Annotated in this window: 98 protein-coding genes and 2 pseudogenes (2 of these 100 running past the window's edge); 54 read left to right on the top strand and 46 right to left on the bottom strand. The window is 70.1% G+C overall.

Features of this window, described 5'->3' with window-relative positions:
• Positions 1–475, bottom strand: the 5' portion of a protein-coding gene (locus K7C20_RS33670; protein WP_030083820.1) for an SCO6745 family protein. Its footprint begins 407 nt before the window's first position; 475 of the gene's 882 nt are visible here — the first part of the coding sequence; it begins with the start codon at positions 473–475; its stop codon lies off the left edge, out of view.
• Between the two features lie 108 nt (positions 476–583).
• Here K7C20_RS33670 and K7C20_RS33665 point away from each other — a divergent pair, with 108 nt between their 5' ends.
• Positions 584–1474, top strand: a complete 891-nt coding sequence (locus tag K7C20_RS33665) for a S41 family peptidase (protein WP_030083817.1) — start codon at positions 584–586, stop codon at positions 1472–1474.
• Between the two features lie 131 nt (positions 1475–1605).
• Here K7C20_RS33665 and K7C20_RS33660 read toward each other — a convergent pair whose 3' ends face one another.
• The 4 genes from K7C20_RS33660 to K7C20_RS33645 form a co-directional block, all read right to left on the bottom strand.
• Positions 1606–1836: a hypothetical protein gene (locus tag K7C20_RS33660; protein ID WP_030083811.1), complete on the bottom strand. Its 231-nt coding sequence runs from the start codon at positions 1834–1836 to the stop codon at positions 1606–1608.
• A 2-nt stretch (positions 1837–1838) separates the two neighbouring features.
• Positions 1839–2075 (bottom strand): DUF6400 family protein, encoded by a 237-nt coding sequence (locus K7C20_RS33655; RefSeq protein ID WP_030083809.1) that lies wholly within the window; start codon positions 2073–2075, stop codon positions 1839–1841.
• Positions 2076–2303: 228 nt separating this feature from the next.
• Positions 2304–3617, bottom strand: a complete 1314-nt coding sequence (locus tag K7C20_RS33650) for a PP2C family protein-serine/threonine phosphatase (RefSeq protein WP_048829706.1) — start codon at positions 3615–3617, stop codon at positions 2304–2306.
• Positions 3618–3663: 46 nt separating this feature from the next.
• Entirely contained in the window at positions 3664–4368 is a 705-nt protein-coding gene (locus K7C20_RS33645) for a TetR/AcrR family transcriptional regulator (protein WP_053209815.1), read from the bottom strand.
• Between the two features lie 289 nt (positions 4369–4657).
• Between K7C20_RS33645 and K7C20_RS33640 the strand changes: the two genes are divergently transcribed.
• Both K7C20_RS33640 and K7C20_RS33635 read left to right on the top strand, forming a co-directional pair.
• The gene (locus K7C20_RS33640; RefSeq protein WP_048829705.1) at positions 4658–6184 is read left to right on the top strand and encodes an APC family permease; all 1527 of its coding nucleotides are present in this window, start codon (positions 4658–4660) and stop codon (positions 6182–6184) included.
• Positions 6185–6283: 99 nt separating this feature from the next.
• The gene (locus K7C20_RS33635) at positions 6284–7999 is read left to right on the top strand and encodes an amidohydrolase (RefSeq protein WP_078953426.1); all 1716 of its coding nucleotides are present in this window, start codon (positions 6284–6286) and stop codon (positions 7997–7999) included.
• A gap of 102 nt (positions 8000–8101) precedes the next feature.
• Here K7C20_RS33635 and K7C20_RS33630 read toward each other — a convergent pair whose 3' ends face one another.
• Entirely contained in the window at positions 8102–9421 is a 1320-nt protein-coding gene (locus tag K7C20_RS33630; RefSeq protein WP_053209814.1) for an ROK family transcriptional regulator, read from the bottom strand.
• Between the two features lie 152 nt (positions 9422–9573).
• Between K7C20_RS33630 and K7C20_RS33625 the strand changes: the two genes are divergently transcribed.
• The 4 genes from K7C20_RS33625 to K7C20_RS33610 are packed head-to-tail and all read left to right on the top strand — an operon-like array spanning position 9574 to position 14081.
• A complete protein-coding gene (locus K7C20_RS33625) occupies positions 9574–10887 on the top strand; it encodes an extracellular solute-binding protein (RefSeq protein ID WP_053209813.1) in 1314 nt (437 codons plus the stop codon).
• Complete coding sequence (locus K7C20_RS33620; RefSeq protein ID WP_030083799.1) at positions 10884–11807, top strand: carbohydrate ABC transporter permease; 924 nt, start codon at positions 10884–10886, stop codon at positions 11805–11807. Before K7C20_RS33625 ends, K7C20_RS33620 begins: the two co-directional genes overlap by 4 nt.
• Positions 11800–12693 carry a carbohydrate ABC transporter permease gene (locus tag K7C20_RS33615; protein WP_053209812.1) on the top strand — a complete coding sequence of 298 codons (894 nt, stop codon included), beginning with the start codon at positions 11800–11802 and terminating at the stop codon, positions 12691–12693. The genes K7C20_RS33620 and K7C20_RS33615 overlap by 8 nt, the downstream gene beginning before the upstream one ends.
• Entirely contained in the window at positions 12690–14081 is a 1392-nt protein-coding gene (locus tag K7C20_RS33610; RefSeq protein WP_053209811.1) for a GH1 family beta-glucosidase, read from the top strand. Before K7C20_RS33615 ends, K7C20_RS33610 begins: the two co-directional genes overlap by 4 nt.
• A gap of 71 nt (positions 14082–14152) precedes the next feature.
• Here the strand turns inward: K7C20_RS33610 and K7C20_RS33605 are convergent, their stop codons facing one another.
• Positions 14153–14563, bottom strand: coding sequence for an organic hydroperoxide resistance protein (locus tag K7C20_RS33605; protein ID WP_030083791.1), 411 nt, complete (start codon positions 14561–14563; stop codon positions 14153–14155).
• Between the two features lie 129 nt (positions 14564–14692).
• On the opposite strand from K7C20_RS33605, the gene K7C20_RS33600 reads away from it, so the two are divergent.
• The 7 genes from K7C20_RS33600 to K7C20_RS33570 all read left to right on the top strand — a co-directional run bounded on the left by K7C20_RS33600 (position 14693) and on the right by K7C20_RS33570 (position 20227).
• Positions 14693–15154, top strand: coding sequence for a MarR family winged helix-turn-helix transcriptional regulator (locus K7C20_RS33600; protein ID WP_030083789.1), 462 nt, complete (start codon positions 14693–14695; stop codon positions 15152–15154).
• Between the two features lie 271 nt (positions 15155–15425).
• Complete coding sequence (locus K7C20_RS33595) at positions 15426–15659, top strand: acyl carrier protein (protein WP_030083787.1); 234 nt, start codon at positions 15426–15428, stop codon at positions 15657–15659.
• Complete coding sequence (locus K7C20_RS33590) at positions 15656–16894, top strand: beta-ketoacyl-[acyl-carrier-protein] synthase family protein (protein WP_030083785.1); 1239 nt, start codon at positions 15656–15658, stop codon at positions 16892–16894. Before K7C20_RS33595 ends, K7C20_RS33590 begins: the two co-directional genes overlap by 4 nt.
• A gap of 60 nt (positions 16895–16954) precedes the next feature.
• A complete protein-coding gene (locus tag K7C20_RS33585; protein ID WP_030083784.1) occupies positions 16955–17854 on the top strand; it encodes an alpha/beta fold hydrolase in 900 nt (299 codons plus the stop codon).
• A gap of 55 nt (positions 17855–17909) precedes the next feature.
• Positions 17910–18227, top strand: a complete 318-nt coding sequence (locus K7C20_RS33580) for an ArsR/SmtB family transcription factor (protein WP_030083782.1) — start codon at positions 17910–17912, stop codon at positions 18225–18227.
• Positions 18224–19072: an SRPBCC family protein gene (locus K7C20_RS33575; RefSeq protein WP_030083780.1), complete on the top strand. Its 849-nt coding sequence runs from the start codon at positions 18224–18226 to the stop codon at positions 19070–19072. Before K7C20_RS33580 ends, K7C20_RS33575 begins: the two co-directional genes overlap by 4 nt.
• A 471-nt stretch (positions 19073–19543) precedes the next feature.
• On the top strand, positions 19544–20227 hold the full coding sequence (locus tag K7C20_RS33570; RefSeq protein WP_222892703.1) for a transglycosylase SLT domain-containing protein: 684 nt from the start codon (positions 19544–19546) through the stop codon (positions 20225–20227).
• A gap of 230 nt (positions 20228–20457) precedes the next feature.
• Here K7C20_RS33570 and K7C20_RS33565 read toward each other — a convergent pair whose 3' ends face one another.
• A complete protein-coding gene (locus K7C20_RS33565) occupies positions 20458–20673 on the bottom strand; it encodes a hypothetical protein (protein ID WP_030083774.1) in 216 nt (71 codons plus the stop codon).
• Between the two features lie 714 nt (positions 20674–21387).
• Here K7C20_RS33565 and K7C20_RS33560 point away from each other — a divergent pair.
• The 3 genes from K7C20_RS33560 (at position 21388) to K7C20_RS33550 (ending at position 23985) form a co-directional block, all read left to right on the top strand.
• The gene (locus tag K7C20_RS33560; protein ID WP_222892702.1) at positions 21388–22041 is read left to right on the top strand and encodes a transglycosylase SLT domain-containing protein; all 654 of its coding nucleotides are present in this window, start codon (positions 21388–21390) and stop codon (positions 22039–22041) included.
• 402 nt (positions 22042–22443) lie between these two features.
• A complete protein-coding gene (locus tag K7C20_RS33555) occupies positions 22444–23307 on the top strand; it encodes a lysozyme (RefSeq protein WP_030086448.1) in 864 nt (287 codons plus the stop codon).
• A 228-nt stretch (positions 23308–23535) separates the two neighbouring features.
• Entirely contained in the window at positions 23536–23985 is a 450-nt protein-coding gene (locus K7C20_RS33550; protein ID WP_030086450.1) for a hypothetical protein, read from the top strand.
• Positions 23986–24091: 106 nt separating this feature from the next.
• On the opposite strand, the gene K7C20_RS33545 is transcribed toward K7C20_RS33550, so the two are convergent.
• Entirely contained in the window at positions 24092–25624 is a 1533-nt protein-coding gene (locus K7C20_RS33545; RefSeq protein WP_053209810.1) for an SDR family oxidoreductase, read from the bottom strand.
• Positions 25625–25765: 141 nt separating this feature from the next.
• The gene (locus K7C20_RS33540; protein ID WP_030086456.1) at positions 25766–26896 is read right to left on the bottom strand and encodes a LacI family DNA-binding transcriptional regulator; all 1131 of its coding nucleotides are present in this window, start codon (positions 26894–26896) and stop codon (positions 25766–25768) included.
• 319 nt (positions 26897–27215) lie between these two features.
• Between K7C20_RS33540 and K7C20_RS33535 the strand changes: the two genes are divergently transcribed.
• The 6 genes from K7C20_RS33535 to K7C20_RS33510 all read left to right on the top strand — a co-directional run bounded on the left by K7C20_RS33535 (position 27216) and on the right by K7C20_RS33510 (position 37030).
• Complete coding sequence (locus K7C20_RS33535; RefSeq protein ID WP_030086458.1) at positions 27216–28508, top strand: ABC transporter substrate-binding protein; 1293 nt, start codon at positions 27216–27218, stop codon at positions 28506–28508.
• A 116-nt stretch (positions 28509–28624) separates the two neighbouring features.
• Entirely contained in the window at positions 28625–29494 is an 870-nt protein-coding gene (locus K7C20_RS33530; protein WP_053209831.1) for a carbohydrate ABC transporter permease, read from the top strand.
• On the top strand, positions 29491–30420 hold the full coding sequence (locus tag K7C20_RS33525) for a carbohydrate ABC transporter permease (RefSeq protein ID WP_053209809.1): 930 nt from the start codon (positions 29491–29493) through the stop codon (positions 30418–30420). The genes K7C20_RS33530 and K7C20_RS33525 overlap by 4 nt, the downstream gene beginning before the upstream one ends.
• Before the next feature lie 61 nt (positions 30421–30481).
• On the top strand, positions 30482–31837 hold the full coding sequence (locus K7C20_RS33520; protein ID WP_048830049.1) for a glycoside hydrolase 5 family protein: 1356 nt from the start codon (positions 30482–30484) through the stop codon (positions 31835–31837).
• Positions 31834–33924, top strand: coding sequence for an endo-beta-N-acetylglucosaminidase (locus K7C20_RS33515; RefSeq protein ID WP_053209808.1), 2091 nt, complete (start codon positions 31834–31836; stop codon positions 33922–33924). The genes K7C20_RS33520 and K7C20_RS33515 overlap by 4 nt, the downstream gene beginning before the upstream one ends.
• 64 nt (positions 33925–33988) lie before the next feature.
• Positions 33989–37030 (top strand): alpha-mannosidase, encoded by a 3042-nt coding sequence (locus K7C20_RS33510; RefSeq protein WP_053209807.1) that lies wholly within the window; start codon positions 33989–33991, stop codon positions 37028–37030.
• 38 nt (positions 37031–37068) lie between these two features.
• On the opposite strand, the gene K7C20_RS33505 is transcribed toward K7C20_RS33510, so the two are convergent.
• Entirely contained in the window at positions 37069–37368 is a 300-nt protein-coding gene (locus K7C20_RS33505) for a hypothetical protein (RefSeq protein ID WP_053209806.1), read from the bottom strand.
• 223 nt (positions 37369–37591) lie between these two features.
• On the opposite strand from K7C20_RS33505, the gene K7C20_RS33500 reads away from it, so the two are divergent.
• Both K7C20_RS33500 and K7C20_RS33495 read left to right on the top strand, forming a co-directional pair.
• On the top strand, positions 37592–38617 hold the full coding sequence (locus K7C20_RS33500; RefSeq protein WP_030086482.1) for an alpha/beta hydrolase: 1026 nt from the start codon (positions 37592–37594) through the stop codon (positions 38615–38617).
• 116 nt (positions 38618–38733) lie between these two features.
• The gene (locus K7C20_RS33495; protein ID WP_053209805.1) at positions 38734–38928 is read left to right on the top strand and encodes an antitoxin; all 195 of its coding nucleotides are present in this window, start codon (positions 38734–38736) and stop codon (positions 38926–38928) included.
• Positions 38929–39084: 156 nt separating this feature from the next.
• Here the strand turns inward: K7C20_RS33495 and K7C20_RS33490 are convergent, their stop codons facing one another.
• The 3 genes from K7C20_RS33490 to K7C20_RS33480 form a co-directional block, all read right to left on the bottom strand.
• A complete protein-coding gene (locus K7C20_RS33490) occupies positions 39085–39288 on the bottom strand; it encodes a cold-shock protein (protein ID WP_006601696.1) in 204 nt (67 codons plus the stop codon).
• Positions 39289–39580: 292 nt separating this feature from the next.
• Positions 39581–40828 carry a D-alanyl-D-alanine carboxypeptidase family protein gene (locus K7C20_RS33485; protein WP_048830051.1) on the bottom strand — a complete coding sequence of 416 codons (1248 nt, stop codon included), beginning with the start codon at positions 40826–40828 and terminating at the stop codon, positions 39581–39583.
• Positions 40829–40965: 137 nt separating this feature from the next.
• The gene (locus K7C20_RS33480; protein WP_409351332.1) at positions 40966–41832 is read right to left on the bottom strand and encodes an endonuclease I family protein; all 867 of its coding nucleotides are present in this window, start codon (positions 41830–41832) and stop codon (positions 40966–40968) included.
• Between the two features lie 516 nt (positions 41833–42348).
• Between K7C20_RS33480 and K7C20_RS33475 the strand changes: the two genes are divergently transcribed.
• The gene (locus K7C20_RS33475; RefSeq protein ID WP_150127313.1) at positions 42349–42774 is read left to right on the top strand and encodes a hypothetical protein; all 426 of its coding nucleotides are present in this window, start codon (positions 42349–42351) and stop codon (positions 42772–42774) included.
• An 18-nt stretch (positions 42775–42792) separates the two neighbouring features.
• Here K7C20_RS33475 and murJ read toward each other — a convergent pair whose 3' ends face one another.
• Positions 42793–44649, bottom strand: coding sequence for a murein biosynthesis integral membrane protein MurJ (gene murJ, locus K7C20_RS33470; RefSeq protein WP_222892701.1), 1857 nt, complete (start codon positions 44647–44649; stop codon positions 42793–42795).
• Positions 44650–44658: 9 nt separating this feature from the next.
• Positions 44659–45606 carry a non-homologous end-joining DNA ligase gene (gene ligD / locus K7C20_RS33465; protein ID WP_030086492.1) on the bottom strand — a complete coding sequence of 316 codons (948 nt, stop codon included), beginning with the start codon at positions 45604–45606 and terminating at the stop codon, positions 44659–44661.
• A 30-nt stretch (positions 45607–45636) separates the two neighbouring features.
• Here ligD and ku point away from each other — a divergent pair, with 30 nt between their 5' ends.
• From ku to K7C20_RS33450, 3 genes are all read left to right on the top strand, one after another.
• A complete protein-coding gene (gene ku / locus K7C20_RS33460; RefSeq protein ID WP_030086494.1) occupies positions 45637–46752 on the top strand; it encodes a non-homologous end joining protein Ku in 1116 nt (371 codons plus the stop codon).
• 80 nt (positions 46753–46832) lie between these two features.
• Positions 46833–47231, top strand: coding sequence for an RNA-binding S4 domain-containing protein (locus K7C20_RS33455; RefSeq protein ID WP_053208724.1), 399 nt, complete (start codon positions 46833–46835; stop codon positions 47229–47231).
• Positions 47232–47488: 257 nt separating this feature from the next.
• Complete coding sequence (locus K7C20_RS33450; protein WP_030086500.1) at positions 47489–48304, top strand: DUF899 domain-containing protein; 816 nt, start codon at positions 47489–47491, stop codon at positions 48302–48304.
• A gap of 31 nt (positions 48305–48335) precedes the next feature.
• Here K7C20_RS33450 and K7C20_RS33445 read toward each other — a convergent pair whose 3' ends face one another.
• Positions 48336–48779, bottom strand: a complete 444-nt coding sequence (locus tag K7C20_RS33445; RefSeq protein WP_030086502.1) for a YchJ family protein — start codon at positions 48777–48779, stop codon at positions 48336–48338.
• 222 nt (positions 48780–49001) lie between these two features.
• On the opposite strand from K7C20_RS33445, the gene K7C20_RS33440 reads away from it, so the two are divergent.
• A complete protein-coding gene (locus K7C20_RS33440; protein WP_018092434.1) occupies positions 49002–49196 on the top strand; it encodes a hypothetical protein in 195 nt (64 codons plus the stop codon).
• Positions 49197–49347: 151 nt separating this feature from the next.
• Positions 49348–51240 (top strand): ATP-binding protein, encoded by a 1893-nt coding sequence (locus K7C20_RS33435; protein WP_053208723.1) that lies wholly within the window; start codon positions 49348–49350, stop codon positions 51238–51240.
• Between the two features lie 47 nt (positions 51241–51287).
• On the opposite strand, the gene K7C20_RS33430 is transcribed toward K7C20_RS33435, so the two are convergent.
• A complete protein-coding gene (locus K7C20_RS33430; RefSeq protein ID WP_078952935.1) occupies positions 51288–52793 on the bottom strand; it encodes an SCO1417 family PLP biosynthesis transcription factor in 1506 nt (501 codons plus the stop codon).
• A gap of 107 nt (positions 52794–52900) precedes the next feature.
• Here K7C20_RS33430 and yczE point away from each other — a divergent pair, with 107 nt between their 5' ends.
• The 4 genes from yczE to K7C20_RS33410 all read left to right on the top strand — a co-directional run bounded on the left by yczE (position 52901) and on the right by K7C20_RS33410 (position 56498).
• Positions 52901–53578, top strand: coding sequence for a membrane protein YczE (gene yczE, locus K7C20_RS33425; protein WP_048829304.1), 678 nt, complete (start codon positions 52901–52903; stop codon positions 53576–53578).
• Entirely contained in the window at positions 53575–54375 is an 801-nt protein-coding gene (locus tag K7C20_RS33420) for a glycerophosphodiester phosphodiesterase family protein (protein WP_053208721.1), read from the top strand. The genes yczE and K7C20_RS33420 overlap by 4 nt, the downstream gene beginning before the upstream one ends.
• Positions 54376–54437: 62 nt before the next feature.
• Positions 54438–55808, top strand: coding sequence for an MFS transporter (locus K7C20_RS33415; protein ID WP_409351331.1), 1371 nt, complete (start codon positions 54438–54440; stop codon positions 55806–55808).
• 312 nt (positions 55809–56120) lie between these two features.
• A complete protein-coding gene (locus tag K7C20_RS33410) occupies positions 56121–56498 on the top strand; it encodes an RNA polymerase-binding protein RbpA (protein WP_030080286.1) in 378 nt (125 codons plus the stop codon).
• 105 nt (positions 56499–56603) lie between these two features.
• Here the strand turns inward: K7C20_RS33410 and K7C20_RS33405 are convergent, their stop codons facing one another.
• The 5 genes from K7C20_RS33405 to K7C20_RS33385 form a co-directional block, all read right to left on the bottom strand.
• Positions 56604–57257: an FxsA family protein gene (locus tag K7C20_RS33405; RefSeq protein WP_030080285.1), complete on the bottom strand. Its 654-nt coding sequence runs from the start codon at positions 57255–57257 to the stop codon at positions 56604–56606.
• Positions 57258–57348: 91 nt separating this feature from the next.
• Positions 57349–58104 carry a polyprenol monophosphomannose synthase gene (locus K7C20_RS33400; protein ID WP_053208719.1) on the bottom strand — a complete coding sequence of 252 codons (756 nt, stop codon included), beginning with the start codon at positions 58102–58104 and terminating at the stop codon, positions 57349–57351.
• Positions 58101–59774: an apolipoprotein N-acyltransferase gene (lnt, locus tag K7C20_RS33395; protein ID WP_053208718.1), complete on the bottom strand. Its 1674-nt coding sequence runs from the start codon at positions 59772–59774 to the stop codon at positions 58101–58103. Before lnt ends, K7C20_RS33400 begins: the two co-directional genes overlap by 4 nt.
• Before the next feature lie 564 nt (positions 59775–60338).
• A complete protein-coding gene (locus tag K7C20_RS33390; protein WP_030080281.1) occupies positions 60339–62003 on the bottom strand; it encodes an amidohydrolase in 1665 nt (554 codons plus the stop codon).
• A gap of 56 nt (positions 62004–62059) precedes the next feature.
• Entirely contained in the window at positions 62060–62500 is a 441-nt protein-coding gene (locus K7C20_RS33385) for an Lrp/AsnC family transcriptional regulator (protein ID WP_026170119.1), read from the bottom strand.
• Positions 62501–62709: 209 nt separating this feature from the next.
• Here K7C20_RS33385 and K7C20_RS33380 point away from each other — a divergent pair, with 209 nt between their 5' ends.
• Both K7C20_RS33380 and K7C20_RS33375 read left to right on the top strand, forming a co-directional pair.
• The gene (locus K7C20_RS33380; RefSeq protein WP_030080279.1) at positions 62710–63135 is read left to right on the top strand and encodes a hypothetical protein; all 426 of its coding nucleotides are present in this window, start codon (positions 62710–62712) and stop codon (positions 63133–63135) included.
• Positions 63136–63670: 535 nt separating this feature from the next.
• Entirely contained in the window at positions 63671–64828 is a 1158-nt protein-coding gene (locus tag K7C20_RS33375; protein ID WP_245170983.1) for a pyridoxal-phosphate dependent enzyme, read from the top strand.
• Positions 64829–64972: 144 nt separating this feature from the next.
• Here K7C20_RS33375 and K7C20_RS33370 read toward each other — a convergent pair whose 3' ends face one another.
• Positions 64973–66145, bottom strand: coding sequence for an acyl-CoA dehydrogenase family protein (locus tag K7C20_RS33370; protein ID WP_030080275.1), 1173 nt, complete (start codon positions 66143–66145; stop codon positions 64973–64975).
• 337 nt (positions 66146–66482) lie between these two features.
• Here K7C20_RS33370 and K7C20_RS33365 point away from each other — a divergent pair, with 337 nt between their 5' ends.
• The 3 genes from K7C20_RS33365 to adh all read left to right on the top strand — a co-directional run bounded on the left by K7C20_RS33365 (position 66483) and on the right by adh (position 70953).
• A complete protein-coding gene (locus K7C20_RS33365) occupies positions 66483–67757 on the top strand; it encodes a glycoside hydrolase family 18 protein (RefSeq protein ID WP_030080273.1) in 1275 nt (424 codons plus the stop codon).
• A gap of 282 nt (positions 67758–68039) precedes the next feature.
• Entirely contained in the window at positions 68040–69362 is a 1323-nt protein-coding gene (locus K7C20_RS33360; RefSeq protein ID WP_030080271.1) for a GAF domain-containing protein, read from the top strand.
• 67 nt (positions 69363–69429) lie between these two features.
• On the top strand, positions 69430–70953 hold the full coding sequence (gene adh, locus K7C20_RS33355; protein WP_030080270.1) for an aldehyde dehydrogenase: 1524 nt from the start codon (positions 69430–69432) through the stop codon (positions 70951–70953).
• Positions 70954–71284: 331 nt separating this feature from the next.
• On the opposite strand, the pseudogene K7C20_RS33350 reads toward adh, so the two are convergent.
• Both K7C20_RS33350 and K7C20_RS33345 read right to left on the bottom strand, forming a co-directional pair.
• Positions 71285–71533, bottom strand: a pseudogene (locus tag K7C20_RS33350) (IS5/IS1182 family transposase); the annotation flags it as partial.
• Positions 71534–71576: 43 nt separating this feature from the next.
• Positions 71577–71885 carry a hypothetical protein gene (locus tag K7C20_RS33345; RefSeq protein WP_030080268.1) on the bottom strand — a complete coding sequence of 103 codons (309 nt, stop codon included), beginning with the start codon at positions 71883–71885 and terminating at the stop codon, positions 71577–71579.
• 358 nt (positions 71886–72243) lie between these two features.
• Between K7C20_RS33345 and K7C20_RS33340 the strand changes: the two genes are divergently transcribed.
• Together K7C20_RS33340 and K7C20_RS33335 are read left to right on the top strand one after the other, a co-directional pair.
• Complete coding sequence (locus tag K7C20_RS33340) at positions 72244–72642, top strand: nuclear transport factor 2 family protein (RefSeq protein WP_030080266.1); 399 nt, start codon at positions 72244–72246, stop codon at positions 72640–72642.
• A gap of 157 nt (positions 72643–72799) precedes the next feature.
• Positions 72800–73597, top strand: a complete 798-nt coding sequence (locus tag K7C20_RS33335) for an inositol monophosphatase family protein (protein WP_030080264.1) — start codon at positions 72800–72802, stop codon at positions 73595–73597.
• Positions 73598–73765: 168 nt separating this feature from the next.
• On the opposite strand, the gene K7C20_RS33330 is transcribed toward K7C20_RS33335, so the two are convergent.
• Positions 73766–74137, bottom strand: coding sequence for a winged helix-turn-helix transcriptional regulator (locus K7C20_RS33330; protein WP_030080262.1), 372 nt, complete (start codon positions 74135–74137; stop codon positions 73766–73768).
• 83 nt (positions 74138–74220) lie between these two features.
• On the opposite strand from K7C20_RS33330, the gene K7C20_RS33325 reads away from it, so the two are divergent.
• Positions 74221–75129, top strand: a complete 909-nt coding sequence (locus K7C20_RS33325) for an NAD(P)-dependent oxidoreductase (protein ID WP_030080260.1) — start codon at positions 74221–74223, stop codon at positions 75127–75129.
• Between the two features lie 390 nt (positions 75130–75519).
• Here K7C20_RS33325 and K7C20_RS33320 read toward each other — a convergent pair whose 3' ends face one another.
• The 5 genes from K7C20_RS33320 to K7C20_RS33300 form a co-directional block, all read right to left on the bottom strand.
• Positions 75520–75837 (bottom strand): hypothetical protein, encoded by a 318-nt coding sequence (locus K7C20_RS33320; RefSeq protein WP_160328697.1) that lies wholly within the window; start codon positions 75835–75837, stop codon positions 75520–75522.
• Positions 75838–75865: 28 nt separating this feature from the next.
• Positions 75866–79759 carry a polymorphic toxin-type HINT domain-containing protein gene (locus K7C20_RS33315; protein ID WP_053208717.1) on the bottom strand — a complete coding sequence of 1298 codons (3894 nt, stop codon included), beginning with the start codon at positions 79757–79759 and terminating at the stop codon, positions 75866–75868.
• 399 nt (positions 79760–80158) lie between these two features.
• Complete coding sequence (locus K7C20_RS33310; protein ID WP_150127168.1) at positions 80159–82063, bottom strand: trypsin-like serine peptidase; 1905 nt, start codon at positions 82061–82063, stop codon at positions 80159–80161.
• Positions 82064–82199: 136 nt separating this feature from the next.
• Positions 82200–83732, bottom strand: a complete 1533-nt coding sequence (locus K7C20_RS33305) for a S1 family peptidase (RefSeq protein WP_245170982.1) — start codon at positions 83730–83732, stop codon at positions 82200–82202.
• 155 nt (positions 83733–83887) lie between these two features.
• Positions 83888–84394, bottom strand: coding sequence for a hypothetical protein (locus K7C20_RS33300; protein ID WP_030079855.1), 507 nt, complete (start codon positions 84392–84394; stop codon positions 83888–83890).
• Between the two features lie 552 nt (positions 84395–84946).
• Here K7C20_RS33300 and K7C20_RS33295 point away from each other — a divergent pair.
• Positions 84947–87583 carry an NACHT domain-containing protein gene (locus K7C20_RS33295; protein WP_030079857.1) on the top strand — a complete coding sequence of 879 codons (2637 nt, stop codon included), beginning with the start codon at positions 84947–84949 and terminating at the stop codon, positions 87581–87583.
• A gap of 311 nt (positions 87584–87894) precedes the next feature.
• Here K7C20_RS33295 and K7C20_RS38615 read toward each other — a convergent pair whose 3' ends face one another.
• From K7C20_RS38615 to K7C20_RS33255, 8 genes are all read right to left on the bottom strand, one after another.
• On the bottom strand, positions 87895–90135 hold the full coding sequence (locus tag K7C20_RS38615; RefSeq protein WP_245170981.1) for a peptidylprolyl isomerase: 2241 nt from the start codon (positions 90133–90135) through the stop codon (positions 87895–87897).
• A complete protein-coding gene (locus K7C20_RS33285) occupies positions 90132–91223 on the bottom strand; it encodes a nucleotidyltransferase family protein (RefSeq protein WP_053208714.1) in 1092 nt (363 codons plus the stop codon). Before K7C20_RS33285 ends, K7C20_RS38615 begins: the two co-directional genes overlap by 4 nt.
• Positions 91224–91261: 38 nt before the next feature.
• Complete coding sequence (locus tag K7C20_RS33280; protein WP_053208713.1) at positions 91262–93184, bottom strand: RiPP maturation radical SAM C-methyltransferase; 1923 nt, start codon at positions 93182–93184, stop codon at positions 91262–91264.
• A 29-nt stretch (positions 93185–93213) separates the two neighbouring features.
• Positions 93214–94041, bottom strand: a complete 828-nt coding sequence (locus tag K7C20_RS33275; RefSeq protein ID WP_030079866.1) for an ABC transporter permease — start codon at positions 94039–94041, stop codon at positions 93214–93216.
• The gene (locus tag K7C20_RS33270; protein WP_030079868.1) at positions 94028–94777 is read right to left on the bottom strand and encodes an ABC transporter permease; all 750 of its coding nucleotides are present in this window, start codon (positions 94775–94777) and stop codon (positions 94028–94030) included. The genes K7C20_RS33275 and K7C20_RS33270 overlap by 14 nt, the downstream gene beginning before the upstream one ends.
• Positions 94778–94791: 14 nt before the next feature.
• Complete coding sequence (locus tag K7C20_RS33265; protein WP_030079870.1) at positions 94792–95772, bottom strand: ABC transporter ATP-binding protein; 981 nt, start codon at positions 95770–95772, stop codon at positions 94792–94794.
• Positions 95769–97898 (bottom strand): putative PEP-binding protein, encoded by a 2130-nt coding sequence (locus tag K7C20_RS33260; RefSeq protein WP_053208712.1) that lies wholly within the window; start codon positions 97896–97898, stop codon positions 95769–95771. The genes K7C20_RS33265 and K7C20_RS33260 overlap by 4 nt, the downstream gene beginning before the upstream one ends.
• Before the next feature lie 298 nt (positions 97899–98196).
• The gene (locus tag K7C20_RS33255; RefSeq protein ID WP_160328696.1) at positions 98197–98337 is read right to left on the bottom strand and encodes a hypothetical protein; all 141 of its coding nucleotides are present in this window, start codon (positions 98335–98337) and stop codon (positions 98197–98199) included.
• Between the two features lie 192 nt (positions 98338–98529).
• On the opposite strand from K7C20_RS33255, the gene K7C20_RS33250 reads away from it, so the two are divergent.
• The 3 genes from K7C20_RS33250 to K7C20_RS33240 are packed head-to-tail and all read left to right on the top strand — an operon-like array spanning position 98530 to position 100935.
• Complete coding sequence (locus tag K7C20_RS33250; RefSeq protein WP_078952927.1) at positions 98530–99144, top strand: MBL fold metallo-hydrolase; 615 nt, start codon at positions 98530–98532, stop codon at positions 99142–99144.
• Positions 99141–99782 carry a phosphatase domain-containing putative toxin gene (locus tag K7C20_RS33245; protein ID WP_063781253.1) on the top strand — a complete coding sequence of 214 codons (642 nt, stop codon included), beginning with the start codon at positions 99141–99143 and terminating at the stop codon, positions 99780–99782. The genes K7C20_RS33250 and K7C20_RS33245 overlap by 4 nt, the downstream gene beginning before the upstream one ends.
• On the top strand, positions 99685–100935 hold the full coding sequence (locus K7C20_RS33240) for an erythromycin esterase family protein (protein ID WP_030079878.1): 1251 nt from the start codon (positions 99685–99687) through the stop codon (positions 100933–100935). Before K7C20_RS33245 ends, K7C20_RS33240 begins: the two co-directional genes overlap by 98 nt.
• A gap of 131 nt (positions 100936–101066) precedes the next feature.
• Here the strand turns inward: K7C20_RS33240 and K7C20_RS33235 are convergent, their stop codons facing one another.
• The 3 genes from K7C20_RS33235 to K7C20_RS33225 form a co-directional block, all read right to left on the bottom strand.
• Entirely contained in the window at positions 101067–102035 is a 969-nt protein-coding gene (locus tag K7C20_RS33235; RefSeq protein WP_030079880.1) for an SAM-dependent methyltransferase, read from the bottom strand.
• Between the two features lie 270 nt (positions 102036–102305).
• The gene (locus K7C20_RS33230; RefSeq protein ID WP_030079882.1) at positions 102306–103763 is read right to left on the bottom strand and encodes a SulP family inorganic anion transporter; all 1458 of its coding nucleotides are present in this window, start codon (positions 103761–103763) and stop codon (positions 102306–102308) included.
• A 73-nt stretch (positions 103764–103836) separates the two neighbouring features.
• Entirely contained in the window at positions 103837–104430 is a 594-nt protein-coding gene (locus K7C20_RS33225; RefSeq protein ID WP_030079883.1) for a carbonic anhydrase, read from the bottom strand.
• A gap of 895 nt (positions 104431–105325) precedes the next feature.
• On the opposite strand from K7C20_RS33225, the gene K7C20_RS33220 reads away from it, so the two are divergent.
• Positions 105326–106840, top strand: coding sequence for a hypothetical protein (locus K7C20_RS33220; protein ID WP_053208710.1), 1515 nt, complete (start codon positions 105326–105328; stop codon positions 106838–106840).
• A gap of 138 nt (positions 106841–106978) precedes the next feature.
• Positions 106979–107665, top strand: coding sequence for a DUF4328 domain-containing protein (locus K7C20_RS33215; RefSeq protein WP_078952926.1), 687 nt, complete (start codon positions 106979–106981; stop codon positions 107663–107665).
• A gap of 55 nt (positions 107666–107720) precedes the next feature.
• Here K7C20_RS33215 and K7C20_RS33210 read toward each other — a convergent pair whose 3' ends face one another.
• Together K7C20_RS33210 and K7C20_RS33205 are read right to left on the bottom strand one after the other, a co-directional pair.
• Positions 107721–108023, bottom strand: coding sequence for a DUF7701 domain-containing protein (locus K7C20_RS33210; protein ID WP_030079893.1), 303 nt, complete (start codon positions 108021–108023; stop codon positions 107721–107723).
• Positions 108020–108550, bottom strand: a complete 531-nt coding sequence (locus K7C20_RS33205; RefSeq protein WP_052414291.1) for a RipA family octameric membrane protein — start codon at positions 108548–108550, stop codon at positions 108020–108022. The genes K7C20_RS33210 and K7C20_RS33205 overlap by 4 nt, the downstream gene beginning before the upstream one ends.
• Positions 108551–108910: 360 nt before the next feature.
• Between K7C20_RS33205 and K7C20_RS33200 the strand changes: the two genes are divergently transcribed.
• From K7C20_RS33200 to K7C20_RS33180, 5 genes are all read left to right on the top strand, one after another.
• Positions 108911–109894, top strand: a complete 984-nt coding sequence (locus K7C20_RS33200) for an alpha/beta hydrolase family protein (protein WP_030079898.1) — start codon at positions 108911–108913, stop codon at positions 109892–109894.
• 244 nt (positions 109895–110138) lie between these two features.
• Positions 110139–110708 (top strand): 2Fe-2S iron-sulfur cluster-binding protein, encoded by a 570-nt coding sequence (locus K7C20_RS33195; RefSeq protein ID WP_048829250.1) that lies wholly within the window; start codon positions 110139–110141, stop codon positions 110706–110708.
• Positions 110705–111688 (top strand): FAD binding domain-containing protein, encoded by a 984-nt coding sequence (locus K7C20_RS33190; RefSeq protein WP_030079902.1) that lies wholly within the window; start codon positions 110705–110707, stop codon positions 111686–111688. Before K7C20_RS33195 ends, K7C20_RS33190 begins: the two co-directional genes overlap by 4 nt.
• Positions 111689–111697: 9 nt before the next feature.
• Positions 111698–113947, top strand: a complete 2250-nt coding sequence (locus tag K7C20_RS33185) for a xanthine dehydrogenase family protein molybdopterin-binding subunit (RefSeq protein WP_030079905.1) — start codon at positions 111698–111700, stop codon at positions 113945–113947.
• Positions 113944–114678, top strand: coding sequence for an SDR family oxidoreductase (locus K7C20_RS33180; protein ID WP_030079906.1), 735 nt, complete (start codon positions 113944–113946; stop codon positions 114676–114678). The genes K7C20_RS33185 and K7C20_RS33180 overlap by 4 nt, the downstream gene beginning before the upstream one ends.
• Before the next feature lie 24 nt (positions 114679–114702).
• On the opposite strand, the pseudogene K7C20_RS33175 reads toward K7C20_RS33180, so the two are convergent.
• A pseudogene (locus tag K7C20_RS33175) lies at positions 114703–115343 on the bottom strand (diacylglycerol/lipid kinase family protein) (it continues 699 nt past the right edge of the window).

Below are 115343 nucleotides of genomic sequence, written 5' to 3'. Positions count from 1 at the left end.
CGCCTCTGAACTCCCGCAGAGCGGTGACCAGTTGCCACAACCGCTCGACGGGGTCGGCGTGGTCGCACAGCGCGCGGTTGGCGGCGAACAGGGGGCGGGCGGTGGCCGGTGCCGCGTCGACGATCGTCTGGAGCGGGGGCAGCATGTCCGCTGCTGCGTGCTCCAGCTCGGGGGCGACCCCGCGCAGTGCGTGGGCCGCACGGCTGCCGCGCTCGCCGAGGACGTGCGCCGGGCTGGTGACGCTCCAGGCCGCGGGCAGCGCACGGGCCACCATCCCCGGGGCGAACACCCCGAGCACGGCCGTGGCCGCCGCGGGTTCCACCGCCCCCAGGGGCGCCGTGCGCGAGGCGAAGTACCCCATCCAGAAGCCCTTGAGACCGAGGTCCTTGCCCAGGTCACGGCACTTGTCGTCGAAGTAGCAGACCGCATGCAGCGGCTCGGTCAACAGCCAAAGCGATCGGGCGCGCAGCTCCATGAACCGCACGCTACCGCCGCCGCACGTCCGCCGCACCGCACCGAAGCGCGAAGGCCGCCCGCACCGGCGGCCTCGGCACACCCGACCCCGAAGCGAGGATCACTGGCAATGTCCGGCAACACAGAGATCATCAACAGCACCCTCGACCGCATCATGGCGGGCTATGTCTTCCCCCGGGGCGCCGCGGAGGCCGACCGGGCGGTCCGCGCCCGGCTGGCAGCCGGTGAGTACGACTCACTGAGCGGTGCCGCGCTGTGCGAGACGGTGACCGCGCATTTCCAGGAGGCCTGCCCGGACAGACACCTCAGGCTGTTGTGGGAGGACGAGCCCCGGTCCACCGGACCCGGAGACGACGATGCAGGCCGGGCAGCCTTCCTCGCATTGATGCGGGTCGAGAACCAGGGCATCCGCCGCTGCGAACAGCTCGACGGCAACATCGGCTATCTGGACGTCCGATGGATTGCCGACGCCGGGGAGGGCGCCCGCGCGATCGGTGCGGCCATGGAGCTGGTGGCGCACACACGTGCCCTCCTTCTCGATCTGCGGGAGTGCCGCGGAGGCTCACCCGCGGGCGCCGCGATGTGGTGCAGCTATTTCTTCCCCGACGACGAGGTGCACCTCAACGACTTCTACGAGCGCTCCACCGACTCCACCCGGCAGTACTGGACCCTCCCCTATCTGCCCGCGCCGCGCTATCTCGGCCGTCCGGTGTACGTGCTCACCAGCGCGACCACCTTCTCGGGCGGCGAGGACGTGGCGTACACCCTCCAGGCTCACGGCCGTGCCGAGGTGGTCGGCGAGACGACGAGAGGCGGTGCGCACCCCACCGCCCGGTATCCGGTGACGGAGCACATCACGGTCACCGTGCCGATGGCCCGGACCATCAACGCCGTCACGGGCACCAACTGGGAGGGCGTAGGGGTGCAGCCGGATCGTGCCGTACCGGCCGAAAAGGCACTCGAGACCGCGCACGGGGAGGCGAGGCAGCAACTGGCGTAGCACGCGCCGACGGGCGGGGGCGGTGGGCGGTGCGCGGGGCGGGGGTACCCGGCGGCCGTCCCGTACTCGTCGGCGTCCGGGGGCTCGGCCGTCGGCCCGGTGGTGGTCCGGCGTCAGCTGGTGGTCCGGCGTCAGCCGTCGGTGCGGCCGCCCGCTCCGAAGCCCGACTGCCAGGCCCACAGGTGGGTGCAGTTGGGGCACTGGAGGTGCAGGACGCTGCCCTTGTTCGACAGAAGGTAGCGCCAGTGGTCACCGCAGGTGCGGCCGTCGAGGCAGGTGCCGCAGCCCTGGTGGTCCTGGCAGCGCGGGCACGGGACCCAGGCGCGACGGCCGATATCGGCGGTCGGGTCGAGCGGCAGCATGCTCAGGCCTGCCCGGGGCCCGGCAGCACCTCGGCGGCGACCAGCATGTCGTAGGTGGCCTGCTGCTCCGCGTCCAGGCCCGAGTAGAGGAGCCGGTACGCGTCGTTCTCGCCCTCCATCACCGCGACGGGGTCCCAGGAGTCACCCAGCGCCGCGAGGACTTCGGTCCGTCGACGGGCTTCGTGCGCGGCGAGGTCGAGCTCGAATATCTGGTGGTCAGAGCTGTTGCGGTCGGTCATGGTGCGCGTCCTGTGCCACTTGCGGATGATGCGGACGTGTCTATCAAGTGGGGCGGCACTGAGGAAGCGTCAGGCGGAGAACAGCAGACCGGAGGGCAGCGGAGGGGGAGGGCCGGTAGCGCAGGGTGATGCCGCGAAACAGAATATGTACTAGCAAAAGGGAATTTCCGGAGGGAATGCTGCTTGCGGCATGCCCGATATGTTGCGGAATTCAGAGGGTGATGGAATTCATCCCTGCGAGGTCGGATCGTCCGCCCCGGCCCTCACCGAGGAAGCGCCCTGCCCCGCGGCAGGCGGCGGGCCGGGCAGGCGCCGCAGCGCGACCGCGGCGGCGTCATCGCCGAGCCGGCCGTTCGTGTGCCCCAGCAGGTCCACGCGCAGTCGGCGCAGTACCTGCCGAGGACTGCTCTCGCTCCAGGCTCCTGCGCGCTCGGCTAGAGGGTAGAAGGTGCCCTTGCCGTCACGGGCCTCGCTCACCCCGTCCGTGTAGAGCAGCAGCAGATCTCCTGGCTCGAAGGGGAAGGTCTCGACCTCGTAGTCGGGGGCGCCGGCCAGCACGCCGAGGCCGACGGGCAGCGCGGGCCGCTCTGCGGACAGCGGGGTGGCCCGCCCGTTGCGCAGCAGCAGTGGGGGCGGGTGACCGCAGCTGATCAGGCGGAGGACGTGCCAGCGGTCGGGGATGTCCAGCAGCGCGACGGTCGCGAAGGTCTCGTCGGTGTCGAGGACGGAATCGGGGTTGCGAACGGAATCGGGGTTGCGGACGGTGTCGGGGTCGGGAACCGGAGCGGCGGCGGAGAGGAGGCCGGCGGCCGTGCCGGGGTCGGCGCCGGTCACCGTTTCCGACCTGCTCTCGGCGCCCGGCACGCTGTCCCACTGGCTGCTGTCCCAGCGGACGGCTCCGTCGAGGTGGACGGCCAGTCTGGGCAGGGTGGCCTGGCGGTGGGCGGCCGCCCGGAAGGCGCCCAGGAGGAGGGCGGCGTGACTGTAGGCGGGCAGCCCCTTGCCCCGGACGTCGCCGATGATCAGCCGGGTGCTGGTGGTGGTGCGCGCCGCCGCGAACAGATCACCGCCCATCTCCGCCTCCTCCTCGGCCGCCAGATAGAAGGAGGCGATCTCCAGGGCACCACTGCGGGCGGGCAGCGGACGGAGCAGGACCTGCTGCGCGACGGTGGCCACCGAGCGGCTCTGTGTGAGCCGGCGTTCGTTTCGCTCCCGTACGACCGTGAAGAGCACGACCAGCCCGGAGACGACCACCAGCGAGGCGATCTGGGCCTGCAGATTCTCGGTGAACAGCACCTGGCGCGCGATGCCGATGGACACCTGGGCGGCCACCGCCAGCGCACCGATCGCCGCCGTCGCACGAGGCCCGGCGAAGGCCGCGGTGATCGCGGGAGCCGCGACGAGCAGCGGCCCGAGATGGATGTCGGGCGGCGCGAGAACATCGATCACGCAGACCGCCACGATGAGCCCGACCGGGAGCAGCAGCAGGACGCGGCTCAGTTCCCGTCGTCCGCGCAGAGGCATCCGCCATGGAAGGGGCATGCCTCATGTTTGCACCCGAGTGAGCGAAATGCCCGGATAGCCCCCGTCACCCCTCCCGCTCCGCCGCCTCTCGCCGCAGGGCCCCGATGAGCAGGTCGAGCGCGGGCTCGACGGCCGAGCCCGCCATGAGCGGGAGATGCTCCCGTACGCGGTGCAGGCTGGGGAAGTCCTCCGCGGGCAGACCGGCGTACGCGTCCTGCCAGGCCTGCTCGTCCGCCGCGCGCTGGGCGGGCGCCAGTCGCAGGACGCCGGCGTCCAGGGCCGCATGGCCGAGGGCGGTGTCGACGAGTGCGTGGTAGTGGCGAACGGCGCCGGCCTCGTCGAACCCGGCCTGGAGCAGCAGACCGATGCCGGTGTCGACCGCATGCTGCTCATGCGGCCGGCCCGTGACCCGGACGGTGCTGAACACGGCGATCTGCGGGTGGCGCAGCGCGGAACGGTAGGCCCGCAGACCGAAGTCGCGCAGGTCGGCGGCCCAGTCGCCACTGGGGGCGAAGCCGGTCATGGACTCGCCGATGAGGCGGTCGGCCAGCGCCAGCAGCAGATCCTCGGTGTTGCGGAAGTAGCGGTAGACCGCGGACGGGTCGGCGCCGAGAGCGGCGCCGAGTTTGCGCACCGTGAAGGCCTGCGCCCCCTGGGCGTCGATGAGTTCGCATGCGGCGTCGACGATGAGGTCGGCCGACAGGACCACGCCTGAACTGGTCGGCCGGCGCCGCTTGCGCTCGACCGGGACGCGCTCGCTCTCCGCCACGCCGAAACCCTCCGCTTCACTCCGCCCCGGCCCCCGGGCCCTCTCGGAGCCAGTTAATCACCAGGTTACGTCAACACCGTTGACACAAGGGTGAAGGGGCTGTTTCATCGGCGGACATACACGGATCACCGCGGTGCCACATCACGCACCACCCCCCTTCCGTACGACGCGACCGGACCCCGATCCAGGTTCCGGCCCGCGCCGCCCTGCCCCGCCGCCCCACCCGCACCTCCACGCCCCCCTGGCCGGCCGAGACCGGTCCCGGCCCGCCGTCCAAGGAGTGAGTGCCATGCCTTCCGCAGTGCAGCAGGACCCCGGCCCGGCGAGAATGCGCCGCTCGCTGGGGGTGAAGGACGGGGTGGCGATCGCCGCGTCGAGCACCGCCGCGACCACCAGCATCGGTATCGGAATGGGCACTCTGGCCGCGTACACCGGCCGGCAGACGCCCGCCCTGTTGCTGCTGGCCTTCCTGCCCATCCTCGGTATCGCGCTGTCGTACGCCCGGCTCAACCGCACCGAACCGAACTGCGGCAGCGGCTACACCTGGGTGGGCCGGTCCATCGGCCCCTGGCCCGGCTTCCTGACCGGGTGGGTGGTGCTGGTCGGCAACGTGATCTTCATGGCGTACACGGGTGCGGTGACCGGCTCCGTCGTGCTCCAGTTCCTCAACAAGATGGGCCTGCACAGCGTCTGGGGGATCCGGCTGGATCCGGCCTCGACCGGCATCAGCACCGCCGTCGGCCTGGTCGCGCTGGTCATCGTCACGGTCACCGCCATCACGGGCGTGCGGGCCGCGACCCGGCTCCAGATGTGGCTGCTGGTCTTCGAGTACACGGTTCTGCTGCTCTTCTGCGGCTACGCCCTGTTCACCGGCGATCAGCCGTTCTCGCTGTCCTGGCTCAACCCGTTCGAGATCTCCTCCCCCCAGGCGCTGGCCCAGGGGATGGTGCTGGCGGTGTTCTTCTACTGGGGCTGGGATGCCGCGTTCAGTGTCAACGAGGAGACCCGTAGCGCCACCGACGCGGCCCGCGGCGGACTGATCGCGCTGGTGGCGATGCTGGGGCTGTTCCTGGTCGGTGCGTTCGCCTTCCAGCGGGTGATGAGCACCGGCGAACTCATCCACAACGGGCCGCAGGCACTCACCTTCCTCGGCAGCGAACTGGCACCGGAGCCCTGGGCCTCGCTGCCCCTGGCCGCCCTGATGTGCTCCGCCTTCGCCTCTCTCCAGTCGAGCGTCATCCCCACCGCCCGCGGCGCGCTGGCGATGGCCCGCGACCGGACGCTGGGCCCGGTGTGGCAGCGGGTGCACCCGCGCTACGGCTCCCCCGCCGTCGGCACCCTGCTGATCATGGCTCTCGCCGCACTGCTCGCCGTGCTCGCGGTCGGCATACCCAAGCTCAACGAGATGATCCTGACGGCCGTCAACTCGATCGGCCTGACCGTGGCCCTCTACTACGGACTCACCGCACTCGCCTGCGCGGTGCGCTTCCGCCACAGCCTGCGCGACGGGGCGGTACGCGCGCTGCGGGACGTGGTCGTCCCGGCGGCGAGCGCGCTGGCACTCTTCGGGCTCGGCGGCTACCTCGTCTGGGACTACGCCACCATGAGCGACCACTTCGAGGCGAGCCCGGACAACGGCTGGTTCATGCTGCTGCTGCCCGCCCTGTTCATCCTGCTCGGCCTGGCCACCGCCGCCTGGGCCAAGTGGGTGCGCCGCGCCCCGTACTTCCGCACCGGGCAAGGGACGGACGCCGAGTCGGTCAGCCTGCCGATGGACGCGAACGCCACCCCGCTCCCCACCCCCTCGGAGGGCTGAGCGCGGGCCCGGCCCGCCGTCCGCCCGCGCCCCTGACGACCGCCCTCGCCCCACACACCCACATACCCAGACACCCAACACACCTGGAGCAGCAACCACATGGATCTCCGCACCACCGTGGACCCGGAGCCGAACCCGGACACCGCCGGCCCCGGGGCCACCGGCAACGGCCCCGCCGACCTCGTCTTCCTCTCCGGCCCCGTGCACACCGTCGACTCCGCACGCACCCGGGCGAGCGCGGTGGCGGTGCGCGGGGACCGCATCGTCGCCGTCGGGCACGACGCGGCGGTCCATGACCTGATCGGGCCCGCCACGGAGGTCGTCGATCTGCACGGGAAGCTGCTCATCCCCGGTTTCCAGGACGCCCATGTCCATCCGGTCGGCGGCGGGCTGGAGTTGGCGCTGTGCGATCTGAGCGCGGCCGTCACCGCCGAGGCGTACCGCGAACTGATCAGCGCCTACGCGGCAGCGCATCCGGAGGCACCGTGGATCACCGGGGGCGGCTGGTCCATGGAGGCGTTCCCCGGCGGCATGCCGACGAGGGAGTTCCTGGACGCCCTCGTGCCCGACCGCCCGGTGTTCCTCCTCAACCGCGATCACCACGGCGGCTGGGCCAACTCCCTTGCCCTGGAACGGGCCGGGATCACCTCCCGTACGCCGGACCCGTCCGACGGGCGGATCGAGCGGGACGCCGAAGGCCACCCGACCGGCATGCTCCAGGAGGGCGCCATGCAGCTGGTGGCCGACCTGATCCCGGAAGCGACGCTCGCCGAGCAGACCGCCGGACTGCTCAGGGCGCAGCGTCTCCTCCATGGGTACGGAGTAACCGCATGGCAGGACGCGATGCTGGGCCGCGGTCCCGGAGGGGCCGACGCCACCCCCGCGTACGTGGCCGCCCGGCGCGACGGCAAACTCACCGCACGGGTAACGGGGGCGCTGTGGTGGGACCGGTCCCGCGGGGCGGAGCAGATCCCCGAACTCCTCGCCCGCCGGAAGGAGTTGACGGGCGGACGGCTCCGGGCGACCAGCGTCAAGATCATGCAGGACGGGATCGCCGAGAACCACACGGCCGCCCTGCTCAGCCCCTATCTCACCGCCTGCGGCTGCGCCTCCGACAACAGCGGCATCTCCTTCATCGACCCCGAGGACCTGCGGACGTACGTCACCCGGCTGGACGCGGAGGGCTTCCAGGTGCACTTCCACGCCCTGGGCGACCGGGCCGTCCGCGAAGCGCTGGACGCGGTCGAGGCGGCCCGGCGGACGAACGGTCTGCGCGACACCCGGCCGCACCTCGCCCATCTCCAGGTGGTCCACCCCGACGACGTCCCGCGCTTCCGCCGGCTCGGCGCGACGGCGAACATCCAGGCGCTCTGGGCGGCCCACGAGCCGCAGATGGACGAGCTGACCATCCCCTACCTGGGCCCCGAACGGGCCGCCTGGCAGTACCCGTTCGGGGATCTGCTGCGCTCGGGCGCCACCCTCGCGGCGGGCAGCGACTGGCCGGTCAGCTCCCCCGACCCGATCGCCGCCCTGCATGTCGCGGTCAACCGCCGCGCGCCGGACGGTCCGCCCTCGGCACCGGTCTTCCTGCCCGAGCAGCGCATCGACCTGGGCTCGGCGCTCGCCGCGTACACGGCCGGCAGCGCCTACGCCAACCACCTCGACGACACCGGCACCATCCAGCCGGGAAAGCTGGCCGACCTGGTCGTCCTCGACCGGGACCCCTTCGACGGCGCCGACGAGGAGATCGCCGCGACCCGTGTGCTCCAGACGTTCGTCGGGGGGCAGCGGGTCTACGCGGCCGAGGACGCCTGAGGTCGAGGCGCAGGGGGCTCGCCCGTCGGCGGAGCGGCCGGCCGCCGCACGGTCGCCGTCCGACGGGCCCGGCCCTCCCGCGCCGCGCCACCGCGGCGCTGTTCACCCACCCCGCGGCCGTCCCGCCGGCGCCCTGCGCCCTGCCGGCACGGCGGCCCGCTCCCCCGGTGTGCGGGCCGGTGCGGTGCGGCGCCCCCCGTTGGCGAAGAAGTCCGCCAGGGGCAGTGTCGCCGCGCCGACCGTGACGGCGTCCGGGCCGAGGCTGCCGAGATCGATGGTGACGCGGCCGGCGGGGTGGGCGAGGGAGTAGGCGGTGGCGTGGGCGCGCACGGCGGGGAGGAGGTACGGGCCGAGCTGGAGGCCGGCCCAGCCGCCGATGAGGACCCGTTCGGGGCTGAAGAGGTTGACCAGGCCGGAGATCCCGGCGCCGAGGTACTCCGCGGTCTCGTCCAGGACGGAGCGCGCAACCGGGTCGGCGGCCGTACCGTCGTCCGGTGGGTAGGCGGCGGCGAGCAGGGCGGTGAGCCCCGTTTCCTCGCCGGCGTCCGCGGGCAGCCGGCCGCCCGCCTCCTGCCAGCGCTGTAGCAGCGCCTCGGCCCCGGTGTAGGCCTCCAGGCAGCCGCGGGCACCGCAGCGGCAGCGCCGGCCGCGGACGCTGACCGTCAGGTGCCCCCATTCACCGGCACTGTGGCCCGCACCGCCGTCGATGACACCGCCGGTGACGATGCAGGCGCCGACGCCCGATCCGAAGAGCACAATGGCCGCGTCCTTGGCCCCGCGGCCGCCGCCGAACCACATCTCGGCCTGGCCCAGCGCCTTGGCGCCGTTGCTGAGGAAGAAGCCCACGCCGTCCGGGAGTCCGACGGCCTCGCACAGCAGCGCCTCCAGCGGTACGGCGTCCCAGCCGATGGTCTGACCGTGGACGACCGCGCCGCCGGGCCCGCCCCGGTCGAGGATGCCGGGGACCCCGACGCCGACGCCGAGCAGGCCCTCGGGGGCCACCGCGCTCTCCCGCAGCACAGTGGCGATGCCGTCGGCGATATGGCGGACGATCAGGGTCACGTCGTAGCCGTGGTGCGCCAACGGGCGTTCCGAACGGGCGAGTTCGGTCATGGCGACGTCGAAGAGTTCGACCCTGACCCGGGTCTCGCCGACATCCACACCGATCAGAGCGCCGCTCGCCGGGGCCACCCGGAGCAGGGTGCGCGGCCGGCCGCCGTCGGATTCGACCACTCCGGCCTCCTCCAGCAGTCCTTCGTCGGCGAGTTCGGTGACCACGTTGCTGACGGAGCCTGAACTGAGGCCCGTTGCCGGCCCGAGCTCCTGGCGGCTCATGGGCCCGTCGGAATACAGCCGTTGCAGGACCGCACGGCGATTGGCCCTCCGCAGGTCACGCACGGTGCGTTGGGATCGCTCGACCATCTTGTTCCCTTCTGGCCCGCGACCTGGCGGTGTCCGCTCTCTTGACGCACCCTTCTCTCGGGCCTTAACTCACGTCCTAAGTTAAGCCATGAGGCCGTTCAGGAAGTGAACACGGCCTCCCTCCGGACTCCTCAGAGAGAGGCGTATCCGTCATGCGCATACTCCGAGCCGCGATCGTCACCGCCACTGTCACCGCGCTCGCCGCCGCGGCATCCGGATGCGGCGGCGGGACGAGCCCCGGAGGAGCCGGCGACGACTCCCCCACGACGCTGACGTACTGGGCTTCCAACCAGGGGCCGAATGTCGAGGCGGACAAGAAGATCCTCGGTCCCGAACTGAAGAAGTTCGAGCGGCAGACCGGGATCAAGGTGAAGCTGGAGGTGATCCCCTGGCCCGATCTGCTCAACCGGATCCTCACCGCCACGACATCGGGCCAGGGGCCCGACGTCCTCAACATCGGCAACACCTGGTCCGCTTCGCTTCAGGCCACCGGCGCTCTGCTCCCCTGGAACAAGGAGAACCTGGACGCGATCGGCGGACGCGACCGCTTCCTTGCCCCCGCACTGGACGCCACGGGCGTGGCCGGCAAGGACCCGGCCGCGATCCCGCTGTACTCGCTGGCCTATGCGCTCTACTACAACAAGCGGATGTTCCAGGACGCCGGTATCAGCAAACCCCCGGCCACCTGGGACGAGTTGGTCGCGGACGGCAAGCGGATCTCCAAGAAGGGCAAGTGGGGCCTGGGCGCCGAGGGCGGTCAGCTGACCAACAACATCCATCAGGCCTTCGCCCTCGGCAAGCAGCACGGCGCCGACTTCTTCGACCGCTCCGGCAGACCCACCTTCACCTCGGACGGCGCGGTCGCGGCGGTCAAGCAGTACATCGACTTCATGGCCAAGGACAAGATCATCGCCCCGGGCAATGCGGAGTACGGGCAGAACCAGTCGCTGCGGGACTTCGCCACGGGCCGGACCGCGATGGTGCTGTGGCAGGCCGCGGCCACCACCTTCGCGGCCGACGGGATGAAGCCGGACGAGTGGGGCGTCGCTCCGGTGCCCGTGCCGTCCGGCACCCCGGGCACCGGCCGGCAGACCAACTCCATGCTCGCCGGCATCAATATCGCCGTCTTCAAGAACACCCACAATCTCCACGGCGCGCGGAAGTTCGTGACGTTCATGACGAGCGACAGCGAACAGCGGCTGCTCAACAAGACCTACGGCTCCATACCGCCCGTCACGGCCGCCCAGCAGGACCCGGCGTTCAACCGCCAGGACACCAAGGTGCTGCGCGAGACGCTCGCCAGGAGTGCCACGCCGCTCCCCCAGATCGCGGAGGAGTCCCAGTTCGAGACGTCCGTCGGCACCGCCGTCAAGGACCTGTTCGCCGATGCGGCGGCCGGCCACCCGGTGACGACCGCCTCCGTCAAGGCGCGGCTGGGCAAGGCCGAGCAGCAGATGACGAAATGAGGACCGTCGCCAGGCTGCGCCGCGCAGGCCTGCCGTATCTGCTGCTGCTCCCCGCGCTGCTGCTGGAACTGCTGGTCCACCTCGTCCCGATGGTCATCGGCATCGTGATGAGCTTCAAGGACCTGACCCAGCTCTTCCTCGGCAACTGGGGCGCCGCCCCGTGGAAGGGGCTGGGCAACTACCGCGTCACCGTGGATGTCGACGCCCCCGTGGGAGCCACGCTGCTGCACTCCTTCGTCGTCACCTGTGCGTTCAGCGTGCTGACGGTCGGCCTGTGCTGGCTCCTGGGCACCGCGGCCGCGATCTTCCTTCAGGAGAACTTCCGGGGCCGCGGTCTGCTGCGGGCCGTCTTCCTCACGCCCTACGCGCTGCCGATCTACGCCGCGGTGATCACCTGGGCCTTTATGTTCCAAAGGGACAACGGCCTGGTCAACCATGTGCTGCACGACCAACTGCACCTCACCGACGGCCGGCCCTTCTGGCTGCTCGGCGACAACAGCTTCCTCGCGCTGCTCGTGGTCGCCGTCTGGAAGACCTGGCCGTTCGCCTTCCTCGTGGTGATGGCCGCGCTCCAGAACATCCCCAAGGACCTCTACGAGGCGGCGGCGCTCGACGGAGCGGGCATGGTCCGGCAGATCCGCCGGATCACCCTGCCCTCCTTACGGCCGATCAACCAGGTGCTGGTGCTGGTGCTGTTCCTGTGGTCGTTCAACGACTTCAACACGCCGTATGTGCTGTTCGGGAAGGCCGCTCCGGAGGCCGCCGACCTCCTCTCCATCCACATCTACCAGTCCTCGTTCGTCACCTGGAACTTCGGTACCGGCTCGGCCATGTCCGTCCTGCTACTGCTCTTCCTGCTGGTGGTGACGGCCGGCTATCTCCTGGCCACCTCGCGCGGAAGGAAGCATGCCGATGCCTAGCGACACTGTCCGCGCGCCCCGTACAGCCGGCCGCCGGCGCTCCCCCACCGCCCCGCCCCGCTCGTTCCTCTGGACCCGCCGGATCTTCCTCACCGCACTGGCCGGCTTCGTGCTGCTCCCGGTGTACGTCATGCTCAGCAGCTCGCTCAAACCGCTGGAGGACGTCTCGGGGGCCTTCCGCTGGCTGCCGAGCGAGCTGACGGTCCGCCCCTACCTCGACATCTGGCACACCGTTCCGCTCGCCCGGTACTTCACCAACTCGCTGATCGTGGCGGGCTCGGCCACCCTCTGCTCGGTGACCGTAGCGGTCTTCGCCGCCTACGCGGTGAGCCGCTATCAGTTCCGCGGCAAGCGGATCTTCACCGTCACGGTCCTGTCCACGCAGATGTTCCCGGGCATCCTCTTCCTGCTCCCGCTCTTCCTGATCTACGTCAACATCGGGAACTCCACCGGTGTCGCCCTCTACGGCTCCCGCGGCGGCCTGATCCTGACCTATCTGACGTTCTCCCTCCCGTTCTCCATCTGGATGCTCACCGGGTACTTCGCGTCGGTGCCGCGCGAGCTGGACGAGGCCGCGTACGTGGACGGCTGCGGCCCGCTCGGTGCGCTCTTCCGGGTCGTGGTGCCGGCCGCGCTCCCCGGGATCATCGCGGTCGCCGTGTACGCCTTCATGACCGCCTGGGGCGAAGTGCTGTTCGCCTCGGTGATGACCAACGACACCACCCGCACCCTCTCGGTCGGGCTCCAGGGCTACGCCACCCAGAACGACGTCTACTGGAATCAGGTCATGGCCGCGTCCTTGGTCGTCAGCGTCCCGGTGGTCGCCGGGTTTCTGCTGCTCCAGCGCTATCTGGTCGCCGGGCTCACCGCCGGGGCCGTCAAATGACGCACGCCGAAAGGAACTCCGTGACCGACCGGATCGACTTCGCCGCCCTGCCGGACGACTTCGCCTGGGGCGTGGCCACCTCGGCGTACCAGATCGAGGGAGCGGTCGCCGAGGACGGCCGCGCCCCCTCCATCTGGGACACCTACGCACACACGCCCGGAACGACCGACAACGGCGACACCGGAGACCGGGCCTGCGAGCATTACCACCGCTGGCGCGAGGACATCGCGCTGATGCGCCAACTGGGCGTCGGCGCCTACCGGTTCTCGGTGGCCTGGCCGCGGGTCGTGCCGGACGGCGACGGCCGGGTCAACGCCGCGGGCCTGGCCTTCTACGACCGGCTCGTCGACGGCCTCCTCGAAGCGGGCATCACCCCGTACGCCACGCTCTACCACTGGGACCTGCCGCAGGCGCTCCAGGACCGTGGCGGCTGGCCCGTACGGGAGACCGCAGAGCATTTCGCGGCGTACGCCTCGGTGGTCGCCGAGAAGCTCGGTGACCGGGTGCCGCACTGGGCCACGCTCAACGAACCGCTGTGTGCGGCCTGGATCGGCCATCTCGAAGGCCGGATGGCGCCCGGTCTCACAGATCTTCCGACGGCCGTGCGTGCCTCGTACCATCTGCTGCTCGGTCACGGCCTGGCCGTCCAGGCGATCCGGGCCGCGGCCGCGGACGCCGGAATCGGCATCGTCAACAACCTGAGCACCGTCGAGCCCGCCACGGGGTCCGAGGCCGACGCCGCGGCGGCACGGCGGATGGACGGGCACACCAACCGCTGGTGGCTCGACCCGGTGCACGGCCGCGGCTTCCCCGCGGACATGCGCGAGGTGTACGGCGTCGAGCTGCCGGAGCGCGCCGGTGATCTGAAGACCATGGCGGAGCCGCTGGACTGGCTGGGGCTGAACTACTACTTCCCGGCCGTGGTCGCCGCCGAGCCGGCCGGTCCGGCACCCTTCGCCCGCCCGGTGCGCCGGCTGCATGTGCCCCGTACGGGCATGGACTGGGAGATCGACGCGGGCGGCATCGAGACTCTGCTGCTGCGCCTGACCCGGGAGTACGCGGCGCACAGGATCTACGTCACCGAGAACGGCTCCGCCTACCCGGACGTGGTCCGCCCCGGGGGCACCGTCGCGGACCCCGAGCGCACCGCCTATCTGCACCGGCATGTGGCGGCATGCGCCCGCGCGGTCCGGCAGGGCGCACCGCTCGCCGGGTATTTCGCCTGGTCGCTGATGGACAACTTCGAGTGGGCCTACGGCTACGACAAGCGCTTCGGCCTGTTCCATGTCGACTTCGCGACCCAGGCCCGCACCCTCAAGGACAGCGGCCGGCACTACGCGGAGCTGATCCGCAGCCACCGGCGGCGCGGTACCCCGCGCGCGGACTGATCTGTACATGTCCGACAGGCCGGGTCCCCAGCGTGTTCGCCGGGGCCCGGCCCGCCGCGCACGCCCCGTGCCTACTCGATGACGAGCTCGACGTCGATGTTGCCGCGGGTGGCCTTGGAGTACGGGCAGTACGCGTGCGTCGCCTCGACCAGCTGCCGCCCGGTCTCGCCCGCGAGGGCGTCCGGCAGCTCCACCCGCATGACGACGCCCAGGCCGAAGCCGGTGTCGTCCTTGCCGATGGACACCTCGGCGGTGACCGAGACGTCCTTGGTGTCGAGCTTCATCTGGCGGCCGACATTGCTCATCGCGCTGGCGAAGCAGGCCGCGTAGCCGGCGGCGAAGAGCTGCTCCGGGTTGGTACCGGCGCCGTTGCCGCCGAGGGCCGGAGGCATGGCCAGGGCCAGGTCGATCTGGCCGTCGGAGCTGACCGCCCGGCCCTCGCGGCCGTTGGCGGTGGCGACAGCGGTGTACAGCGCGTCCATCTCAGTTCCCCTTCGGTAGCGCGGCGGCCGTTCCCCGGCCGCCCGATGACCTCACAGTGGCACACATTTAAATTGGACGCAACTAAGTTGCGCACAACTAAATGACTTGCGGGGGGCTAACCTGGACCCATGACCCCGACGACCAGGCCTCCGGTGCCCGACGCCGAACTGCTCCGCCTCGACCACCAGGTCTGCTTCTCGCTGCACGCCGCCTCACGGGCCTTCGGCGGCGTCTACCGGGACGCCCTCAAGGATCTGGGCCTGACCTACCCCCAGTACCTGGTCATGCTGGTCCTGTGGGAGCACGGCTCCCAGCCGGTCAAGGCCATCGGCGAACAGCTCCGGCTGGACTCGGGCACCCTCTCCCCGCTCCTCAAACGCCTGGAGTCGGCCGGCCTGGTACGCCGCGAACGGAGCAGCGAGGACGAGCGGTCGGTCACCATCCACCTCACCCCCGCCGGCGACGACCTGCGCGAGGCGGCCCTGCCGGTCCCCCGCAGGATGCTGGCCGCGACCGGCCTCACGATCGAGGAACTGCGCACGCTCCAGGGCCTGTTGGGGCGTGTGACAAGCGCCCTCGACGAAGCCTGACACCGGAGGATTCCGCAGTCCGCCGGCCTCCGGCCCGTACCTCTCGCCCCTCCGCGGCGTTACGTACGTAGGTGCTTTCCACAGCGTCCGCAAGGCGAGGCGCCCACGCCCCGTCCACCCCGGTGCGCTCATCACCCCATTGAGCTACCAAGGTTGGGGAGTCATCGGGACAAAGGCGTATAAAGAGGGGTCAAACCAGCCGGAGCCGCCGGTGAAATCCCGCCCACGACGCGGTTGGCAGCATCGCCTACGACAAGCGGAGGAGCGCCACGTGAAAGCGGCAGAAGTTGTCAACACCTTGCTGGTCCAACGATTCGGGGTCTCCTCGGTCGACATCGCCGACGAGACTCCGCTGCGCAGCCTGCGCCTCGACTCCCTGGCGCTGGAAGAACTCCGCGTCCTCATCGAGGAACGACTGGACATCGACCTCGACGAGGTCTCGCTGACCCCACGGAACACCGTGGGCCAGCTGGTATCGGCCGTCGACGGCAAAGTCCCGGCATGACGGCCCGCCAGGAGCCGTTCTCCGCGGCCGTAACAGGACTGGGGCTGGTGACCGCGGCGGGCGTGGGAACGAAGGCCACCTGGCACTCCGTCACCCAGGAAACGGTGCCCGGCGGAGTGACCCATCAGGAAGAACTCGCCGATCTGCCCTGCGACTTCATGTACACCATCACCGATCTGGACACCACCGAGCTGCTCGGGGTGGCCACCCAGCGGCTGATGGACCGCTTCGCGCAGCTCGCGGTGATCGCCGCCCGGGAGGCCGTCTCCGATGCCGGACTCGACCCGGAGTCCTGGGACAGCAGCCGCGTCGCGGTGGTCATCGGCTCCGCTCACGGCGGACTGCCGTTCTACGACCAGCAGCATGTCGCCATGGCCGAGCGCGGCGCCCGCCGGGTCTCCCCCAAGCTCGCCCCGCTGACCGTTGTCAACAGCGCCGCCAGCAGCGTCTGTATGGACGTCGGGGCGCAGGGCCCCAGCCTGGGCGTGGCCACGGCCTGCTCCTCGGGCACCGTGGCCCTGGGCACCGCGCATCAGCTGCTGCGCGCCGGGGTCTGCGATATCGCCATCGCCGGCGGGGCCGAGTCGGTCCTCTCCCGGCTGCTGATCGCCAGCGCCTGCCAGATGAAGGCGGTCTCCACCCGCCGGGACGATCCGGCCACCGCATGCCGCCCCTTCGACGCGGGCCGGGACGGCTTCGTGGTCGGCGAGGGCGCCGGGCTCCTCGTGCTGGAGCGGCCCGAGCACGCCAGGGCACGCCGGGCGCCCGTCCGTGCACACATCCGCGGATACGGCGCCTCCAGCGATGCCTACGCGGCGGTGGCCCCGGAGCCCGAGGGCAAGGGCATCGAGCGGGCGCTGCGCAGCGCGCTGGCCGACGCGGGAGTGCAGGCCGGCGATGTCGGCCATGTCAACGCGCACGGCACCTCGACGGTCGCCAACGACCACATCGAGGCGGCCGTGCTCCAGCGGGTCCTCGGCGATCACCCCCTGGTCACCTCGACCAAGGGGATGACCGGACACGCCCTGGGCGCCGCCGGCGGAATCGAGGCCGCGCTGACCGTGCTCGCCCTGGAGCAGCAGCTGGTGCCACCGACCGCCAACCTCGAGGTACTGGATCCGCGTATCCCGGTCGACATCGTGCACAAGGAAGCCCGGCAGGCGGCGTTCGACTGCGCGGTCAAGACGTCGCTCGGCTTCGGCGGGCACAACGCCGCACTGGTCCTGACCCGCTAGACCGCCCCCGCGCGCCGCGCCGGCGCGCCCGTTCCCGCCGTGCCCCGAGAAGGAATGTGAATGTCCGAGGAAACAATCCGCTCCTTGTCGGTGCACGGGGTGTCCTATTCCTACCGCCGGCTGCGACAGCCGCGGCGGATCACCGAGCCCGTTCTGGTGCTGGGCGGCGCGCTGCAAGGAATGTTCGGCTGGCCGCAGATGGAAGATCATGTGGGGCCGTTGGCGGACGTGGTGACCGCCGACCTGCCGGGCATGGGGAGCGCCGACCCGCTTCCGCCGGGGCCGAGCATCGATGTCGTGTGCGCGGCGATCGAGGGCATCATCGACGATCTGGACGTCCCGCGGATCAATCTCTTCGGCTTCTCCTACGGGGCGGGCCTGGCCTACGGATGCGCCCGGCGGTTCCCCGGGCGCATCGCGCGGCTCGCCCTGGGCGGCGTTCCGGCGCACATCAGCGAAGCGCAGATGGAGCTGTGGCGCCGGGCGTCCGACCATCTCTCGCACGGCGACACCGAGGCCTTCGCGACCCTGGTCACCGAGGGCCTGATGTGCCTCGACGACCGTCGGCACGTCGCCCACAGGAAGCTGGCGTACCGCTATGTCAGGCGCTCGATGCTGCATGCGGCCCGGAGCTCCCGGCACGCCGTCGACTCGCTGCGCCGCGGGATCTCGGACCGTCCGGACTTCTCGGGCGGACTGACCGGTGTCCCCACGCTCGTCTTCAGCGGCGAGCACGACACGGTGACCTCCCCGGCCCGGCAGCGGGACTTCGCGGCCACCATCCCGGGCAGTTGCTTTCTGACAATTCCCGACGCCGATCACTGGGTGGTGCTCGAACGGCCGCAAGAGGTCGCGGACTTGGCGGCCCGGTTCTTCACCGATGGGCCGCTGGGCTCGGCACCCTGTCTCGCGCCGGTGGTGCGCGAGGAGGCGTCGGCGGCCGATCCGGCGTGTGTGTGATCCCCCGCAATTACATTCCCTTGCAGTTATATAACCTCAGCGGCATACTAGGGATATGCCCCTACCGTTCGAGGTACTCGCGGAGCCGAGCCGGCGCAAGATTCTCGACCTGCTCGTGGAGCGCCCCCGGCTGGTCGGTGAGCTCACGGAGCAGCTCGGACTGAGCCAGCCCGGCACCTCCAAGCATCTGCGGGTGCTGCGCGAGGCCGGGCTGGTCCAGGTCCGCCAGGACGGCCGGCGCCGCTGGTACGAGCTCCGGCCCGAGCCCCTGGCGGAGCTGGACGCCTGGCTCGCGCACTACCGGCATCTGTGGACCGGGAGCCTGGACGCCCTGGAACGGCATCTCGACGCCATGGAGGACGACCCCCGATGAACCCGCACTCCGACCGCCTCACCGCAAGCGACGGCCGCAACGCACTCCGTATGGAGCGCAGGCTCGCCCATCCGCCCGCGAAGGTCTGGGCGGCGATCACCGACCCGGCGCAGATCGGGCGGTGGTTCCCCTCCGAGGTCACCGTGGAACTCCGGCCCGGCGGCGCAATGACCTTCTCCATGCCCGGCGTGAGCGGTGTCGCCATGACCGGTGCGGTCACCGACGCCGAGGAGCCCCGGCTGTTCGCCTTCACCTGGGGCGAGGACCATCTGCGCTGGGAGATCACACCGGACGGCAACGGCTCGCTGCTGACCTTGGTGCACACCTTCGGCGACCGGTTCGGCGGCGCGAGCTTCGCCTCCGGCTGGCATCTGTGCCTCACCGCGCTGTCCCAGCTGCTCGACGGCGAACCGACGGCCGTGCCGCGCGACACGGGAGAGCTGCACGAGGCGTATGTCGAGCAGTTCGATCTCGGGCAGGGGGTGATCGAGGACACCCCGGAGGGGCCGCGGGTCCGCTTCGAGCGCCAGCTCGTACGGCCCGCCGAGACCGTCTGGGCGGCGCTGACCTCGGGAAACGACCCTGTGGCGGGTGCGCCGGCGCCGGACGGCTTCACCGCGGGGAAGGTCCCGGCCGGACCCGTCACCGAGGCGGCGGCCCCCTCGGTACTGGCCTATCGCTGGCACCCGGAAGGCACGGTCCGCTGGGAGCTGGGCCGGGGCACCGGCCATGGCGCCCGGCTCGTCCTCACCCAGACCGGCCCGCGGGGCTTTGACGCCGACGCCGCACGGAATGCGTGGCACGAACGCATCGAGCACCTCGCGGCACGACTGCTGGAGAACTGAAAAGCCGCGGCCCCCGCTGCCGCACGCTCGCGCCCCCTACGGACTCCCCAGGGGGCGCGAGCGCTTTAGCGCTCCGCAGCGCGATGCGCCGCGGAAGCCGCCTGCGGAATTGCGCTTCCTCCGTGTGAGCCAGGCAACTTTGCGGTGTCGCGGAGGGCCTTTGGGCGACGGTGCCGGGTGATGCCCGGCACGAGACGTACGTCACGTACGAGCATGCCTAGTCGATGCCATTCCCCGCGCTGAGCGCAAAGCACGGCATTTACAACGGACATCTCGCTCTATCTCACGAAGATAGGTAGTACAAGGCATCTTTGCCACCATCCAGGGCGCCCGCTAACCATGTTCGGCGTAGCACGGGGAACGAGCCTGCGACCTCAGCCAGCACGGCGAACGCGGCCATTCCCTCGGTCTCACGCGCCAACCGAAGGCCGCTCTCCCCCGCCACCAAGCCCTGGAAGAGGTCACATTCCCATGCCTAACTTCACCCTGCCCCGCCCTGCCCGTATCAGCCGCGGCCAGAAGGTCTCCGCGGCGCTGGTGGCCACCGCGAGCTGCGCCGCCGCCCTGGCGTTCACCGCGGCACCGAGCAACGCCCAGACCACCGCCGCAGACGCACCGGCCACGGTGAAGCCGGTCAGCGCCAACGGCCTTCCGCTCACCGCGAAGGACCGCGCCGACGACGGCAAGAAGGCCCAGCAGGCCGCCTCGTCCGTCACTGCCGGCCACCTCAAGGTCACCGCGGTCGAGAAGCAGGGGCATGTCGCCAAGCAGGCCGCCAACCGGTCCGTCGAGCGCAAGGCCATAGCCAAGCCGAAGGCGGCCCCCAAGCGCTACGCGAACAACCTCGACGGCTGGATCCGTGAGTCGCTGTCCATCATGAAGGACAAGGGCATCCCCGGCTCCTACGAGGGCCTGCACCGCAACATCATGCGGGAGTCCGCCGGCGACCCCAACGCCGTCAACGACTGGGACATCAACGCGATCAACGGCGTTCCCTCCAAGGGCCTGCTCCAGGTGATCCAGCCCACCTTCGACACCTACCACGTGGCCGGTACGCCCCATAAGCTCACCGACCCGATCGCCAACATCACCGCCGCCGCCAACTACGCGGCCCACCGGTACGGCTCGATCGACAACGTCAACTCGGCCTACTGAGCCGGAGGGACGCGACCGTGAGGACGGTCGGAGCAGACTGATACGGGTGCCGCAGTGCGGCACCAGGCATGGCAACGGCAGTGGCCCTGCCCGCATCTCGCGGGTGGGGCCATTGCCGTTGCCCTTGCCGTTCGGCGCTCGTGCCGGGCGTCGGCGCTCTTACCGGACGCCGGTGCCTGGGCCTGTGCCGTACGGGGCCCGTGCCGTACGCCGGTGCCCGACGCCGCGCGTCAGAAGCGGTCGCGGCCTGCCAGGCCGCCGCCGAAGAGGATGTCGAGAACCTCACCGGCGAAGCGAAGTCCCTCTCGCTCCTTGAGCGTGAGGTGGTGCCGGCGGTACGAGCTGTCCTGCTGGTGGCCATCGGCCGGTGCCGCGGCGGCGACGCCCGTCGCCAGGAGACCCACGGCGAGAAGCCCGGTGAGAACTACGGTGATACGACGGATCATGAGCACGTCCCTACGGTGAGTGATGACTGTCTGCGTGTCACCTTCGGGGAGTGGAGGGCCCGTAGTCATGCGACAGCTCCGGGCGCTGCTGCGAACGGACCAGCAGCACCGCCGTATCGCCGTATCGGGTCCGCACCGGAGGCCCGCCCGGCGCGCTCCGTTCCGCGATGCCGCACACCCGCGAAACCGGCCCCTGTCCCGATCGTGAATCAGGGCACAATTGCCGCCCTATTCGGCCCCGTACTCGGTGTCCCACAGCACATTTGGGGATTCCCGGCCCTCCGCACCGGATCGCCGACCGGGCAAATGGGCTGCCATCCGTGCCGGAATCGGTGCCGGAGAACCGTAATTCCGGTGTGAGCCAGGCAACTTATACACACCGGCCGAGCGGCCTTTGAAGCGGCTATCAGGTGACTCGGGGCACGCGACGTACGTCACTTACGAGCCCGCTTAGTCGATGGCTATGCCGCCATTCCGGGCCAACGCCGCCAGGAACGCTTATCACTTCTGGAATCCGGGTTTATCTCACGAAGATGAGTAGTACCGAGCACCATTGCCTCGATTCGGGGCCGGCGTTAACCATGGATTCCGACGCACCGAGAGCGAGCTTGCGACTCACGCCCCAAGGCGATCGCAGCAAAGACCTCCAGTGCGGAACGCGCCGCCAAAAAAGGCCGCCTCCCCGTCCCCAGTACCTGGAAGAGGTCAATCTGCATGCCCAGCTTTACCCTGCCCCGCGCTGCCCGCATCACCCGCATCACCCGCACCCACAAGATCGCCGTGGCCGTTCTGGCCGCCGCGGGTGCCACCTCGGGCCTGGCCGTCACCTCGGCGCCGGACACCGCTCAGGCCGCTTCTGAGCACGCCCCGGCCGCGGTCAAGCCCGTCGATGCGAAGGGGCAGCCGGCCAAGGCGGACGACGCCAAGACCGGCCGCGCCGTGACCGCCTCGGTCGCCGACCACGTCAAGGTCGACTCCGTCGCCAAGCAGCACAGCGCCAAGCAGGCCGCCAGCCGCTCCGCCGAGCGCCCGGCCGTCAAGGACTACCCGAACAACCTGGACGGCTGGATCCGTGAGTCGCTGTCCATCATGAAGGACAAGGGCATCCCCGGCTCCTACGAGGGCCTGCACCGCAACATCATGCGGGAGTCCGCCGGCGACCCCAACGCCGTCAACGGCTGGGATGTCAACGCCGTCAACGGCACGCCCTCCAAGGGCCTGCTCCAGGTGATCCAGCCCACCTTCGACACCTACCACGTCGAGGGCACCCCCAATAAGCTCACCGACCCGATCGCCAACATCACGGCTGCCGCCAACTACGCGGCCGACCGGTACGGCTCGATCGACAACGTCGACTCGGCCTACTGAGCCGCCTGGGCCGAAAAGCCGTCGGCGCCCTCCGGGCCGGCCGAGCCGGATGAGGCCAGGGGGATGACGGACCATAAATGCGGGCCGACAGGCTCGGCACAGAGCAGCTTGCGAAGCGGCGGAATGGCGCGTTCGCCGCTGCGCGGTGGAGCGGGTCCCGGCAGTGCCGGGGCCCGCTTCGCTCTGTCGTACGGCACAACGGTCCGGGCGGGGGGCGCGGGTGACCCGGGGGCGCGGGTAACCGACTCCGGCCGCCAGACGGGTGAGATGCGGGGCCGGTCGGCGGACGAACGGCCTGTTGGGTCATAGAGTCAGGCGGTTCTGCGTATAAGTCTCTTATCGGCAGGATTCTGCTCAAAAGCTGCCGAACCTGACTCAACCGAAGGCCTTCGGAGGCATGCGATGCCCTTGCGCAGATCCGGTCCGGCCCGCCGTACAGTCCCTATTGCGGCCGGAACTCTCTTCTCTCTTCTCTCCGTGCTCGCTCTGCCCCTCGCGCTGCCCGGCTCCGCCACGGCGTCGGATGCCGAGAAGAGACCCGCCCACCCCGAACAGGACTGGATGGGTTCCACCATCGCGGCCCATGAAGGCGTCGTCCGGGCCGGTGGTTCCCAGCCGCGGGCCTCCTCCAAAAGGGCCGTGTCCGGCGTCGATGTCTCCAGCCACAACGGCAAGGTCGGCTGGCATGCGCTGCGCAAGTCCGGGGTGCGTTTCGCGTACGTCAAGGCCAGCGAGGGGACCAGCTACACCAACCCGTACTTCGCGCAGCAGTACAGAGGCTCGTACGCCTCCGGCATGATCCACGGCGCGTACCACTTCGCGCTGCCCGACCACTCCAGCGGCGGTTCCCAGGCGCGGTACTTCGCCGACCACGGCGGCGACTGGTCCGCTGACGGCAGGACGCTGCCCGGCGCGCTCGACATGGAGTACAACCCTTACGGCGCGACCTGCTACGGCAAGAGCCACAAGGCGATGGTCGGCTGGATCCACGACTTCGTGCGCACCTACCGTGAGGAGACCGGCCGCGACGCGGTCATCTACACCTCCACCAACTGGTGGAAGCGGTGCACCGGCAACTCCGGCAAGTTCGGCAGGACCAACCCGCTGTGGATTCCGCGCTACGGCTCCTCCGTGGGCAAGCTGCCGGCCGGCTGGCGGTTTCACAGCATCTGGCAGCACACCTCCTCGGGCCACCCGGTCGGCGACCGCAACCGCTTCAACGGCACGTACACCCGTCTCAAGGTCCTTGCGAACGGCGACGACTGATCCCGTACACCCCCGCACCCGACCGGTCCCCGGCGCCTCCCCCGGCGCCGGGGACCGGCCGTTGTCCGCTCTCATCCACCGTCTGCGCGGCGCGAGTCGGGTGGATTTTTCGACAACCCGGTTCGAACAACGGGGAATTCACTTCCGCGGTACAACCATCCACCACCGACCGCTGTCCAACACTGCGAAATGACCACGCGACGCACTCCACCCGACGGGGGTATTCCGATGAAGCGTTCACGTGCCATCGCAGGATCCGCAGTGCTGGCCGTGGCGAGTATCGCCACGATGACAGCGGCCACCACCGCGACCGCGGCCACGAAGGCCGCCGCGTACAACGGAGCCTGTGGCAGCGGCTACAGCGTAGTGAATTCCGTACCGGTCACCGGAAAGGGGACCGTGTACCTGACGTACAGCGCAAAGACCGGAAAGAACTGCGTCGTGACGGTGCGCAACAGCCCCGGTAAGCCCGTGTACATGTACACGTATCTCACGGCCACCGACGGCAGTTCCGATTGGGTTTACGACAGCGGGCAGTACACCTCCTACGCCGGTCCCGTCTATCTGCCCGCGAAGGGCATTTGCGTGGACTGGGGTGGCTCGATCGAGTCGGTCAGCGTCAGCGTTTCCGGCTCCAACTGCGGCCGGATGGCTGCCGGCGTCGTGAAGCACCACTGAGTCGGCCGTGACGGCGGGTTCCCGGGCAGCGCCCGCCCGGGGGCCCGCCGTTGGCGTGTCGTACGCCGAAGCAGCGGTCGACCGGGGCGGAGTGGGGCGGGGCGGTTCACGCCGGACGAGCGTGGTGCTCGGCCGTGGCGGCGGCCGCGATGTTGCGGGCCATACCGCCGAACACCGCGGCGTGGAACGGCGAGATGGACCACCAGTACGCATGGCCGGTCAGTCCGTGCGGATGGAACAGGGCCCGCTGGCCGTACAGCGTGCGGCCCTGGGCGTCATGGCCGACCGTCAGTTCCAGCCAGGCCAGGCCGGGGAGCCGCATCTCGGCGCGCAGCCGCAGCAGCCGGCCCGGCACGACCTCCTCGACGCGCCAGAAGTCGAGCGAGTCACCGACCCGGAGCCGGCCCGCGTCCCGCCGGCCGCGGCGCAGCCCCACCCCGCCGACCAGCCGGTCCAGCCAGCCGCGCACCGCCCAGGCGAGCGGGAAGGAGTACCAGCCGTTGTCGCCGCCGATGCCTTCGACCACCCGCCACAGCACCTCCGGCGGGGCGTCCACGGTCCGCTCCCGCCGGTCGGTGTAGAGGCTGCCGCCGGCCCAGTCGGGGTCGGTGGGGAGCGGATCGCTCGGTGCGCCGGGCACCGCGGCATTGGACCAGCGGGTGGTGACCTCGGCGTCCCGTACCCGGCGCAGCGCCAGTTCCAGCGCGTCGTCGAAGGCGATGGGGTGGCCCGGCGGGTCCGGGTCGGGGACGTAGCGGGCGATGTCGTGCTCGTGGCAGACGACCTCGTAGCGCAGTGATTCGGCCAGCGGACGGGCCAGGCCGGGCGGCACGGGGGTGACCAGGCCGATCCAGAGGCTGGACAGACGGGGGGTGAGCATCGGCACGGCGAGGATCAGCCGTTCGGGCAGGCCGGCGACCTGTGCGTAGCGCTGCATCATGTCGCGGTAGGTGAGGATGTCGGGCCCGCCGATGTCGAAGGTCCGGCTGACGTCGTCGGGGAGGCGGGCGCAGCCGACGAGGTAGCGCAGCACGTCGCGGACGGCGATCGGCTGGATGCGGGTGCGCACCCAGCTGGGGGTGACCATGACCGGCAGCCGCTCGGTGAGATAGCGCAGCATCTCGAACGAGGCCGAGCCGGAACCGATGATGACGGCGGCGCGTAGCACGGCGGTGGGGACGCCGGATGCCAGCAGGATGCCGGCGACCTCGGCGCGGGAGCGCAGGTGGGGCGACAGGTCCCGTTCGGGGATGCCCTGGGGACTGAGTCCGCCGAGGTAGACGATCCGGCGCACTCCGGCGGCGCGGGCCTGGCGGGCGAAGATCTCCGCGGCCCTGCGGTCCGTGTCCTCGAACCGCCGGCCGCTGCCCAGGGCATGCACGAGGTAGTAGGCGACCTCGACGCCGTCCATGGCGGTGCGCACCGAGTCGGCGTCGGTGACATCGCCGCGCTGCACCTCCGCCCGGTCGGCCCAGGGGTGGTCGCGCAGCTTCTCCGGCGTCCTGGCGAGTGCCCGTACGGCGTATCCGGCCTCGAGCAGCTCGGGGACCAGACGGCCGCCGATATAGCCGGTGGCGCCGGTGACCAGCACACGCGGGCGCGGCGCGGACGGCACCGGGGCCTCGCCTTTGTCGGCCATGTGCACGGCCTCCTCCGGCTGGTCGCAGCACGATGAACCTGCCCGCCAAGTGTGGCACCGGCACCGGCACGGAGCATCACGGCGCGGGTCCGGACGGAGGGCGCCCGGTCACCTTCCGGCGGGGTGCGGTGCCGACGCCGCCTAGGGGGTGCCGGGCGCCGCGGTGCTCTCCCGTGCCTCCAGATGCGGCAGTTCGCCCTGTACGGTCCGCAGCGGCCCGCCGTCGAGGACCGCGAGGAGTTCCTGGGCGGCGAGCCTGCCGAAGCCGGGGGTGTCGCGGACGAGTGCGGTGAGCCGGGGGTGGGTGACGCGGCACAGCGCCGAGTCGTCCCAGGCCACGATCGACAGCGTGCCCGGTACGGCGAGGCCCCGCCCGGCGGCGACGGAGGCGCCGGCCACGGCCATCACGTCGTTGTCGTAGATGATCGCGGTGGGCGGCTGTGCGGCGTCGAGGAGGCGGCGGGTGGCCTCGGCCCCCTCGGCGTCGGAGTAGTCGGTGGTCACCGAGTGGACGTGCCGGTGGTCGAGGCCCCGCAGGTCCGCTTCGGTGCGCAGGGAGCGGATCCGGCGCTCGGTGTGGGCGAGGCCGGGCAGCCCCGCGATGTGGACGATGCGGCGGTGTCCGAGGCCGTAGAGGTGATCGAGGACCCGGGCCATGGCCTTGGAGTCGTCGGCCCAGACGCTGGAGAGCAGCGGGCGGGACGGGGCGCCGGCCGGTACGGACACGGCGGGGGCGGACGTGCCGGGCGCGGAGAGGTCCGGCTCCCGCGTGGCCGGGCCGCCGACGACCACGGCGGGCAGACCGAGCGAGGCGAGCAGCTTTGGCCGTGGGTCCTCGGTGCGCGGGTCGACCACGAGGACACCGTCCACCCGGCGCTCGGCCCACCAGCGGCGGTAGAGCGCGCACTCGGCGTCGAGATCCTCCACGACCTGGAAGAGGAGGGCGATCTTCCGTGCGGAGAGCACTTCCTGGATGCCGGAGACGAGCTGGAGGAAGAAGGACTCCACGCCCAGGGTCTGTGCGGGCCGGGCGAGCACCAGCCCCATGGCGCCGGCGCGTTCGCCGGACAGGGCGCGGGCGGCGCTGTTGGCCTGCCAGCCGAGTTCCTCCGCGACGCGCCGGACCCGGGCGCGGGTGTCCTGGGAGACACCGGGCCGGTCGTTGAGCGCGAAGGAGACGGCGCTCTCCGACACCCCGGCCCGGCGCGCGATGTCCTTGATCGTCGGTCGGCGGGCCGGCTTGGGCCGGGCCGCCTCACCGGGCGCTGTCATGGCGGGATCCCCCTCGTACTGAACCGCATTAGTGCGCCTCAGTCTGATCAGCGCCCAGTGGCCTGTCAAACGCCGTACGAACGCCCTGGAACAGGGCCGCTTTCCTGCCTCCTCCGGCCAAGCCCGCTACCGGGGTATTGACACCTACTAAAACGCATTAGTAGCGTCTGCCGCGTCGCCGACCGAGGTCTCGTGGAATAACCCTCAAAGCGTCCGGGATACCCGCCGCGTTCTTTACTGCTGCCATAAATCAAGGGGAATTACCGGCCCCTCGCGGCCATCCCGTCCGTGTCTGGCCCGAGCAAAGGAGCCACCAGCCATGCGTATATCCCGTCGAGCCGCCGCCGCGACCGCGGCCCTGGTCACCTCGGCGCTCGCCTTGACCGCATGCGGGTCCTCGGGGGGATCCGGCGGTTCGGACAGCGCCTCAGGAAAGGTCGAGGGGCAGGTCACCTTCCAGACCTGGAATCTCAAGGCCAATTTCAAAAAGTACTTCGACGGGGTCATCGCGGACTTCGAGAAGAAGTATCCGGACGCCAAAGTGAAATGGGTGGACCAGCCCGCCGAGGGATATCCGCAGAAGCTGAGCGCGGACGCCGCGGGCGGCACGCTGCCCGACGTCGTCAATGTGTCGTCGGATCTCGCCTATCCGCTCGCCAAGGCCGGGCTCGCGCTGGATCTGGAAAAGGCGGCCGGAAAATACCGCGGCGAGTATCTCGACGGGGCGTGGCGCAGCCACCGGATGCCGGGGATGCCGGGTGTCTATGCCTTCCCCTGGTATCTGAACACCGGGCCGATGTTCTACAACAAGGAGCTCTTCGCCAAGGCCGGGCTCGATCCGGAGAAGCCACCGACGACCTACGACCAGCTGTTCAAGGACGCGGTGTCGATGGCACGGAAGAGCGGCCGCAGGATAGCGATGCTCGCCGGCACCCCGTCGATCGAGGACTTCGGACGCTATGGCGTGCGGCTGATGAACACGCAGGGAACGGAGTTCATCTTCAACGAGCCCAAGGGCGTCGAGCTGCTGCGGCACTACAAGGAGCTCTATGCGGCCGGGGCGCTGGACTCGCAGGCGCTCACCGCGCAGGCCGAGTCCGCCGGGCGGAAGTTCCAGCAGCAGTCCGTGGCCATGAATCCGGGCAGCGCGCTCGATCTGGAGAACTTCAAGAAGGAGGCGCCGAGCCTCTACCGGCACATCGGCATCACGGACGCGGCCAACAACACCGGCAAGGCCAATATGTACGTCCAGGGCCTGATGGTGAATGCGCAGAGCAAGGTCAAGCCGGCGGCCGTCGCGTTCGCGCACTTCGTCACCGGCAAGAAGAACCAGATGGCCTTTGCCAAGGAGGTCACCATCTTCCCCAGCACCAAGGGCTCGCTGGACGACCCGTACTTCACCAAGGAGGACGGTACCGATGCGACCCGGGTGCGGGTGGCCTCGGCCAGATCGCTGAAGACCGCGGTGAATTACACCCCGGTGCTGCTCAGCGACCAGATGAAAACCGTGCTGCGCAATGCGGTCGCCAAGGCCGTACAAGGAAAGCAGTCCCCCAAGGCGGCGCTGGACGGCGCGGTCGCCGAGTGCAACCGCCTGCTCAAGACCGGCTGAGGCCGAGGCACTTCGTGAAGACCAGGACGAAACCACCCGGCCGGGACGGAACAGTCCTCCTTTCCCCGGCCTCCGCTCCCCCGCAAAACCCCGCACCGCGGCGCTCAGCTCACGGCATCCGTACACATCTGCCGTTCGGTCCCTGGCTGTTTCTGGCTCCCGGGCTGCTGATCGTCGCCGCATTCAGTCTGTATCCGTTCCTGAGCACGGTGGCCCATTCCTTCACCGATGCGCGCACCCTCACCGCGGGGCAGTTCGTCGGCGGCGCCAATTACCGGGAACTGATCCATGACCCCATGTTCTGGACGGGGCTGCGCAACAGCCTGCTGTACGTCCTCGGGGTCGTACCGCTTCTGGTGCTCCTGCCGCTGCTGCTGGCGATGCTGGTGCAGCGGCAGATCCCCGGGATCACCTTCTTCCGGGCCGCGTTCTACACCCCGGTGGTCGCCTCCGTCGTGGTCGTCGGTCTGATCTGGGTGTGGCTGCTGGACGACCGGGGGCTGATCAACGCGCTGCTGGAGGCGCTGGGCTTCGGCAGGGTCGGCTTCCTCAGCGATCCGTGGCTGCTGCTGCTCAGCGCGATGGCGGTCACGGTCTGGAAGGGCCTCGGCTACTACATGATCATTTATCTGGCGGCGCTGGCCAACGTCCCCAGGGAGCTGCACGAGGCGTGCGCGGTCGACGGTGCGGGGGCGGTGCGCCGCTTCCTGACCGTCACGGTTCCCGCGGTGCGCTCCACGATGGTGCTGGTGGCCGCGCTCTCCTCGGTCAGTGCCTTCAAGGTGTTCTCCGAGGTCTATCTGATGGCCGGTCCGACGGGCGGCCCCGGCGGCGAGGACACCACGTTGGTGATGCTCGTCCAGCAGGCCGGCACCGGCCTCAGCGGACGGGTCGGCTATGCCTCCGCGCTGTCCGTCGTGGTCTTCGTCCTCACGCTCGGCCTGATGCTGCTGGTGCTGCGCGCCAACCGCAAGGAGGAGCGATGAGCACCCTCGGCCGGCGGGAGCCGGAGCGTCGGGAGCCGGAGCGTCGGGAGCCGGAGCGTCGGGAGCCGGAGCGTCGGGCCGGGCGGGAGCGTGCCGAGCGGCGGATTCCGCGGTGGCAGCTGCTGCTCCGCTATCTGCTGCTGCTCGCCGTACTGGCACTGACCGTCGGGCCGTTCCTGTGGCAGCTGTCCACCTCCCTCAAGGGCGCCGGCGAGGACATCTACCGCTATCCGCCGAGCCTGATCCCGCACGACGCCACGCTCGGCAACTACGCCGGTGTCGCAAAGATCATCCCCGTCTGGGACTTCGCGCTGAACTCCCTCAAGGTCGCCGTCGCCAATGTGCTCACCAACTGCGCGGGGGCGGCACTCGCCGGCTACGCGCTGGCCCGGATGCGCTTCAAGGGCCGCAAGACCGCGCTGGTCGTCTTCATCATGGCGATGCTGGTGCCGGTCGAGAGCATCATGATCGCGCAGTTCGTGACGATGCGGGAGCTTCAGCTCAACAACACCCTGCTCGGGGTGGTGCTGCCCGGCTGCATCGGGGCGATGAACGTGCTGCTGATGCGCAATGCCTTCGCGGGGCTGCCGTACGAGGTCGAGGAGGCCGCGTATGTCGACGGCGCCAACGCCTGGCAGCGTTTCGTGCGGATCGCGCTGCCCTCGGTCAGGGGCACTCTCGCGGTGGTCGCGATCTTCGCCTTCATGGGGGCCTGGGACGACTTCCTGTGGCCGCTGATCGTGCTGAGCGACCAGTCGAAGTTCACCCTGACCATCGGCCTGAACTTTCTGCACGGCACCTTCGCCGACAATCAGCGGCTGGTCGCGGCCGGCACCGTCATCGCCGTGCTCCCGCTGATCGTGCTGTTCGCCTGTCTGCAGCGCTCCTTCTTCCGCGGCGTCGGCGAGGGCGCCGTCAAGGGCTGAACCCTCGACCGGCCCCGGATACGCCCTGCCCCGCTCCCCACTCACAGGAAGCTCCCTGCCCGTGCCGCACACCACCCGCAGCCCGGCGCGCTTCCGCGCCGGCGCCACGCCCGGCCAGGGCTCCCCGCCCCGCTTCGGCGCCAACTACACGCCCACCCACGGCTGGTTCCACCACTGGCTGGACTTCGACCTGGATTCCGTACGCGCCGACCTCGACTCCCTCGCCGCCCTCGGCCTGGACCACATCCGGGTCTTCCCGCTGTGGCCGCTGTTCCAGCCCAACCGCACCCTGATCCGGCCGCGGGCCGTGGAACAGCTGGTGCAGCTGGCGGACGCCGCGGCCGAGCGCGGCCTCGACGTCAATGTCGACGGGCTACAGGGACATCTGTCGAGCTTCGACTTCCTGCCCGCCTGGACCCGGACCTGGCACCGCCGCAACCTCTTCACCGACCCCGAGGTGTGCGCCGGCCAGGAGGAGTATCTGCGGACACTGGCGGCCGCACTCGCCGACCGGCCCAACTTCCTCGGGATGACGCTCGGCAACGAGATCAACCAGTTCTCGGACCGCCCGCACCCGGACCCCGACCGGATCAGCGACGCGCAGGCCACGGCCTGGCTGGAGCGGATGCTGGCGGCCTGCGAGCGCGGCGCGCCGGGGCGGATGCATCTGCACGCCGCGTACGACGCCGCCTGGTACCAGGACGGCCATCCCTTCACCCCCGCCCAGGCGGCCCGGCTGGGCGCCGTCACGGCCGTGCACTCCTGGGTGTTCAACGGCACCGCACAGCGGCACGGCCCCACCGGCACCGCCACCGAGCAGCACGCCGCCTATCTCATCGAGCTGTCCAAGGCCTGGGCGAGGGACCCGCACCGTCCCGTGTGGCTCCAGGAGGTCGGCGCGCCCGCACCGCACATCCCCGAGGCGGGGGCGGCGCGGTTCATCGAGGCCACCGTCGTCAACGCGCTGGACTGCCCGGACCTCTGGGGCGTCACCTGGTGGTGTTCACACGATGTGTCGCGGTCGCTGGCGGACTTTCCCGAGCTGGAGTACGGGCTGGGGCTGCTCGGCAGCGACCGTACGGTCAAGCCCGCGGGCAGGGCGATCGCGGCGCTGGTCGCGGACCGGCGCGGCCGTACGCACCGTCCGCCGGTACGCACCACCGCGCTGGCCGTCGACGTCGGCGGGGGCGACGCCGCGCCCCGCCGCTCGGTGTGCGCGCCCGGCGGGCCGGTCTTCGAGGCCTGGGCCGAGCTCACCGCGCAGGGTGTCCGCCCGGCTCTTGTACTGGCCGAACTCGCCTCCGACGGCGCACATTTGACGTCGCGTGGCATCACGGAGGTCTGCACACCCGATGAGGTCGTCAGGCCCCCGCGCCGGCCGTCGTCATCCTTCCCCCACCGGAGGAGCACCTCATGAACCGGCACCGCTCTCCCGTTTCCCGCCGCCGGGTACTGCTGGCCGGAGCGGGTTCCGCGGCCGCCCTGCTCGGTCCGTCCCTCGGGGGCGGCACCGCGGCGGCGGCCGGCCGGCCCCGGGCCGGCGCCGCGGACTCCCTGCAACCGTATGCCTCGTACTGGTTCCCCGACTCGCTGCCGTCGGGCACCCCCGGGGACGGCATCACCTGGCGCAGCCTCAAGGCCTGGACTCCCGGGAGTGACCGGGATCTGGCGTTCAACACGGCGACCGTGCCGCTGGCCGAGCGCTTCACCCCGGTTCCGGTGAACACCACGGCCCGCGCCGGCCAGGCCCGGATCAGCGCGCTCGCGGCCTTCGACCACACCGCGGGCAACCCGTCGCAGGGCTCGCCGACCGCGGACTACTACGCGCCGACCCACTGGGCCTACCTCGACGAGCTGGTCTTCTGGGGCGGCTCGTCCGGCGAGGGCCTGATCCTGGCGCCGAACGCGCCGGTCGTCGATGCCGCACACCGTCACGGCGTCCCCGTACTGGGCACGGTCTTCCTGCCGCCGGCCGCCTACGGCGGACAGCTGCGCTGGACCCGCGATCTGGTGCAGAAGGACGCGGCCGGGCGCTTCCCGCTCGCCGCGAAACTGGTGCAGGTCGCGACGGTGTACGGCTTCGACGGCTGGTTCATCAACGCGGAGACCGGTGGCGGTGACGCCGCACTGGCCGCCGATATGCAGGCCTTCCTGCGGGCACTGCGCGCCGCGGGCTCCGGGCACGGTCTGCGGATCACCTGGTACGACGCGATGAACAGGACCGGCCAGGTCGGCTGGCAGGGTGCGCTCGACGAGCTGAACCAGCCGTTCTTCCAGGACGACGCCGGCCCGGTCGCGGACTCGATGTTCGTGGACTTCCGGTGGAGCGCCGGGCGGCTGGCGGACTCGGGGCGGCTGGCGGAGCAACTGGGGCGCAGCCGCTACGAGTTGTGGGCCGGAGTCGATGTCGAGTCGGCGGGGTGGGACAGCGGCACGGACTGGGACGCGATCATCCCCGGCGGGCGCGATCATGTCGTCTCGTACGGCTTCTACCGTCCCGAGTGGACCCTTCACCATCTGCCCGCGGAGCGCACACCCGGACAGTTCCATGCCGCGGACGACCGGTTCTGGTCCGGTGAGGGCCTGGACCCGACCCGGCCCGGCGGCACCGGCGGCTGGCGCGCACCGGCCTCCGCCGTCGCGGACCGCTCGGCACTCACCGCACTGCCCTTCGCCACCACCTTCAACACCGGCCATGGGCTGCGCTGGTACGAGGACGGTGCGGTCACCTCCGGCGGCCCCTGGAACCACCTCGGCCTCCAGGACCGGCTGCCGCCGAGACGCTGGGCGGTGCGGACCGCGGGGCAACGCCCGGAGGTGTCCCTGGACTTCGCCGACGCGTGGCGCGGTGGCAGCAGCCTGCTGGTGCGGGGCGCCCTCGACGCGCCCGCCACGCTGGACCTGTTCCCGGCACGGCTGCCGGCCGGCTCCGCCACCGTGCTGGACCTCACCCACCGCCTCGACCCGGCCTCGGGGCCGGTAACCGTCGAGGTGGCCGTGGCACTGCGGGACGCACCGTCGCCGGGCGAATCCGCCCCGTACTCCTTCCTGCCGGCCGGGACCCTCGCACCGGGCAGCGGCTGGCGCACCACCTCCGTGCGTCTCGGCTCCCCCGGCCCGGGGACCCTTCATGCGCTCGGCGTACGGCTGACCGGCCGCGGGGGCGCCGCGGTGGCCTGGCGGCTGGGGGCGCTCGCGGTCCGCGACGCCACCGGGTCCCCGGCCGCGCCCTCCGGGCTGAAGGTCACGGATGCCGCCACCGCGGGCGGGGCGACCGCGGTGCGGCTGAGCTGGCGCCGCGCCCCGGGCCCGGTGCGCCACTACGAGCTGTACCGCCGCTTCCCGGACGGGACACGGGAGTTCCTCGGCGGCACCTGCGGTACGGCCTTCTACGTACCGGGCCTGCGGCGTGCCCGGAACGAGCCGGCCGCCCGGCTCGAGGTACGCGCCGTGCACGAACTGTTCACCGTCTCGCAGCCGTCGAGGACCCGGCTCCCCTGGTAAGTCCCGAAGGTCACCGGATTGCCGTGCCGCCCTCACCACCCCTCAACGCTACGGAGCCCTCTCCATGCATGACGATCGCGCACTGATCGAAGCCCGCCTCAAGCGCGTCCTGGACGAGCGCATCCGGCCCGCGCTGTATCCCGAATCGGTTCCCCTGGACGTCGCGGCCTGGGTCGCACCGGGAGAGCCGGTTCCGGTGGCCGAGGGACTGGCCGCCGCCCATACGCCGGTGGCGGTGGGTGACGCCTGGGGCGCCCCCTGGGGTACGACATGGTTCAAGGTCCGTGGTGAGGTGCCGCGGGACTGGGCAGGACGCACCGTGGAGGCGGTGCTCGACCTGGGCTTCGACGAGCGGATGCCGGGCTTCCAGTGCGAGGCGCTGGTCCATCTGCCCGACGGCACCCCGGTCAAGGCGATCAACCCACGGAACCAGTGGGTACGGGTGGGCGCGCCGGTGCGCGGCGGGGAACACGTCGAATGGCATCTGGAGGCCGCGTCCAATCCCGTCATCCTCGATGTCCACCCGTTCCGGCCCACCCAGTTGGGCGACCGGGGGACGGCGGGCAGCGAGCCGCAGTACCGGCTGGCGCGGATGGACCTGGCGGTGTTCGACACCGAGGTGTGGGAGCTGATCCAGGACCTTGAGGTGCTGGGTGAGCTCATGGCCGAGCTTGCGGTGGACAGCCCGCGGCGCTGGGAGCTGCTGCGGGCGGTGGGCCGGGCGCTGGACGCGGTGGATCTTCAGGACGTGAACGGGACGGCGCAGGCGGCGCGTGCGGAACTGCGTACCGCGCTGTCGGCTCCGGCCGGGGCCTCCGCGCACCGCATCAGCGCGGTGGGGCATGCGCATATCGACTCGGCATGGCTGTGGCCGCTGCGCGAGACGGTACGGAAGGTGGCCCGTACGGCGTCGAACATGACGGCGCTGCTGGAGGACGAGCCGGAGTTCGTGTTCGCCATGTCGCAGGCACAGCAGTACGCCTGGATCAAGGAGCACCGGCCCGAGGTCTACGCCAAGGTCAAGAAGGCGGTCGCGGAGGGGCGGTTCGTGCCGGCGGGCGGTATGTGGGTGGAGTCGGACACCAATATGCCCGGGTCGGAGGCGATGGCCCGGCAGTTCGTGCACGGCAAGCGGTTCTTCCTGGAGGAGTTCGGCGTCGAGAACGAGGAGGCCTGGCTGCCGGACACCTTCGGATTCGCCGCGGGACTGCCGCAGATCATCAAGGCGGCGGGGGCGAAATGGCTGCTGACGCAGAAGATCTCCTGGAGCCAGATCAACGCGTTTCCGCACCACACCTTCCGCTGGGAGGGCATCGACGGCACCCGGATCTTCACCCACTTCCCGCCGGTGGACACGTACAACTGCCAGCTGGCGGGCAGTGAAATCGCCCATGCGGCACGGAACTTCAAGGACAAGGGGGTGGCGCGGCACTCGCTCGCGCCGACCGGCTGGGGCGACGGGGGCGGCGGCACCACCCGCGAGATGATCGCCAAGGCCCGCAGACTGCGTGATCTGGACGGCTCGGCGACGGTGGAGTGGGAGCGGCCCGCGGACTACTTCGCGAAGGCGGAGGCGGAGTACCCCCAGGCGCCGGTGTGGGTGGGCGAGCTCTATCTGGAGCTGCATCGCGCGACCCTCACCAGCCAGGCGAAGACCAAACGCGGCAACCGGCGCAGTGAACAGCTGCTGCGGGAGGCCGAACTCTGGTCGGCCACGGCGGCGGTGCTGGCACAGCACCCCTACCCCTACGCGGCGTTGGACCGCCTGTGGAAGACGGTGCTGCTCCACCAGTTCCATGACATCCTGCCCGGTTCCTCCATCGCCTGGGTCCATCGCGAGGCGGCGCAGACCTATGCGGCGGTCGCTGCCGAGCTGGAGGGCATCATCGCGGCCGCACTGGCCGCGCTGGCCGGCCGGGGGGACGCGGAGCTGGTGGTGAACTCCGCGCCGCACGCCCGCGGCGGGGTCGCGGCCGGGGGCGTGGCCCCCTCGGTGAGTGAGGGGCCCGAGGTGACTGCCGTGCCGTGCGAGGGCGGCGGATTCACCCTCACCAACGGTCTGCTGCGGATCGAGATCGACGGCCGCGGTCTGGTCGTATCCGCCTACGACCGGGCGGCCGCACGCGAGGCCGTCGCGCCGGGCGGGGCGGCGAATCTGCTCCAGATCCACCCGGACTTCCCCAACATGTGGGACGCCTGGGACGTGGATGCCTTCTACCGCAATGTCGTCACCGATCTGACGGATGCGGACGAGGTCGTGCTCGACGAGGCGTCCGGAGAGGCCGCGACGGTGCGTGTCACCCGTACCTTCGGCGGCTCCCGCGTGGTGCAGTCGCTGACGCTGGCGCGCGGGCAGCGGCGTCTGGACATCGACACCGAGGTCGACTGGCACGAGACCGAGAAGTTCCTCAAGGCCGCGTTCCCGCTGGACCTGCACGCCGAACGCTATGCGGCGGAGACCCAGTTCGGGCACCTGTACCGGCCCACCCACACCAACACCAGCTGGGAGGCGGCCAAGTTCGAGGCCTGCGCGCACCGGTTCGTCCAGCTCGAGGAGCCGGGCTGGGGCGTGGCCCTGGTCAACGACGCGACATACGGCCATGACGTCACCCGTACCGTCCGGGAGGACGGCGACCGTGGCACCACCACGACCGTCCGGCTCTCCCTGCTGCGGGCCCCGCGGTTCCCCGACCCGGAAACCGATCAGGGCCTGCACCGCTTCCGCTATGCGCTCGCCCCCGGCGCCACCATCGGCGACGCGGTACGCGAGGGCCATCACATCAATCTGCCCGAGCGCCGGATCAGCGGTGCCGCGGCGGTCGCGCCCCTGGTCACGGTCGACGACGACGCCGTGGTGGTCACCGCGGTGAAGCTGGCCGACGATACGAGCGGCGATGTGGTCGTCCGACTCCATGAGGCTCACGGCGGGCGGGCCACCGTCACCTTGACCACCGCCTTCGAGCCGGCCGACGCCCTCGCCACCGACCTGCTGGAGCGCCCGGCCGAGGACGGTCCGGTGCTCGGACGGCAGGGGAACACGATCCGGATGCGGCTCCGCCCGTTCCAGATCGTGACCGTGCGGCTGCCCCGGGCGGACGCTCGGTAGCGGCCGGACGGGGGACGCCGGGCGGCGCCGGGGCCCGCTTACGCCCCGGGGCCGTCCGAGCGCGACCGGGCGTCGCGGCAGGTGTCCCGTCGCAGCTCGTGCCGCCGCTCGCGCCCGGTGCCGCGCCCGGCCGCCCGGCCACGGCCGGGCCGAGGGCCGTACGGCGCTTCATGGTCCGGATCGCGGCTCGGGTCCAGGCCCAGCATGTCCATCAACAACGACAGATCGTCCGCGTCGCGCGCATGGCCGGCCAGCGCCTTCCTGGCGAGCCGTCGTTCCTCGTCGCACGGCATGCCGCGCGACGCGGCATCCTCGGCACTGCGGTGTTCATCGCTCACCGCTGCATTCTCGGCCGGACCGCACGACCGTGCCCGTCGAGCGAGCCACCGGCCGCCCGGCGGAAACCGCCGGCGAGGCGTTGCTCCACACGAGTGAGCGAAGTCCCTCAGGACCGGCTCGCGGCAAGCGCCTGATCCGGACGACAGGCCCAAGGGAACCTCCGACACCGCTTTTACCTCTATATGGGCACTTGCACTTGATCACCCAGTCGCGGAGTCCCCCTTGAAACGCCCTTACGCCGTCGCGCTCGCGGCCACCCTCATCGCCGCCTGCGCACTGCTCACCGGCTGCTCGGAGACCGGAAACCCGGTCGACTTCAACGCCGGCGCCACGAATGACGGCGCCGCGCGGGCCAAGCCCGTCGACAACGACACCCTCATGCCGACCGGCCCCAGGAGCGACTTCCGCATCACCCGGACACTGGACGACGGCACCCATATAGCGCGGACGACGCTGCGGGGCCCGAAATCCGGCGTCACCGGAAGCGTCTGGGTCTGGGCCCCGAAGGAGTACCGCGACCCGAAATACGCCAAGAGCGGATTTCCGGTGCTGATAGCCCTGCCGGGTGGCCTGGGCAGCCCGAAGGAGGCCGGCGGTGTCACGAATTACTGGGTCGGCGGCGATATCGAGCTCCAGGAGAACCTCACCCGGTGGACCGCGGAGGGCAAGAGCCTGCCGTTCATCGTGGTGATGCCGATGCTCAACCCGGACACCCGCTATCACGACGCCAGCGACATACCCGGGCAGCAGAAGATGGGGACCTGGCTGACGGAGGACGTGGTCCAGCTGGCCAAGGCCAATTTCCGTACGTTCAAGTCACGCGACGGCTGGGCCTTCATGGGGTCGTCCTCGGGCGGCTTCGCCGGGCTGAAGTCGGTGCTGAAGCACCCGGAGAAATTCAAGGCGGCGATAGCCAGCGGCCCGGACATGGCGCCGGATTCGCCGCTGTGGGCGGGACACCGGGCGGAGCGGGACGCCAACACTCCGGCGAAGCTCGCCCAGCAGCTGCTGCGGAAGGGCGGTCCGGACGTCTACCTCGCCTTCCAGGCCGGCACCAGGGAGTCCACCGCCGTCAAGGCCCCCATCCGGCAGTTCCGCCAGACCTACGGCAAGGGCCCGGTCCACACCGCCCTCCAGCTGATCCCCGACGGCCGGCACAACGCCTGGGACTACCAGAAGGGCATGGCCGCCGGTTCGATCAAGTTCATCAGCGACCGGATGAAGGCACCCATACCGAGCAACTCCTGAACCGTGCGCCACGGCCGCCGGGTGCGCCCCGGCGGTCTCCCCCGCGCGCAGATGCAGATCACCTGAGTGGGGGTGATGCTGGACTCGTGGGGGGACCGTGGTGAGGAGGACGACTCATGTCCATGATGGACAAGATCAAGAGCATGCTGAAGGGCCACGAAAGCCAGACGGACAAGGGCATCGAAAAGACCGGCGACATGGTCGACGACAAGACGCAGGGCAAGTACAAGGGCCAGGTCGACACGGGCCAGGAGAAGATGCGGGACCAGTTCGGAGGCGGGCAGGGCCAGGACCGGCCGCCGCAGCCCTGAGCCGGCGGCTCCCCTTCGGCGGAGGTCCGCCCGCCCGCGAGGGCCGGCGGCCCTTTGCCGCCGCCTGCGGCCGGCCGGGTGAGGCTGCGCCCCGGTACACGCCTCGGCGCCCGCCCCCGGGGCCGGGAACGGACGCCGCCCGCGAGTCCGCCGGACCTACGCCAGCCGGATCTTCTCCGCCTGGGGGCCCTTGTGACCCTGGGTGACCTCGAAGGTCACCTTCTGGCCCTCCTGCAGCTCGCGGAAGCCCGTGGCGTCGATGTTCGAGTAGTGCGCGAAGACGTCGGCGCCGCCGCCGTCCTGTGCGATAAAGCCGAAGCCTTTCTCCGAGTTGAACCACTTCACCGTGCCGGACGCCATTTCCGTCTCCTTCGTTCAAGGGGCTCGAAGCGGCTTGCGCGTGCTGCGGAAGCCGGAGGTGATCGCCCTGGTCCGGAGACGCGCTACACAGCAAGGACGCCCGTGAATGCGACACGGGCGCCCGGCACTTCGGAACCACGACAGCTGATCAGGACGCTACACCGAGCAACGCCCGGCGGGCCGCACAACCGTGACGGACGCGTCGCCCTTCACCGGGCAAGGCCATCGTGCGTCCTCCGTATCCCTGACCGATCGGATGGATGTACGACGGCCGGCGGTACGGGGCCCGGACTCAGTCGGGCTCCCCGTCCCGGCTCGCGGGCGGTTTGCGACGGCGCCACCACAGACCGGTGCCGAGCCCGGCCAGGGCGATGACCCCGACGGCTCCGGCGGCGGAGAGGAACCACCAGTACCGCGCCTGCGCGTCGGCCTCCGTCTGCGCCGCGACCGCGGCCTTGTGCGGCGGCGTGACGGGCTGTGACCGGTGGAGGACCCGCTGCGGCTCGTCGCCGCTGTCGCCGGGCACCATGACGGGCAGCATGCCGACCGCCGCGGCCCGCGGAGCCGCCTCGAAGCCCCAGTCCAGCAGGCTGCGCGTCTCCTCGTAGACGGCGTTACGGCTGCCGGACTGCGGGTTCATGACGGTGACCAGCAGCGTCCGCCCGTCGCGCCGTGCGGCGGCGATCAGGGTGTTGCCGGCGTGGGTCGTGTAGCCGTTCTTCACCCCGATGAGGCCGTTGTACGGTCTGACGCCGTGTGAGCCGACCAGCAGCCGGTTGGTGTTCTGGATGCCGAACGCGTCCGGGCCGCCGTCCTCCGGCAGCTCCGCCTGTTTGGTCGAGGCGAAGTAGGCGAAGTCGGGGTCGGTCAGGCCGGCCCGCCCGAAGAGCGTCAGGTCGTAGGCGGACGAGAACTGACCCGGTGTGTCGAACCCGTCGGCGGACGCCACCGTGGTGTCCCGGGCGCCGAGGCGGCGCGCCGTCTCCTGCATATCGTCGATGGTCTTGTCCCAGCCGCCGTTCATGCCGGCCAGGGTGTGCACCGCATCGCTGCCCGAGCGGAGGAAGACGCCGTGCCACAGATCCGCGACGCGATAGGGGAGGTCCTCCTTGAGGCCGGCGAGCGAGCTGCCCGCCTCGATACCGGCCAGGTCCCGGAGGGAGACGGTGTGTACCTCCTCCTGGGAGAACTTCGGCAGCACCGTCACGGCGAACAGCGCCTTGAGGGTGCTGGCGGGCGGCAGCGGCCGGTGGGCGTCCTTGGCCGCGAGGACCTTCCCGCTCGCCATGTCCGTCACCATCCAGGACAGCGCGGTGACATCCGGTGGCTCCGGCACGTCCCGCCGGGGCAGGAACTGCACTCCGTGCCTGTCCAGCCGGCTGTTGACATCGACCGGATCGGCCACGTGCGCGCCGGGCCGCAGGTCGTCGACGCCATGGGGGCCGTCGGCGGCTGCCGGGCCGGGAACGGCCAGCAGGCTCGCGGCACAAACGGTTGCTGCGGTAACGACTCTGACGGAGGCCCAACTCGCGCTCGACATGTGGCCCACGCTAAAAACGACCTCGGCCGGGCGCTGGTTGGCCTACGCCATCCGATGCGCGGGCGCCCGGCTGCTGCACGCGCCACGCCGGGGCCGGCGGAAGGCCGTCGGCCCCGGCCCGGCCGGGCGGACGCGGTCTACCAGATCGCGTCGACCCACTCCGGGTGGTCGATGAACGGGTTCCGGTTGTGCTGGTACTTGTCGAAGATCACCTGGTTGCGGCGCTGCTCGAAGGCGTTGGGCGGGTCCTCCTTGCTCCACTGCTTCAGGACGGAGAGCCGTCCGATGTGCGGCTGGGTGCCGTTGCCGACCTGGTCATTGGGCTCCAGGTCGGGGAAGCCGTCGCCACCGTCGTAGCGGACGGCCATGTAGAGGATCATGCGGGCGACATCGCCCTTGACCTCGTCACGGGGCTCGAAGGAGTCGTCGTCGGTGTAGTTGCCCGGCGCTTCGCCGACCTCCGTACCGCCGTTGTCGAAGTCCTTGCTGCCGCGGGTGCTGTTGACGGACACATCCGCCGGGCGCAGATGGTGGATGTCGGTGCCGGGACCGGTGTCGGTACCGAAGTCGCCGTGGGACTTCGCCCAGACGTGCTCGCGATTCCAGTCGTCGGGATTGCCACCGTTGGCGGTCTTGCTCTGCGAACGGCCGGTGTACAGCAGAATGACGTTCGCGCTGTTGGCCGGGTCCTGGTCGGTGTCCTTGAGGGCGTCCCAGACCTGGGAATACGTCAGCTTTCCGGTCTGGGTGCTGCTGATGATCCGGTGCAGCGCATCCTTGAGCGCCTGGCCGGTCTTGCCCACGGCGTCTTTGTAGTACGTGTCGTCATATGCGCCGACGGATATGGAGGAATGCCGGGCGATGGACGCGGCAGTGGCACCGTGGGGTGCGGCCGGGGCGGCCGTTGCATTTGCCGGGATCTGTGCGGCTACCGCCGTCAATACCGTTCCGGCGGCGATGGCCAGCGCGGTACGGGCGCGACGCGTCACGCGGATGTGGTCCACGAAGGGTGTCCTCTCCCCGAATTGTGGCGCCGAGTCGCGAAAATGTGGGGCACGACCGGCACCGGCCGTTGGGAATACGGCCGCAGGCAGCTTTCCACCGCGGTAATCACCATCGTGTGAACATCAGGGGAGAGTTATGTGTCCACCCCGTGGCAATCACTGAATTCCCCCGAAAACGCCGCACCGATATGACTCGTCGATGCCGCGTCAGAAGTGCGGCGTCCACGTCGCTTTCGGCTCGACCGTCCGAGAGGACAACCGCTCACGGAGGAGGCGGCAGCCGGGGCGAGCAGCTCGGCTCATCCGGTGGGCACCTTGTGGTTCCCGTACGCGTGCGACGGGGCGTCAGGGCGCGACATCCGGCAACGCCGGCGAGCGCGACGATGCCCCTTGGGCCCATCGGGTGAACCCGTGCCTCATCCGCAACCGAACGGGCACCGTACGGCTTCCGAAGCACTGACACAGTCTTCGCCGAATCCCTTGAACCCTTCGGACCGCGAGTTGTGGAGGCCCCCCATGTCGGCTTACCGCCCCACTCCCCCGCCATACGGTGCGACGCCGGAATATGCGCTCGCTCCCCCGCGCCCCGAGGAGCGCCTCGGCGCGCCCGCACACCCGCAGGAACCGCCGCACCCGTCAGCCTGCCACCCCTTCCTCCCGCCGCCCCGCCCGGAGGACCGGCTGCCCTTCGAGCCGCCGCAGCCGTCCCACCTGCCCGCTCCCCCGCGTCCCGAGGAGCAGCGGCAGGGGCCGGTGGCGATGCCCGATCGCCGGTGGCTGGACCTCCAGGCCGCCTTGACCGCGGCGGGAGTCGCTCCGGCGGACGGGGAGCTGGCCGCCCTGGCGGAGATCGCGAGTCTGGGCGAGACCACGGTGGGTGCCGTCGTCGGCTGGCTCGCGGCCGCCGCACAGGCCTCCTGGCCCCGGTCGCGCGCCGTGTGAGGGAGTCCGCCTGCCCCGTCACCGCAGACCGGGCAGGCTGCGCAGCTCACCGATCTTCAGGGCGCGGGCCAGGCCCAGGAAGATCAGGGCCATGCTGAGGCCGCCGCCGGCCAGAGCCAGGGCGGGGCTCCAGCCCGCCGAGACGGGCACACCGGAGCAGGCTCGGGCCGCGAGCCAGCCGACCGCTGCCGCCGCGGCGGCGGAGGCGGCCAGCTTGCCGTAGGTACGGCACAGGCGTCGGCCGTCGAGGCGTCCGGAGAGCCGCCGGCGCAGCAGCAGCGCGGTGATCAGCAACCCGATGCCGTAGGCGACGGCGTAGGCGGCGGCCATTCCGGTGACGGCCCACCGGGCGGGCAGCAGCAGATGGCACGCGGTGGCCAGGGTGATGTTGACGGCGGCGATCCAGACGGCCACCCAGAACGGCGTACGGGTGTCCTCGAAGGCGTAGAAGCCGCGCAGCAGCAGGTACTGGGCGGAGTACGGGATCAGGCCGAGCCCGAAGGCCTGGAGCATGTGCCCGGCGGGCGCGGCCGAGGCGGCGTCCACGGCGCCGTGCGCCAACAGGAGCTGGGCGGTCTGCGGGCCGAGGGCGAGGAAGAAGAAGGCGGCCGGGACGATGACGACGCCGCTGATGCGCAGCGCACCGGAGAGGTCACCGCGCAGCTCGTCCAGACGGTGATCGGCGACCGCGCGGCTCATCCGGGGCAGCAGCGCGGTCACCAGCGAGACGGTGATGATCGACTGCGGCAGCGTCCAGATGAGCTGGGCGAAGCCGTAGGCGGTGACTCCCACGCCCGCGGTGGGGAGCTGCTGGTCGGCTGCGCCGGCGTAGTGCGTGACGACGACCATCGCCGCCAGGTTGGCGAGCACGAACAGCAGGGTCCAGCGGGCGGCCGAGATGCTCTTGCGCAGACCGGTGCCGCGCCAGTCGAAGCGCGGCCGGAAGCGGAAACCGGCGGCGCGGGCGAAGGGGATCAGGGCGAGGCCCTGCACGGCGATGCCACCGGTGGTGACAAAGCCCAGGAGGTCGATCTGGCCGGGGGTGATGTCCTCGACGCGGTCGGGCCCGGCCAGCAGTCCGAGGTAGATTCCGAACATCGTGATCAGCACGATGTTGTTGAGGACCGGCGTCCACATCATCGCGCCGAACTTGCTCCGGGCGTTGAGGACTTGGCCGAGGATGAAGAACAGGCCGTAGAAGAACATCTGCGGCAGCAGGAAGCGCGCGAAGACCACGGTGAGCTCGAAGGCGGCGTGGTGGCCGGGCGTGTCCGGTATGTAGAGGGTGACGATCTGCGGCGCTGCCCAGACCGAGAGCGCCGTGCCCACCGCCAGCACGCTCAGGACGAGGGTGACCAGGCGCTGTTCGTGGGCCCGGCCGCCGTCCGCGTGCTCGTCCCTGGCACGTACCAGCTGCGGCACCAGCACCGAGTTCAGCGCGCCGCCGATCAGCAGGGTGTAGATGCTCATCGGGACCATGTTGGCGGTGTTGTATGTCGTGGCGAGCAGGCCGGTGCCGAGTGCGGCCGCCTGGAGCATCTGCCGGATCAGCCCCGTGCCGCGGGAGACCACGGTCCCCAACGCCATCAGGAGCGAGGAGCGTTGCAGGCCCCCGCCCTCGCCTCCCCCTTCGCTCCCACCCGCGCCGTCCCCTTCGCTCCCACCCGCGCCGCCCCCTTCGCTCCCACCCGCACCGCCCCGTTTACCCGCGGCATGCCGGCGCCGCCCTCGGTGCGGCGTGGAACCGTCCCCTTCCCCCTCGTCGCCGGGCGCCGACCCGTCGTCCGCTGTGCCGCCGTCCGTCCACCGCTCCGGCAGACGTAGCGGCAGCGTGTCGTGCGGTGTGTGTGATGTGTGTGGTGTCCCCTCCAGCATTCCGTCAATCTACGTCGAACCCCGGGTGGGACTGGGCCGATTGGGTGCCGCGGGCGCACGGGAGGGCTTCGCACGAGGCAGTGGACGGGCCCGGTCGGGATCGAGGAGCGGGGCGAGCAGGTCGCCGTGGTGTGCGCAGCGGGGTGCGATCTCACTGAAGAGGAAGGTGAGTTGAGACGGTTCGCTGCACTCGGCGATCTCGTCCCAGGTGACCGGGGCGGAGACTGTGGGGGTGGGGCGGGCGCGCAGGGTGTAGGCGACGGCGGTGGTCTTGGCGGCGGCGTTCTGGGAGAAGTCGATGAAGACCTTGCCGGGGCGCAGGGCCTTGGTCATCTTGTGCACGACAAGGTCGGGGAGGGCCGCCGCGGCCTCGACGGCGAGGGTCCTGGCGTAGGCGGTGGCCCGCTCGGAGGGGGTGGGTTCGATGGCCACGATGAGGTGCAGGCCCTTGGAACCGCTGGTCTTGGCGTAGACGTCCAGGCCGTCGGCGGCCAGCCGGTCGTGCAGCCACCGGGCCGCGGTGCAGCACTCCACGATGGTGGCCGGGGCGCCGGGATCGAGATCGAGGACGAGGCGGTCGGCGATGCCCGGGGCCTGGCACGTCCACTGGGGGGTGTGCAGTTCGACGACCAGGTTCGCGGCCCAGACCAGCGCGGGCAGGTCCTGGAGCAGGACCTGCCGGGCGGGCCCGGACGTCGAATGGGGGACCTCGCAGGTCTTCACCCAGGAGGGTGTGCCGGGCGGCACGTTCTTGGTGAAGAAGCGCTGGCCGTCCGGTCCGTCGGGATAGCGCAGGAAGGAGAGCGGCCGGTCGTGGAGGTGGGCGAGCAGCGGGCCTGCGACCGTGGTGCAGTAGTGCAGCACCTCGCCCTTCGTGGTGCCGGTCTCGGCATAGAGGACCTTGTCCAGGTTGGTCAGCGAGAGGCGTCGCCCCTCCACGACAGTGATCGGCGACATACGATGAGAATCCCACACAAGGGATGAAAGATGCGATCTATCTGGAACGGGTCCATATCGTTCGGTCTGGTCACCATCCCCGTGAAGACCTACAGCGCCACCGACCGCACCTCGTCGGTCTCTTTCGTGCGCATTCACGAGAAGGACGGCGCGCAGATCCAGTACCGCAAGATCTGCGAGCTGGACGGCAAGGAGGTCCCGAACGAGGAGGTCGGCAAGGGCTATCAGGCACCGGGCGACGAGACCATCGTGCCGATCACCGACGACGATCTGTCCCAGCTGCCGATGCCGACCGCCAAGACGCTGTCGATCCTGTCGTTCGCCGACCCCGGTGAGATCGACCCGCTCCAGCTGGACAAGGCCTACTATCTGGGGCCCAACGGAGCGTCCGCCACCAAGCCGTACACGCTGCTGCGGGAGGCGCTGGAGCACCATCAGAGGGTCGCGGTCGGCAAGGTCGCGATGCGGGGGCGGGAGTCGCTGGCGATGCTGCGGGCGCACGACGGGGCGATCGTGATGCATACGCTGCTGTGGCCGGATCAGATCCGGCCCGCCACCGGTGTGGTGCCCGACGATGTCGAGCTCCGCGAGAACGAGCTGACGCTGGCCGAGACACTGATGGATTCCCTGGGCGAGCTGGACCCCGAGGAACTCCACGACGACTACCGCGAGGCCGTCGAGGAGCTGGTCGCCGCCAAGCTGGAGGGCGAGGAGCCGGCCGCCCCCTCCGCATCGGGCACCTCCGGGGCCCGGGTCCTCGATCTGACGGCGGCGCTGGAGAAGAGTCTGCGGGCGGCGCGGGGCGGCGGGGAGGGCGACGCGCAGGAGGAGTCGGCGTCCGTGACACCCCTACGGGGGCGGAAGACGACGAAGAAGAGCGAGGCGGCGCCGGGCGCCGGCAAGCGGAGCGGCACGGCGGCGAAGAAGGCGGCGAAGAAGACCGCCCCGGCGGCCGCGAAGAAGACCTCCGCGAAGAAGACGGCGGCCGCGCCGAAGGACACCGGCGGGCGGAAGAAGGCCGCTTCGACGGCGAAGAAGAGCACCAGCAGCCGCGGCACGACCGGCGGCACGTCCAAGAAGACGGCGTCGACGAGCACCGCCAAGAAGGCACCGGCGAAGAAGACCGGCAGGCAGTCGTCCGCCTGAGGGTGCCGTCCAGCGGGCCGACGGAGACTCTGGGCCCGTCAGCCCCTCGCGCACCGGGGCGGCCGTTCTAGAGTCTTGGTATGGCTTCAGACGAGGGGACCACCCGCATCGACAGCTGGATCTGGTCCGTGCGGCTCACCAAGACGCGTTCGCTGGCCGCGGCCGCCTGCCGCGCGGGGCACGTACGGGTCAACGGCGAACGGGTGAAGCCGGCCCACGCCGTGCGCAACGGCGACGAGGTGCGGCTGCGGCACGCGGGCCGCGAGCGGATCGTGGTCGTCTCGCGGCTGGTGCGCAAGCGGGTGGGCGCGGCCATCGCCGCCGAGTGCTTCGTCGACAACAGCCCGCCGGCCCCGCCGCGCGAGGAGGTTCCGGTGATCGCGCTCCGCGAGCGCGGCGCCGGACGTCCCACCAAGCGCGAGCGCCGAGAGATCGACCAGCTGCGCGGGCACGCGAGCGGACCGGACCCGCGCCCCTGAGGATCTGCCGCGAGCGGACCCGGCCCGGGGGCCTTCCGGGCCGCCCGCCAGGTACGCCCCCGCCGGCCGGCCGTGGAGCGCGCGTCCGTGAACTTGTCGGCCCGGCGTGGTCCGTGCAGGCTCGGCCCAGGGGCGCCCCCTGCCGCGATGGATGAGTTCCGGCCGGATCACGAGTCTGTTCTGGTGAGCGCCAGAAGACGTCGTACGACAGACCTCGTACGACGCTGTCCGGCACGAGAGACACCACGGAGGACACCATGACGACCACGCCCGGCAACGCGAGCAGCAACCTCCCCGGCAAGCCGCCGGTCGTCGACCTGGCCACCTGGCAGGCGGCGCGCGAGGAGCTGCTGGTCCGCGAGAAGGCGCACACCCACGAGGGCGACGCGATCGCCGCGGCCAGGCGGCGGCTGCCGATGGTCGAGCTCGACGGCTCGGTCGAGGTCACCGGCGTCGACGGGCCGGTCCCGTTCCTCGACCTGTTCCAGGGGCGCGACGAGCTCGTGGTCTACCAGCACATGTGGTACGACGGCGCGCCGCACCAGGGGCAGTGCGAGGGCTGCACCACCACCGCCTGGCACATGAAGGACGCCGTCTACCTCAATGCCCGTGGCGTCTCGTTCGCCGTCCTGACCTCGGGCCCGTGGGACGAGGTGGCTCGCTACGTCGCGTTCATGGGTTACACCCAGCCCTGGTACTCGGTGCGGGGCGTGGAGCCGCCGGTCGGCGGAGACATGGGGCACCTCGCCTGCTTCCTGCGCGACGGCGACCGTGTTTTCCTCACCTACTCCACGACGGGCCGTGGCAACGAGCCGGTCAACGGGTCCCTCGGCCTGCTCGACATGACGCCCTACGGCCGCGGCGAGGCGTGGGAGGACAACCCCGAGGGCCGGCCTGTGATCGGCGATGTCCGCGAGGGGTACCCCTCCGAGGGCCGCCAGGCCTGCTGGTACTGGCGCTCGGACGCGGACGGGAACGCCACCTGGGGCCCGACCAGCCGGCCCGTGCCGCAGTGGACCCGCCCCGGCGCGACACCCGTGGAGAGCCTCGGCCGCCAGGGCCACCACCACTGACGCGTCTTCGTCGACGGCGTCGGCAAAGGTGTCAGGTGCCGATGCCGGGCGACGACAGCGCATCCAGATAGACCCATTGGCCGTCCTCACGGACGAAGCGGCTGTTCTCGTACTGGCTGCCGGCCTGGCCGTGCACGCTGCAATGCGCCCGGAATTCCACCGTGCCCTCGGCGTGGAAGGCACTGCCGCCGGTGGTGCCGAGGATGTCCAGGCCCGTCCAGCGCTGTGCCGGTTCCAGGTCGAGGCTGCCGGGGCGGGTCGTGGGGTGCCAGGTGCGCAGCAGATAGCCGGTGTCACCGACGGCGAAGGCGCTGTAGCGCGAGCGCATCAGGCGCTCGGCGGTCGGGGCGGTGGCGCGTCCCTGGTGGAAGACGGCACAGCAGTCGCGGTAGGTCCCGGCGCGTCCGCAGGGGCACGGCGAGGCGGGGGTGACCGCAGGGTCCGGGCGGCGGGGCGCGCCCTTCGGCTTGCTCAGCTTCTTCGGGTTCTTCGGCTTCGACACCCCACGATTGTGCCGGGTCTGCGGGCCGGGACCGCGACACGCCGAGCACACCCAACAGCGGCACGCTCGGGAACTACACCCATTTAGGGAATTCCAATGACAAACCACCCATTTGCAGCTTTCGTGGCTTGATACGTGCTGTGAGGCTGGAAGAACTCATGGTGTCCGTCCCCACCACCCAGGAGAGAACCCCCCATGATTCTGTCCATTTCCGGCGTCGTCCTGCTCGGTGTCATCGTCTTCCTCTTCTTCCGCAAAGACGGCCTGAAGTTGTCGCATGCACTGGTCTCCGCGCTCTTCGGGTTCTATCTCGCCAGCTCCGCCATCGCGCCCAGCATCAAGGCCGGCGGGGCGAGCCTGGCGAGCCTCCTCGGGGGGATCAAGATCTAGGGGTGTCGGGAGCCTCCGGCGCACTCCACGGGTTCCGCCCGAACGGACCGCACCACCTCCCGTCCGGGCGGTTCCGCGCGCAGCACTCTCCCGGCTCGCCGCCCGCACCGAGCCCGCCCCCACGACCACCGCACGAGCGACAGGAGACGATGTGGCCCGGCGCCCCCTGCCCCGCATCCTGACCGACAGCGCACCGCTCGCCCGCATGGCCAACAGCACCTCCCTCGCCCGCAGTCGCGAACTCGCGCGTACCGCTGCCGACAGCGCCTCCGACGTGTTCCATCCGCTGATCACCATCGGCCGGGGACTGCGCAGGCTGGGTGCGGCGGGCCGACGGCGCTGGGTCGAGACGCCCCGTGATCACCGCGGTCCGCTGGCCTTCTTCGTCGGCGCGTGTGTGCTGGTCGTCTGCCTGGTGCCGTACGGGCCGCTGCTCGCCCTGATCACGGTGATGGGCGCGGGAGCCTGGGCCGGACGGGAGCGTACGCCCGTGGACACCGGGCCCGGTGAGGCCGAGAGGGAGCGGCTGCGGGCGCTCTACGAGGCGCTGGTGCCGTACTTCTCCGTCGACGGCGACCCCAGTCCGCTCTATGCGCACGACGGTGACTGGGAGCGGGTCTTCCCCGAGTACGCCTTCGACGAGGGCGGGCGGATCGAACGGCTGCAGCTGAAGTACCCGGCGTACTTCACCGACGGTGAGGACCAGTCCCGGGTCCGCATCGAGCAGGTGCTCTACGCCAAGGCCGGACGTGGCCGGGAGTACCACTTCGGATGGGACGAACTGGCCAACCAGCTGACCCTGACCGCGCTCGGCGCACTGCCCACCGATCTCGTCGCGCAGCGCTTCGTCACCTCGCCGGGCGAGACGGTGCTCGGGTTCACCGACCCGGACGCCGTCCAGCGGACCCTGCCGGTCACCGCCGGGGAGGAGCGGCGGGACGCGCCGCCGGTGGTCTGGCGTACCGGACCGCGCTCCACCGAACCGCATCTGCTCGTCCTGGGGCAGCCGGGGGCGGGCGCCACGACCCTGCTCCGCTCGATCGCGCTACAGGCGCTGCAACACGGCGATGTGCTGGTCATCGACGGCAGCGGCACCGGCGAGTACGGGTGCCTGGTGGGGCGGCACGGCGTACTGGGGGTGGAGAGCGGTCTTGCGGGGGCACTGGCGACCCTGGAGTGGGCGTCCCACGAGACCGAGCGGCGGCTGATCGCGGCGAACCGGGCGCGACAGGCCGGCCGGCCCGCGCCCGAGGACACCCGGCGGCCGCTGTGGATCATCGCGGACCGCCCGACCGCACTGGCCCACATCGCGGTCGCGGAGGGCCGGGAAGATCCCCAGCAGTGGCTTCAGGTGCCGCTGCGGCACGGCCGGGCCGCCCAGGTCACGGTGGTCGTGGCCGACCAGTTCGAGAGCGCCGAGCTGCTGAGCGATCCGGTGCGGGCGCACACCAAGGCGCGGGTGGTACTCGGCCCCGCCACGGCGGACGAGGTACGGGCGGTGCTCGGGGCGCCGCCGCACACCACGCCGACCGCGAGCGTGCCGCCGGGGCGCGGCTATGCGCGCCTGGGATCCGCTCCCGTGCTGCGGCTCCAGGTGCCGGCCACCCCCGACCCGCTCGACACGGCCACCGGCCAGGCGCACCGGCAGGCCGTCCTGGCGCTGCTGCCGGAGCGTACGGTCCCGGCCGACGGGGCGGAGCCGGCCGAGCCGGTGACCGGCGGCCACAGGTCCACGGACGCCGGCAAGCCGGTGGAGGCCCGTAAGCCGGCGGACGTGAGCACATCCGCGGAGGCCGGCAAGCCGGTGAGCGTCAGCAAGTCCGCGGGCGCCGTGGCGAAGCCGGACGGCGGGACCGCGGCGGCCGATGCGGACGGCGCGGCACCGGATGCCGAGCAGGCCGGGCCCACGGCCGAACCGGTGGGCGCGGCCGAACCGGTGGGCGCGGCCGAACCGGTGGGCGCGGCCTCGCGGGTGCGGTCCGCCAAACGCGGCGAAACCCGGGCGGTCAACGGGTCGGCGGAGGCCGTCCGCGCCGAGGGGTGAGACTCACCCGCCGAGGCCGGGCGGTCCGCCGTCCAGCCGTCAGGCCGTCAGGCCACGAACGTATGCCGCGTCTCCGTATCCACCGGCGCGCCCGTCGCCACCAGTCGCGCGGCGCCGGCCAGCCGGACCGCGGCCTCGTCGGCGACGGCTCCGTTGACGGTGAACGGCAGCCGTACGAAGCCCTCGAAGGCGCCGTCGACACCGAACCGCGGGCCGGAGGGCACCCGCACCCCGAGCCGCTCCCCCGCCTCGGCGATCCGGGAGCCGGAGAGTCCGCCCGTACGCGCCCAGAGGGTGAGCCCGCCGTGGGGGACGCTGAACTCCCAGTCGGGGAGGTGCCGGTGCAGCGCCTCGACGATCGCATCGCGGTTCTCGCGGGCCTGCTCGCGGCGGATGCCGACGGCCGCTTCCCAGCCGCCGGTCTCCAGGAGCGAGGCGATGGCGAGCTGTTCGAGGACCGGTGAGCCCAGGTCGGAGTAGGCACGGGCGGCGACCAGACTGCGGATGATGTCGGGGGCGGCGCGCACCCAGCCGATCCGCATCCCGGCCCAGAACGCCTTGCTCGCCGAGCCGACGGTGATCACCGCGCTGCCGGCCGGGTCGAATGCGCAGACCGGGCGGGGCGGTTCGGTGTCGTGGTCCAGCTGGAGTTCGGTCATGGTCTCGTCGACGACGAGCAGGGTGCCTGCCGACCGGGCGGCGTCGACGAGGCGACGGCGCTGGTCCTCGGTGGCGAGGGAGCCGGTGGGATTGTGGAAGTCGGCGACGACATACGCCATACGGGGCGCGGCGTCACGCATCACCTGGCGCCAGACGGGGAGGTCCCAGCCGGCCAGCTTGTCCGCGAGCGCCACCGGGACGAGCCGGGCGCCGGCGTCCCGCATCAACTGGAGGATGTTGGCGTATGACGGGGAGTCGACGGCCACCCGCTCGCCGGGGCTCGTACACAGCCGGCAGATGGCGGCCACCGCGCCCATCGCGCCCGTGGTCACCATGATCTGTTCGGGCATGGTGGGGATGCCGCGCGCGGTGTAGCGGTCCGCGAGGGCCTGGCGCAGGACGGGCAGACCGGCGGGGTAGTCGCCGTGGGTGTGGGCGTAGAGCGGAAGGTCGGCCATCGCGCCCTGGAAGGCGCGGGTCAGCCAGGGTTCAGGAGCCGGGAGGGCGGCACAGCCGAGGTCGATCATGGAGCCGGCGGCCTCCGGGGGCAGCGGTTCCAGGCCGCGGGTGGGCAGCGGGTTGCCTGCCGGAACGGCCGTCCAACTGCCGGAGCCGCGCCGGGACTCCAGGAACCCCTCGGCGCGCAGCGCTTCGTAGGCGGCGGCGACGGTGGTGCGGCTGACGCCGAAGGCCGCGGCCAGCTCACGCTCGGCGGGCAGGCGCGCGGCGACCGGTACCCGGCCTTCCAGTACGAGGAGGCGGACGCCGTCGGCGAGGCTGCGGTAGGCGGGCAACCGGCGTCCGGCGGCCGTGAGTTGGGCATCGCGCGGGTCCTGCGACCGGAGCAGCCGGGCAAGTTGGGGCGCACCCACCGCTGAAGTCCACTGAGCCATGAAGATCAGTCCACCTTCCCCGAATTGGCTCTACTTCCCGAGCCCGGACACGCCACATGGTGTCATGCGTCGGTCCAATCCTGCCAGGAGGGGGAAATGTTGTGTCCATGATCGAGGAATCCGGCCGGAGGAGGGGACTGCCCGTGCGCCGGCTGGTCCAGCTCTATACGGGACTGACGCTTTACGGCGTGAGCATGGGGCTGATGCTGCGGGCCGAGCTGGGCCTGGAGCCATGGAGCGTGCTGAACCAGGGCATATCCCGCCATACGGGACTGTCGATCGGCACGGTCACCATCGTGTCCGGCGCGCTGATCCTGCTGCTGTGGATCCCGCTGCGCCAGCGTCCCGGCCTGGGCACGGTGTCCAATGTGGTGATCCTCGGGCTGGTGATGGACGCGACGCTGGCCTGGACGCCGGAGCTGCACTCGCTGGGCGCGCGTATCCCGCTGCTGGCGGGCGCCGTCCTCCTCAACGGCGCCGCGACCGGCCTGTACATCTCCGCCGATTTCGGCCCCGGTCCGCGCGACGGGCTGATGACCGGGCTGCATTTGCGGACCGGCCGTCCGGTGCGGCTGGTGCGGACCTGCATCGAGGTGACGGTGCTCGCGGCCGGCTTCCTGCTCGGCGGTTCCGTCGGGGCCGGCACGGTGGTCTATGCGCTGGCCATCGGGCCACTGGCACAGTTCTTCCTGCGCCGCTTCGCGATCAAGGACCGGCCCGGGAAGCCGTCGCCGGTGGTGGCCCGCGGAGGGGCTTCACCCGAGCACGCAATACTGCCGGAGTGACCTCAGCGATACGCATCCGCCACGCCTATCTCGACCACCCCGTGCCGCTCGCCTTCGCCCACCGGGGCGGGGCGGCGGAGGGCCTGGAGAACACCGCCGCCGCCTTCCGCCGCGCGGTCGGCCTCGGATACCGCTATCTGGAGACCGATGTGCACGCCACATCGGACGGAAAGCTCGTCGCCTTCCACGACGCGACGCTCGACCGCGTCACCGACGCCCGCGGCGCCATCGGGCTGCTCCCCTGGCGCGCCGTGGGCCGGGCCCGGGTCGGCGGGCGGGAGCCGCTGCCGCTCTTCGAGGAGCTGCTGGAGGAGTTCCCCGAGGCGCGCTGGAACGTCGACCTCAAGGCGGAGGCCGCCCTCGCACCGCTGCTCGGCCTGCTGCGCCGCACCAACGCCTGGGACCGGGTGTGCGTCGGTTCGTTCTCGGAGGCCCGGGTGGCCCGCGCCCAGCGGCTGGCCGGCCGGCGGATGGCGAGCTCGCTCGGCACCCGCGGCGTGGCCGGTCTGCGGCTGCGGTCGTACGGCCGGGGGGTGCTGCCGCTCGACCGTCTGCTGGGTGCGGCGGTGCGGCGCAGCGCGGTCTGCGTCCAGGTCCCCGAGCGGCAGTCCGGCCTCCCCGTCGTCGATCCGCTGTTCCTGCGCGCCGCGCACGCGCTGGGCATGCAGGTCCATGTCTGGACGGTCAACGACGCGGATCGGATGACCGCACTCCTGGACCTCGGTGTGGATGGCATCATGACGGACCACATCGAGACGCTGCGGAACGTGCTGACCGAGCGAGGGTGCTGGGTATAAGGGCCGGCTCCGTCGAGCCGTCGTCCGCCGCCGTGAACGGGGACAGGATGACGGGGGTGGGCGTGGAGAGCGCACAAGCCGTGGCCGAGGGCGTGGACGAGACCGCCGCCCGGCGCCGCGAACAGCGCGGCTGGTACTGGTACGACTGGGCCAACAGCGTCTATTCGACGACCGTCCTGACCGTGTTCCTGGGGCCGTATCTGACCTCGGTGGCGAAGGCCGCTGCGGACGCGGAGGGCTTTGTGCACCCGCTGGGCATCCCGGTGCGGGCGGGCTCCTTCTATGCGTATGCGGTGTCCGCGTCACTGCTGCTGTCGGTGCTGGCGATGCCGCTCGCCGGGGCGCTGGCCGACCGGAGCGGCCGGAAGAAGCCGCTGCTCGGCGGCTGCGCCTACGCGGGCGCCGCGGCGACGACGGGAATGTTCTTCCTCGGCGGTGAGCGCTATCTGCTGGGCGGGGCGCTGCTGATCATCGCGAACGTCTCGTTCGTGGTGTCGATGATGCTCTACAACTCCTTCCTGCCGCAGATCGCCCCGCCCGACGAACGGGACGCTGTCTCCTCCCGCGGCTGGGCCTTCGGCTACGCGGGCGGGGCGCTGGTCCTGATCGCCAACCTGGTGCTCTACGGAGCGCACGACTCCTTCGGCCTCTCCGCGGGCACCGCGGTGCGCATCTGCCTGGCGTCGGCGGGGCTGTGGTGGGGCGCGTTCTCGGTGATTCCGCTGCGCCGGCTGCGCGACCGGCGGACGGCCGTGACCAAGGAGCCCACCGGGGCCGGCGGCGCCACGCTCGGCAAGGGGTGGCAGCAGCTCCGGGAGACGCTGCGCGAACTGCGCCGCCACCCCCTCACGCTGTCCTTCCTCCTGGCCTATCTCGTCTACAACGACGGGGTGCAGACAGTGATCACCCAGGCGTCCGTGTACGGCTCCGAGGAGCTCGGCCTGGACCAGACGACGCTGATCGTGGCGGTCCTGCTGGTGCAGGTGCTGGCCGCGGCGGGCGCCCTGCTGATGGGGCGCCTCGCCGCACGGTACGGCGCACAGCGGACGATCCTCGGCTCGCTGGTGGCCTGGGTGCTGACGCTCGCGGCCGGCTACTTCCTGCCGGCGAAGGCACCGGGGTGGTTCTTCGGGCTGGCCGTCGGCATCGGCCTGGTCCTGGGCGGAAGCCAGGCGTTGTCGCGTTCGCTGTTCTCGCATCTGGTGCCGCGCGGCAAAGAAGCGGAATACTTCTCCGCGTACGAGATGAGCGACCGGGGCGTGAGCTGGCTGGGACCGCTGGTGTTCGGGGTGGCCTATCAGCTCACCGGGAGCTACCGGGATGCAATCGTGTCCCTGGTGGCGTTCTTTGTGATCGGTTTTGTCCTGCTGGTGAGGGTGCCGGTGAGGCGGGCGATCGCGGCGGCCGGAAACCCTGTGCCTGACCGGATTTAGTCCCAGGGGGTGCGGGGCGGTAGTGTACGCCTTTGGCTCACCAGGCGGACCGTTACTGCGCGCTTAACTGTGGATGGCGCTGGGTGACATCTGCTGCTAGATGTGACAAACCGGGCGCTGGTGGGTACAACAAGGGGCGGCACGAAGGAAGGCAGCGGCGCACAGCGCCTCCATCATGGGCGGTGGTGGGCGACGGGTGGGCGCATGTCCCGAATTGCGATTTCGGGAATCTTCACCGCCGACCGGACGTTGACCGGATGACGACGACAGCGACACCTGTCCTGTGGGCGACAAGCCCGGGAGGCACGATTCATGAGTGAGCGAGCTCTCCGCGGCACGCGACTCGTGGTGACCAGCTACGAGACCGACCGCGGCATCGACCTGGCCCCGCGCCAGGCGGTGGAGTACGCATGCGAGAACGGACATCGATTCGAGATGCCGTTCTCGGTTGAGGCCGAGATTCCGCCGGAGTGGGAGTGCAAGGTATGTGGTGCACCCTCGCTTCTGGTGGATGGCGATGGCCCTGAGGAAAAGAAGGGTAAGCCCGCGCGTACGCACTGGGACATGCTCATGGAGCGGCGCACCCGCGAGGAGCTCGAGGAGGTGCTGGCCGAAAGGCTGGCCGTCCTGCGCTCCGGCACCATGAACATTGCCGTGCATCCGCGCGACAGCAACCGCAAGTCCGCCTGACAACGGGCCTGCGCCAAGCAGCACGAAGGGCCGGGGCCACTGCACTGCGCAGTGGCCCCGGCCCTTGCTGTGTCCGCGGCGCGCACGGCCCGGACGCCGGAGGGCTCAGCCGGTCAGCGGCGGGTCCTGGCGACGCGGGGAGGAAGGCTCGTCCTCACGGATGACCTCGCCCTGGACGACCTTGCCGTCGGGCCGGTGCATCCGGGCCTGCTGGAAGGCGTCACCGAACGTGCCGGGGGCGTAGCCGTGGCCCGACCGCCGGGTCACCAGCTTCTCGGCGCGGCGCTGGATCAGCTTCCCGGTCGGCGGGAAGAGGCAGAGCAGCCCCAGCGCGTCGGAGACCAGCCCGGGAATCATCAGCAGCAGCCCTCCGGCCATCGGGAGCGTATTGCCGCTCCCCGACTTGCCGCTGCCGGACTTGCCGTTCCCCGACTTGCCGGCGCCGGACCTGCCGCCAGCGGACTTGGCGTCCTCGGACGACGCGGAGCTGCCGGAGGCCGCCGGGTCGCCGGCGGTCTGCAAGCTCTCGGTGAGGTTGCGCCAGGCTCGACGGCCGGCCCGCTTGACCACATAGCCGCCGAGGACGACCCCGGCGACCAGCAGAAGGAAAACCGTCAGGCCGCTGGTGGCCCCGGCGACCACGGTCAGCAGCCAGATCTCCAGCACCATCCAGGCGGCGATGCCCAAGGGGACGAACCGGCGGGCGCGCGAGCGCTGGGGCGGGCGGGGACTCGGCGATGGCGTGGCTCCGAACGTCATGCCTCAAGTGTGCCTGGCCGGCCCCCGCACACCCTCTGAGGGTCGCCCGCGAGGGGCCGTCTCCGAGCGGGCGGCCGCACCGGGCCCGGCGTCAGCGGCCGCGGATCTTGTCCACCCGGGAGCCGACGCCCCAGGCGGTGACGCGCCACAGCGCCTCCACGACGATGTCCCGGCTCATCTTGCTGTCGCCCAGCTCCCGCTCGACGAAGGTGATCGGAACCTCGACGACGTGAAACCCGGCCTGCACGGCACGGCGGGCGAGGTCGACCTGGAAGCAGTAGCCCTGGGAGGCCACATCGTCCAGGCCCAGCCCCTTGAGGGCCTCCGTGCGGAAAGCGCGGTAGCCGCCGGTGATGTCGCGCAGCGGCAGGTCCAGCACCAGCCGGGAGTACGTACTGCCCCCGCGGGAGATGAGCCGGCGGTACTTGGGCCAGTTGACGGTGCGGCCACCGGGCACCCAGCGCGAACCGAGGACGAGATCGGCGCCCTTGAGGGCGGTGAGCAGCCGGGGCAGCTCCTCGGGCTGGTGCGAGCCGTCGGCGTCCATCTCGACCAGCACGTCGTAGCCGTTGTCGATGCCCCACCGGAAGCCCGCGAGGTAGGCGGCGCCGAGGCCTTCCTTGCCCTTGCGGTGCAGGACATGGACGTGCTCGTCGCCGGCGGCCAGTTCATCGGCGAACTTGCCGGTGCCGTCAGGACTGTTGTCGTCCGCGACGAGGACATGGGCCTCGGGGACGGCGGCCCGCACCCGCGAGACGATCGGCTGGATGTTCTCCGCCTCGTTGTACGTCGGAATGATCACCAACGTGGTGCCGAGCGGGCCGTATTGCCGCTGACCGTCTGTCACTGCTGTCCCTTCTCGTCCTTCGTACGCCCGCGCCGGCCGACGACTACTGCGGCGGCACAGGACAGAAGCCCCACGATAGCGAGCGCCCACTCCGGAGCGGCACCGACGCGGTCGGCGAGCGTCGATTCGTCCCGCAGCGGGATACGCGCGGAGACCACACCCTGGGTGAACTCGGGGATCTGGTGGGTGATCCTGCCGTCCGGGGCGACCACCGCGCTGATCCCGCTGGTTGCCGCGGTGACCACGGCCCGGCCGTGCTCGACGGCGCGCAGCTTGGACATCGCCAGCTGTTGCTCGGGCTGGCCGGAGCGTCCGTAGGTGGCGTTGTTCGTCTGGATCACCAGGGCGCGGGCGCCGGCGTCGACGGTGTCGTGCACGATCTGGTCGTAGGCGACCTCGAAGCAGATGACATCGCCGAGCCGGGCGGGGCCCACGTGGAGCACGCCGGTGTGGTCACCGGGGTAGAAGTCGCGGGGCACCCGCTGGAAGCGCGTGATGATCTTGCTGAGCTGCTCCCGGAACGGCACATACTCGCCGAACGGCACCGGATGTTGCTTGGTGTAGGAGGCGCCCGGCCCCTTCTTCGGGTCCCAGACGATGCCCTCGTTGAAGACGTAGCCCTTCTTGGTGGGGTGGTCGACCAGGGCGCCGACGAGGACGGGCACGCCGATGGCCTTCACGGCCTCGTCGATCCGGTCGTAGGCCTGCGGGTACTGGTACGGGTCCAGGTCGGAGGAGTTCTCCGGCCAGATGACCAGGTCCGGCTTCTTGGCCCGGCCGGCCTTGACGTCGGCGGCCAGCTTCTCGGTGGCGGTGGCGTGATTGTCGGTGATCCGCATGGGGCGGCCCAGGAAGTCCATGCCGGGCTGCTGGACATTGCCCTGGACGACGGCGATATCGACGGTGTCGTCGGCCTTCGTGGGGACGGGCACGGCCAGGCCGGCCAGGGTGACCGCGGCGGCGAGCCCGAACGCTTCCAGGGCCGGGACCGCCCGGCGCAGCGATCCGTTGCCGCGCAGCCCCCAGAGGGTGGCGGCGCATGCGGCCAACAGGGCACCGGCCAGCGCGACCGCGAAGGTCACCAGCGGGGCGCCGCCGAGCGCGGCGATCGGCGTGAACGGCGAGCCGGTGTTGGCGAAGGCGAGCCGGCCCCACGGGAAGCCGCCGAACGGAAGCCGGTCGCGGGCCCATTCCTCGGCGACCCACAGGCAGGCGGCCCACAGTGGCCCGCCCGGCAGCCGGGAGGTGACGGCGAGCGCCGCACCCAGCAGCGCCGCGAAGAGCGACTCGGCGACCGAGAGGCCGAACACCGCGTCCCAGCCCACGACATGCAGCCACTTCAGCAGGACCAGGAAGAACGGAAGCCCGAACGCAAAGCCCGTCCAGGCTCCCTGGCGGGCGGTCCGGCCACGGGTCAGCAGCGACAGCGCGGCGACGGCCACCAGGGACAGCGGCCACAGGTCGTACGGCGGGAAGGCCAGGCCGAGCGCGATACCGAAGACGGCCGCAAGGCCGGTGCGCAGCGCCTCCCGGCGGGCCAGAGCGGCGAGCCGCCGGGCGCGCCCGGGGCGCGCCGGCACGGCGGTGGAGCCCGTCTCGGCGCAGGGGACCCGGCCGTCGGGCGAGGTGCCGCTGACGGCTTCTTCGGTGGTGTCGGAACCCGATGGCACGGTCGCGGGCCTTCCTGCAGGTCGTGGTGGTGAGCTGACCGTACATCGGGAGGCCGGGATTGCGGATATGGGGTGCACAAAAGGTGAAGGGGCACCGCCGGAGGGGGTGCGGGCGGGGCACAGTGCCCTGCGGTTAGGGGCCCGGCGCCCTTCGGGCCGACCTGGGACCCGCTGGCTGCGGGTCGACCGAAAGCCGTTGTCTACTGAGCATCCGGGCCCCACCCGGGTCGCACCTTCCCCCAGGCTCTCCAGGAGCAGGGAGGGACCCCCATCCGGCCGAAACGCTCCGTTGTCCCGTGCCGCTGGTGCTGGACCTGGCTCCCAGTGGCGGTGTGCCCAAGCGGCGCACCGTCCCATGGCCCAGCTGCGTTCGACGACTGCGCGGAGGTCTCCCGGTCGGACGTCCTGTGGTGGACTCGGCCGAACCTACCGGCCGTCGACCGCCTGCTGTCAACAGGTGCTCCGCCTGCGTCGTTTTCGCGTCGCCCCAGGTCAGCCACGAACGCCCCCAAGTGCGGCAAGGAGCGGCAAGCACTGCCCGCGCCGGCACCTGCCCACGTGATGTCACTCGTTCGGCGGCCCGAAGACCGTGCGCCCGCCGACGACCGTGCGCAGGCACACCGGGAGGTCGTTGCCGGGGGTGAGATCGGGCAGGCCGGGGGTGCCGGAACGGGGGTCGGTGGACCAGCGTTCCACCCGCTCGTCGGGGGCCTGGACGATCAGATCGCCGGTGCGCCAGACCGCGTAGTCGGCGGGGGCGCCGGGCACCAGGACGCCCGCGTCGTCCCGGCCGATGGCGCGCCAGCCGCCGCGGGTGTGGGCGGTGAACGCGGCGCGGGCGGAGATGCCGTGGGCGCGGGTGCGGTGGAAGACGGCGGCGCGCACGGTGCCCCAGGGGTCGAGCGGGGTGACCGGGCTGTCGGACCCGAGCGCGAGCGGGACACCGGCCTTGAGCAGCGCGGCGTACGGGTTGAGGGTGCGGGCCCGGTCGACGCCCAGGCGGGCGGCGTACATACCGTCCTCGCCGCCCCACGCGGCGTCGAAGGCGGGCTGGACGGACGCGGTCAGGGCCAGGTCGGCGAAGCCGGCGATGGTGTCCTCGGTGAGCATCTCCGCGTGCTCGACACGGTGCCGGGCGGCGCGGATCCGGTCCAGGCCGATCCGGTCGGCGGCGGCCCGTACGCCGGTGACGACGCTGGTCAGAGCGGCGTCGCCGATGGCGTGGAAGCCCGCCTGGAGCCCGGCCTCGGTGCAGGCGGCGACATGGGCGGCGACGGCCTCGGCGTCGAGCTGCGCGACGCCGGTGTGCCCGGCATCCGCGTACGGGGCGTGCAGATGGGCGGTGTGCGATCCGAGCGAGCCGTCGACGAACAGATCACCCGCGGCGCCGATGGCCCCGAGTTCCCTGACCCGCTCCGCGTCCTTTGCGGATGCGATCACTTCGGCCCAGTAGCCGACGACGCGAGGGCCGTCGCCTTCCCCGGCCAGGGCGAGCAGCCCCGTGAAGTCGTCCTCGCCGGAGATGTCCGGGCCCGCGCACTCGTGGATGCTGCCGATGCCGAGCGAGGCGGCACGGGCGAGCGCGGCTGCCTGGGCCTCGGCGCGCTGCGCGGTGGTGACGGTGGCGTACGCGGCCTTGCGCACCGCGTGGTGGGCGGCGCCGGTGAGCGGGGCACCGGCGTGGAACCCGTCCCGCTCGCGGATGCCGGGGACCAGATCCAGCAGCGCCGTCGTCACGACGGCGGAGTGCACATCCACACGGGTGAGGTAGAGGGGGCGGCCCCCGGTGGCCTCGTCCAGCTCCGCACGGGACGGCGGGCGCCCCTCCGGCCAGACGCTCGCGTCCCAGCCGTGCCCGAGCAGAATCCGGTCCGACGGGCGCGCGTCCGCGTACCCGCGGATCCGGGCCAGCGCTTCGGTCAGCGTGCCGACCCCGACCAGGTCGAGGCCGGTGAGCGCGAGCCCGGTCGCGGTGGTGTGCACATGTGCGTCCGTGAACGCCGGGGTGACGAGCGCACCGTCGAGCTGGACCACCTCGTCCACACCCCCGGCGAACGAGTCGGCCGCACCCTCCTCACCGACCCAGGCGATGCGGTCCCCTTCCACGACCATGGCGGTGGCGAAGGGGTCCGCCGGGCTGTGCACCTCACCGCCGCGCAGCAGGACAGTACGGGGCGGGGCCGGGTGGGAAAGGTGCTGCCGGGCCGGGTCGGGGATGCGCTCGCTCATACCGGACAGTTTGGCCCCTGCGCAGGGACGGGCCGCACGCAGGGGGCGATCACCGGTCAGATGCGCGGCGGACGGGCCTCGTAGGGCGTGGAGAGCACGACGGTGGTGCGGGTCGAGACGCCGGCGAGGGTGCGTATGCGGGTGAGCAGATGCTCCAGCTCCAGCGGGGTCGCGACCCGGACCTTGAGGATGTAGTTCTCGTCGCCTGCGACGCTGTGGCAGGCCTCCAGCTCGGGGACCTCGGCGAGGCGGTCGGCGATGTCGTCCGGTGCGCTGGGGTCGAAGGGTTTGACCGAGATGAAGGCGGTGAGCGGCAGGCCCACGGCTTCGGGGTCAACGATGGCGGCATAGCCCCGGATGACACCGCGCTGCTCGAGACGGCGCACCCGTTGGTGCACCGCCGAGGTGGACAGGCCGGTGGCCTTGCCCAGGTCGGTGTAGCTCATCCGCCCGTCCTTGACGAGCAGATCCACGATTTGTCGGTCCAACTCCTCCACCCGTTCAACCTACTGTGCGCGGGGGCGTGTGCACACCGCGCGCCGGATCGTGGACACCCTCGCGCCGGTCCATGTGACCAATGCCACACGTGTGAATCGGTGTCGGAGGGGTGCCGGCGATTATGCATGCGGCATGAAGGGAATTGCTGCTGGTGGCCGGGACCGCCCGTCACAGGAAGTCAGCGGTACGACCGGCCCACCCGAGGGGGATGGACATCATGCGACGCCTTAAGCAGGACTCCGCTGCCGCGCACATCGACGCCCAGGAGGGCGACAGTTTCGGCAGCTCCGGCGACGACGGTGCGGACGACTCTTTCGACACCTACGAGATCTACCGCGTGACCTGCCCCGACTGCCTGCAGCCGATCGCGCTGCTGGCGGACGAGGACACACTTCCGGAGCACGCTCTGTGTGCCTCGCCATGGAACCCGTTCGGTCTGACGGTGTGCCAGGGCTCCGGGCGGACGGCATCCGAAGCACCGGAGACCGCCGACACCCTGGACACCCAGGAGCAGGACGCCGCCATGCTGCTGACGCTCCCGGAGAGCCTGGACTGGCGCCGCCAGCCGTTCTCGCACCTCGGCGGGCCCGGCACCCGCCCGGTCCGCGTACCGCGGATGCGCCCGCTCACCTGAGAGCCCTGCCGGGCCCGTACGAACGGCGCCCGGCCTGAAAAGGAAGCCGGAGGCCAATCTCCCGCCCAGGCACGGTCCGTGGGGCCGAAGGCGGCCGATTTCCAGCCGAGCACGGCAGCTGAATTCGTGGCCCAATGCGCGGCCGAATGCGCGGCCGACCCGAAGCTGCCGTAGAGCGGGATTACCCGTCAACACCCAGTGTCAGTAGGGCCATTGGGCCTCCTCTTTGTCCACTGAACCGCGCCGCCTGTTCCGTTGACGATGAAGTGGGCAGCACCGGGGCAGGACTTGGTAGCGCCACCGGGCCAAGTCGAGGATGCCGACGCCTTCCAGTGGTCGCACTCGGCACCGGAGGCGTAGCGCACCCGCCCCCTCCCCCAGACGCCACCCAATGCGCGGCCCGTGCTGCACAAGTGGATTGACGGCTCGTCAGCTCCACTCCCGGATGGGCGGGCCACGAAAACGGTAGGGGGTCAAGCTCAACTTCACCTGTTACCTTCTCAGGGTCGATGCCGAACTGATCCCTGGAGCCACGGTGACCCCACGACCTGCTCTGCGCTGTCTGCGCTGCGCCCGCCCCGCGGAGGGTTTCGACGGCTGCCGGACCTGCGCCGCGGAGGGCATCGGCGTCAATACGATGCCGCCGCTGGCGGATCTGGCCGGTGTGGACCTCGCCGCATATCCGGGCGGGCCGTGGGGTCTGCCGACGGCGCTGCCCGTGTCCGGTCCGCCGGTGACGCTGGGCGAGGGCAACACCCCGTGTGTCCGGCTGCGGATGGACCCGGAACGGGTCCAAGACGGCCGTCCCGTTGGAGAGTTGTGGCTGAAATACGAGGGTGGGAATCCGACCGGTTCGCACAAGGACCGGGCGATGGCCGTCGGAGTGGCCGCGGCGGTGGCGGCCGGTGCGGACACCGTTGTCGCCGCGTCCTCCGGCAACGCGGGGGCGGCGGCCGCGGCGTATGCGGCGCGGGCCGGGCTGCACTGTGTGGTGTTCACCAATGAGGCGGTGCCCGCGGGGCTACGGGCCCAGATCGATGCCCTGGGCGCCGAGCGGAGGGTCCACCCGGGCACCACCGGCGAACGGAACGCGGCGATGGCCCGAGCGGTCGAGGAGCACCACTGGTACCCGCTGACCAGCTACTCCTCGCCCTCACCGGGCGGGAACCCGTATGCGAACGAGGGGTACAAGTCCGTCGCCTACGAGCTGGCCCGGGACTTCTCCGGGCGACGGCTCGATGCCGTGGTCGTACCCACCAGCCGGGCGGATCTGCTGGCCGGAATCGGTCGCGGGTTCCGGGAGTTGGCGGCCGCGGGGCTGATGGCACAGGAGCCCCGGCTGGTGGCCGCGGAGCCGTCCGCCTCGGCGCCGTTCACCGCCGCGCTGCGTCACCCGGACCGCGCGGTGCAGGAGCGTACGCAAGTGGCGCACGGGCCGACCGTGGCGTTCTCCCTCGGGGAGGAGCGGCCCTGCTGGCAGGGGCTCGACGCACTGTGGCGCAGCGCCGGCTCGGCCGTCGCTCCGGACGACGACGCGATCATGGCCGAACACCGGAGGCTGGCGGCGGAGGGTCTGATCCTGGAGCCGTCCTCCGCCGTCGGGTCCGCCGTGGCACGGGATCTGGCCCGGACGCCCGGCGCACTGGTGGTCGCGATCGGGACGGCGACGGGGCTCAAGGGGCTGGCGGACTGAGGCCGGTAGGCCGACCGGGCGGGAGGCCGACCGGGCGGGAGGCCGACCGGGCGGGAAGCCGACCGGGCGGGAAGCCGACCGGACGGGAAGGGTGCAGGGCGGCGGGGCGCACTGGAGTGAGCCCCCGGTCCGCCCCGCCCCCGCTCAGCGCGTCTCGGGGCCCGCGAGGTGGCGGGCGATGACCATCCGCTGGATCTGGTTGGTGCCCTCGACGATCTGAAGGACCTTGGCCTCCCGCATATAGCGCTCGGCCGGGAAGTCGAGGGTGTAGCCGTAGCCGCCGAGGAGCTGGACGGCGTCGGTGGTCACCCGCATCGCGGTGTCCGTGCAGAAGAGTTTGGCCATCGCCGCCTCCTTGGAGAACGGCAGACCGGCGTCGCGCAGCCGGGCGGCGGTGAGATAGAGGGCGCGGCCGGCCTCGATCTGGGTGGCCATGTCGGCGAGCATGAAACGCAGGCCCTGGAAGTCGGCGATCGGGCGGCCGAATTGCTGTCGTTCCGAGGTGTACGCGAGGGCCTCGTCCAACGCCGCCTGGGCGACGCCGACGGCACAGGCCGCGATGCCCAGGCGCCCGGAGTCCAGGGCGGAGAGGGCAATGGCGAAGCCCTGGCCCTCGTCCCCGAGGCGGCGGGAGTCGGGGACGCGGACGGCGTCGAAGTGCAGCTGGGCCGTCGGGGACCCCTTCATCCCCATCTTGCGCTCGGGTGCCGCGGCGCTGAGGCCCTCGGCGTCGCCGGGGACCAGGAAGGCGGTGATGCCGTGCGCCCCACTGCCGCCGGTACGGGCCAGCACGGTGTAGAAGTCGGCCACGCCGCCGTGGGTGGTCCAGGCCTTGGTGCCCTCCAGCTTCCAGGTGTCGCCCTCCCGGGTCGCCCGGGTGGTCAGGGAGGCGGCGTCGGAGCCCGAGGAGGGCTCGGAGAGGCAGTACGCGCCGATGAGTCCGCCGCCGAGCATGTCGGGAAGGTGTTCGGCGCGCTGCTCCTTGGTGCCGTACCCGGCGAGCGCATGGCAGGCGAGGGTGTGCACGCTGACGCCGAGGCCGACGGTGAGCCGGGCGGCGGCGAGCTCCTCCAGAACCTGGAGGTAGACCTCGTAGGGCTGGCCGCCGCCACCGAATTCCTCGTCATAGGGCAGCGAGAGCAGTCCGGATTCCGACAGCAGGGTGAAGGTCTCGCGCGGGAAGCGGCCGGCGTCTTCTTCCTCGCCGGCCGTTGGCCTGATCTCGCGCTCGGCAAGCTCACGTACGAGGGTCAACAGGTCGCGGGCTTCCTCGGTGGGCAGCCTGCGGTCCACCGGCCGGGGGCCGTACTCGGTCATGGCGGCGCTCTCCTCCCTGTCGGGCGCTGCGGCGACACGCGCGGGGTGGGCGGCGGCGCCGGTCTAGTGGTGCCAGGCCGATGATCGCGTTCCGGGTCGCGGAAGGCGATGACCTGCGGCGGTGGCGCTAGGAGTATGCCCGATCGGAGGCCTCGCGTCACGGGTTGATCATCACTGGCTGCCGGATTCCGGTCCCGTACCGACCGGTCACGATATTGGTCCGAACCATTGACGCACTGGTCTAGTCCTTCTAACTTCTCCTCCAACGTTCAACGCGTTCATGCCAATTCGGAACGCAGGTCAGGCTCCACCCCTCGCCCCCCTCCGAGGAGACGACATGCTCAGACCGCACCGGATGCGATCGCCGCGCAGAGTGATCGCCGCCGCCACCGCACTGTGTACCGCGGCGCTGGCCGGCACCCTGCTCGCCGGACCGGCATCCGCCGACCCGGTCCGCTCCCCCGCCCCGCAGCACCCCGCCACCACCACAGCGGCACCGTCCGCGGCGGGCAACAAGGTGGTCGGATACTTCACCAACTGGGGTGTCTACGACCGCAATTACCACGTCAAGAACATCGAGACGTCAGGCTCGGCGGCCAAGCTGACGCACATCAACTACGCCTTCGGCAACGTCCAGGGCGGCAAATGCGCCATCGGTGACTCCTACGCCGACTACGACAAGGCCTACACGGCCGACCAGAGCGTCGACGGCCAGGCGGACACCTGGGACAACGGCGCGCTGCGCGGCAACTTCAACCAGCTGCGCAAGCTCAAGAAGCTGCACCCGGGCCTCAAGGTGATCTGGTCGTTCGGCGGCTGGACCTGGTCGGGCGGCTTCGGCGAGGCCGCCAAGAACCCCGACGCGTTCGCCCAGTCCTGCCTCGACCTGGTCGAGGACAAGCGCTGGGCGGATGTCTTCGACGGCATCGACATCGACTGGGAGTACCCGAACGCCTGCGGCCTGACCTGCGACACCAGCGGTAAGGACGCCTTCACGAAGGTGATGAGGGCACTGCGGTCGAGGTTCGGCCAGAGCAATCTGGTGACCGCGGCGATCACGGCGGACGCCTCGGCCGGCGGCAAGATCGACGCGGCCGACTATGCGGGCGCGGCGCAGTACGTCGACTGGTACAACCCGATGACGTACGACTACTTCGGCGCCTGGGACGCCAAGGGCCCGACGGCGCCGCACTCCCCACTCACGTCGTACAGCGGCATCCCGAAGGCCGGCTTCAACAGCACCGACACCACCGCCAAGCTCAAGGGCCTCGGCATTCCGGCGAGCAAGCTGCTGCTGGGCATCGGCTTCTACGGCCGTGGCTGGTCGGGCGTCACCCAGGACGCACCGGGCGGCAGCGCGACCGGCGCGGCGCCGGGCAAGTACGAGGCCGGTATCGACGACTACAAGGTGCTCAAGGGCCGCTGCCCGGCCACCGGCAAGGTGGGCGGCACCGCCTACGCCAAGTGCGGCGACCAGTGGTGGAGCTATGACACCCCGGAGACCATCGGCACGAAGATGGCCTTCAAGGACGCGCAGGGTCTGGGCGGCACGTTCTTCTGGGAACTGAGCGGTGACACCACCAACGGCGAGCTGATCAAGGCGATCAAGTAGCCGTAGCAGGCACCGGGCCGGACGGGCGGGGGCGGCGGCCTCCCGCCCGTCCGGCATGTGCGGCGCCGGCGCCTGATGCTGCCGCAGGCAGGCGGGTGCGGGGCGGCGGACAGCCCGGCTTCGAGCACCGCGCTCCGATCACCGCGGCGCGTTGTGGACGAGCGCAGGGTGTCCACCGGGACGCCTGTGGGTGACCCGGCGCGCCCGCGGGGTTTACTGCCCCGTCCGGTACGAGCACCATCGGCCGTACGGGGGGCAGGAGCCGCATGGATGAGGTGACACGTGGTCAACCCTTGGCTGGCGATGGAGACCGGTGCCGATCCGGTGGAGCGCACTCGCACGGTGCGCCGGGCGCATGCGGCCTTCCTGGCCGACGGGACCGTGGCGCCACCGGTCCGCCGGGTGGTCGCCGACTCCTGGCGCCGCTCCGCCGACGCCCGGGCCGCGGCGGACGGCGCCGCGCCCATCGATCTGGACGAGGCCGCGCTGGGTGCCTACCGGGACGGGCATCCGCTGGCCCGCGCGATGCCCGTCTTCCGGGAGCTGCTGGGCAGCTTCGCGCAGGACGGCGCGCATCTGCTGGCCGTCTGCGATCCGCAGGGGCGGCTGCTGTGGGTGGAGGGGCACCGCGGGGTGCGGCGCAGTGCCGAGCGGATGAACTTCGTGGTCGGCGCCCGCTGGGACGAACGGCACGCCGGCACCAACGCCCCGGGCACCGCGCTCGCCGCCGACCACGCCGTACAGATCTTCGCCGCGGAGCACTACAACCGGCAGGTGCAGCGCTGGACCTGCGCCGCCGCCCCGCTGCACGATCCGCGGACCGGGCGGCTGCTGGGTGCGGTCGACATCACCGGCGGCGACCATCTGGCGAGCCCGCACAGCCTGGCCCTGGTGCAAGCCACCGCCCGTGCGGCGGAGGCCCATCTCGCGGCGGATGCCCCGGAGTTGGGCGTCTGCCTGTCGGCGCTGGGCCGGGACGAAGCGCTGCTGGTGGTGGACGGGGAGCGGCTGCGGCTCGGTCGTCGGCACAGCGAGATCATGGTGCTGCTGGCCCGGCACCCGGAGGGACTGACGGGCGATCAGCTCTCGGTGCTGCTGTACGGCGAGCGCGATATGCGCCCGGTGACCCTGCGGGCCGAGCTGTCCCGGCTGCGCCACCTCGTCGGCACGCTGCTGCATTCGCGCCCGTACCGGCTGAGCCGGCCCGTCGAGACCGATCTGTGCGCGGTCGAGGAGGCATTGGGGGCCGGCGAGGTGCGTACCGCGCTGGGCGCCTACCGTGGTCCGCTGCTGCCGCTGTCGGAGGCGCCCGGTGTGCAGCGGCTGCGGGGTGCGCTGGAGGACCGGCTACGGCGTGCGCTGCTCGACGCACGCGATCCCGGCCTGCTGCGCGAGTGGTCGCGCAGCCCCTGGGGCGAGGACGATCTGGAGATCTGGGAAGCCCTGGTGGACGCCCTTCCGGAGCGCTCACCGGCGCGCGGCGCACCGATGGCCACCGCGGACCGGCTGCGTGCGGCGTACGGCCTGACCGGCGGTTCCGCCGGTGCTCTGCGCGCCCCGGCGGCCGCGCATGTCGCAACGTTCACGCAACCTCCGCGGCTCTAGCCTGCGCACAACGCCCGTCACACGGGAGTGGCGGGCACCGCGCCGAGAGCGATTGGGAGGCCGCACCATGGCCCGTTACGCCAGCCCGGGTTCCGCCGATGCCGTCATGAGCTATCTGCCCCGCTACGACCACTGGATCGGCGGCGAGTTCGTGGCGCCCGCACTGGGCCGGTACTTCGAGAACCCGACCCCGGTCAACGGGCAGCCGTTCACCGAGGTCGCGCGGGGCACGGCCGAGGACGTCGAACGTGCCCTGGACGCGGCGCACGCGGCCGCGCCCGGCTGGTCCCGCACGGCCGCCGCCGACCGCGCCGGCGTCCTCAACAAGATCGCCGACCGGATGGAACAGAACCTGGAGGCCCTGGCGGTCGCGGAGAGCTGGGAGAACGGCAAGCCGGTACGCGAGACCCTGGCGGCCGACATCCCGCTCGCCATCGACCACTTCCGCTACTTCGCGGGCGCCATCCGCGCCCAGGAAGGCTCCCTGTCGGAGATCGACGAGGACACCGTCGCGTACCACTTCCACGAGCCGCTCGGAGTGGTCGCCCAGATCATCCCCTGGAACTTCCCCATCCTGATGGCGACCTGGAAGCTCGCCCCGGCACTGGCCGCCGGCAACGCCGTGGTCCTCAAGCCGGCCGAACAGACCCCCGCTTCGGTGCATTTCTGGATGAGCCTGATCGCGGATCTGCTGCCGCCCGGCGTCGTCAACATCGTCAACGGATTCGGCGCGGAGGCCGGCAAACCGCTGGCCTCCAGCCCGCGGGTCGCCAAGGTCGCCTTCACCGGTGAGACCACCACCGGCCGCCTGATCATGCAGTACGCGTCCGAGCACCTGCGTCCGGTGACGCTCGAACTGGGCGGCAAGAGCCCCAACATCTTCTTCGACGACGTCTCGTCCGCCGCGGACGACTTCCACGACAAGGCTCTGGAAGGCTTCACCATGTTCGCCCTCAACCAGGGCGAGGTGTGCACCTGTCCGTCGCGGGCGCTGATCCAGCGCGGCCACTACCAGGACTTCCTGGAGGCCGGGGTGGCGCGCACGGAGAAGATCGTCCAGGGGCACCCGCTGGACACCGACACCATGATCGGCGCACAGGCCTCCAACGACCAGCTGGAGAAGATCCTCTCCTACCTGGACATCGGCCAGAAGGAGGGCGCCCGCATCCTGACCGGCGGCTCCCGCGCCGAGCTCGGCGGCGAACTGGAGGGCGGCTACTACGTCCGTCCGACGATCTTCGAGGGCAACAACGAGATGCGGGTCTTCCAGGAGGAGATCTTCGGCCCGGTCGTCGCCGTGGCGCCCTTCAGCGACTTCGACGACGCGATCGGCATCGCCAACGACACGCTCTACGGCCTCGGCGCAGGCGTCTGGACCCGCGACGGCTCCACCGCCTACCGCGCCGGCCGCGCCATCCAGGCCGGGCGGGTATGGACCAACTGCTACCACGCCTACCCGGCCCACGCGGCATTCGGCGGCTACAAGCAGTCCGGGATCGGCCGGGAGACGCACAAGATGATGCTGGATCACTACCAGCAGACGAAGAACCTGCTGGTGTCGTACTCGCCGAAGAAGCTCGGCTTCTTCTAGAGGCACAAGGAAAGGCGCCTGACCTGGACTTATACCGGTCAGGCGCCTTCCGTATGACCCGCTCAGAGCAAGGCTCGGTCTGCGTCGTAACTCCCAGCCCGTCCCGCCACCATCCCGCTGCTGACCAGCGTTTTCCGGACCAGCGAGTCCGGACCAGCCGCTCCACACCGGAGTACCGTCCCGCGCTCACCAGGACGCGATCTGGGACCGACAGCAGATGATCAACCGGCTCCGCTCACACCTGCCCGCGTACTATCCGGCCGCCTCGCCGCTTTCCACGGCACCGGAAAGCCCGGACTCGACTCGACTCGCCACGCCCCCACGTGATCCTGGCCGCCGCGCCCACGCCCGCCGACGCTGCCATCCCGCGTGGGTACCAGGGTGCCGTCGAGTTCGTACGCCGGTAGGCCGCCAGCAGCAGGATCCGGTCCTCCAGTGGCAGGCTCCACGCCCGGCCCTTGCGTACCGGGTCCGCACCCTCGCGCTGCATCGCAGTGACCAGCTTGCCGAACCGCCGCGGGCTCAGCCCGGTGAACGGTGAGGGACAGGACGGCCCCGACACCGTGATCACACCAGCCACCACAAGATCACCTCACCCGTGACCAGCAGTTACGGGACAACCCTTACTCCACCGCATACAGCAGGTTGTACTCAGCACCATCCGCCCTGAAGCGCAGGCTGCGCTCACCAGGCGTATCCGTGATCCACTGCTCCCCGGGCCCGCCATCCCCGCCTGATTCGCCGACCTCCCCGAGAGAGACGGCAATCGTTCCCGTGAAGTCGCAGTCGTACTTGACGGTGTACATCCGGTCTCCCAGCACCGTCCCATTCCACACGGTGCCCCGATTCTGGACCACAAGCCTCGGCTCGTCGAAGCCGCTCCAGCCCTCAGTCGTGACGCACTTGAGCTTCTCCAGATAGAGCTTGGCCATACCGTCCCCTGTGCAGGATCCTTCTCGACACTTCACATCCTGCCGAGCCTCAATAAACGATCACTAAACGAATGGACTCGGTATTCGCCGCCGAGGCGATGCCCCGCCCGGGGAGTGCGGGACATCGCTGCAGTCCACTGGTATCAACGCGGCGCTGCAGCAGGGCAGTTAAGTGCTGGAGGAGCGGGAGGCTGCGCTCTGGGTGCGGGTGGCGGAACTTCAAGCGGAAGCGGACCGCATTCTGGTTGAAAGCACCCGATGAAGGGGCTGTTGGAGCATCGGGTGTTCCGCTCATGGCCAGTACCGCAGGTTGTCGAGACCGCCGGTGGCCGGTCCCCTTCGCTGTTACTGTCGCGCCATGTCCAAGACCGAGATAGACGTGGTGACCGCCGGGTTCTTCGAGGCCTTTGACAACCGGGGCGGCAAGGCTGCCGACGTGGCCCGGATCCGCCGGCTGGTTCTTCCGGGCGGTGTGATCGTCAAGGCCGGCCCGGCGTTCACGGTCCACACCGTGGACGAGTTCATCGAGCCTCGTCAGCGGCTGCTGACCGACGGTCGGCTGGTCGAGTTCTCCGAGTGGGAGACCTCCGAACGGACAGAGATCGCGGGCGATATCGCGTCGCGGTTCAGCGAGTACCGCAAGTCCGGGACCCTGGATGGCGAGCCGTTCGAGGGAGGCGGGACCAAGACCCTCCAGTTCGTCCGCACCCCAGAGGGCTGGCGGATCGCAGCGTTGGCCTGGTACGACCAGCCCTGACCCGCAGGGGCGGTCGGCTGCGGCTCATCAGCTCGGAAACTCAACACCGTTGCTTGCTGTGCCCCCATAGGTTCGCCGGGTTGGCGAGCGCGGAGGCGTGACGGCGGTCGGTTGGCTCCGCGTACGGCGGGGGTGCGTCCCCGATACTCTGCCCGCCGTGATCAATTCAAATACGAGCCTTGACGACGCCGAGGTTGCGGTAGCTGCGGTACGAGCCGGGGCGGAGGTCGTGCGCGCCCGGTATGGACAGCGGCTCTCCCACATCGACAAAGGCGCCGGGGACTTCGCCACTGACGCCGATGTGGCGGCTGAGGGAGCGATCCTCGGCGTCATCCGTGCTGCGCGGCCCGAGGATGCGGTGCACGGCGAGGAGGGCGGGCAGCAGGGTCCGACTGACGCGGTGCGCCAGTGGTTGGTGGACCCCTTGTGCGGCACCCTCAACTATGCCGTCGGCAACATGCTGGTGGCCGTCAACGCGGCACTGCGCAACGGTCCGGCCGCAGTGGCCGATCCGTTCAGCGGCGAGGTGTTCTTCACCGACGGTGAGACGGCTTGGGTTCGGCGCAACGGGGGCGACACGCAGCTCGTGCCGACGGCGGCCACCCAGCTGGTGGACGTGAACCTGGATCCGCCCTTTCCGAGCGCGCCTGGGTTCAGGGCTGTGGATTTGCTCGCTCACCCTGGCTTCGTCGAACGGTTCCGGCCGCGGGTCGTGTCCACGACGCTGGCGCTGGCCTGGGTCGCGGCCGGCAAGCGTGCCGCATACGTCACCGATGGCGGTGATCTGGCCGAGAGCGTGCACTTCGCCGCCGGAATCGCTGTGTGCCAGGCCGCCGGCTGCGTCGTCACCGGAGTCGACGGCGCTCCCCTCGGGCAGGCAGGCCGTGGGCTCGTAGTGGCCTCGGACGCCGAGACCCACGGTCTGCTGTTGTCGATGATCCGCGGTCGGGACTAGTGCTGTGATCTTCGGAAACCTCGGTGGGTCGAGGGGCCGGATGTGTTGCGGCGTAGGAGGTTGTTGGCGCCTTGATGCACTGCGGTCCCCCGCAGTATGCAGTCCCCAGGAGTGGCGCGCACGCACGGGGTTGGTGGCGCGCACGCACGGGGTTGGTGGCCCGGGTACCTAGCCGTGTGAGGTCTCCGCCACGTCGACTGTTTCGGAGCCTTCGCGACGTATCCGCTCGACCCCCCAGGCGCCGAGCGGCCCGAGCGCTTGATTGAGCGTGTGCCCGTGCTCAGTCAGGGAGTACTCCACCCGCGGCGGCACCTCGGCGTAAACCTCCCGGTGCACGAGACCGTCCTTCTCCATCTCACGCAGATGCTGGGTCAGCATCTTCTCGCTCACTCCCGGCAGACCGCGACGGAGCTCGGCGAAGCGGCGTACGCGATGGGCGTCGAGTTCCCAGAGGATCAGTCCCTTCCACTTGCCGCTCACCACGTCGAGCGCAGCGTCGATGCCGCAGATATAAGGCCCGCATCTCGACGACTTGGTCATCGCTGATCCCCTTACTAAAAGGTAAGTACCGCAGTAAATAGTGGGTACTTCCGAGAGTAGCGGCGCTCTCCGAGCATGGAGGGGTGAACGAACAACAGAACCGCAACACCAAGCAAGGCAGCGCTGTCACCGTGATCGGGCTTGGTCCGATGGGTCAGGCGATGACCCGCACCCTCCTCGCCGCCGGCCATCCGGTCACCGTCTGGAACCGCACCGCCAGTCGGGCCGACGGCGTCGTCAACGACGGAGCAAAGCTCGCGGTGACACCCGGCGAGGCGGTCGAAGCGAGCGACCTCGTGATCCTCAGCCTCACCGACTACCAGGCGATGTACGACGTCCTCGACAGCGCCACCGAATCGCTCGCCGACCGCACACTGGTCAACCTGAGCTCTGACACACCCGACCGCACACGTGAGGCAGCAACCTGGGCAGCGGGCCACGGCGCCACCTTCCTCACCGGTGGCGTCATGGTCCCGGCGCCGATGGTCGGCACGGAGGCGGCCTATATCTACTACAGCGGCCGCGGTGAGGTGACGGGAAGTCACCTGGCGACGTTGACGCTGCTCGGCACACCAAAGCATCTCGGCGAGGATCCGGGCCTCGCCCAGATGATGTATCAAGCCCAGCTCGCGGTGTTCCTCACCACCCTGTCCGGACTGATGCATGCCACCGCAATGCTGGGCACCGCAGGTATGAAGGCCCAGGAAGCACTGCCGGAGTTGCTCTCCTTCGTCGACTCGATGGGCGACATCCTGAGGGCTGGTGAAGAGACCCCGGGCGCCGCGCTGGATGCGGGACAGCATCCCGGCGACCTCAGCACGGTCACCATGATGGGTGCGACATCCGACCACATCGTCGAGACCAGCACGTCACTCGGCCTCGACCTCGCGCTCCCACTGGCCGTGCAGGCCCACTATCGGCGCGCGATTGACGACGGACATGGCAGCGACAACTGGACCCGCATCATCGACAGCATCCGAGGACTGCGCTGACCAAAGCCGGGACCTATGAACGCACTCCCTCCCCCGCCCGCGACTCCGCCCGGAACCCACCGCCTACTTGCGCCCTCAGCGGACCGTGCCCCCGGGGCCTGACCCGGCTCGGAGTGGGGCGACTCACGCTTGTGCTGTACAGGGGGGTGCGCTGGGTTGCAATCCCTCACCGACTCGACAATCTGGAACACTAATCACAAGATCCATGACTGCTTGTCGCCTTCCTTTGGTGACGCAGCAGGCCCGCCGGAAACTCACCCGGCGGGCCCCCTGAATTTCAACCCGATCCCACTACTCCCGGCCTTCCAGGGAAAGTTCCATCAGGAACTCAGGGCAGGGCCGGAAGCGATTGCCTCGCCATGCCGGCTGGTATCGAGGGAGGTACCTTTGCTAGTCGCGCGGGCGGCCCACCTCAAGGAACTGCCGATAAACGAGGTGCAGCAGGGCCGCGTATGCATGTTGCGACCGAGCGACTGCCTGGTCGTCACCCGATGCGACGTCACCGAGCCGATCAATTCGAGGCATAAGTTCTTGAAGCAATGCCAGGACGTCAACTGGCGCCGGCTTGAAGATCCCGCGTTCTACATATCGGATCACCGTCGTCACATACTCGTCGACGCCCGCCAGATCACTGTGCGTCAGAACCAGACCCTTGTCCGAACCACTCGAGGGGAACGGCAGCTGGCGCCACAGGGTATAGGAGTCCATAAAGCTCAGCATCATCTATTCCTTAGTCCTAGTGGGCGTCCGTGTACCAGAAGGACACAACTTTTCCATCTGGCCCGACGATCCCACCCATACCGCCATTGGGATCGGTATACTTCACGCCGAATTTGCCGTCATCAAAAGGCATCCTCTTTGCGTTCAAGCCCGCCTTGCCTCCTGGCTGGGCCAGTCGCTCCGCCCAGCCCTTTGAATCCTGCAAGTACTTTTCGGGCGTGACGTTCACCGGCGCACCGTGCTTATTGAAGTGGTACTGGAAACTGTCCCCGGGCGAGGCGAAAGTACCCTCATGCCAGACATCCACCACGCCGTCCAGGCAGGGCCCAGAATTGTGAACCAATACCGGCGTCTCGCCTGCGAGCACATAGTAACTGTGCAGGTTATCGACTGTCAGGTTGTACGTTCTGGCGTTTTCGCTGAAGGGGCGGTTGCCCTTGATCGTGACTGTGCTGCCGTCGACGGTTCGCAGTGTCGTGCCGGGACGCAAGTGGGCGGCTTCGGTCCATGCGTGCTGCGAGGGGGACCAGAAGGGATGCTCGTTGGTGGCCGTGAGGCGGCGGTTGCCCTGGGGGGTGGCGATGGTGAGTTCGTTGAAGTTCTTGTCGTGTTCCGTGACGATGAGGTCGGTGACAGTCCGCTTCCCTGTGCGGCCGCTGACCGGGTCGGTGGCGATTACCTCGTCCCCGGCCTTCACCGACTCGATGTTCTTCGTCGAGCGATCCGCCATGAGCACTTCGGTGCCGGCGAGGAAGCACTTGAAGCACTTCGCCTTCTTCGCCACCCGTGAGCCTTCAGCGATGTCTTCTACGCCTTCGCCGAGCTTCTTGAGGAGCTTGACCTTGCCGACGGGGAGGACGGAAATGGCGAAGGCGGTGCATGCACCGAAGGCGGGGTTCTTGATGCACTCCCTGAGGTCGTTGAGGCCGGTGATTTCCCATACCACGGCGGTAAGAGTGGGGTCGATGACGGGAGTGACGTCACCGCCGGAGATGACGCAGGGCAGGAGCCCGGCGATTTCGTTGCCGGTGTGAGAGACGCAGTGTGGCTTCTTGGCCTTCTGCTTCTCCTGTTGCTTGCGGGCTTCTTCGGCCTTGCGGCGTGCTTCGGCTACCTCGCTCTCGCGCTTCTTCTGCACCTCGGTCCATGCCTGGGTGGCGAGGGTGTTGGCTTCCTTGACGCTCTTTCCTGCATCGAGTGCGGAGGCACGGGCGTCGTCGGCTGCCGAGGTGGCGAGGTAGGCCGAGTGGTGCGCGTAGTCGGCGGAGAACTCCGCCTGGGCTGCGGAGGATTCGGCGTCGGCGGCGTCACGGTCGGCGGCGTTGGCGGCGTTGCGTGCGGTCTTTGCGGACGTGGCTGCCTGGGCGGCGCTGTTCTCGGCGCTGGTGGCGGCCTTGTCGGCGTCGTCGGCGTACTGGCCCGCGAGCTTGGCGGACTTCTTCGCCTCGCCCGCGGCCTTGGCGGCGTCGTCCGAAGCGTCGGTGGCCTTGGCGGCGGCTTCTGCCGCCTTCCAGCTGTTCTGCCGGGCCTTGGCCGCCACGCCGGAGGCTTCGGCGATCAGGCGTTGCATCTGGGCGATGTGGGTGCTGGCGAGTTTGTCCTTGCGGTCGGACATGTACTGGCCGACCTGGACGAAGTCGTGCAGCTGGTCGGCGGAATTCGCCAGGGCGATTTTGGCCGCGGCCTTCATCTCCGGGCCGCCGTTGTTGACGAGCTTGGAGGCGATGACCTGCTCGTCGGCATTCAGCGCCGCATACTGGCCGTTGCTGATGAACGCGGCGAGCACCTTGCCCTTGCCGTTGGCCAGTGCGGCCTTGGACGCCTCCTTCACGCCGGGGCCGCCGGCGTTGTTGATCTGGGAGACGCGCACGGCGTAGTCGGTGACGGCCACGTCGTACTGACCGACCGTGTAGAAGTCGCTGACCTGCTGATCGGAGCCCTTGAGCGCTTCTGCAGCACCCTTGCGCACGACCTCGTAGGGGCTCTGCGTGCTGAGCTGGGAGACCTGCTCACGGATCTCGTCCTGAGCGGCCTTCTTCCATCCGGTGCGCAGGTACTCCAGGACCTCGTCGTCCGGGCCGGACAGGGCTGCCGCGGCGGCCTGCTGGTGCCAGGGGCCACAGATCTTCAGTGCCTTGAGGGCAAGGATGCGGCCCTTGGCCGCGACCGTCTTGGTGTCGGCGCCGGGCTTGGCGGCCTCGGCGGCCAGTTCGGCTGCCGTGGTGTCCAGGGAGCGGGACTCGACCAGATCCGCCGCGGAGGCGGAGGTGACAGAAGCGGTCTGTGCCGCGTGGGACCGGGCGCGTTCGATGGCGGCAGCGGTGCGGGTGGTGAGGTCTTCCGCCTCGGCCTCGCGGGCGATGGTGAAGACCTTCTTGGCGGTCGCTGCCGCCGACTCGGCTGCCTCTGCCGCCTTCTTGGCCGCGGCCGCATGCTTTCTTGCCTGTTCGGCCGCCTTGGCTGATTCACCGGCGTGCTTGGCGGCCTCCTCCGCGGCCGTCGCGGCGTTGTCCGCATGCGTGGCCGCGGAATCCGCCGCCTCACGTGCTTCTTCGGCGGCGTTGGCGGACTTGCGTGCCAGGGCTTCGGCGGCGTTGGCCGCACGGTCGGCCTCGTTGGCGTGGCGGCGGGTCTCCGCGGCGGCCGCCCTGGCCTCACCGGAGTGGACGCCTGCGGCCTCGGCGTAATTGTTGGCCTCATCGGCCGCGTCCGCCGCGGCGTTGGCGTTGCTGCTGGCGCTGCGAGAAGCCTTCGCGGCTGCGCCCGCGGCCAGCGAGGCTGCGCCGGCCTCCTTGGCGGCCTCCACGGAAGTCCTTGCGAGGGTGGCCGCTGCCCGGGCCTTCTTCGCCATGTCCCTGGCTTCACCCGCCCGGCCCGCGTTGTACGCGGCCGCGATAGAGGCGTTGTAGGCATCATTGGCCGCGTCGGCGGCGTTGGCGGCTGCCGCGGCGGTCTGCGCCGCTGCGAAGGCGGCGATACGGGCCGAGCGGTTGGCGGCGTTGGCGGCGCTGATGGCCGTCTGCGACGCGGCGGCGGCGGCCCGGGCCGCGTCGGCGGCCTGCTTGGCCTTGACGGCCGCCCGCTGGGAGTCGTTCTTGGCGGCGTTGGTCTCCCGTGCCGCCTTCAGGGCGGCTTCCTTGGCGAGATCCGACGCCTCGATCGCACGTGTGGAGGCTTCCTGTGCCTTCTCCGTCGCGTCCTTGGCCCGCTTCCCGGCCAAGGTGGCCTGCGCGGTCAGCTGGGCGATGGTGGCGTGTTCCTGGTCGCGGTTGCGCGCGACGAACTGCCCCACCTCAAGAAACTCGACGATGTCGTCGGGCGTGCCCTTGAGCGCGACCTTTCCGGCCGCCTTGACCGCCGGGCCGCCCGAGTTGACGAGCTGCGAGACCTCGACCTCGTTGTCCGTCTCGCGTGCCGTGTACTGCCCCTCCGCGAGGAACTTTGCACGGTCTTCGGGGGTGCCCTTCAAGGCTGCCTTGCCGGCGTCCTTGACGCCGTTGCCACCGAAGTTGATGACCCGGGAGACCTCGACCTGCTGGTCCTCCTCCAGCGGAGCCTTCCAGCCATCCTTCAAAAACGCCCGCAGCGCCGCGGGGTTCTCCGAAGTGCTCTTCTTCAAGGCCGTCTTGGCCGCCTCGCGCACTGCGGGGCCACCGGCGTTGAAGATCCGGCTCGCATCGACGTAGTCGTCGACGAACTCGATGCCGTCCTTCTGGTCGAGGAACGTCTTGATGTCCTGGGCCCCGCCGAGGAGCGCCTGCTCGGCGGCCTCCTTGATCCCCGGACCGCCGTCTATCCATGAGTCGACGGCCAGTACCCGCATGAGTTGCAGGTCGTCGTCGTTGATGTCCGCCGCGGAGGCGGGTCCTGTCCCTAGGAGTCCCGCCACCAGCGAGGTGGTCAGCAGCATGGGCCAGGCACCACGACGCGGCGGCCCGATCCTGCTGGCTAAGGGTCCACTCCGGAGGAGCCATATGGCTCCCTTTGCGCTGGGTCTCGGTCTCATCCGGTCAGTCCTCTCTTGTCCTTCATAACGGTCGGTAGTACCCCCAGCGCCCGGAAAGTCCGTTCAGCAAGGGGGAGCATGCACGGACGTGCATCAGGGCGGCAGAGGGATGCCACGCAGGCGGATCTGCTTGCCGGTTGGGCACCTGGCCCGCGGAGGCCCGTCCATCCGGCTGGTGTCGAGGCAGTACGTCTGAACCCGCCCTGTGACGTGCGAATTCAGGAGGTCAGTGGGGAAGGCCAGGATGCTCCACGCACGTCGAGGTCTCCGTCAGCTCGTCAGCCGGTGCGCAGATTTTTCTGGTCACGGGCTCACGAGGACGCGTTCGGCGGCCAGGGACGCGCTGGTGGTGTCGGGGTGGAGGGTGAGTTTGCCCCCGGGCCAGAGCGCGACGAGGTCGTTCTGGCGGGCGGGACCACCGAAGGCGCCGGCGGTGGCCAGCAGCGCTTCGCGCCAGGGGGACTTGGCCGGTAGCAGCCGGTGTTCGCGGCCGAAGGTTTCGGCGGCGATGTTCTCGTACGACGTGACCTCACCGTCGTTCCAGCGCACGAACACGTCCTGGTCTCCGGTTTCGGGGCGGAAGTCGCCCGCTGCGACGTCCCGGGCGTGCGGCCAGGTGGTGTCGGGGGGTGTGACGAGCTGCTTCTCCGCATGCAGCCCCTTGGCGTCGACGTTGGAGTAGAGCGTCACTTCACCGTCGGTCCAGGTGACCATGAGGTCGTCGCTGCGTGTGTTTCCGCCGCCGAAGCGGCCGGCGGCCATGGTGCTCGCGTGGTTCCAGGTGTCGTTGGGGCCCTTGAGCTCCACCTTGTGCGTCAGCTTGGTGCTTTCGTCGACGTCCTTGTAGAGGGTCAGTCTGCCGTCGGTCCAACGGACCAGGAGGTCGTAGTGCGCGTCACCGGTGAAGTCGCCGGCGGTGATGACTTCGGCCTGCTGCCATGCCTTGTCCTTGACGAGCTGGATGTCCTTGCCGAACCCGTATGCGCCGTTACCCGGGTAGAGGGAGAGCTCGCCGTCGGACCAGCGCACGATCAGGTCGCTGACGCTGTTGCGCACCGAGGACGTGTGGAAGCGGCCGGTGGTCATGACCCGCGCGTGGGTCCAGGTGCCGGCGGTGCCCATGGACGTTCCGGTGCCGGTGCCCGGGTCCGGGTCCGGGTCCGACGGGATGCCGGTGACGGCCTGCCGGTAGAGCCGGAGGGTGTCCTCGTCGAATTGAGAGGTGTAGCTGGTGTGGTCGTAGAGGCCGCCGGTCTTGTAGCCGCCGATGACGCCGACGAGGCTGCCGCGACGACCGTCGAAGTCCTCCAGGAACGGACCGCCACTGACGCCGGAGCGGAAGCCGTCGCACTTGATTTCCATGAACCGGCCCTGGAAGGCGGTGGTGTCATTGGTGCACTGAAGAGGGGTCTTGTGGCCACCGGGGTAGCCGACGAGCGTGACGGCTTTGCGTGCGAGCTTCGCCGTGGGGACGGAGGTGAGCTCGTTGCCCCGTCCGACGGCGTCCTCCAGAAGCCGGCCTCGCGTGTTCGGGCCGACGCTCAGGAAGGCGAAGTCGACATCGTCGTCGGGAGCCGAAGCACGGTAGCGGGCATCGATCCAGATCTTGCCCTTCTGGACCGGGAAGATGCCGTAGGGGCTCTCTCCTGCCTGCCCGGCCTTCGACGCTCCGGTGCGGTAGCCGGGCACGAAGGCGAAGTTTTGGTGGCGATGGTCACCATTGAGGCAGTGCGCTGCGGTGATGACGAGGCTCTTGGTCGGCGAGGCCACGGCACTGGCGGTGCAGAACTGGTCCGGCGTCGGCGAGCCGTCGGTGGTACGGATCAAGAACACGCCGACCGTGGCGATCCCCTCGGGCACCTGGCGCGACGGCTCGCTCGCCAGGAACGACTTGCGCCCCCGTCCGGATCCTGGCCGCGCCTGCGCATCCGGCTCACGGGACTGCTCGGCGTCCACCGGAACGGCAGCACGGATGCGCTCCGGCGTCCAGTACCGCTGTGCCTCCCGCGCCTCGTCGACCTGCTCCTTGCTCACGCCGTGTGCAGGGTCGTGGCCGGTACCTGGTGGAACGGTGGTGGGGCCCGCGGGGGCGGGCCCGGTGCCGGGTGAACCCGGCCCCTCGTGGGGAAGAGCGGCCGCCGGGGCGGTGACGGCCAGGGATGCGCACAGGGCCAAGGCGGCGGCGCGCATCCACGGTATGCGTCTCATGGAGCTTTCCGTTGTGGTGTCGGGGCGGGGAGGGAGGAGCGGGCAGGGTCGGCCGGACCTGGCCGGCCGGGACGTGCCGCGGTGCCGCGTGACGCGGCGGGGAGCTGCCCGCCCCGTCGCATCACGCGGCCTCGGATCATTTGACGATCTTGATTTCCTCGTGTGTTCCAGCGGCGTCCACACCCGGGTAGAGACTGACCGACCCGTTGCGCCAAGTGACAACGACGTCGTTGGCGGGGCCGTTGGCGACGAAGGCGCCGCCGGTCATCGCGTTCGTGTTTGTCCAGTAGGACTTCTCCGGGCGGACGTTGCTCTCGCCGTGGAAGCCCGCGGTGTCGACGCCCGGGTAGAGGGTGGCCTCGCCGTCCGACCACCGCACCAGCAGGTCCATGGTCTTCTTGCCGGTGAACTCCCCGGCACTGACCTGGCTGGCGTGCGTCCAGGTGCTCGTTTTGGCGAGCAGCTTCTGTGCCTTGTCCGCCACACCGTTGGTGCCCAGGTCAGGGTGGAGGGTGACGCGGCCGTCGTCCCAGGTCACGAGCAGATCGTCACGCTGCTGGTTGGCCGAGTAGCGGCCGGCGGTGATCTGCTGGGCGTGCGGCCAGGTGGTGTTCTTGGCCTTGGCGAGCATCTTCTCCCCGTGGAAGCCCTTGGCGTCGACGTGGGTGTACTGGGTCAGCTCCCCGTCAACCCAGCGCACCACCAGCCCGTCCGTACCGCCGCCGAAGCTCGCACCCGTGAGCTGCTCGACGTGCTGCCAGATGCTGGTCTTACCGGCAACCGGCGGCTTGGCCAGCTGGTACTCGGCGGCGAAGGGGTGGCGGGGGTCCTTGTCGTCGGAACCCTGATAGAGGGTGACTTCCGCGTCGGTCCAACGCACGATCATGTCCATGTGCCGGGTGCCGCCGGCCGAGCCGCCGGTGAAGTAGCCCGACGCGATGTGGGTGGCCTTCTCCCACGGCGGGGCGGCGAAGACCGGGCGGTAGCGGACCTGCTGCACCCAGGCACCCAGGTCATCCACCCGGGCATCGACGGCCCCGGTGCGGGTCTCGGCCGGATCGGTGCCCAGACAACCGCCCTGCCAGGAGGTGCTGTTGACAGCGACCAACTCCACCCGCCCACCACTCTCCCGCAGCGCCGGACCGCCGGTGTCGCCCTTGCACACCGCCGCGCTCTTGCCGGTGATCTCCAGCTTCCCGTCCTGCACCGCGTCCACCGTGAAGGCGGCCGCGTGCAGCTTGTCGGGCACCCACTCGGTCTTGTTCCGCCCAAAACCGATGACCTTCAGCTCCTCACCCTGCGTGGGAGGAGCCGAGGATACGGCCACGGGCGTGACACCGCTGACCGGCTTCGCCAGCTGGGCCATCACCACATCGCGCCCCGCATACGGCACCACCTGGGTGACGTCCGTGACGGTTCCTGCCGTACCGGTCAGGTCGGTACGGCCGACGGTGGCCGTGGTCTTCCACTTGGGCGCGCCCTCGGTGACCTTCGGGCTCTTGGGGTCGTCGGCGAAGCAGCCGGCGGCGGTGAGCACCCACTGCTTGTCCACCAGCGCGCCCGAGCAGCTGCGCTTGCCGTCACCGATGTCGAGTTTCACGGCGAACGTGTAGGCCCCGCCCGGGGTGGCGGTGCCACCGGCGACTGCGTACGCCGGCACGCTCGTCATGAGGGAGGCTGCGAGTAATCCTGATATCCACGCGGCGCGCGAACGTCTGCCCATCACTGACACTTTCTGTTCGATCGGGGAGGAGCACTGGTCCGGGCACGCTCGGCAGCGTGCCCCTGCCCACTGTTGTCCGGAGGTGGTTCGGCCGGGCGGCGTCAGCTGGTGACGCGGAGTTCCAGAAGGACCGAGCGCTTCTCGGAGCTGCCGGCCTCGCCCAACGGCTTGTAATCGTTCTTGGGCGCGTTGATGACGGTTTCCTTGCCGTCAGCGGTGATCGTGGCCTGCACCGGGTGCCCCTCGGTCCACATGCCGAAGGCGTCGGCCAGTTCCATCGTCAGGTACCCCTTGGTGCCATGGACCGCGAAGCAGTAATCCATCTGCCCGGTACGGGACTTGACCATGATGTCGTGGGCGGAGTCGCAGCCGGTCAGCGTGATGTGACCGTCGCCCCGCTTCAGGGAGATCTTCTGGTCCTGCAAGATCCGCGCGGCGTTCGGGTAGCTGAAGTCCTCGACGGCGGAGGGCATTTCGGCTGCGGCCGCGGGGGCCGGGTCGTCCTGCGGGGCCGCCTGCGCGAAGGTCAGACCGGCCATCACGGCCGACAGTGACAGTGCGCCAACAAAGCCGGCCAACAGCGCCTTTCGGGCACGAGGTATCGCCACGGCGTCTTCCGTTCAAAGGGGTGGATGTCAAGATGTGTCGTTGCGGTGAAGAAGTAAAGCATATGTAAGGTATGTGTGAACGTGCCTGTGTCACGTTCGCGGCGATAGTTGCCACCTTCCGCCCACTTCACTCGCCCCGATGGGCCTCCCTACGTGCCTGTCGCTGCTGCCAGAACGGGCTTTCCGGGGCTTCAGGGGGCATGTCCTGTCAGTTGCCATGAAGGCACGAGGGGCAGGCCGGGGCTCGGTGCCGAAGGCCCCCTCCTGGAGAGTTGCCTTGCTGGTGTGACGCGGCGGCGGAGTCGTACTGGAGGGCCCCGTTCACCCGGGCTGAGCCCGCGTGCCTTCGGGGAGCTGGTGACTGATCCAGGACGATCGTGGCTGACAGAACCTGAGCGGTGAGGGTGCTCTCTTTGCGCCTACTGGCCAAGTAGAGGGTCAAAGCTCCCGGCTACCGGAATTGGGCTGTTCCCCAAACAGTCTGTCACTTCATCTCCTAAGCTGCTGTGGGGCGGACGGTTGACTGCCGTCCACACATCAACCGGGGAGTTAATGGAAGCCGCCGCCATTGGCGCTCGCCTCGCCTCAAGCGTCGTAGCGCCGCTGATCAAGAAACTCTTCGTGGCTGACGGACCCGGCGCCGGCTTGGTCGATAAGCCGCTGCGCGTCTCGAAGCTCGTTTCGTTCAAGGGTGAGAAACGTGCCCTGTCGGACGAAGACCTGCACAAGATCGCCGAAGAACTGGTCAATCGCGCTGCGCAGTCAACGGGCGTCGAGGAACGTCTGCCGGCATACGAACAGCGTGCCGTCGCACACGCAGTAGCGGACTCATTGAGGGCGCTTGGCTACATCGACATGGATGATGTACAAGCTGTGCAGCTCGGGTACCTCGCCCTCTCCCGGCATCTGCGGTCGCAGAGCCCCTCAGCCACTCTCGGCTTATCCAGCGACGCAGTGACACTTCATGCGAGTGTGCTCGACACCGCATGCCTGCACATCCTGCAGTTCTTTACTCAGAGGTCAACTTTCGTTGCCCGTACGCTGATTGAACACAGCCGTCGGATCGAGGAGTTGTCTCTCAAGATTGATTCCCTGATTGCGCGGACTCCGTCGCCGGCCGACGGCCCTTTCGAGGACCGCTACGCCGAGTACATTGCGTCAAAACATGGCAAGTTGACCATCTTCGGGCTCGATCTGTCCGAGGCGCCGGAAAATTGGCCCCTCGATGCCGCTTATCTCAGCTTGGACGCAGTGGGCAGCAGAACGAATGCGATCCCCACCCTCCTCCCGGCGGACCATGTGTTGGCAGGCCGCGATCGGGTCCTGCTCCGGGGTGTAGCGGGCTCGGGAAAGACGACACTCGTGCAGTGGCTGGCGGTGTCCACCGCACGGAAGGCTCTCGACGAACGCCTGCTGTACCTCTACGGCCTGGTGCCCTTCGTGCTGCCGCTGCGCACGCTGACCCGAGGCGGGGCCAAACTCCCCACGCCCGACGGGCTCCTGTCCGCCGTCGACTGCCCCATCGCCAATCTCCAGCCCACGGGGTGGTTCGACCGGGTGCTGAGGTCGGGGCGCGGGTTGATCCTGATCGACGGAATCGACGAGATTCCGGAAAGCGAACGCCAAGAGGCCCGTCGTTGGTTACAGGGGCTGGTCAGTTCGTACCCCAGCAACCGGTGGCTGGTGACCTCTCGACCTTCGGCCGTACGCGAGGACTGGTTGGTCGGTGACGACTTCGCAGAACTCGACCTGGCGCCGATGAGCCGGGAGAACGTCGCGGAGTTCATCAAGCGGTGGCACAAGGCCGCAGGCATCGGCGACCGCTATGCCAGAGATCTCCTGCGGTCCGTCCGGACCAAACAAGACCTGGGCCGACTCGCCACCAACCCCCTGATGTGCGCGCTGATCTGCGCACTTCACCAGGACCGTCGTGGCTACCTCCCGGACGGCCGAAAAGAAGTCTACGATGCCGCCCTCTCCATGCTGCTGTCCCGGCGTGACCGCGAGCGCGGAATCTACAAGCCAGGGACCATCCGCATCAGCGAGGAATACCATATCCAGTTGATCCAGAAGCTGGCCTACTGGATGATCCGCAACGGCCGTTCCGAGATGGACCGGACTGACGCCGTCGAGCTTCTGCAGCACGCACTACCAGCGATGCCGAAGATCGCCGACCAAGGATCGGCAGAGGAAATCTACCATCACCTGCTGATCCGCAGCGGTCTCCTGCGTGAACCAAGTGCAGGTTCGATGGATTTCATTCACCGAACCTTTCAGGATTACCTGGGCGCCAAGGCTGCGGTGGAAGGTCTTGACTTCGACTTTCTCATCGCGCACGCGCACCTCGATCAATGGGAAGACGTTATCCGGATGTCCGTTGCTCACGCTCGGACCATGGAGCGAACCCGCCTCCTCACCGGCCTCATCGAACGAGGAGACGCATCGGAGAAGGACAGCAGGCGCCTCCATTTGCTGGCAGCCGCCTGTTTGGAGCACGCGACAGAACTGGACCCTGTGGTGCGCACGGATGTAGAGCAGCGGGCTGCGGCACTGATTCCGCCTCGATCAGCCGATCAGGCACGCGCGCTGGCCGATGTAGGGCCGGTCGTCCTGGACCTGCTGCCCGGGCCTCAAGGACTCTCCGCCGACGAGGCATACTTCACCGTATTGTCTGCCACCCGCATCGTCACCGACGCCGCAATTTCAGTATTGGCGCAATATCGTGATCTTCCGGATCTCCGCGTTCGTTCCGAACTGGCCAGGGTCTGGAGCCGATTTGAGCGCGACCGATTCGCCGAGGAGGTCATCGCTCACCTAGGCGAGGAGGACCTCTACTTCTGCGTCTCGAATGCACACGAGTTGCAAGCGCTCCGACGGTTCGGCGGCCGTTCCCGGATCAGGATGACAGGCGCAATCGCACCCGAAGAATTCCAATCCTTCTGCGATCGGACCCGCCTCACTCATCTGTGGGTGGAGGCCGACTTGGACACCACATGGGAGTGGCTCGAGTACTTCCCGAATCTACACACCCTCACCTTCGAAAGTCCGCTCGCAAGTTTCGATGTGAGCACCCTGAAGAACGTCAGGTCCCTGCGCACCATTCGCATCTCCGAGGAATCTCTACTCGTTGGATCAGAGGCTCTCCCTCCCTCCATGCACGTTGTGCGAGCGCACCTGAGTACGACCTGATGAACACCGCCAGGGCATGGCTCCGCCCGGCGAGGAGCTCAACTGCCCCTTGAGGGCCCCCAGTAGCGCACGGCCAAGCCAGCCCAGCGCCTCGACGTAGCCGCCCTGGACGCGCAGATCACTGCAGGTGGGAGGCGCGCCGGGGCGAGTGGTGAAGCCCCGGCCGGCGTGCCGCCGGACTGTGCGACGGTTCCGCACGTCCTTTTCTATCCGTTGAGCGGCCATATTGAAACGGGCGGCGGCGCCGGGACGGCCCGGTCAGCCCGGTCAGCCCGGTCAGCCCGGTCAGCCCGGTCAGCCCGCTGAGGGTGTCAGGCGGTGGAGACCGTCACCCGGTGGAGCCGGACCGCCGTGGGGGAGCCGGCGATTTCGCTGACCACGTTCTTCGACGGGGTGCCTGTCACCTCCCCGAAGATGGTGTAGTGCCCGTCCAGGTGTGGTGCCGGCGCGAGGGTGATGAAGAACTGGGAACCGGTGCTGTCCCGGCCGAGGTTTGCCATGGCCAGTTGGAACGGCCGCGTGAAATCCCGCTCTGGATGGATCTCGTCGGGTATCCGGTATCCGGCGCTGCCGTGGCCGGTGCCGAGTCGGTCGCCGCCTTGGACGACGAAACCGGGCACACGGCGGTGGAAGTCCGTGCCGTCGTAGAAACCGCCCTCGCCCGTGGTTCCGGTCAGGGGGTCGGTCCAGGTGCGGCTTCCGGTGGCCAGGCCTACGAAGTTGTCCACCGTATAAGGGGCTTCGTCGGGGCGTAGCGTGAGGTGGATGTCGCCGTGCTCGGTGTGCAGGACGGCGGTAACGGCTCGATAGATCCTCAAGGAGGAGGAGAAGGGGCGGCGGGTGACCGTGTGGCGGACTCGCACCGGGGAGTCGCGCAGCGGGTCGTGCGAGGGGTCGTACGCGCTCGGATCGCTGCGATCTCCGCATCCGACCGTGCCGGGTGCGTTTCCGGGCAGGCAGGCGCCGTCCCACCCTGATTGATAAGTGCCGGCCTCGGTCGGTGCGGTGGGCGCGGTCGGTGCGGTGGGCGCAGTCGAAGGCGGCCCGAGCCACATCGGATGGTGTTCCGCCGAGGTGCGGTGCTGTCCGTGCCATAGTTCTCGGACTTCTGCGGACGCATGGGTGAGCAGCTTGTCGAGATCGGTTGCTGCTTGGGCGTCCAGCACCTCGCGCATGGTGGAGGTGTCGTGGTACTTGTCGAAGAGTGAACCGTTGTTGTGCTCAAGGGTGAAGCACTGGTCGACGAAGACTCTGTCGGGCAGCTCGTGGAGGACGTAGCGCCGCACCATGGCGGCGACCGGAGCCCAGGCCTCGCCGCCGAACTCGATGCCCGGGCCGGCGAATGCCTCGGTGGCGAGCTGGAGTGCTCGTCCATGGCCCAGTTCGCGTCGCAGACGTTGCCAGGTGACGCGACTGTCGCCCTGGTTGATCTGCGTGATGAAGTCCGCCAGTTCTTGCGGGTGGTGCTGAGTCCTGGCGCGTTCGTAGTGTCCGAGCTCATTGCCGATGACGTTGTCCAGATGGCCCGCCAACTCGGCGCACAGGTGGGGCAGCCAGCGGGACAGCCGTGCTCCGGCCGTGCGGTCGCCTGCCGCTGTCAGCCACTCCAGCAGATAGAAGTCGGCGGCGAGCGAGGACGGGTCGATATGGTCGACGAACCAGCGCGGACTGTGCGCGGTGAGGTCCCTGGTCATCGCGGTGAGGGCTTCGTCGCGGTCGATGTCGCCGTCGAGATACCGGGACCAATGCCGCTCGGCCACGGCATGGAGCCGCGGATAGCGCCACTTGGTGCCCAGCACGTCGGCGCAGGGACGATGCGCGGAGTCCACCGCGCGCACCAGATGGCCGGCCGTCACCTCGACGAGGATCTTGGTGAGGATGACCCGCAGCCGGCGCTGGTACGGGGCGCCGCCCGGCATGCGCCGGACGAGCTCGGTGGAGAGATGGCCCTCGGGAATGTTCCCGGATTTCAGCTGGGCCCAGCCCAGCATGGTCAGGACGGCGTCCGCGAGGGTCGATCCCCGGAACCGGCGGCAGTCGACGTAGACCCCCGTGGCCTTGCCCGCGGCGGTCAGAAAGCCCGTGGCGGGCGGATAGGGGGCGAGCGGCACGAGGTGGAGGTCCAGCGTCCGGCCGGTGTCGACCGTGCCCAACGCCGCGCAGAGCGGAGCCAGATAACGCTCGGGCGCGAGGAAGTCGTTCACCTCCACGGCGGCCTGCTTGCGGTCCTCCTCGAAGAGGGAAAGCGCGTCGGTGAGGGTCGGCGCGGCGGCGGTCAGCGCGGTGGTGACGAGCTCTGTTCCGGGGCGCAGGAGGTCGTCGTCGACCAGCGTGCGGAGATCCTCCGGCCGGCGTGCGGCGGCCAGGAAGGCGGGGAGTCCGGAGCCGGCCGTCCGTGCCCACGACGTCAGTCCGGCACGGAACAGGTCCGTCTCCGGGGCGACCGGCCTGGGCAGGAAGGTGAGCTCCCAGGAACCTGCCCGCCCGGTCAACTCGCGCTGGAGCGCCAGAGCGAGGTCGAGGGTGGTGCTGCGCTTGTGACGGAACTTCACATCGCTCCCTGGTGTGCGCCCGGTCCGGTGAGCAGACCCGCATCCCGCAATTCGGTGAGAAGGCTCCGGCACCGCTCCTCGGTCAGCCCGGCGTACGCGGGCGACTCCTTCGCCCATTGCTGTGCGTCCTCGGTGACGGCCCGCGCGGAGCGCCCATGGCACAGGCCCCAGACCAGCGCCGCGTCGGGCGGCAGGCGGAAGTGCCGGCCGCCGGGCTGGACCAGCGTCACCATGTCGTCGTAGGCGCGAGGGAAGAACACGGTGGACCTGCTCAGCGGACCGTTTCCCTCCACCCAGACGGGCCAGCGGGAGACGTCGATGCCCTGCCAGCCCAGGGTGGCCGTGGCGATCAGGCAGGTCTGGGCGAAGGACGTCAGTGCGGTCAGCCCGGCCTGTGGATCGACGGCCAGGGGGTCGTCCCGCAGAAGCCGCTGGAACTCCGCGAAGGGAAACCCGTCGGGGCCGTTGCGGGTGAGCTGCCGCCACACCCACTTCTCGCCGAAGTAGAGATCCCCGCACGCCGCGGCCAGCGCCTTGCCGGCGCACAGCAGTGCGCGCCGGCCGGCGAACGCGGCCGGTTCCAGCTCCAGCAGGCTGTCCGACTGGCGGAGCCCGAGACAGTCCTCGGCCGCGAAGAACGCGGCGAGGATCCAGTTGTTCATCACCCGGCGGGAGAGCCGGAGGGGGTGCTCGGCGAGCCGTTGCCGCAGCGCGGCCAGCGCGCCGGAGTCGGTCACGATGTCGCCTGTCCGCAGCCGGACGGCCAGCGCGGTCTCGCGGTCCGACAACGCCCCTCCCGGGTGATCGGAGCGCAGTCCCGCGCCGAGGACCCGGTCGACGAGCGACTCCAGGGTGTCCAGGGAGAGATGCTGGACGTCGACCCGGATGGTGTCGGCGAACATCTGCCGCCGTTCCTCTTCCGCGGCGGAACCGACCAGGTAGATGTCGATATCGCTGGTGGCGCTGCCCAGGCCGACCACCGAACTGCCGGCGAGGAAGGCCGCCTCCGCGTTCCTCGACGCGGCCAGTCGTGACGCGATGCTCCTGCCCAGGCGCACGCGGTCCTCGGCCGATGCGACCACTGTCATGCGCTCACTCACCCCTCCTTGACGCTTGGCCACGACGCCTACCAGCCGGGGTTCTCCGGCAGCGCCAGCCCCAGGTACTTGCCGTCGTCCGACACCATCACGCCGGCTCGGCAGCACTGTTCGAGGAACGCCGCCACCTCGTCCTCGGAGACGGACATGTCCCCCGCCGCCAGCTGCCTGCTGACCGCCGCCGCGCCGCGGGGCGCGTCTCCGCAGGATTCATAGGCTTCTGCCTTCCAGCCCGCGAGGACGGCCCGCTTGGGCTGGTCGGTCCTGCGGTCGATCAGCGTCAGCTTCCCGGGCAGCCGCTGGTAGACGAGGCTGGGCTTCGCCTCGGAGAACCGCTTCTGCCATTCCGAGACAGCGGCGTTCAGGGCAGCCACCGTCTCCTGGGAACAGGTGCCGGACACCTCGTAGTCGAAGAAGTACGCGATCTTCTCGTGGTCCAGAGTGGCCGGATAGACATGGCCGTAGCTGGCCCGGGGCCGGACCTCGCTGATCGGGAAGGACGGGTCGGTGAAATAGGGGCTGAAGCGTTCCAGCCAGATCCGCCCGCAGCCCCCCGGTGGCTGGAGATGGTGCAGCAGCGGGAGGAGGCGCAGTTGCTCCGCGTAGTCCTCCTCGGTTTCCCCGGGGAACCCCGCCAAGATGTTCCAGGAGACGTCGATCTTGTAGTAGGCGGCCCATTTCAGGAAGCGGATATTGATCAGCTTGGTCGCGCCCTTGCGCATCAGCTTCAGCACATGGGTGTTGAGGCTCTCGATGCCGGGCTGGATACGGAGGATGCCGGCCCGGCTCAGGGTCGCGAGCTGCTCCCGGGTGAGATTCGCCTTTGACTCGAAGAAGAGGTTCACGTCCCAGTGTGCTTCGGCCAGTTGGGCGCAGAGCGAGGAGAAGTACCCCATGTCGAGGATGTTGTCCACCGTGTCGACGTGCACCACCGGGTAGTCGCGCAGCAGCGCGGTGAGCTCGGTGAACGCGCGGGAGCCGGACTTGGACCGGTACGCCATGCCGAGCGCGTTCAGACCGCAGAAAGTGCAGTGGTGTTTCTGGCCCCACCAGCAGCCCCGGGAGAATTCGACCGGCAGCTGCACGGGGGCCCGGCCCAGGAGTTGCGTTCGGCCAAAGCGTTCCAGCCAGGTGAAATAGTCTCGGTAATCCGGCGTGGGAAGCTGGTCGAGGACCTGCGGGCGCTCGGCGTCGGTTGCCGGCGGCAGGTTCGTTTCGGCGTACCGCAGAACACCGGGCAGCGGGGTGTCCGTGCCGTCGGCGAGGTTGTTCAACAACGCGGGGAACACGATGTCGCCCTCCCCCGCCACGACGTAGTCGAGCCATGGCAGCTTCTTGGCGTACTCGGCCCCCATGTCCCCGTCGAAGTTCGCACCCCCGTAGACCAACGTCACGTCGGGGTGGAATTTCTTGATCATCTTCCCTAGTGCCAGGGACGCCGTGTTCTGCATGAACGTGGAGGTGAAGCCGATGACGTCGTATTCCCCCCACGCCGGCTCGGCCGCGCATGCGGCGATCCAGTCCGGCAGCGTCCGGCGGCGCATCTCGGTGAGGTCGTCGAGGCCCTTGCCGGTCAGCTCGTCCCAGATGGACTTCACCTCCGGATACTCCCCGAAGTACTGGTCGTCCGGGGTCACTTCACCGAACGCGGCGTAGGAGAAGAGCCACTCCCCCATCAAGTGCAGCCGCTCCGATGCGATGTTGGCGATCGCGTCGTACGCCTTGCTGCCGAAGAAGGAAGCGAACTCGATGTTGAGGTAGTGGCTGTCGCACTCGTGCCCGGCCCTCCTGGCGAGGGACTGAAGCAGTCCGCACTGGATGGACGGCGCGTGAATGCGCGCCCAGGGCATGTTCACCAGCGCGATGCGCAGACACCTGCTGGGCGGCGGCGAACCGGACGCTGCGTCGTCCTGCTCCGTACGCACGGCCAGGGGCAGGCGGATGAGGCTCATCGGATCCCCCTCGGGTGTGGGCACTTCGGTCACTCGAAGTCGTCGTGGCCGAGTCTGCTCGCGCGCCGGGCCTGTACGAGGATCGACAGCGCGGCGAGGACGGTGAACCCGAGGCCGGCGGCGACCTCCAGCCCGAGGTCGCCGAGCCAGGGCCGTCCGGCCATCCCCGCGCGGATGGCGTCCAGGCCGTGCCGGCCCGGCAGCACTTGGCCGATCGCGTCCACCCACGCCACGCGGCCCGGCGGGACGATCGCGCCGCTGCACAGCATGACCAGATAGGACAGCACGTTCGGCGCCACCACGTCGGCCCGTTTGCCGACGGACATCGTGGCGCCGGCGAGCCCGAGCACACTGAGTGTGAGCGCGATGAGCGCGTACACCCACGTCCAGGGCAGCAGTTGGAGCGCGAAGTCCGTCATGCCGAGGAGGGGCGCCGCGATGGCCGCCTGGACGACGAGCAGGACCCAGCCCATGACGGGGTAGGGAAGCGCACGGGCGATCTGGGTGACCGTCGGGGACAGCACGCCGGTCCGGACCCGCGCGAAGGTGGCGTACTGCTTGTCCAGGACGGGCACGGCGACGACACCGTTGACGTTGGTGCCGCTCAACACCAGCACCAACGATCCGGCGAAGGCGTACTCCCGGTGCCCGGGGCCGGCGAGGACACCCGCGAGCGTCGTGAAGAAGAGGATCTGGAGCACGCCGCGCGGCAGGGTCGCGCCGAGCAGACCGGCAGGTGTCTCCACCACGCGGTACTCCAGCCAGCCCATACGGGCCGCCTCGGCCGCCCGCCAGACCAGGGAGGCGCGGGCCGGAGCAGCAGCGTCGCCCGCCGGGGCGGTGTCATGCGAGGTCAAGCGTTCCCTCCTTCCGGGACCACGCGACGGACCAGCGGTAGGCGAACCCCGCGACGGACAAGTAGACGAGTGTCAGCAGCGTCGCGACGCCCAGCGGGGCGATCGTGACGTCACCGGTGGCCGCGCCGACCATGCAGTCCTTGATCCAGTGCAGGCTGATCAGATCGGGCACCCAGCGCAGCGACTCGGGCAGCGCGTCCACGGGGATGAGCAGCCCGCCGAGGGCGAAGACCGGATACATCAACGCGTGCGACCAGATCAGCCCGTTGCGGGTCACCAGGAAGAGGCACGACACGAGGGCCCCCAGGGCGGTGCCGGAACACACCAGCACCACGAGCGACACGACGATCCACCCCGGGTGCGACACACTCAGCGGCAGCCCCAGCGCCGCCGCGGTGACTCCGGTGCTGACGAGGATCGCCCCGACGCTGGTGACCGTGGCACCCAGGCTCTTGCCCAGCAGCACCAGGTACGGCGACCACACTCCGGAGACACAGCGGGCGAGCGTGCCGTAGGTGCGTTCACGGCGCAGCACGCCTCCGCTCATCCACACCGTGGAGCCCCACAGCGCGGTCAGCGCCACGGCCACGACGAGCGCCGCCGCGTCGTCCGGAGCCGGGCGGCCGGTCTCCACCGCGGTGACCAGGAACACGGCGGGCAGCATGCCGGAGTTGACCAGCAGCAGCGGATTGCGCTGCATGGCCCGCTGCTCCATGCGCGCCGCGGTCAGGAACATCCACAGAGCGCCCCTCACCTCGGCTCACCGACCTGGATGCCGTTCGCCAGACGCGCGGCCACATGCGAGTAGACGTCTTCGAGCCGCACCGGTTCGATACTGACGTCCAGGACGCTGACATGGGCCAGTGCCTGCTCCAGCAGGCCGAACGAGCCGACGCTCCAGTCACGGACGTGCAGTCGGAGGGTCCATGCCCCCTCGGCCACGTCGACGCTGCCGACCGCGATGTCGGGTGACGACACGGCACCGCCGTCGGGCGGACTGCCGGTGCCCCGCACGGTCACCGTGGCGGTGTAGCCCGCCTGCCGGGCGAACTCCTCGACCGGCAGATCCGCCGCGAGCGTACCGTCCGCGAGAATGATCACCCGGCTGGCGAGGCGCTCGATGTCGAGCAGATAGTGGCTCGTGAGCAGGACGGACACCCCGGTGTCGCGCAGTGCGGCGACGGCGGCGCGCAGTCGTTCGGCCTCGACCGGGTCGAGGCCGACGGTCGGTTCGTCGAGCAGCAGCACGCGCGGCTCGGCGATCATGCCGATGGCGATGTGGAGCCGCTGACGCATGCCCTTGGAGTAGGTCTCCACGGCGCGGTCGGCCGCGCCGACCAGGCCGACCTGCTCCAGCGCGGCGTCCAGCTTCGCGCTCAGGCCGCGCCGGCCCACTCCGGCGAGCATGGCGAAGAACCGCAGGTTGTCGCGGCCGCACAGCTTGGCGTACAGGCCCCGGTCGCCGCCCAGCACCACGCCGGTCATACGGCGTACCTCGCGCAGATCGCTGGTGACATCGTGGCCGAAGATCCGAGCGGAGCCGGTCGTGGGCAGCAGCAGGGTGGCGAGGATCTTGGTGAGGGTGGTCTTGCCCGCGCCGTTGCTGCCCAGCAGGCCCACGATCTCGCCGGCCCCGACCTGGAAGCTGACGTCCCGCAGCGCCACGATCTCGTGGCGACGGTCGGTGAAGGTGCGGCCGAGGTGTTCCACGGCGATGGCCGGCTCGCTCAACGTCCTTCCCCCCTCGCGTACATGTCCGCCGCGCCCTCGGCCACGGCGGCCCGCGCGGCGGCGAGCCGGGCCAGGGGGACCCGGGGGGCCGCGCACGAGACATGGTCGAAGCCCGCCTCGGCGAAGAACCGTACGGCCGCCGGACCGGCCGCCTGCTCACCGCAGACTCCGAGGGTGATGCCGGGGCGTACCGCTCGTGCCTGGCCCGCGACCTGGCGTGCCAAGGCCCCGACGACCTCGGTGTCCAGCTGGGCGAAGGGGGATGCGGTGAGGAGCCCGAGGTCCTGATAGGCGGGCAGCACATGCTGTTCCGCGTCATCGCGGGACAGCCCCCAGACCAGTGCGGTCAGGTCGTTGGTGCCCAGGGAGAGGGAGTCCGCACGGCGGGCGATCGGCCCGGCCAGCAGCGCGGCCCGCGGAGTCTCGATCATGGCGCCCAGCGACAGGCCCGCCTCGGCCCGTGTGGTGCCCAGCCGGAGACAGACGTCGTCGAGCAGGCCCCGGACGAAGTCCAGTTCGGTCGGCGTGCTCACCATGGGAACCAGCAGCTCGGGCCGGGGGTCACGGCCCGCGCGGCGCAACGCGAGGGTGGCCTCCAGCAGCGCCTGGATCTGTACGGCCGTCAGCATGGGCAGCAGGACGCCCATCCGCACCCCGCGCACGCCCAGCATGGGGTTGTGCTCGTGCAGGCGACGCGTGACGTCGAGTCGGTCCTTGTCGGCCGGCGCGCCGGTCGCCGCCGCGGTCAGGGCGAGTCCGGTCACGTCGGCGAGGAACTCGTGACGCGGGGGGTCGAGCAGGCGGATCGTGACGGGAAGCCCGTCCATCGCGCTGAGCACGTCCGTGATTTCCGCCCGCAGGAGGGCGTGCACGGTGGCGAGGTCCTCCGTCATGTCGGGGCCGGGCCGTGCCATCAGGACCCGCTGGAGCATCTGATGGCGCTCGCCGAGGAACATGTGCTCGAGCCGGCACAATCCCACTCCGGTCGCGCCGAACGCCCGCCCGGCGGCGGCGTCCGCGCCCGTGTCGGCGTTCACCCGCACGGCGATGCCGGTCCGCGCGGGCAGCGCGGACAGCGCCTCGTCCAGCCAGCCGGGCAGCTCCGCGGCGGTCTGCCGCTCGGCGGGACGCTGCATGTCGCCGCCGAGACGGATCGACCCGGCGAAGCCGTCCACCGTCACCCGGTCACCGGCATGGAGGGTGTCGCCGCGCGTAGTGCGCAGGCCCTTCCCGTCGCCGTCCAGCACGCTGTCGACGAGCGCGGCGACGGCCGGCAGCCCGAGTCCGCGCGCCACGACCGCCGCGTGCGACGTCTGTCCGCCCCGCTCGGTCACGACGGCCGTCGCGGCCAGCAGACCCGGCAGATCCTCCGGCCTCGACTCGGTCAGGACGAGCACCGGCTGCTCGCCGTCCGCCTTCGCGGCGACGGCCGCGGCCGCGCTGAAGACGACGGTGCCGGTGGCGATGCCGGGGGACACGCCCAGGCCGCGCGCAGCCACGGGCAGACCGAGGGACTGCACCGATGCCGTACGCGTCTTCTCCACGTCCAAGGGCTCCACCAGCGAAACCGCCTGTGCGGGCGTCAGCCGGCCCTGCTCGTACCGCGTGGCCACGGTGTGCAGGCGAGCGGCACCGTGCAGCGGAGCGCGTGCGCTCCTGATGAGGTGCGCCCGGCCGTGTTCGACGACGAATTCCACCCTCACCGGCCAGTCGAGTGCAGCCTCGGCGGTGCTGATCGCCTCTTGCAGCTGAGGGCCCCAGGGCTGCGTGTCGATCAGTCCGGCGAGATCCGCGCCGCCCGCTGTCAGCAGCTGGGATCCGGAGGCCCCCGCGAGATAGGAACCGGTCACGTCGGGCCGGCCGGTCGACGGATCACAGGACCAGGCGATTCCACTGCCTCCGTCGGGCCCGCACCACAGCAGTTGTCGCCCGAGGCGGAACTGCGCCGGACGCGCCTCGTGCCTGGTCAGTGCCCGGACCAGGGTGGTCACTTGCTCGACGGGGTCGTTCGGCAGTGCGGCATCGGGATCCACCACGGCCAGGGCGGCGCAGAGTTCGGCCCGGCGTGCCGCGGCGAAGCCGGCACCGGCGAACCCTGCCAGCCACTGTTGACTGACAGGGCTCATTCCGAGAAAGGACAAGCAACTTCCCTTCAGGCAGGGAAGCCATGCCGTGAGGAAGACGGGGTCATCCGCGCTCCCGATGCGATGACCGGGATCGAGTGCGGCGATTGCCTCATGGATGGCGTCGTCAGCGGCATCGACCGGCAGCCGCAATGCTGAATCAGCAGGAAGGCCGACCGGCAGATGATCATTGACCACGCTCTGAATCCCCATCTCCCGAGGCAGGTCCGTTACTGATGCCGGTGGCGAACCTCTGACGACATGCCCCCGGCAGGATCAGGGGCGGTTTGAAGACAGGGTCCTAGCGCTTCACGAACTCGGAACGGACGCCGAGAAGGTACACACGGTCGTCCAGGTCATCGGCATCCTCCGGGGTGATCGGAGAGAACTCCAGCTCGGCCAGGTCGGCCAGCTCCTCGCCATTCGCGTTTGATATATCCATGGCCAGCACGCTAGCAGGATGCCCCTCGGCCGCAAGGTCAACTGCCCCTCGCATAGGCCAAGTTGACTAAATATCACCCACCCCGAGGGGAGGTGGCGCCGCTGCCTTATCGCTGCTCACCCCGGAAACACACCCGAACATCGAGCGACATTTTCGAGCCATTTCTCAAAGGAATGTGCGGGCCCTCCGGCTATGCTCAGGCAAGTGCGGATTACCAAGTACACCCATTCCTGCGTCCGGTTGGAACATGACGGCGGTGACACACTGGTCATCGACCCCGGCGTCTGGAGCGAGCCCGAGGCTCTCGCCGGCGCGGATGCGGTTCTGGTGACCCACGAACACGCCGATCACGTCGACGTGTTGCGTCTCAAGGAGCTGAGCATCCCCGTCTATGCGCCCAAGGCGGCGCGCATCCCGGGCCTGGACTTCACCGGTGTCGGAGCCGGCGAGGAATTCACCGCGGCCGGCTTACGGGTGACCGCCCACGGCGGGCAGCACGCGCGCATCTACGGCGGCCTCCCGGACTGCGCCAACCTGGGCTACCTCGTCGGGGACCGCCTCTACCACCCCGGTGACTCGCTGCACGTCCCCGATCGGCCGGTGGAGACCTTGCTGGTACCCCTCCAGGGGTCATGGATGAAGACGGAAGAGGCCATCGACTTCGTGCACGCCGTCGAGCCGGAACGGGCGTACGGCATCCACGACGGGCAGGTCAACGAGCGGGGACTGGGAAGTCTCAACGGCTGGCTCACCCACGAGTGCGGCGGCCGTTACCGCCGGCTCCTGCCGGGCGCGACCGCCCGATGACGGAGCCGGCCACCGCCCCCACCCTCTTCACCGTCACCGGTCCGCAGCAACCGGGACGCCTGAGCACCATGGCCCGCCCCCGCGGCCACCGGCACCTGGCAGCCGATATGGCGGCCCTCCGCGGAGTGGGCACCGACACCCTCGTGTGCGCCCTTCCGGACGCCGAGCGCGCCGAACTCGGTCTCGCCGACGAGCCCCGCCTCGCGCGGGCAGCCGGACTGCGGTTCGTCCCGCTGCCCATCCCCGACCTGACCGTCCCGCCGGCCCCCGCCGTGCTGCCGGTTCTGGAGGAGCTCGCCGAAGAGCTGCGGGCCGGATCCCACATCGTCGCGCACTGCCGCTGCGCCATCGGCCGGTCCTCCCTGATCGCGGTCTCCGTGCTCATCCTGAACGGCATCGCCCCGGAGGCGGCTTGGGCGTCCATGGAACGGTCCCGGGGGACGAAGGTGCCGGACACCGAGGAACAGCGCGCATGGTCGCTGGAGCTCTTCCGCCTCGTCTCTCCCGGCGGGCAGGGCCCCGAGGAGGAAACGGACCACAGTGCCCGACAACATCGCTCGCTGGCTGACCGAGCACGTCAGGCCTCTCGGCACGCTGACCCCGGGCGGTCCGCCCGAGGACCTCGGACCGCTGGGTGATTCTCTGCGGGACGCGCGGATCGTCGGTCTGGGCGAATCCACCCACGGCACCCGCGAGTTCTTTCTGCTGAAGCACCGGATCATAGAGTTCCTGGTGCGCGAGGCGGGCTTCACCACCCTCGCCATGGAGGCCAGCGCGTCCGCCGCGCGCGCCCTGGACGCGTATGTGCGGCACGGTATCGGTGACCCCGCGCGCCTCATCACCCGCCTGGGCTTCTGGACCTGGCGCACCGAGGAGATGCTCGATCTCGTCGAGTGGCTGCGCGCCCACAACCGCGCGCTCCCCGAGGACCGGCGGGTGCGCTTCGTCGGCACGGATCCGCAGCGCTGCGCCGACTCGGTCGACGCCGTCGCCGCCTTCCTGCGCCAGGTGGCGCCCGAGCGGGCGGAGGACGTGCGCGAGCTGGAGGTGCCGGCGCGGGCCCACCCCGCTTCACGGCCCGACCCGGAGCAGGCCTTCCTGCGCCGCGCCGAGGCTCTTGCCGGCTTCCTGGAGGACCACCGGCAGAAGTTCGCCCGGCGCACCACGGTGGATGCCGCGGACGAAGCCCTGGAGCACGCGCGGATCCTCGTGCGCGCCGCCGATCTGGTGACCCGCTCGCCCGACCTGCGCTCCGGGGAGGACAGCGTGTTCGCCGTCCGTGACCGCTACATGGCCGACGCCGTGTCCCGGCTCGTCGACGGCAGCCCCCAGGCGCGCGTCATCGTCTGGGCGCACAACGGACACCTCGCGAAGGGCACGTACGGCGACGGGGTGCCCGCACTCGGCAGCAGACTCCGGGAGCGCTACGGCGACGGCTACTACGCGCTGGCCCTGCTCTTCGGCAAGGGCTCCTTCCTCGCCCGCCGCGGCCACGACCTTCAGGGCCCGCCGCGCCGGCACCGGATCGGTACGGGAATGCGGTCCGTCGAAGCGCGGCTCGCGGGCGCCGTACCCGGCGACTACTACGCCGACCTGCGCGCCGCCGGCCCGTCGCCCGAAGCCGCACAGTGGCTGCGCGCCCCGCAGATGCAGCGCAGCTTCGGTGCCCACGTGCCGCGGTTCGTCTATCGCCTCCATGTGGCACCGCTCGTGCCGGCCGACGACTACGACGGCATCGCGTTCGTCGCCCGCTCGACCTGCTCCCGCCTCCTGCCGCCCATGGAGACCTGAGCACCGCCGCTCGGGGCATATGGCGAGCGCCGCGACCAAGGTCAGCTTCCACATCGGTTCGGCTCGGGGCGGGCGCTGAGCGGTGCCGGTGGTGCGCAGGCCTCGTGTGCCGAAGTTGGGGGGCGGTGGCGTCACAGTTTCTCGAAGACCATGCGGACGACGGTGAAGCGGCCCTCGCGCAGGAACCTGAGGGCGGTTTTCTGCTCCCGGATGATGTCGGAGACCGCGCTCTCCCCGATGAGTTCCGCTCCGCGTACGCGGTTGGCCTCTGCCTTTTCCAACCAGCTGCGCACCGTGGCCACGCCGTCGTCAGGATCGCTCCGCTCCTCCACGATGCCGAACAAGCCGCGGCTGGCTTCGATCAATTCGTCCCGGGTCGGCAGAAAGCACTCGGGGTACACCTTCCGCGATGCGTGCAGGCCCTCGCGTACGTTCTTGACGCCGCCGAGGATGTCCTTGAAGCCGAGACCTTCGCGGGTGCCGCCACTCCTGTCCGGGGTCAATTGCTGGGGAGGCAGTACCAGGGAGGCGAGCCACCCGCGCTCGTTCCAGGCGTTGGCCTGTACGGACAGGCGCCCGGCCGGCCGCAGCCAGGAATGGCAGCGCTGGAAGAATTCCCGGTACCGGGCGACGCGCTGGGTGCGCCACATGGTGTTCCCGGCGCAGTGCTCGATCACCTCGATCGCGATGATGGCGTCATAGGGCCCGCCCGGTTCGTGATCGAACCAGTTCTCGACCCGGACCTCGCAGCCCGGCCAGTGCTGGTCACGGGCCCACGCGGCCTGGGCGGGACTCATGGTGATCCCTACCGCGTGCTCGACGTGATGGGTTTCCACCAGCCGGCGCAGGAGGCTGCCGTACCCGCAGCCGATGTCGAGCACACGTTCCGCGCCCACGGCGCGGGCCGCCTCGGCGTGGTGATCGAGCTTTCGGACCTGAGCCGAGTCGAGTGTGTCGTCCTCCTCCCACATGCCGTAGGAAAAGACGAGCTCGGGTCCCAGGGTCAGCCGGTAGAAGTCACCCAAGAAGTCGTATTGATGAAGGATCGCCTTCGACGATGTGCCCTTGTAGGGGGTTCTCTTCTTCGCTTCGTGTCCCACAGTGCCCACCAGTCCATTTCGGCAACGAAGGTCGGTCGGCCAGCGCAGACCATCGCTCCAGATAACTGGTTTCGGGGCAGAACCTTCGGCTACACACCGGGCCGGGGCCCGCAGCCCGCTCGATCAGCCGCGATTCCGACCCTGAGTGACGACTCGCCGCTCCGCCCCTCGCCCGATGCCGGGCGAGGGGCAGCACCGTGCATGAGTCATGCGCGTCTGCTGTGCGGGCCGGCTGCCCGCAGGCCGCGCGTTCGGCATGCGTGGCCGGGGTCAGACTTTCGCGAGCATCCCGATCGTGGTTCCCCGCTGCTCCGCCCAGTTCTCCAACGTCATACGGCAGGCGTGGTCGAGGTGGCGCAACTCGGAGAGGTCCAGCTCGACCGGGCGGTCCTTGGGCAACGCTTCGAGGGTTTCCAGCATCCGGGGCAGACGGAGGAAGGTGGCCGAACCGGTGAGGGTGACGATGAGCCGGCCACCGGTCGCCTCGTGCACGTCGAGGTGGAGGTGCGAGGTCTCCCAGGCGCACTTGATCACGGCGAGGGCGAGGCCGAGGAGGACGCCTTCGAACATGTTGGTGGTGATGATGGCGATCGCGGTGATGGCCAGGACAACGGCCTCGCCGCGGTGCGCGCGCCACAGGGGCAGGAGGTCCTTGACGGGGACGAGTTTGCAGCCGGCATGGACGAGGACCCCGGCGAGCGCGGCCAGCGGGATGATGCCGATCGCGGCGGGCAGGAGGGCGGCGAACAGCACGAGCCACAGTCCGTGCAGGATGCGGGAGAGCTTCGTCCTGGCCCCGGCCTGGACGTTGGCCGCGCTGCGCACGATGACCGCGGTCAAGGGCAGGGCGCCGAGGATGCCGCAGACGGTGTTGCCCACGCCCTGGGCCATCAGTTCCTTGTCGTAGTCGGTGCGTGGGCCGTCGTGCATGCGGTCGACGGCGGCGGCGCTGAAGAGGCTCTCGGCCGAGGCGATGAGAGCGAAGGCGAGCACCGTACCGAGACCGGCGAGGCTGGCAAGCGAGGTGAAGTCGGCCATGCCGGGCGGCTGGATGGCCGAGAGGAGTCCTTGTACCTCGACGCGGGGCACGGACCAGCCGGCAACCGCGGTAGCGGCCGTGGCCAGGGCGACCGCGGCAAGCGGTGCGGGAACCATCTGGGCCTGGGAGGGGAGTTTCTTCCACAGCACGAGCACGGCGATGGTGGCCGCCCCGATGGCGAACGCGGTCAGCGCATCGCTGGAGGTGGCGATCTCGGTGACCAGGTGTGGCACTCCCAAGATCTTGTCGATCCCGGAGCGGGGCTGCTTGACGTCGGCCATGGTGTAGAGCTGACCGAAGATCAGAACCAGTCCGATGCCGGCCAGCATGCCCTGGACGACGGCTACCGTGATCGCACGGAAGAACCGCCCGAACCGCAGGGCTCCCAGGGCGAGTTGGACAAGACCGGCGATCAACACGATGGCCCCGAGAACGCCGAGGCCGAATTCTTGGACCGCCTCGAAGACCAGGACGGTCAGGCCGGCGGCAGGACCGCTGACCTGGAGGCTGCTGCCGGGCAGGAAGCCGACGATCAGGCCACCGACGATGCCGGTGATCAGGCCGAGTTCGGCGGGCACTCCGGAGGCTACGGCCACTCCCACGCACAGGGGCAGGGCGACCAGGAAGACGACGAGGGAGGAGAGGACGTCACGCCGCAGGTCTGCGGTCTTTTTGAGGGTGGAGAGCATCAGTGGACTTCCTCGCACAGCGGAAGCGGAAAGGGAGGGGTACGCGGAGGCCCGTGGGGCGGGCGGGTGCGGGTCACAGCGGCCGGAAGGACTTGTCGCCCGGCTCGTACTCCTTCACTGCACCGGTGTGCACCTCGTAGTACCAGGCGTGCACCCTCAAAGATCCCGCCTCGACCCGTTCCGCGATGCAGGGGTGGGCGTGCAGCCGCTCCAGCTGGGCGACCGCGTGACGCTGGACCGCCTCTGCCAGGTCGGGGGAAGGGGGTGTGGTCGTCTCGGGCTGGGAGGCCGCGTGCTCCAGCCAGCCCTGTACGGCGGGCACGCCGGAGAGATCGTCCCCGCTCACCAGGGCGTTGACCGCCCCACAGTGGGAGTGTCCGCACACGATGACGTCGCGGATGCCCAGCACCCGCACGGCGTACTCGATGGTGGCCGTCTCGCCGCTGGGCCGGTCGCTGCTGTACTCGGGCACGATATTGCCCGCCGTCCGCAGCTCGAACAGTTCCCCCGGCCGTGCGCCGGTGATCAGGGACGGCACCACGCGTGAGTCGGAACAGGTGATGAAGAGAACTTCTGGGCTCTGACCGGCCTCGAGGGCGCGGAACTCCTCGGCACGCTCCGTGACGTGCGTCGTGAAGGATCGTGCGTTGTCAACCAGGGACTTCATGGTGGCCTTTCTCCTGCGCCCACAAGCGTGCTTGGGGCGCGGTGTGTTCAGGTCATCAGTGGAAGGGACGTGTGCCGGCGTGTCCGAAGGGCGGACAGCCGGCGCTTCCCGCGTCATCGTTGACGCGAAGAGGCGACCCGAGAGGGGACGGCGCTCGCGTCTACAGCGCGGAGCGCGTCACCACCGCATAGCAGTAGGAGCGGGAACGTCTGTGGTCCGGGAGCGACTGTGTCGACCGGCGCCCGGCATCGGGTGGGATCCGTCGCCACTCCATCAGCGCATCTCCCCCGATTGATGCGGCCGTTGGCCCGACCGCATGCGTGCCACTGCGTCAACGCGTCGGCGGCCCACTTGGCTACCGCGAACACCTCTTTGCCTGGAGATTACCTCACGCCCGGAGGTCAAGCCATGGTCAAGCACATTCATATAAAGGTAATTGGCGCATTGAACGCCACGACGTGCCCAGGCGTACGCCCTAGAGGGCGAGATCGAAAGAGCGCTTTCGCGAGCGCCCCGGTTCTTCGGAACCCCTGCCCTTCACCAGGGTGTTGCGTCCCGTTCCCCCGATGTTCACTTGCGCCCGGCGGTGCACGTCAGGGCGGACTGCGGACTGGGGCTGCGGACTGCTGCCGGTGGCCCGAGCAGGAGGCAGCGGCGGGGGTGCGGGCGCGTGATACCCCTCCGCCCGCCGCTGGACCGCCTCCGACGGATGCAACAGCAAACGGGCTCGAACACCGGCGAACACCCCGCGGTAGCCGCCTGGTTCGGGGCTCTGCCCGGAAACCGGCCACGGTCTGAGGAGCGAGGTGGTACCACTGGACGCGCTCGGCGCCTGACGGCGATGCTCCGGCAAGTGCTCCGGCTAGGTGAACAAGGTGGGTTGGGGTGGGTTGAGGTGTCTTCCGGCTTACGGGCGTTTGCCCGGCTGATCACGGCGATCACGGTCGTCACGACCTACATCGCGCTGCACATGGCGGTCACCGCGTTCCTGGACCTGCGGGCCCGCGACCGCTTCGGCGACGCCCCGTCGCGGGCTGCTGCCTTCGTCGCCGCGCTGGACCACTACGCCGACGGGCCACTGTCCGCACGCGCTCACCTCCTGCGGAGCGACGCCTGGTTCCAGCAGAACGCCCCGTCGGGGGGAAGCCGGTCGGTGATCTCCGCCGCCGCCGGCTACGCCGAGGAGGGCAGGGTTTCCCTGGCCCGCGAGCATGTCGCCGGGCTGGCCGCGGAGATCGAAAAGGACCGTGCGGGGCTCGACCGGGAAGTCAGCTCATCGACAGCGGCCGCGCTGTACTGGGCGGTGCCCGCCGGGGTGCTCCTGGTGCCCACGCTCTGGCTGCGGCAACGTCGCCGATCGGGCGCCGCGGAAATCGTCGACGTGGTCAGCCGGTTCGTCCCGCATCAGCCGTGGTGGCGGCGACCGGTGTTCCTGGTGGGCAGCTGGGCCGGATACGCGCTGTTCGCGACGGGCACCTTCGCGGTCACCATGGCGCAGCAGCGGGGCTACAAGCTGCCGTTGGAGACGCAGGTGCTCCTGCTGCTCGGCGGCCTGGCCGCGCTGGGAGCCGGTGTCCTGACCCTGCGCCACTGCCGCCCGCGCTCGGCGCGCAGCGCGGCCCAGGCGTTGCTGGCCGACGGCCGTCAACCCGTGCTCTACCTGCGCAGCTTCGCCGACGACGACACCGCGGCCAGGGTCGACGACGGGGCGCCGGTCAACCTCCATTCGCGGGAGGAGCAGCTCGCAGGGGCGCTGGGCGCCTTCGGCCCCGTGATCGCGGTGGGCAGACCCGGGGAGCCGCTGCCGCACCTGGGGGCGGCGCGGTTCTATCTGCCGCAGGACGACTGGCAGCCTGTGGTCCTGCGGCTGATGGAGCTGTCCCAACTCATCGTGCTGGGCCTGGGATTGGGCGAGGGGCTGTGGTGGGAGGTCGGGCAGGCCCGCGCCACCCAGCCCGCGCGGAAGCTGGTCCTGCTGGCGCCCGGCGGACTGCCGGGCGTGGCCGAGCGGCTGGACGAGCACCTGCCGACGCCGTCCCGGCTGAACGAGGTGACCGCGGGCGGCTCTTGGATCTCCGCGGTCATCGCCTTCGACCCCGAGTGGACGCCCCGGGTGCACCCGGTGGGGCGCGTGCCCGGCGCCACGCGACGGCGGGGCAGGCTCGCGCGCCTCGTGGCCCGCGGCAAAGAAGCCGGTCTGGTGTCGATGACTCTGAGCACGCCCGCGCACCAGACGGTCCGCGCCTTGAAGGCGGCTCTGGCGTCGGTGGGGGTGCGTAGGCGGACGATGGTGTTGAGGGCTTCTTTCGCCATGCAGACGGCGTTGGGGAAAGGCGTCGCGCTGGTCGTGGCCGTGGGCCTGGTGTTGTGGCTCGTGTTCCGGGCGCTGCAAGCTCTCGGCCTCCGGTAGCGCCGGCCTCCCCTCACCGGGGCGTCAGCGTGACAGCCCCGCACGCCCCCAGAAGCTGGAAACGGGGGACATGTCAGGCCACTGCGGAGTAGTGTCCCGCAAGGCTTGTTCAGCCGTTGCACGGGATTCGGGGGAATCATGGACGGTTCGCAGCAGGGCACACCTACGAGCGCGAGCCCGGCCGGTCCGGAGCGGTACAGGACGGTGACCGGCACGGCGGCCGCCGCGGCGACACTGATCGTGCTGGTGCTCGTGGGAGAAGTCTTGGCCTCGGTGTCCGACTGGGGCATCTACCACGTCGTCCACGACTTCAAGGCCGGGACGGCGACGGTCGCGGACCTCGAGGCGGCCGATTCCTTCTCCAGCCTGGTGTCGATCACGACGCTCGTGGTGTGGATCTCCGCCGGCGTGGTGTTCCTGGTCTGGTTGTGGCGGGCGCGGGTCAACGCCGAGTTGTTCGGCGGTACCGCGGCCCAGCGTCGGTCCCGGGGCTGGGTGGTCGGCGGCTGGTTCATCCCGGTGGCCAACCTGTGGGTTCCGTACCAGGTCGTCTCGGACATCTGGAAGGCCAGCGCGGCCCGGCGGCCGGTCCCCGGCGGCCTGGTCGTCGTCTGGTGGGCGCTGCTCGTGGCCAGCACGATCATCGGCCGGTCCGTCGCACAGTTCTACCTGGCGGAGGAGATCACCGAGGAGGGGCTGCTGCGCGCCGCGAACCTGTCCACCCTGGGCACGATGCTCGACGCAGCCGCCGGTGTGCTGGTCGTTGTCATCATCCGGCGCATCACTGCATGGCAGACCCAGAGGGTCGTTCGGAGCGCAGCGTGAAGGACGGGTGTGCGCGGCGCGCGGCGGTGAAAGCGGCGGTGGTCGGCCGTACGCATCACGGCGCCCCGGACACTCCGCGCTCACCCGCTGCGGCCCGAATGGCCTCGGCATATGGCAGATCCTGACGCTGGGTCGCCTCATCCAGGGCATCGAACGGTACGAGCGCGGCGTGGTCCGGGTTGCGCATCTCCGTCCAGGCCGCCCAGGCGTCGTGCACATCCGCCTCCGTGACGTGCTCGCCCTTGGCCCGCATGAGCACCGCGTACAGGAGGAACAGCGCCTCGGCGTCTTGCGGCGGCCGGGCGTGCGGGGGCAGGTGGGACCTGATGAGTCGTGCGTCGTCACGTAGGTAGGTCATGCGAGCAGCCTGCCCAAGCACAGCAGGCCATGCAAGAGAACGAAGATCCAGGGGATCATCCGCTCACTGAAACCGAGTTCGGCGTAGCGCACCCTTCTGGGGATCGCAGGTGCGCGCGTCAGATGCGCCCACTCATCGGTGAAGACCCGCACCGGGAGCTGCGTCTCGATCGCGTGGATGACCACGAACTTCGCGCGGTTCAGGTCGCGATAGCTACGCAGTTGCAGCCACCAGGTCATCGAGATCGCCACCCCCGCCAGGGCGATGACCGGCGCGACCCACAGCGGATCATGTCGCAGATTCGGTAAGGCCACGCCGATCACGCTGACGAAGGCCGTCTGGATGGAGAGGAAGAAGACGTTCGCCTGGCCCCGCCGCGCGGACACCCGGTCGGCCATTTCCACGGCCAGCTTGTACAGCTCCAGGACCGCCGGCGGCTCACGGTCCGCCTCGGACTCGTCCCCGGCCGAGGGCCCGCCCGGGAGGGGTGGCGGTGCACTGCGCGGATCAGGCATCACGCCCACCATGATGACGTCCCGACCGATCAGGCACAGCCTGCTTCTTGAAAACGGCTCTCTCGCCTCGCCGCAGCTCGCATCCAGTCGAGAACGGCGGCCTGTGCGCGGCCAGTTGAACCGCGTCTGCTGGTCGTGCGCAGCGCGTCGGCGCCCTTGCTTCGGGCCGGCACCTCACCCGTAGGGGCTTGTCGCGGGCACCCATGCACCGCTCCCCCGGCGGCCGTTGACAAAGTGGAACACCGCTCCGTATGTTAACCGGAACATCGTTCCGTTTTCAGCTCCGCTGATACCGAAGACGCTCCCGACCGCCTCGCCCGCCGCCGTCCGAACGGGACCGGCAGCAGAGGCCATCGAAGGGAAATACGCCTCATGAATGAATCGCCCTCCACAGCCGACGCCTTCAGCTCGCCCGCTCCCGTCCTCTCGGTCAGCCCGGTGGTGCTGTCTGCTCCCGGCCGGGCCGTGGACCTGGAGGTACGGGTCTCCGCGCCCATGACCGGGAGCGGCCTGCCGGTCATCCTCCTCTCGCACGGTCAGGGCTACTCGAACAACCTCTCCTCGCTGAACGGCTACGCCCCCCTCGCCGACTTCTGGGCGGCGCACGGCTTCGTCGTGATCCAGCCCACCCACCTGAGTTCGAGGACACTGAGCCTGGATCCCGCTACCCCCGGGGCACCGCTGTACTGGCGGTCACGGGCCGAGGACATGACGCGCGTCCTCGACGGGCTCGACGTGATCGAGGCCGCCGTCCCGCAGCTCGTCGGGCGCGTGGACCGGAGCAAAGTGGCCGTGGCCGGGCATTCGATGGGCGGGCACACCGCGAGCCTGCTGCTGGGCGCCCGGCTCACGGATCCGCACGACGGAACGGAAGTGAACCTGGCCGAGCCCCGGATCAAGGCGGGTGTACTGCTTGCCGCGCCCGGCAGAGGCGGCGATGCTCTCACCGAGTCCGTGGCCGGGAATCTTCCGTTCTTCTTGACCACGGACTTCTCCGCGATGACGACCCCCACGCTCGTGGTCGCCGGCGACAAGGACGCCTCTGCCCACCTGACGGTTCGGGGCCCGGAGTGGCACACCGATCCGTACTTCCTCTCCCCGGGCCCCAAGTCCCTGCTCACCCTGTTCGACGCAGAGCACGGGCTCGGCGGGGTCTCCGGATACGACGTCGCCGAGACCACGGACGAGAAGCCCGGGCGCGTTTCTGTGGTCCAGCGGCTCACCTGGGCCTATCTCCGTACCGAGCTCTACCCCGGGGATGTGGCCTGGCCCGCAGCGTGTGAGGCGCTGACGGCCGGCTCCGACCCGCTCGGACGCGTCGAGTCCAAGGAGGCCGACGAGGCGCCTTCTCCGTAGCGGGCCAACGGCACGACCAGGTCGTCCACGAGTGCGGGGAGCGGGATCGAGGTTCCGTCCGGTAGGTGACCAGGTACACCGCGTGAGGCCGGTGGCCGGGCACACCGCCCCTCTCCCGGTGACAAGGAATCCTCGCGGTGCGACGGTCATGGTTTTGCGAGACCCTGGGGGCCAGGGGAGCGCGCCCGACAGTGGTGAGGCATATCCAGCGTGACACCGCACCCAGCGAGGAGGGCGGGCTGTGATGAGCGATTCAGAGAGGGGCGCCGCGGGGCAGAGCCAGGGCGAGATGACCCCGCTGCCGGCGATCACCTTGAGCGTCAACGATCAGGTGCGGCGGCTGCAGGTGGATCCGCGGACCTCGCTGCTCGACGCGCTGCGCGAGCATCTGCGCCTGACCGGGACCAAGAAGGGGTGTGACCACGGCCAATGCGGCGCCTGCACGGTGCTGATCAACGGCCGCCGCGTCAACTCCTGTCTGACGCTCGCTGTCATGCACGAGGGCGACGAGGTGGTGACGGTCGAAGGCCTGGGCGCTCCCGATGACCTGCACCCCATGCAACGCGCCTTCGTCGAGTGTGACGGCTTCCAGTGCGGCTACTGCACTCCCGGCCAGATCTGTTCGGCCGTCGGCATGCTCACCGAGGTGGAGGCGGGTTGGCCCAGCCACGCCACTGCCGACGTGGCCTCGTCGCGAATCGCGTTGACCGATGAGGAGATCCGGGAGCGGATGAGCGGCAACATCTGCCGGTGCGCCGCGTATCCCAACATCGTCGCGGCCATCCGTGGCATCGCGGGGGGAGGCCCGGCATGAGGCCCTTCACCTACGAGCGGTCGACGGACGCGCAGGCCGCCGTCGCCGCGGTGTCCAGAACCGGCGCGAAGTTCATCAGCGGCGGCACCAATCTGCTCGACCTGATGAAGCTCGGCATCGAGCATCCCAGCCATCTCGTCGACATCAGCCGGCTTCCGTTGCGGGAGATCGAGGAACTGCCGGACGGCGGACTGCGGATCGGCGCCCAGGCGGCGAACTCCGACGTGGCCGCCGATGCCCGCGTCCGCACCCGCTATCCGGTGCTGTCGCAGGCGCTGGTGTCCGGCGCCTCGGGCCAGTTGCGCAACAAGGCGTCCACCGGGGGGAACCTGTTGCAGCGCACCCGCTGCCCCTACTTCTACGACACCGCCGCGGGCTGCAACAAGCGCAGTCCCGGCACCGGTTGTTCGGCGATCGGCGGGTTCAACCGGATTCACGCGATCCTCGGCGCCAGTGACTCCTGCATCGCCACCCACCCCTCGGACATGGCCGTCGCGATGGCCGCGCTGGACGCGGAGATCGAGCTGCTCGACGCCGCCGCAACGGTACGCCGCGTCGCCATCACGGACTTCTACCGACTGCCGGGCGCTACACCGGACATCGAGACCGTGCTCGGGCCCGGCGAGATGATCACCGGTGTGATCCTGCCCCCTCCCCCACCGGGCCGGCAGATCTACCGCAAAGTGCGCGACCGGGCGTCGTACGAGTTCGCGCTGGTCTCCGTGGCGGCTGTCGTCTCGACCGACCAGGGAACGATCAGTGCGGCGCGGGTGGCGTTCGGCGGTGTGGCGCACAAGCCCTGGCGTTCCCACGAGGCGGAGGCCGCGTTGGCCGGCCGTCCCGCCACCTTGGCCACCTATCGCGACGCCGCCGAGGCCGCGCTGCGCGACGCCGTGGGGCAGGGCGACAACGACTTCAAGATCGAGCTGGCCAAGCGCACGCTGTGCCGCACGCTGGCACAAGCGGCCCGGTCGAGCTGAGGAGGCGAGATGATCGGGCAAGCTCTCAACCGCGTTGACGGCCCGCTGAAGGTCGCCGGCCGGGCCACCTACGCCTACGAGTACGGGGAGGCCGGCCGGCCGCTCTACGGTGTCATCGTCGGCGCGACGATCGGCAAAGGCCGCATCACCCGGATCGACACCGAGGACGCCGAACGCGCGGGCGGCGTACACATGGTGATGACCCATCACAATGCACCGGAGCAGGGCCCGCGCGATGAGTCCGTCTCGTTCGAATACTGGCGCGCCCAGCCGGTGCTGACCAGCCCGGACATTCACTATTACGGCGAGCCGGTGGCACTCGTCGTCGCCGGGACCTTCGAGCAGGCCCGAGCGGCGGCCGACCTCGTCGACGTGGAGTACGCCACCGGGCGGGGTCGTTTCGACTTCGCTGCGGAGGACGATGAGACGTACATCCCGAAAGTGGTCAATGCCGGGCTCCCCACCGACACTGCGGTGGGCGATTTCGATGCCGGATTCGATGCCGCTGCCGTGAGAGTCGATCAGCTCTACACGACCCCGTACGAACTCTCGATGCCGATGGAGCCGCACGCCTGTCTGGTGGAACCGCGTGGCGAGGACCTGGTCGTCCACGTCAGCTCCCAGATCGTCGACGCGGCGCGGAGCTCGGTCGCCGCCACGCTTCGGGTCGACCCCGCGCGGATCCACATCGTCACCCCCTTCGTCGGCGGGGGCTTCGGCTCCAAGCTGGGCATCCATGCCGAGACGATCCTGGCAGCGCTCGCCGCCCGCGCGTTGGCCCAACCGGTCAAGGTCGCGCTGACCCGGCAGCAGGTCTTCCAGCTCGTCGGCGTGCGCCCCACATCGAGCCAGCGGGTCCGCCTGGGGGCGGGGCGCGACGGACAGCTGGCGGCGATCGCCCATGACGTCACCATGCACACCAACCCCGACCTGGAGTTCGCCGAGCAGACCGCTGCCACGACCCGCAGCCTCTACGCCGCGCCCCACCGGTTGACCAGCCACCGGCTCACGCCGCTCGACCTGCCGCGCGGATCGGACGTCCGCGCCCCGGGCGAGGCGCCGGGCCTGCTGGCGGTCGAGTCGGCGATGGACGAGCTGGCCCATGCGCTCGGGATGGACCCGGTCGAGCTGCGGATCCGCAACGAGCCCACCGTGGATCCCGAGCGGGACGTGCCGTACAGCGACCGGCACCTGGTCGACTGCCTGCGCGAAGGCGCGCGCCGGTTCGGCTGGGAGCAACGATCCGCCACTCCGGCGGGTGTGCGCGAGGGGCGGTGGCTGGTCGGCTACGGCATGTCGGCCGCCATCCGCGGGCACTTCCAAGGGCCGACATCGGTGCGGGTGCGCTTGGAGGCGGACGGCACCGCCGTCGTCCAGACGGACATGACCGATATCGGCACGGGCACCTACACCGTCCTGACCCAGGTCGCGGCCGACGGGCTCGGACTGCCGCCCGAGCGGGTGCGGATCGAGCTCGGGCGTTCCGGGCTTCCCGCCAGCTGGGGGTCCGGTGGCTCGTGGGGCGCCGCCAACTCGAGCACCGCGGCGCATCGGGCGTGCGCGGCCCTGCGGGAGGAGCTGCTGGTCACCGCGCGCGGCGACGCGCGCTCTCCGCTGCACGGCCTGGACCCGGCGGACGCCGTGTTCGCCGAGGGCAGCGTGCGCATCGGTGGCGCGTCCCAGGCACTGAGCGAGATCGTCGCAGGCAACCATCCCGACGGTATCGAGGCGGAGGGCCAGACCCTCTTCATGGGCGATGACCCGAACTACGCGGCCTACTCGATCCACACCTACGGCGCCCATTTCGCCGAAGTGGGGGTCGACGCGGACACCGCCGAGATCCGTCTGCGGCGGATGCTGGGCGTGTTCTCGGTGGGGCGCGTGCTCAACGCGAAGACGGCGCGCTCGCAGCTGATCGGCGGCATGATCTGGGGGGCCGGTGCGGCCCTCGAGGAAGAGGCCGTCGTCGACCTGCGATCCGGCGCCTTCGTCAACCGGGATCTCGCGCAATACCTGGTTCCGGTCCATGCCGACATCCCCGAGATCGACGCCGTCGTACTCGACGGGTACGACGACAAAGCCAACCCCCTGGGCGCGAAGGGCGTCGGTGAGCTGGGCATCTGCGGGGCCGGTGCGGCGGTCGCGAACGCGGTGTTCAACGCCACCGGGATACGTGTGCGCGACTTCCCCATCACGCTCGAGAAGGTCTTGCCCGGACTGCCCCCCATGGAGGGGTGGAGCCAGGAAGGTACGACATGAAGATCGCGGTGATCGGTGGAACCGGGCTCATCGGCACGCAGGTCGTGGCGATCCTCAAGGCGGCCGGGCACGAAGCGGTACCGCACGCGCAGTCCACCGGCGTGGACCTCCTCACCGGGGAGGGACTGCCCCAGGCCCTGAGGGGGGCCGATGCCGTCCTCAATCTGACGAACTCGCCCACCTTCGACAGCGCGTCACCCGCCTTCTTCGAGAAGACGATGGACCATCTCCTCGCGGCCGCCGGGCAAGAGGGTGTCGGCCACGCCGTCATCCTCTCCATCGTCGGCGTGGACCACGTGCCCGACCTCGACTACTACCGGGCCAAGGTCCTTCAGGAGAACGTCCTCAAGGCCGGGCCCATCCCGTACTCGATCGTCCGCGCCACCCAGTTCTTCGAGTTCATGGAAGCGGTCCTGTCCTGGAGCGCCGACGAGGAGACCGTCCGCCTGCCCTCCACTCCCCTCCAGCCCATCGCATCGGCGGATGTCGCCCGGGCCGTCGCCGACGTAGCCATCGGCGGCCCCCTCCAGGCCACCCGCGCCATCGCCGGCCCCGACGTCTTCGCACTGGACGAACTCGGCAGGCTCACCCTCGCCGCCCGCGGCGACGAACGCACCGTCACCACAGACGACACGGCGGGGATGTTCGCTGCGGTACCCGGCGCCGTCCTCCTCCCCGGGAAGGACGCCCGCATCGCTCCCACCCACTACCGGGACTGGCTCACGGCCTGAACCGGGGGGAGCGGCCGGCGCTGGTCAACCGGTGTCACGTCCCGCCGCGGCCCTGCCCACCGTCAGGGCCAGCCGGCGTACCCTGCGCCAATTCATCGGGGGCTTGCCGCGCGGCACGCCGGGGCGGTGGCGGGGCAGTCGTACGCGCAGGGCGCCCGGTGCGGTCCAGCAGCGTACGGGGCGGGGGCGGTGAGGGCCTCACCGTCGACGCCGGCCGGGATGGCGGGTGCGTCGGCATCGACGACCACCTCCTGGGCGGCGGTCGAGGTCAGTCCGGGCCCGCGTCTGCCACGAAGCATCGAGGCCGCCCGGACCGCGTTGTCGACCTTGACGCCGAGCACTCCCAGGACGCCGGAGTCCAGCCGTTCCCGGCGTCCCAGGCCCGCGGGATCTCCCACCCGGTAGGGGTTGTTGCTCACCAGGACGGCTTGGGGCTCGTCGACGGTCACGGCCTCGGCGTGCACCTTCAGGCGTGGGCCGCTGTGGTGGGTCAGCAGGTCGGGCAGCAGCTGAAGGGTGGTGCGGGCCTTGTCGTCGCGGTAGGCCGGGCTCTGCACCACGGTCGCGTACGCGCCGAAGGAGGCGTTGTTGACGAAGACACGCCCCCGGCCTTCCGGCGTGGGCTCCCCCACGTCGATGAATCCCAGGTCGACGCGCAGCTCGAC

It is taken from the genome of Streptomyces decoyicus, from assembly GCF_019880305.1.
Taxonomy (GTDB): domain Bacteria; phylum Actinomycetota; class Actinomycetes; order Streptomycetales; family Streptomycetaceae; genus Streptomyces; species Streptomyces decoyicus.
The sequence above is the reverse complement of the archived record's forward strand: the minus strand, read 5'-3'. Positions and strand labels throughout refer to the sequence as shown.

What these genes read in the sequence shown, in the direction of transcription:
- K7C20_RS33570 (WP_222892703.1), top strand. Translation starts at nt 19,544, where the DNA reads ATGCCTAACTTCACCCTGCCCCGCCCTGCCCGTATCAGCCGCGGCCAG.
- K7C20_RS33380 (WP_030080279.1), top strand. Translation starts at nt 62,710, where the DNA reads ATGGACATCATGCGACGCCTTAAGCAGGACTCCGCTGCCGCGCACATC.
- K7C20_RS33295 (WP_030079857.1), top strand. Translation starts at nt 84,947, where the DNA reads ATGGAAGCCGCCGCCATTGGCGCTCGCCTCGCCTCAAGCGTCGTAGCG.
- K7C20_RS33615 (WP_053209812.1), top strand. Translation starts at nt 11,800, where the DNA reads ATGCCTAGCGACACTGTCCGCGCGCCCCGTACAGCCGGCCGCCGGCGC.
- K7C20_RS33345 (WP_030080268.1), bottom strand. Translation starts at nt 71,885, where the DNA reads ATGGCCAAGCTCTATCTGGAGAAGCTCAAGTGCGTCACGACTGAGGGC.
- K7C20_RS33370 (WP_030080275.1), bottom strand. Translation starts at nt 66,145, where the DNA reads ATGACCGAGTACGGCCCCCGGCCGGTGGACCGCAGGCTGCCCACCGAG.
- K7C20_RS33655 (WP_030083809.1), bottom strand. Translation starts at nt 2,075, where the DNA reads ATGACCGACCGCAACAGCTCTGACCACCAGATATTCGAGCTCGACCTC.
- K7C20_RS33450 (WP_030086500.1), top strand. Translation starts at nt 47,489, where the DNA reads ATGACGACCACGCCCGGCAACGCGAGCAGCAACCTCCCCGGCAAGCCG.
- K7C20_RS33410 (WP_030080286.1), top strand. Translation starts at nt 56,121, where the DNA reads ATGAGTGAGCGAGCTCTCCGCGGCACGCGACTCGTGGTGACCAGCTAC.
- K7C20_RS33285 (WP_053208714.1), bottom strand. Translation starts at nt 91,223, where the DNA reads ATGACAGTGGTCGCATCGGCCGAGGACCGCGTGCGCCTGGGCAGGAGC.
- K7C20_RS33665 (WP_030083817.1), top strand. Translation starts at nt 584, where the DNA reads ATGTCCGGCAACACAGAGATCATCAACAGCACCCTCGACCGCATCATG.
- K7C20_RS33560 (WP_222892702.1), top strand. Translation starts at nt 21,388, where the DNA reads ATGCCCAGCTTTACCCTGCCCCGCGCTGCCCGCATCACCCGCATCACC.
- K7C20_RS33605 (WP_030083791.1), bottom strand. Translation starts at nt 14,563, where the DNA reads ATGGACGCGCTGTACACCGCTGTCGCCACCGCCAACGGCCGCGAGGGC.
- K7C20_RS33280 (WP_053208713.1), bottom strand. Translation starts at nt 93,184, where the DNA reads ATGAGCCTCATCCGCCTGCCCCTGGCCGTGCGTACGGAGCAGGACGAC.
- ligD (WP_030086492.1), bottom strand. Translation starts at nt 45,606, where the DNA reads ATGTCGCCGATCACTGTCGTGGAGGGGCGACGCCTCTCGCTGACCAAC.
- K7C20_RS33340 (WP_030080266.1), top strand. Translation starts at nt 72,244, where the DNA reads ATGTCCAAGACCGAGATAGACGTGGTGACCGCCGGGTTCTTCGAGGCC.
- K7C20_RS33510 (WP_053209807.1), top strand. Translation starts at nt 33,989, where the DNA reads ATGCATGACGATCGCGCACTGATCGAAGCCCGCCTCAAGCGCGTCCTG.
- K7C20_RS33640 (WP_048829705.1), top strand. Translation starts at nt 4,658, where the DNA reads ATGCCTTCCGCAGTGCAGCAGGACCCCGGCCCGGCGAGAATGCGCCGC.
- K7C20_RS33270 (WP_030079868.1), bottom strand. Translation starts at nt 94,777, where the DNA reads ATGTTCCTGACCGCGGCGCGCATGGAGCAGCGGGCCATGCAGCGCAAT.
- K7C20_RS33305 (WP_245170982.1), bottom strand. Translation starts at nt 83,732, where the DNA reads ATGACGAGCGTGCCGGCGTACGCAGTCGCCGGTGGCACCGCCACCCCG.
- K7C20_RS33250 (WP_078952927.1), top strand. Translation starts at nt 98,530, where the DNA reads ATGCTCAGGCAAGTGCGGATTACCAAGTACACCCATTCCTGCGTCCGG.
- K7C20_RS33535 (WP_030086458.1), top strand. Translation starts at nt 27,216, where the DNA reads ATGCGTATATCCCGTCGAGCCGCCGCCGCGACCGCGGCCCTGGTCACC.
- K7C20_RS33475 (WP_150127313.1), top strand. Translation starts at nt 42,349, where the DNA reads ATGTCGGCTTACCGCCCCACTCCCCCGCCATACGGTGCGACGCCGGAA.
- K7C20_RS33215 (WP_078952926.1), top strand. Translation starts at nt 106,979, where the DNA reads ATGGACGGTTCGCAGCAGGGCACACCTACGAGCGCGAGCCCGGCCGGT.
- K7C20_RS33635 (WP_078953426.1), top strand. Translation starts at nt 6,284, where the DNA reads ATGGATCTCCGCACCACCGTGGACCCGGAGCCGAACCCGGACACCGCC.
- K7C20_RS33495 (WP_053209805.1), top strand. Translation starts at nt 38,734, where the DNA reads ATGTCCATGATGGACAAGATCAAGAGCATGCTGAAGGGCCACGAAAGC.
- K7C20_RS33390 (WP_030080281.1), bottom strand. Translation starts at nt 62,003, where the DNA reads ATGAGCGAGCGCATCCCCGACCCGGCCCGGCAGCACCTTTCCCACCCG.
- K7C20_RS33365 (WP_030080273.1), top strand. Translation starts at nt 66,483, where the DNA reads ATGCTCAGACCGCACCGGATGCGATCGCCGCGCAGAGTGATCGCCGCC.
- K7C20_RS33440 (WP_018092434.1), top strand. Translation starts at nt 49,002, where the DNA reads ATGATTCTGTCCATTTCCGGCGTCGTCCTGCTCGGTGTCATCGTCTTC.
- K7C20_RS33650 (WP_048829706.1), bottom strand. Translation starts at nt 3,617, where the DNA reads ATGCCCCTTCCATGGCGGATGCCTCTGCGCGGACGACGGGAACTGAGC.
- K7C20_RS33200 (WP_030079898.1), top strand. Translation starts at nt 108,911, where the DNA reads ATGAATGAATCGCCCTCCACAGCCGACGCCTTCAGCTCGCCCGCTCCC.
- K7C20_RS33610 (WP_053209811.1), top strand. Translation starts at nt 12,690, where the DNA reads ATGACGCACGCCGAAAGGAACTCCGTGACCGACCGGATCGACTTCGCC.
- K7C20_RS33620 (WP_030083799.1), top strand. Translation starts at nt 10,884, where the DNA reads ATGAGGACCGTCGCCAGGCTGCGCCGCGCAGGCCTGCCGTATCTGCTG.
- K7C20_RS33260 (WP_053208712.1), bottom strand. Translation starts at nt 97,898, where the DNA reads ATGAGCCCTGTCAGTCAACAGTGGCTGGCAGGGTTCGCCGGTGCCGGC.
- K7C20_RS33590 (WP_030083785.1), top strand. Translation starts at nt 15,656, where the DNA reads ATGACGGCCCGCCAGGAGCCGTTCTCCGCGGCCGTAACAGGACTGGGG.
- K7C20_RS33575 (WP_030083780.1), top strand. Translation starts at nt 18,224, where the DNA reads ATGAACCCGCACTCCGACCGCCTCACCGCAAGCGACGGCCGCAACGCA.
- K7C20_RS33485 (WP_048830051.1), bottom strand. Translation starts at nt 40,828, where the DNA reads ATGTCGAGCGCGAGTTGGGCCTCCGTCAGAGTCGTTACCGCAGCAACC.
- K7C20_RS33330 (WP_030080262.1), bottom strand. Translation starts at nt 74,137, where the DNA reads ATGACCAAGTCGTCGAGATGCGGGCCTTATATCTGCGGCATCGACGCT.
- murJ (WP_222892701.1), bottom strand. Translation starts at nt 44,649, where the DNA reads ATGCTGGAGGGGACACCACACACATCACACACACCGCACGACACGCTG.
- K7C20_RS33545 (WP_053209810.1), bottom strand. Translation starts at nt 25,624, where the DNA reads ATGGCCGACAAAGGCGAGGCCCCGGTGCCGTCCGCGCCGCGCCCGCGT.
- K7C20_RS33490 (WP_006601696.1), bottom strand. Translation starts at nt 39,288, where the DNA reads ATGGCGTCCGGCACGGTGAAGTGGTTCAACTCGGAGAAAGGCTTCGGC.
- K7C20_RS33550 (WP_030086450.1), top strand. Translation starts at nt 23,536, where the DNA reads ATGAAGCGTTCACGTGCCATCGCAGGATCCGCAGTGCTGGCCGTGGCG.
- K7C20_RS33515 (WP_053209808.1), top strand. Translation starts at nt 31,834, where the DNA reads ATGAACCGGCACCGCTCTCCCGTTTCCCGCCGCCGGGTACTGCTGGCC.
- K7C20_RS33185 (WP_030079905.1), top strand. Translation starts at nt 111,698, where the DNA reads ATGATCGGGCAAGCTCTCAACCGCGTTGACGGCCCGCTGAAGGTCGCC.
- K7C20_RS33190 (WP_030079902.1), top strand. Translation starts at nt 110,705, where the DNA reads ATGAGGCCCTTCACCTACGAGCGGTCGACGGACGCGCAGGCCGCCGTC.
- K7C20_RS33660 (WP_030083811.1), bottom strand. Translation starts at nt 1,836, where the DNA reads ATGCTGCCGCTCGACCCGACCGCCGATATCGGCCGTCGCGCCTGGGTC.
- K7C20_RS33320 (WP_160328697.1), bottom strand. Translation starts at nt 75,837, where the DNA reads ATGGACTCCTATACCCTGTGGCGCCAGCTGCCGTTCCCCTCGAGTGGT.
- K7C20_RS33310 (WP_150127168.1), bottom strand. Translation starts at nt 82,063, where the DNA reads ATGAGACGCATACCGTGGATGCGCGCCGCCGCCTTGGCCCTGTGCGCA.
- K7C20_RS33225 (WP_030079883.1), bottom strand. Translation starts at nt 104,430, where the DNA reads ATGAAGTCCCTGGTTGACAACGCACGATCCTTCACGACGCACGTCACG.
- ku (WP_030086494.1), top strand. Translation starts at nt 45,637, where the DNA reads ATGCGATCTATCTGGAACGGGTCCATATCGTTCGGTCTGGTCACCATC.
- K7C20_RS33195 (WP_048829250.1), top strand. Translation starts at nt 110,139, where the DNA reads ATGAGCGATTCAGAGAGGGGCGCCGCGGGGCAGAGCCAGGGCGAGATG.
- K7C20_RS33630 (WP_053209814.1), bottom strand. Translation starts at nt 9,421, where the DNA reads ATGGTCGAGCGATCCCAACGCACCGTGCGTGACCTGCGGAGGGCCAAT.
- K7C20_RS33625 (WP_053209813.1), top strand. Translation starts at nt 9,574, where the DNA reads ATGCGCATACTCCGAGCCGCGATCGTCACCGCCACTGTCACCGCGCTC.
- adh (WP_030080270.1), top strand. Translation starts at nt 69,430, where the DNA reads ATGGCCCGTTACGCCAGCCCGGGTTCCGCCGATGCCGTCATGAGCTAT.
- K7C20_RS33430 (WP_078952935.1), bottom strand. Translation starts at nt 52,793, where the DNA reads ATGGCTCAGTGGACTTCAGCGGTGGGTGCGCCCCAACTTGCCCGGCTG.
- K7C20_RS33205 (WP_052414291.1), bottom strand. Translation starts at nt 108,550, where the DNA reads ATGGTGGGCGTGATGCCTGATCCGCGCAGTGCACCGCCACCCCTCCCG.
- K7C20_RS33585 (WP_030083784.1), top strand. Translation starts at nt 16,955, where the DNA reads ATGTCCGAGGAAACAATCCGCTCCTTGTCGGTGCACGGGGTGTCCTAT.
- K7C20_RS33405 (WP_030080285.1), bottom strand. Translation starts at nt 57,257, where the DNA reads ATGACGTTCGGAGCCACGCCATCGCCGAGTCCCCGCCCGCCCCAGCGC.
- K7C20_RS33455 (WP_053208724.1), top strand. Translation starts at nt 46,833, where the DNA reads ATGGCTTCAGACGAGGGGACCACCCGCATCGACAGCTGGATCTGGTCC.
- K7C20_RS33210 (WP_030079893.1), bottom strand. Translation starts at nt 108,023, where the DNA reads ATGACCTACCTACGTGACGACGCACGACTCATCAGGTCCCACCTGCCC.
- K7C20_RS33245 (WP_063781253.1), top strand. Translation starts at nt 99,141, where the DNA reads ATGACGGAGCCGGCCACCGCCCCCACCCTCTTCACCGTCACCGGTCCG.
- K7C20_RS33565 (WP_030083774.1), bottom strand. Translation starts at nt 20,673, where the DNA reads ATGATCCGTCGTATCACCGTAGTTCTCACCGGGCTTCTCGCCGTGGGT.
- K7C20_RS33540 (WP_030086456.1), bottom strand. Translation starts at nt 26,896, where the DNA reads ATGACAGCGCCCGGTGAGGCGGCCCGGCCCAAGCCGGCCCGCCGACCG.
- K7C20_RS33230 (WP_030079882.1), bottom strand. Translation starts at nt 103,763, where the DNA reads ATGCTCTCCACCCTCAAAAAGACCGCAGACCTGCGGCGTGACGTCCTC.
- K7C20_RS33580 (WP_030083782.1), top strand. Translation starts at nt 17,910, where the DNA reads ATGCCCCTACCGTTCGAGGTACTCGCGGAGCCGAGCCGGCGCAAGATT.
- K7C20_RS33255 (WP_160328696.1), bottom strand. Translation starts at nt 98,337, where the DNA reads ATGGATATATCAAACGCGAATGGCGAGGAGCTGGCCGACCTGGCCGAG.
- K7C20_RS33555 (WP_030086448.1), top strand. Translation starts at nt 22,444, where the DNA reads ATGCCCTTGCGCAGATCCGGTCCGGCCCGCCGTACAGTCCCTATTGCG.
- K7C20_RS33315 (WP_053208717.1), bottom strand. Translation starts at nt 79,759, where the DNA reads ATGCTGCTGACCACCTCGCTGGTGGCGGGACTCCTAGGGACAGGACCC.
- K7C20_RS33600 (WP_030083789.1), top strand. Translation starts at nt 14,693, where the DNA reads ATGACCCCGACGACCAGGCCTCCGGTGCCCGACGCCGAACTGCTCCGC.
- K7C20_RS33525 (WP_053209809.1), top strand. Translation starts at nt 29,491, where the DNA reads ATGAGCACCCTCGGCCGGCGGGAGCCGGAGCGTCGGGAGCCGGAGCGT.
- yczE (WP_048829304.1), top strand. Translation starts at nt 52,901, where the DNA reads ATGATCGAGGAATCCGGCCGGAGGAGGGGACTGCCCGTGCGCCGGCTG.
- K7C20_RS33180 (WP_030079906.1), top strand. Translation starts at nt 113,944, where the DNA reads ATGAAGATCGCGGTGATCGGTGGAACCGGGCTCATCGGCACGCAGGTC.